Source organism: Vibrio profundi (genome assembly GCF_005281835.1).
Taxonomy (GTDB): Bacteria; Pseudomonadota; Gammaproteobacteria; order Enterobacterales; family Vibrionaceae; genus Vibrio; species Vibrio profundi.
Window position 1 is genome coordinate 711,365 of sequence record NZ_RZIS01000001.1, and the last position, 115,343, is coordinate 826,707.

The window sequence follows — 115,343 nt, forward strand, 5'->3', positions numbered from 1 at the left end:
GACGGTTGTCAAAAATGAATACGTTAGAAGCTTAGTCGATGAGTTACATGGCTTAGGGCCTTTACAAAAACTCATGGATGATGATTCGATTAGCGACATTATGATCAATGGTCATGATCATGTGTTCATCGAAAAAAATGGTGTGGTCGAAAGGGCGCCTGTGAGCTTTATCGACGAAGCTCAATTGCTACAAATTGCGAAACGAATTGCGAGCAGAATAGGCCGTCGTGTCGATGATTCTTCACCAACTTGTGATGCTCGCCTTCCTGATGGCAGCCGTGTGAATATTGTAACGCCACCGATCGCGATTGATGGTACTTCAGTATCTATCCGTAAGTTTAAAAAGCAGTCGATTAATTTAAATCAGTTGGTCGACTTTGGCGCGATGAGCCCTGAAATGGCGAAAGTGCTGATGATTGCTTCACGTTGTCGGTTGAATATATTGATTTCAGGTGGCACAGGCTCAGGTAAAACGACCATGCTGAATGCGCTCTCCCAGTATATTTCAGAGAAAGAGCGCATCGTGACGATAGAAGATGCCGCCGAACTTAGGTTACTTCAGCCTCATGTGGTTCGCTTGGAAACACGTACTGCGGGGATTGAAGGTACAGGAGCGATTACTCAGCGAGACTTGGTCATTAACTCGTTACGTATGAGGCCAGACCGAATAATCATGGGTGAGTGTCGTGGTGGCGAAGCATTTGAGATGCTCCAAGCAATGAATACTGGGCACGATGGTTCAATGTCTACCCTTCACGCAAATACTCCTAGAGATGCCATCGCCCGTGTGGAGTCTATGGTGATGATGGCGACAAATAGTCTGCCTCTTGAAGCCATTAGAAGAACCATCGTTAGCGCTGTTGATTTAGTCATTCAAATTAGCCGATTGCATGATGGTAGTCGTAAAGTGATGAGCATTACGGAAGTGGTGGGTATTGAAGGTTCAAATGTCGTATTAGAAGAAATCTTCAAATTCCAGCCTATAATTCAAAGCGAAACCGGTAAAGTCACTGGTCGCTATGTGACCGCCGGAATGATGCAACGATCGGTACTGGTTGAGAAAGCGAAATTCTTTGGTTTAGAAGAGCAGCTTAATAGCGCATTCAAGATTGGAGAGCCGGCGTGATCTATTGGTTAGCGCTGATTTTTGGTGGAATCGCGATGTTAATTGCGTTTTGGCCAAGTAAAAAACAAGAGCGCCATTACTATCTAACCGAAGCCAATAAAACCTTATTTATCGAGTCCATTGATGAGTCGCAGCAAGCGGTCAATTTAAACGCGCTTTCTCGCCAAAATTTGGCCCAAAAAATCAAAAATAAGTTTGCCAATGTCATACGCCAATTGGGTAAATACGCCTACGTTAAGCTGATTGGTTATGTATTTTTGGTCCTGCTGTTAGCCTATTTTATGAATCAAAAGTTCATCAAGGGTGAGCTACTGATCGTGGCGCCGATGATACTGCTACTAGGGATTGGTTTGGGTTACAACTGGCTGCAAAGCAGAGAGCGAAAACTGTTTGAAGAAGCCTTCCCTGATGCACTTAATATGCTAGCAAGCGCGGTGAGCTCTGGTGAGAGTATTATGCACGCCATCATTTATGTCGGTAAGACGCTAGAAGGAGAGGTGGGCAGGGAGTTCAAAAAGATGGGAGAGCGCTTACAGGTAGGGGAGTCGGTAGATTCGGTCTTCAGAAAGTCGATACAGCGTTTTCCATATCCAGCGTTTTACTTCTTTGTGATTACTCTCAGAGCCAACATGCAAAGAGGTGGCCAGCTTAAGCAAGTGATCAACAGGCTCAATCGACTGATGTTTGATTCAAGAGCGATAGATAAAAAGAAATTGGCGTTGACGTCGGAAGCCAGAATGTCGGCAAAGATCGTATCTGCGATACCTGTGCTGTTCATGTTTACTATGCAATATGTCAGCCCTCAAAACTTTGACTTTGTTATGAATGATCCTGCGGGAAAACCCATTCTTTATTATGTATTAGCAAGTGAGTTTATAGGCTTAGCTATTGTATGGGCGCTAATGAAGAGTGTGGAAAAATGATCGACAAGCAAACTCTGATCTTCATTTTACTAGTACTGCTGTTCGCTTGTGTTTTCTATTTTATACACAAAGCTTATCGCGAAGTTAACCGCCGTCGAATGCTGAATAAATTCTCGTTACTTGAAGAGAAAAACAGTGAAGATAGAGAAACGGATAACTTAGATTCTCTAATTGATGGTTTATCTGGATCTTTGGCATCTTCTAAAGACGAAATTGATAAAAAGCTTGATGATGCTGGCATCTATAACTCCAATATTTCTCAATATTACATGTACGTGAAATATGGCTTATTTATCGTAGGAGCTGTTGTTTTCTACATTGTATTATCTAATTTCGAGGTGGTGATCAATCAGATTATCGCAGTCCTAGCGATATGGTTTGTGCTGTGCATTACCGCACCGGATAGCTACTTATCGATGAAACAGAAAGCTTTACGAAGAAAGATATCTAATCAATTACCCTATTTATTGGACTTAATGGCCATTTGTATTCAAACCGGTATGACGATGGAAGCGGCGATGAGCTACCTTGCTCAAGAGATGGAAGGATTTGATAAGGACTTGTCGTATCAACTGAATAAAATTAATGAGCGAAATAAGATCGTTGGGCTTGATGTCGCTTTAGATGAATTTTATGGGCGAATTCCGACACCTGAAGTTAGAAGTTTTATTATGACGCTAAAACAGAGCCTTAAATATGGATCATCTATCTATGACGCTCTGACAACTTTGGCGGCTGATATCCGAGAAGTCAACATGCTAAATGTAGAAGAGAAAATTGGTAAGCTGGCCGCAAAAATGTCTATCCCATTGATTCTATTTATTATGATGCCAATTGTTATCTTAATAACGGCGCCAGGTATTATGAGGGTGATGGCGAATGTATAAGAAATTTATCCTAGTGGTTTTGTCTATTGTGCTTTCCGGCTGTGCGAGTAGTAGTTTAGAAAGCAAAATTTCAGAATCCAAAGAGTCTATGCTTGTCGAAACCAATAACTACGCCAACTTAGTATCGCTTTACAAGCAGTCTTTGAAAGAAAAGGAAGATGTAGTCACCAGAATTAAACTCGCGAAAGCCTATGCCAATTTAGGTGATCACGAATCGAGTTTATTCGTAATACAAAGAGTTAAAGATAAAGCGCAAAACTCTGATGCACTAAAAGTTGAGTGTAACGCCCTATTTGAATTAGGGGACATTAAGGGGGCTGAATCTTGTTTACTTAAAGTTATTAGCCTCGATAAAAATAATGCTGAAGTTGAGAATCAACTAGGAATTGTCTACGCGTATTTGGGCGATATCCCAAAAGCAAAAGCCTATTTTGAATTGTCACGAGAGCACTTTATTGATGATGTAAAAATCAAAAACAATCTAGCGATGATTAATATGCTTGAAGGTAAGTTTAATAATGCGGTTAGCTTGCTACTCCCGATATATACCAATGATAAAAGTAATGGTCGGGTTGAAGCGAATTTGGTTTTTTCATTGGTGAAAATTGGCGAGTTAGAATCAGCAAAGAAAATATTAGCTAAACACTATTCAGACAAAGAAATAGACCAAATAGTTCGCGATATTTCAACGAGCCAATCTGTCAGCATCGAATCAGTTTAAACTCTCGAAAGATAACTTAAATGAATAATATTAAGCGACAAAGTGGTGTTGCATCTATTGAATTTGGTTTGTCATTTTTTGCCTTTTTCTTAATGTGTATTACCTGGGCTGAAATGGGCTATATGTCTTACGTTTCATCTGTCAGTGACTATGCCATTTCTGAGTCGGTAAGAGACGCTAAAGTCGTCATTCAAGAAAACGAACGTTTGGGGTCACAGGCGACTTCGACTCAATTTATGTACGCGTTTAAGCAGTCTATTCAGGCTCAAGGCTCTTTATGGGGAGAGATTATCGACCCAAATAAGTTTCGACTTTCAATTCAATATATCAAGGATATCAATGAGCTCTCTTCCTACACCGGAAGCTGTGAAATTGAAGATGATAATTTGTTTGAGTTGGAGTGTGGTGAGTCGGTCGACAGTGTCATGGCTGTTTATCGTATTGACTATGACTTTACTCCAATGCTGTCGTTGTTAATCGATACTGAAACTTTGTTCTCACGTGAAGTTATCGTGATTCAGGAGTACGAGCGTGACCAATTCAAGATTTAGGCAAAAGGGTACCTTTTCGGTTGAGTTTGCTTTACTCGGCGTCGTATTCGCAACGTTATTAATAATGACTGGCGATGTGATTATTAAACTTTCTGTTCAAGGAAAACTGGATCGTTTGTCCTATTCCATTGTGAATGTATTGAAAGAACGTACTCAACTATTTGGTAAAAATGATTATACCTTGACCCAAGATGATACCGATTCTTTGTACACAGTGGTACAGAGCTCACTCGAGCGCACGATGGGAAATTATAGCGATGACAACCTGTCAGGTAGCTTTGAAATGCTGACTTTTGATTTGAGTGGCTCCCCTCACACGACCACCATTCATCGTGGAGGTGGTTGTACATTGCAACAAACAGTATCAGACCTTCAAGACTTGTCGATGATGACTTCCTGGGGAAGAAGAGCCACTTTGTATCGGGTGACTTTGTGTTACGAAACCGACAACTGGGCTGGTGAGTTGTTCGATATGGACTTCACGACCATTCAATCCTCTTCTGTGATGATGGGAAGGTAAAATGCGAGGCTCTTTAAGGAAGCAGCGAGGCAACGCTGCAATATTATTTGTTCTGCTTATTCCAGGCTTTTACGGTTTGTTTGCGCTAGGGATAGACGGCTCACGCGCTATTCAAAATAGAGCTCGTTTAGGTGATGCGGCAGAAGTCGCCGCACTGGCGTTATCTGCTCAAAATAGTGCAAACGAGCAGCAAAATAACGCGTTAGCTCGTCTGTATGTGGATGCCTATATTCGAGATAAAGAGAACAATGTACCTATGAACATTGTTCGCACCGAGTGCCAATTAACGGACCAAACTGAATGTGAGGGAGGGGCGCGTTACAGCCAGTATGATATTTCAATCACTACCACTCATGAAGCTTGGTTCCCGGGCAATGACAACTTTGTTGGCTTTGAAGAGACCTATTCGGTTACACACGCAGGCACTGCCCGAAAGTACCAAGGCGACTCAATTGATATCGCATTTGTGACGGATTTCTCAGGGTCAATGGGTGATCGTTGGGGAGGCTGGAATGGCAAACCTAAATATCAAGAAGTGCAATCTATCATTGCTGATGTTCTTGTTGAGTTAGAAAAGTTTAATGAAGAAAGTACCGACCCAGATGAACTCAATAAGGTCGCATTAGTCCCATTCGCTGTCTATACGGTGGACGGAGTTGGCGAACGCTGCAGGAGTGGAAGAAAATATATTTACTACTCTGATCAGATTGTTCGGGGGAATGGGACTAATAATACGGCTAAAAAAACAGTGGCGGATTTGTGGAAAGTTAAATCGCCAAAAGTACGCTGCGATTATCCATCGGACTATGATTACCATACCACTTCCTTGACCACTGATTTTCAAAGTGTAGAGGATGAAATATACAGTTTCTCACCCGATGGTGGCACTGCCTCATACCAAGGAATTATTCGAGCGGCTCAGGTGTTGAAAGCCACGCAAGACCCAAATCCACGAAGGTTGATCGTGATACTTTCTGATGGTGACGACAATGATTCAAATTTAGCCAGTAAATTAGTCAATCAGGGTATGTGTACCGAAATCATAAAGGGGTTGAGTGAAGATACCACCGCAACTGGCCGTCCTGTCACAGCACAAATGGCGCTGATCGGTTTCACCTATGACGTTAGTGATAACGAAGCGCTGGCTAGATGCGTGGGTGAAGATAACGTATACGACGCCTCTGATCCTGATGAGCTGTTAGAAATTATTTTAAATCTTATCTCGGAAGAGATTGGACATATCAAGTAGTAGGAAAGTAAATGAATAAGTGCAAAGCCGTGTTAATCGTAGTGGCGATATTGGCTCACGCGAATATAGCTATCGCCTCAGACAAAGAAAGTATGTTGAATGAGTACTGCGCAAAGTCTGGAGTCGATATAGAACGAACGATAAAAGTAGGCTCTCCAATCGCAGTCGTTCCTAATGCTGGGCCATTTTCGATGATTGAAACGGAAAGTCAGTTAGATCTCAATTCAGATTTGAAAACGTTTTTGACGGGTGAGGTCGGGCTTAGCCAAAATTGTAGCGAGTTCTTAATCGTCAATGGTCAGCTGGAAGGTAATCAATCCGGCGACCCACTGGCTAGAGTGTATTTCGACTTTGACCAATCGAAATTGACTGACGCGTCTATATATATTTTAAATAAGATCGTTAAGTTAGCTTCATTGTCAGACAGCCAATTTTTACTCAATGGACATACAGATAGCATTGGCTACACTGAATACAATGCCGCACTTGGTGAAAGGCGTGCAGAATCCGTTGGTTTCTACTTGCAGTCAAAAGGTGTAAGCGAGGTGGGTATTTCATCGAGTGGTGAAACCGATCCAATCGCAAGTAACACAACAGCGGAAGGTAGAGCGAAAAATCGTCGGGTGGAAATCATGACAAATTAAATTTGATGAAAAAGAGATACGCGCGGAAGCGTATCTCTTTTTCATTTCCAATAGATACAGCTGACTATTTAGCTTGTTTTTAACGTTCTAAAACCAAAATAGATACGCATGAAAGTGGTGAGCCAGCATGCTGCACCAAAGGTATAAGCGATAACTGAAAAGTGCTGTGGGAACAAACAGAAGAGTATAAAGCAACCAATGGTTTCAGTACCTTCCGTTAACCCCGACATGTAATACAGTGACTTATGTTTATAGACAGGGTTCTCGATGCCTTGTTTTCCCGCCATCACCGCAAACGCCAGAAAGCTGCTTCCAGTTCCGATAAATGAGAAAATTAAGAATGCCCCTGCAATCGCATTTTGCTCTGGAGCGGCAATGACAAATCCAAACGGAATCAGTGAATAGAAAAGAAAATCTAAGCTGATATCTAGAAAGCCACCAGCATCACTGATGCCTTGAATTCGTGCTAAAGCACCGTCTAGGCCATCGCACACTCTATTTAAAATGATGAAAAGTAGCGCTAAATCATAATGTTGAAAAGCAAGGGCTGGAAAAGCGAAACAACCTAATAAAAAGCCGAAAACGGTCGTTTGGTTCGCAGTTACCCTAAATTTATTCAGCACTGTCGCCGCTTGAGTGAGTGGCCATTTGATTACTTTGATTGCGTATTTATCTAACATCTTAATTTGTCCAAGGCCAAGTCAGTACTTTTGAATTCTCTGGTATATCTGCTTCGTCATGCGTCACCATTAAAGCTGGCACATTTGCTTTTTTGACTTGCTCAAATACCCAGTCGCGAAATTGCCCCCTTAGTTCTTTATCCAACTTACTAAAAGGTTCGTCGAGTAGCACAAGCTTGGGTTTGGCCAATAGCATGCGCGACAAACTGATACGAGCGCGCTGTCCTCCAGATATTTGCTCTGGATATGAGTTGGCAAGGTCGACTAAGGATATAGCTTGCAGTGCGCGTAACGCGTGCTCTTTCCTTTGCTCTTTTTTAATAGAATTAGGTAGGGCAAAGGCAAGGTTTTCCCAGACCGTGAGGTGGGGGAAAAGCAAATCGTCTTGGAATAAGATCCCAACTTCACGTTTGTGTGCCGGAAGTTCATTTAGCGACGCTTCTTCTAATGTTAACTCGCCACTGAAAGAAAACTCACTTGAGAGATGGCCTGCTACTACATTTAGCAAAGTCGACTTACCGCAGCCACTGGGGCCCATTAGGCTTAACACCTCTCCTTTATCGATTGAGAAACTGACAGGTTCAAACAGTGCTTCGCCGCTGCGTTTATGGATGACGAGGTTTTTTAGACAAAGACTCATTATTAGTAGAACTCGTGATAATAGAAGTTGATGGGCGTCTTTTTAGTTTGGATACAGTGACAGCCAAGCTAAAGAAAATTAAAGGTAAAAGTGCCTGCCAAATCGCGTAAATAGCGGTAACGCGTCTGTCGAAACCACTTGATAAAGCCACTGCTTCGGTCGTAATTGTACTGACTCTTCCTGCACCAAGCACGAGCGTTGGAAGGTATTGAGCTAAGCTGACACTCATCCCGACCGCCCAAGCAAAGGCTACCGCTGACATTAAGATCGGTAACTTTATATGGAGCCAGGCATATAAAGGGCTCTTACCCATACTCAGTGCCGCTTTAATATAGCTTTGGTCAAAGCTTTTCCAAGGGCCATCGAGTGCCAAATAAACGAATGGGAAAGCGAAGAAAACATGAGACCAAATGACCCAAAATAGATAACTATTGCTTGAAATCACTAGGCTAACGACTTGTAACCCAAATAAGACTGACAATTGAGGCACCAACATTGGGATTGCGATGATATAACCAGGAAGCGCGAAACGATATTTTAAGCGATACTCGTGGGCGATCAGCGCCAAAATTAGTGCGGCGGTTGCACTTGCGAAGGCAATAATCAAACTGTCGTTAATTGTGGGTAGAACATTGTCCCACTCGATCAACCAAAATCGTTCACTGAATCGGCTTGGTACTAAATCAGGGAAGCGCCAGCGGTGGGCAACGCTCCATATCGCTAACACTGGAACAATTAACGCACTGATACCAAGTACGGTTAAGAAAAAGGTGCCACCAGGTAGCGATGATCCATAACGCCCGGAGTATTGCCAACTACGCCAGTATCGAATGACAACCCATTCAATCAGTCTCGCTAGAGTGATTAATACACTGGCAAGAATAAATAGAACCACAGCGCCTGCTGCCGCTCTTGGCAATAGGTTTAGATCTGGATCATTGAACCACTGCCATACTAATACAGCAAAAGTAGGAGGGTTGGTTGGGCCTATGATTAACGCGATATCCACTACCGACAAGCTATAAGCAATCACAGCCAGCATCGGAAAACGCATTTTGCTAAACCATTGTGGGAACACACACTTCCACCACATTTGATGCCGGTTATACCCTAGTGAAGCACTGACTTTAGTGACTTGCTCGACTCGAAGTTGGCTCAGAATTGGGATGCTCATTAATAGTAGAAAAGGTACTTCCTTGATAGCCAGGGCGAGTGCAAGCCCAAAGCCATATTGATCTTTGATCAACCAGCTTAATTCGGCACCTTGGTTTACCCAGTCATTGCCTTCGAATAGCGTAGAAGCTAAACGAGCGATGATACCGGTGGGAGAGAAAAGAAATGCAAAGCCAATCGCGAAGGCGACATGTGGCATGGCCAATAATGGAGAAAGACTGGTTTCTATACGTTGCCAGACTTTAGTAGCCCAGCATTTCTGGAGAATGGCGAAAGTGATTAAACATGCCAAATAGCTGGAGAATAGCGCAGAGAAGATGGTGATGCCTATGGAAGTTCCAACACCTTCCCAGCTAAAAACTTGTGTAAACCCAGCAAACGAAAACTGCGTGAGTCCTATCGGTGGAATGTAGCCGAACGCTGATAGTAGTACACCACTTATCCCTGGGATAGTTGGCAATACAGCGATTAAAATAACACCAATATAAAGCAGTCGTAACATCGTTTACTGAGTCTTAATGATTAATTACCGTAGCGTTTCAGCCACTCTTTCTCGATAGCCGCCTGCCAACTAGGGTGAGGTTCGTCTACAGATTTAAATTGTTGAGTGTTTTTAGCTGAGCCTTCTAAGTATTTGCTGCTTAACACTGAAGGATCACCCCAAACGTTAAGGTCGCCTTTGCGTGATTGTGCTTCAGGGCTCAGTAAAAAGTTGACGGCAACTAACGCGCCTTCACGAGCTGCTGCATTCCAAGGGATTGCTAAGAAGTGAATGTTCGACAACGCACCATTATCCATTGCATAAGCTTTGGTTGTATCTGCGAGTTTTCCGCTAACTTGCGAAGAATATACGGCATTCGGATTAAAAGTAATAGCCAGATCCAGTTGACCATCATCTAAAAGTTGGATGCTCTCCGCAGTTCCTGCTGGGAATTGTTTACCATTTCGCCATGCAACCTTATGGAATTCGTCTAAATATCTCCATAGCGGTTGAGTTACCTCAGAAAAGTTTTGCTCGCTGACAGGCTTGTAAAGCGCTGGGTCATTGTTAGTGAGTTCAAGTACTAAGGCTTTCAGGAAGCTAGTTCCATGGAATTCTGGTGGGCGTGGGTAGCTTAAACGGTTAGGAAAAGCTTTCGCGTAACTCAGCATCTCTTTAAAAGAACGTGGTGGGTTGTTTAAGGTTTTTTCGTCATGAATGAAGACCAGTTGACCAAGGCCCCAAGGTGCTTCTAAGCCATTGGTTGGTTCCGAAAAGTCTAGAGTGACAGGTAAAGATTTATCAACATATTGCCAGTTAGGAAGCTGTTCTACGAATGGCCCGTGAAGCAATTCGTTGTCTTTCATTGATTTGAAGTTTTCGCCATTGATCCATACAAGGTCGACGCTACCGCCTGTCGATTTACCTGCCGCTTTTTCTGCAATTAGGCGAGGGGTTGTTTCTGCAATGTCTGACACTTTTACATGCTTTAACGCGACGCCATGTTCACGTTGTAGTTTTTTAGCTGCCCATTGAATGTAGTTGTTAATTTCTTGGCTGCCACCCCAAGCGTGAAAGTAGACAGTTTGCCCTTGGGCTTTATCTTCAACTGTGCGCCAGTCTTCATCTTGAGCGAGTGAATGTGAGCTTAAAAATAAACCCAGTAAACAAAGCAGTTTTTTCATAGTGTGTTCCATTCAATTGGTTTGGAGCAGCATCATGCTGATATCGAATTTTGGTTTTTGTAATGGCAATTAATCTAACGAAGTGTGAGTGCGTTAAACTAATAATAATAGATTCAATCAATTACAACTGAAGCTAAGCGTAACATCATTTTTACAAGATGTAGGCTAAAGACCGTGGTCAGAGAAGAAAAATTTCATTAATGCGCTGAATTTGTTACGGGTAGTCACTTAAGGCGGGCTTATAAACAAAAAAGGCGCCAAGCTATTGCTTGCCGCCTAAGGAATCTTATTGGTTGGAACGATTAGTTCACCCAATCACGTAGCGTATAAGTTAACGTGTGAGTATCATTTTTTAGTTCAAGCGTATCTTTGGTAAGCGTGATGTCGCTCCAGTCTGATAATGTCGCAGACACTGTGCGTTCGATTTCCATTGCGCCGTCTGGGCACATTTTCATCGTCATACCCATCTGCTTGATACGGAACTGACCTTCTTCGTTTAGCTCAGCTTGACCAAAAAAGTTATTACAGCCAGCGTTACCGTTAGCGGTCATTTTCTCAGCCACTTCTAGACGAGGTGCTTCTTGGTGTTCACCAATAGTAATGTCGTTACCGTCGATTTGCGTAAGCTGCCAGTTATGGTGTTGTAGATCGGTTGGGGTCACTTGCGTCACATTGTCACCGTTACTTGCACATGCGGCTAATAGCATTGGAAGAGTTGAGATTGCCAGTAATTTTTTTGAACTAAACTTCATAGTAATAGGCTCCGATAGAAGTATATCTGTAGCATTCAATTCATGGCTACTTGATTGAGGAGAAGTATAGTTAATAAAACACTGTTTTTGTCAGCATGAGGTCATAGTTTCGTATGGATCACAGCTTCCTTAAGTGAAAATCAGCTTGTTATATTTTTACGCTATGGTGGTCGAGTAAAGGAGGGCACTATGGAACAATTAGAATTCTTTCAAGTACCTAGCCCATGCGTAGGCGTTTGTACTGTAGACAATAAAGGCTATTGTCATGGCTGCATGAGAAAACGTGAGGAGCGTTTCGGATGGCTTACTATGACACCTGCTGAGCAGTTGCATGTTATTAAGCTATGCAGGCAGCGCTATCGTAGAAAAATGGCCAAACAGAAACTGGAAGCAACAGAAGTACAAGAGCCCCAAAGCCCGCAACAAGACCTTTTTTGAACTTCCGTCCAAGGCACTCCAAACCGCCCGATTTCTTAACTATTCACCAATATGAGAAGGTTTGATGCGTTACGCGTAGAGTTACTTATAACAACTGCTTTACATGTTTTGAGCTTTGTATTAATAAAAGATATGCAGTGAATGTTGTGAGGAGTAGTGATGAATAAACGAAACGACAAATTGAATCGAACTCCTAAATGTCCAGCTAGTGAGCCGAAGCGTCTTGATGAGCAGGAAAATCACATTGATACTTTAGACTGGGATTTAATGTCAGAGGAACAGCAACAAGATATATTAGATCACCTTCGAGATATGCCTTTTCAATAATGCAGGCGGTGAACACCGCTTGTTGACTTGTCCTTCTTCCCAACCCTCAATCAACGACTCATCGTTTTCTATAGCCTGACGACGTAGAAATGTGATTCCACGTCGTCAGGCTATAACGTTAATTTTGGCGTAGTGGTGCTTATTTCAGAGCTAAACCGGAAAGAGTCGGTTTATACGAACATGTGGTTAGCTTTTGTGACACCGCGGTGGTAGGTGCAGAAAGTATCATCGGCAGCGTTAGTTTTGCTATGGATTTTGATATTAGTGATAACTTCAACCGCACCAGCATCGTAACACGCTTGTTCAGCACGCTTTACAATGTCTAGAAGTGTATTGAGTTCGCCTTTCATCGTAGTTTCCATTGCGCCAACTTGAAAGGGTACGTTTGCCTCTTTTACTACTGCAATCGCTTTATCAACCACTTCAAAATTATTGCCTTCCTTTAGTCTTGGGATAACTTGAAAGGCAACCATCACTTCTTTTTCACGTGTAATTTCAGACATAACAGTTCATCAATTCTCGAAATAAAATATGCCGAGAATCATAGGGTAAACCTAAACGAATTGCTACTTGTTGCCCCAGTGATCGCTCACCCAGCCGCCAATATGTTCGTCGAAATGATTACCTGAGAAACGCTGATTACGCTCAACAGAAGACTCGCATTCAGGTTTACTATCGAGAAGGGTTTGAATGTAATTTGCCATCGGGTCATTAGAGAGTTGGCGCTCTCGTCGCGTTGCGACTTCTTTTATCAGTTGTAGGCGATAAGTAGAGCTGGCACGTTTCATTTTAATGACCTCCCGGTTGTGATTACTAATAGAAAAAACTAGTAGTCGGTTGGAGTAGCGTCAACGTGCTTTAGAAGTATTTTTTAACGTTTGTTTGGTTATCAGTAGCTTGCCAAGATAATCAATTTTGAGACACAGTTTAGATTGTCGAAAGTTGCAATAAATCTGTCATTTAAGCGCGGTTTTTCGGGCTTATCTTATAAAATAAGCCCGAATGGTAATTATCGGCTGTTTTTGCCTTTAAATTGCTTGATGCTTTTTTTCTTGGCGCTACGACGATTCGCTTGTTTGTCTCTTGCTGGGCGCTTGCGCTCACCGGATGTTGGTTTATCTGTTACAGGAAAGTCAGCTAGATTTTCAAGTGTTAACTCACGTTGCGTTAATTCACGGATAGCACTTAATGCGTCGCTCTCACTATGGCAAACCAAAGAAATAGCGAGGCCGGTTTGTCCCGCTCTAGCGGTTCGGCCAACTCGGTGCACATAAACGGGAGCGCTACTTGGTAACTCAAAATTGATCACAACGGGAAGTGAATCCACATGAATGCCGCGAGCGAGTAAATCTGTGGCCACGAGAACTTGTACTTTATGATCCTTAAACGATTGCAGCGTTTGTTCTCTTTCTTCTTGGCTTTTATTCCCATGAAGAGCAGCGACGGTAATACCCGCTTTACTTATCTTCTTGGTTAACGCATCCGCGTTGTCTTTTGCTCCAATGAAGACCAATACCTGCTTCCACGAATTGTCTTTGATGAGAGCAATGAGAGCTTGGGCCTTGCTGCCTTTATTAACCAAGTAAAGCGTTTCGTTAACTGAGTCTACAACGCTGTTAGTAGCATTAGCTTCTAAACGAGTCGGATTAAACAAGATTTGATTGACCGACTGGTTGAGTGTGTCAGGCAAGGTTGCTGAAAACAGTAATGTTTGCTTGTTCGCAGGTAATAACTGAATTAGCTTTTGAACATCTGGCCAGAATCCCATTTCGAGTAGCCTATCTGCTTCATCTAATACAAGTTGTTCAATGTGACGAATATCGATGGCTTGCTGGTTAATGAGATCGAGTAATCGACCTGTGGTAGCAACGACGATTTGTGGCCGTTTTTTTAATTGCTCTAACTGAACGTCTTTATCCACTCCGCCAACAAGTACAGCGAGGCGTACACCAATAGGTTGTGCGACTTCATTTATCGCTGTGTATACCTGATGCGCTAATTCTCGAGTTGGAACGAGTACAAGCGATTGGATGGTTGAGGCATCCTGCTTAGTTTGGTCTACGAGCGGTAACCCAAACGCTAACGTTTTTCCGCTTCCCGTCTGCGCTAAGGCGAGTACGTCCTTTTTTTCGAGCGCTGGGGGAATGGCTAGTCTCTGGATCTGCGTGGCCGTTTTCAGTGTTTTTGGTAAAGCTGCGACTAACGCAGAGCTAAGGTTAAGCTCAGAAAAAGACATAGTTTCGGTTCGATTGGAAATGGGATGCCGAGTCTATCAGCTGTGCACAATATGTAAAACAATAGGGGGAGTCTACTCAATATCGGCTTTCATATTGTAATCGATGAGTTGCCCAGTAGAATGCTCCGAGCTAACTAAGTAATAGAAGAGTGAATAATGAGCATTGAGAGTATTTGGCTGTTTATCGTAATCGTATTTTTTATCGCGGTGATTCCCGGGCCAAATGCGTTACTGGTGCTAAGCACGGCGTTGACTCAGCGTAAGCTGTTCGCTTTCATTAATATTTTAGGCGTGTCGCTTGGCTTCTTGTTTCATGCATTTATTTCCGCCAACGGAATTAGTTTGCTACTTACTCAAACGCCAATAGCTTTTCAGGCGTTAAAGTGGGTTGGGGTGCTCTATCTTGTGTGGTTAGGGGCAAATCACTTTAAAGCGGCGCATAAAGCACAAGATGGGGTGCTTAGTATTGTGAGTGCTTCTGGGCAGAAGTTACGCCAACATTTTGTTAAAGGGCTGCTAACCAACTTGCTTAATCCTAAGATAGTACTTTTTTACCTTTCTATCTTTCCTCAGTTTGTTTCAACCGACGATGTTATCGCTGATAGTTTGTTGTTAGGTGCCATTCAAGCCGTAGTCGTGGCGAGTTGGTTTCTGGTTGTGATTATCATGGCTGATATGTTCAAACGTCTTTTGACCCAACGCAGAACATCACAAGCTTTAAATACGGTGTGTGGGTTGATATTCATAGGGTTTAGTATTCAACTTGCAATCTTTCAGTTGTGAGCTCTCCAAATTGAGATTTATCTAACAATTCTCCGGTGATTTGGGCGTTCAAGGTGAATTTATTATCAATACTGACTAAAGTTTTATTAATTATGGTCGAAATTATAAGTTGAACTAATGTATGCCCATGAAGTGATCGAGCACGGTAGCGAATACTCACTTTATGGTAAGGGAATGGAGCATCACTATGAGTGAAGAGTCTTTCGCACAGAAGCGTCAGTATTATCGTTTGAAGTACCCAAAACGAGCGCGTCCGCTCATGCGTGTAGATGACGAACTTTTTCATGTCAGTGAAGTCTCGGAAAAAGGGGTTCGATTACTGATTCGTAATCTCGCTTCTTTCTATCGCGGATTGTCCATGGTTGGGACTTTAAACTTACATGACCACAGCACAGTGAAGGTGAGTGGGGCTGTACTTAGATTTGATGGCGACGAAGTGATCTTACAGTTGTCCAAAGGCCCAAGCTTTAAAGATATGGTGTCTGAGCAGCGACACATTCGCCAAAAATACCCGTCATTTTTTGCTAGCCAGAAAGCAGTCGCGTAAACGCATTAATAAGAAAATGGAGGCTTTATAGCCTCCATTTTTGATCTTAGCCTATCCATCACTATCTTTTGCCTTATCGCTTTTAACCGTTTTCATTCGAAGTACTTATCAATCAAGTTGCAATAATTTGTTTCGATCTTGCACTAAATCATGATTAGCAAACGTTTAATCAGTATAATCGCCGATTAAATGTTGAGTTAGGGCTAAGAGTGACAGATGAGTCTTGAAATCGCGTTGCAAAAACCACATCACCATTGGAAAGGATTGAAATCGGTACTGGCGATTCAAATGTTGGCCATACGTGAGGGCTTACTGTGGATATTGCCTTGCTTGATGATCTCGTCTTTGATTCTGTTCGTTGCCTCAATCGGTGAATTTACCGTAGGCAAAGACACTTATTGGGTCGAGACGTTATATCGTTCTTACTATGAACTGAACAATGTTTTCCCTATCTTGCTCACTGCCGCGCTGTCTTACATTTTAGCGATGCAGTGGCGTTTGCCTCGTCCACCTATCGCTTTGATTTCCATTGTTTACTTGGCGCTATTTCATCAATCGTTTCAAGATGCTCAAGTTACACTGACCTTTGAATTGATCATTTCAGTTCTAACACCGCTCTATACAATCCCTTTGATTGCGTTTTTCTATCGTAAGAAGTGGCTCAAAGTCATTTCAAGTGATCAAATAGGTAAAACTGTTAAAGACTCTCTTAACTTAATCGTCCCGTCGATTATCACCGGTATTTTGATGATGGTGGTAAGTTGGGGGCTAATCAGTGTGATAAGTGCGTTGCTTAATTTTGGTGGGTTGGAATACCAATACCAAAATTCAGCGCTAAATTTTGGGTTCCTTTATACCATCTTTAATTCGTTTTTATGGTTTATCGGTATTCATGGCTATTACGCGCTAATGCCTTGGATTGAAGTGCTACAGCAAGCGGTTCCCGATGCTTCAGAGGCAGCGTTAGGGACAGGGGCTGTAAACTATTCGATGATGGCCGTGTTTGTGTTCATTGGTGGTTGTGGGGCGACATTAGGTTTAGTGATATCTTTATTGTGCTTTTCACGTGATCGCGCTTTTCGGCTGATCGCGATGGCCGCTCTCCCTTTGGTACTGCTCAACATTAATGAAGTTTTGCTGTTTGGCTTACCGATTATTTTTAACCCGCGCCTTTTTTGGCCTTTTGTGATTGCGCCAGTCGTAAACCTGTATATTTCCCATGCTGTATTGACTGCTGGTTGGGTTACGATTCCAAGCGTTGTCATGCCTTTTAGTAGTCCTATTTTCCTCAACAGTTGGCTAGCCACTCAAGGCGATCATGGTGCTGTGTTGCTTCAACTTATATTGGTGGTGGTTAACGTCGCGATTTACACGCCATTTGTATTGCGTATGAACAAGGTTAACCGTTCAAATCAGATCTCCTTTCCGTTTTTCGATTCCAGCTATTCACGACGTCGTGAAGAGGCTGACGTACTAAGCGCAGATAAAGTGGTGCAAAAAGTGGAGCGTCAGACAGAAATTGTCGAATTGGAGCAAGGGTTAAGGCGTTACAGTCAGATCGATTTCTGCATGGAGTATCAACCACAGGTTCAGCAGAGAACAGGCGCTGTTATTTCATGTGAAGCGTTAATTCGAGCTAAAGACCCAGTAACCGGTGAGCTGATTTATCCCGGCGCTTTTCTTCCTTATTTCGAGCAGGCGAACATGATGGCAGACATCGACTTATGGGCGGTCAAAAAGGTGGTTTCTGATCTTAAAGTTGCCAAGTTAACCGGTGTAGTGGTTGAAACGAGCATCAATATCACTCCAGACACTTTGTTGAATCGCGATGTCATGAAGCGCATCTGTCGTACTATTGAGCCTGTTGCCGAATGGGTGAATATTGAAATTACCGAAGAGAGCTTATTGGCCGATAAAGAAAAAGTATCTCGGTCGCTTACCAATTTGCGTGCTTTGGGCTGTAAGATCTCTATTGATGACTTTGGTGTTGGTTATTCTTCGTTAAGTTACCTTAGTCAGTTTGATGTGGATGCAATCAAGATTGATCGTAGTTTTGTGTTGTCGCTGGATGAAGAGAAAGGCAGGAAAGTCTTTTACGCTATGTTGAAAGTGGCGCAACAGCTAGAACTAGATTGCGTTGTTGAAGGGGTTGAAACCCAACAGCAGCTTGACTTGATCCCAGCCTCTCACTCGATTTCTGTACAAGGTTGGTACTACTCTAAATCCCTTTCTCTGGAAGCGCTGATGGATTATGTGAAAACATCTACCGAGTTGAAGCCGCTAGAGCCGCAACGAGGTTAGTTAGGAGCATCAGTCAGTAATAGAGGTATTGATGGTCTTTGGATGGCGAAAAATAAAAAAGCCAAATCATAATGAGTGATTTGGCTTTTTTGACTCTGTAGTTCTAGTGGTCACTAGCGACGGTTAAACCGTCCACGGCCACCACGAGAGCGTTCTTTATGTGCAGATGCTGCTTTCGCTTGTGACGCTAAGATAGACTCGACCGTTAGCTCCATTGGCTCACGAGGCTCTAGTCCATGGCGGAATGTACGTGAGCGAGGCGGCATTTGGTATTCCACGTCAGACGCTTTTGGCATGCGCTTAAAGCGGTACAGATAAAAGTTTTCTAGCTTTTCTCTAGCCCATTGTGTTTTCTTTAAGTATTTCACGCTGCTTTCAATTGATGGCTTTGTGTTGAAGCAGTTAAAACGCATTGCGGTGTCTAAAATCTCCCAACCATAATGATCGACAAGTTGGGTCAACATGTCTTCAAGCTTTAAGCCATGCAGTGGGTTGTTTTGTTGCAGTTCAATTCTTTCTTGATCTGTCATGAAAGTGTTCCTCATCCGATAATGGCTCGAAACTATCAAGCCACTTAAATTCTAACCGTTTTATTCGCAGCTTATAGTGCTACTTCTAGCATCTTTTTCTGGTGTGCTAGGTACTCATCATAGGTGCCTTGGAAGTTCACAAGTTTTTTGTCTTTTACATCAATAATAGATGTCGCCAGTGACGAAACAAATTCGCGATCGTGACTAACGAAAATCAAAGTACCTTGGTAGTCTTTGAGTGCGCTGTTTAACGCTTCGATGGCTTCCATATCCATGTGGTTCGTTGGTTCGTCCATTACCAGCACGTTAATGTCTTGCATCATCAACTTACCAAACAACAAGCGGTTCTTTTCACCACCAGAACAATTACGTGCTTTCTTGTTGGCATCGTCTGCGGTAAATAATAGGCGACCTAAAATACCACGAACCATTAGGTCATCGTGCTTAGTCGTACGCCATTGTGAGATCCAATCGAAAATGCTTAGGTCGTTGTCAAAATCAGCAGAGCTATCTTGAGGGCAGTAACCGATTGAAGCGTTTTCAGACCACTTAACCACACCGTGATTTTGTTCTAATTCGTTAACTAGGCAGCGTAATAACGTTGTTTTACCAACACCGTTTTCACCAATCACAGCTAAGCGAGATCCCGCTTCAAGAAGTAAGTTACCTCCTTCAAAAAGCAGCTCATCTTCAAATGCATGGCCGAGGTCTTGAAGTTCAAGCGCTTGGCGGTGCAGCTTTTTGCCTTCGCCGAAATCAATGGATGGGCTCATGCGGCTCGATGATTTCACTTCATCGAGTTTGATCTTATCCATTTTTTTAGCGCGAGAGCTGGCTTGTTTCGCTTTAGACGCGTTAGCACCAAAACGGTTCACAAAGTCTTGAAGCTCGTTGATTTCGGCAGTTTTTTTCGCATTACTCGCAAGTAACTGCTCGCGGATTAACCCAGACGCTTCTAGGAAGTACTCGTAGTTACCCGGATAGATACGCAGTTCACCGTAATCAATATCAGCCATGTGAGTACACACAGAGTTCAAGAAGTGGCGGTCATGCGAAATGATGATCATTGTACATTTACGCTGATTCAGCTCTTCTGCAAGCCAGTTGATGGTGTGGATGTCCAAGTTGTTGGTTGGTTCATCAAGCAGCAAGATATCAGGGTTTGCGAATAGCGCTTGAGCCAAAAGCACACGCAATTTCCAACCCGGAGCGACGTGTTGCATTAAACCAAAGTGAAACTCTTCTTCGATACCCGCTTGCAACAGGATATCACCGGCACGACTTTCCGCAGTGTAGCCATCCATTTCGGCAAATTCGCTTTCTAGCTCGGCAACCTTCATCCCATCTTCTTCACTCATTTCTGGAAGTGAGTAGATGCGGTCACGCTCTTGCTTGATTTCCCAAAGCTTTTTATCACCCATGATCACTACATCAATCACGTTGTGCTGTTCAAAAGCGAATTGGTCTTGGCTTAGTACGCCAAGCTTTAACCCTGGAGTGATTGAAACATTGCCTGAGCTTGGCGCTAGCGCACCACTAAGAATCTTCATGAACGTTGATTTACCACATCCATTGGCTCCGATTAAACCGTAACGGTTTCCGTTACCGAACTTAGCTGAAATGTTTTCAAACAAAGGTTCGGCGCCAAATTGCATGGTGATGTTTGCAGTAGATATCAAAGAAGTATTCCTAGGGTTGTGCTGGTTAATGTGACTGGCTTGACGCTCAGTCTTAACGAATTTGAAGTACGAATTAGTAGGCGGCGAATTATACAGGTTTATCGCCCAAAAAATAGATGTGTGACATAAATCAAATAATGCATTTGGTGATAGGGGGGGGAGGTTTAACGTTGCTTGTAACTGAGCGGTAATTGATATGAAAAATGCTAATTGATTTTCGACTCGCATAGAGCAACTCAAGAAGTGGGCAACATGAGCCAAATTAAAATGAATGACTTTCTTTTCTGTTGGTTCACTTTCTATTTAGGGATTGGTATTAGCGATTGCAGTAATACGTAAATACGATTTTATCACTAGCTATCGGTGGCCTATTCTAAAACCCAAGTTCACTCATCGCTCGCTGATAACGATAGAGAGCGTGTGAGTAGAGAAGCACATAGACCATTAGGTGCAAGTGCCTTAGTGAACCCTGTTTATTTCCGTGTTTAGGCTGAATATGACCTGTAAAAGGCACAAAGAGCATGGCGAAGGGCTGAAAAGTACACTAGGGTTAAAATAACGATAAGGGCTGAGGTGCATATTAACCTCAGCCGATAAATAGGCTAGGAGAGAGACTATGGAAGATTTTTCATTTTTTAAACTGTTCGATACCAAAGAGTTGTTTATCTTTTACTAACCCAACCTGCTTATGAGTTCGCTGGGGACTGGCTATGAAAGCGCTAAAGCTTTTTGAATGTAAGGCTCAAGCGCTTCTGGTTTAGTAATTGGAGCGAATCGTTTAATAGGCTGCCCATCTTTTCCAATCAAAAACTTAGTAAAATTCCACTTAATATTGCTGCCCAGCATTCCAGGGAGCACTTGCTTCAAATGGACAAATATTGGGTGACTATTCCCGCCGTTGACTTCAATCTTTTCCGTAATCGTAAAGTCGACACCATAATTGATGAGGCAATTGTTGCTGATCTCACTGGCGTCCCCTGGTTCTTGGTTTCTAAATTGGTTACATGGGAAACCGATGATCACCAGCCCTTGGTCTGCATACTTTTCATGAAGCTTTTGTAACCCTTCGTACTGAGGCGTCAAGCCACACTGACTTGCGGTGTTGACTATAAGCACTAGTTTGCCCTTAAAGTCTTCAAAATTAATGGGCTGGTTCTGCAAGCTATTAATCGAAAATTGATAAAAGTCCGTCATCGGTTTATTCCTTTTGTTCTTTTTAACAAATATACCGCGTTATTAAAGGAATCGCTTTATGTTTGTTTTTGTTTAATATTTTTGGTTACAGTAAGGCACACATGATATGAAAGATAGGTAAAGCGACTGGCTAACTAAGGATGGTTGAATGAAACAAGTCTATTTGTTTGATTGGGGAAATACACTGATGGTCGATTTCCCCGAGAAAAGTGGAAAAATGTGTGATTGGGATTACGTGGAGGTGATGCCAAATGCGCGAGAAACACTGCAAACCTTATCTCAATCCCATCAAGTGTACGTTGCGACCAGCGCCGCAGACTCGACCGAAGCGGAAATCAGAACGGCATTTGAACGGGTCGGGTTGAACGAATTTATTGATGGCTATTTTTGTGTAGCAAATCTAGGGATTCCCAAAAACTGTCCAGAATTTTATCAGGCTATTTTACGAGAGCTCGACGTAGATATTTCAAAAGTGGTCATGGTTGGTGACGTTATTGAGAAAGATATTCAGCCTGCGCTGCAAGCTGGTTTAGATAGCGTATTCCTGACCAATGGTAAGCCGCCTCCTACCTTACCTAAACCTGTTAAAGTGATTGATTCACTGCCTGAGTTACTTGCCATCAAACTTTAAGATCTGGGTATTTTCGTTGGTAGCGAGGCAGCATAGATTCATTACCGAGAATACCCCCTTGATGCACGTAGATGATCGTTTTATCAGGGTTTTCTTCCTGCCAGCTTTCTAAGCATTGCCACATCATAGGATCGTAGAGCAAATCGAATTCCACATCGGTTTCGAACTGGAGTTGTAGCCATGTTAAGTAATCTTGTTGGTACAGTTTTCCAAAATGGTGCTTCTTGCCTAGCGACAAAATAGAAGGGTGGTCGGATTCATTCAGTTCGTTAAATTGCTGCGTTAAGTAGTCTTCGCCACCTACACAAGCACAGGTGATGACAGGAATATTATGTGGTTTTAGGTGTTTGTGTAGATAAAGTGCCGTGCTTCCTGTACCTGAAGGCAGTGCGACCACAAAATCATGACCATTTTCAAAGCGAGTCCAACTCAAGATCTCATGGGCGAGTTGTTTTACGCCATATTCTGCAAGTGTCGAACGGCCACCTTCAGGCATCACAATACAGTGAGAGTCAGGTTGTCTAACTTGTTCAATATACTCTTTTGGATGCAAAGGTGAGCCCATGTCAGACACGGATATAATCTCAGCCCCTAAATCCATGGCACCACGAAAATTACCAATGGGCTTTTGTTTAAGCCAGTCCGGTAAATGATCGACATAAAACTCTAGCCTCCAACCTTTTATCTTGGCGAGAGCCGATAGCGAATACAGCGAGTTTGATTGAGCCGAGCCGTAGCTGATGAGTGTGGTGATGTTTGGGTTCGCGTCATCCAATAACTTCATGAACTTTCGCGCTTTATTGCCGCAAAAGTGAGAATGCAATTGATCGTCTCGTTTCAAGAAGAAGGTACGCTGATTAAAACTGTGTTGGGTGACGGGGCTATTGCTGAGCTTCATTTGCTTTGAGTTCATGAGTACGGAAGACAAGGTAACAGTGTAACTCATTAGGCGAATGGCTCGTGGTGTTAGATCAAATAATCTATTTCGGACTAAAGAGATAGGCTAAGTATTCAACTACTATATATGAATGACGACTAGTATTTCGCAAACCAACGGGTTGATAGAACGTTTAGGTAAACAATAAGATTTAGCATGCCAATATTAACGGATCAAAAATTACTTCGACTTTTGAAGTACTTCCCTATCGCAATTGTTGCCTTGTTTATCATGGTGCTAGCGAGTGTCATGCTGCATGGCCATCAGGAAAAAGTAGACAATTTAATCCAATCATTACGTAGCGATGCGTATAACAGCCAAAAAAGCGTGCTGGCCGAACAGGTTTTCAATATAAACAGCCAATTGGAATACGAAAGGTTTCAAACCGTTGAAGTCCTCAAAAAGAACATACAGCAACGGGTAGAAGAAGCGCATGCGATTGCGACCAATATCTACCTAGAAAACCAAGATAAGCCTGAAGCGTACGTCACTAAGTTAATCAGTGATGCGTTAAGAACCATACGCTTTAACGACGGGCGAGGTTACTTTTTCGTTTTCCAAATGGATGGCGTCAGTGTGATGCACGGTTTGCTTCCTCATATTGAAGGGCAATCTAAATGGGGGGCGCAAGATGTGCGCGGCACCTTTATTTTGCGTGAACACATTCAGTTGATTGAGAAATCGGGCGATGCTTTTTATCGCTGGTGGTATAAGCGCCCAAACTCAGGTGATCGAGAATTTGAAAAAATCGGTTACGGCAAACATTTTGAGCCTTATGACTGGTTTATCGGCACTGGGGAATACGTGGCGGATGTTGAGCAAGACATTCAACAACGTATATTGAAACGACTGTCTGAATATACCTTCGGTGCTAATGGTTATGTGTTTGTTATTGGCGATAAAGGTACGAACTTAGCGCATCATGACCGCGCTCAACTTGGTGTTGATAATTCAGATTTACTGGCTTTGGTCGAGCAAGACAAAGCCAATAGTGTATTAACTGATAACGGAATGCAGGGTAACTATGTCGAATATCCCAGCCTATACCCGTTTGAAGGAGAACTACACCCAGATGTGTTGAGCTTCGTAACTCCATTTGAACCTTGGGGTTGGCATATCGGCGCTGGTGTTTACTTATCTAAATTGGAAGCCTATCTGGCTCACCAAGAACAAATTCAGAACGAACAAAACCAATCTGAATTAATCAAAATCTTACTTTTATGTTTAGCCCTAGCATTGATTTTAGGCTTTATTTCTCTGCGCATCAGTTATTACATTGGCTTGCGTTTTGATGAGTATCAGGAGCGCATTCGTGAAGACATCCAAAAGCTAGAAAACAGTCGCGAGAAGATGCATGAATTGGCGACGCATGATGTGCTAACTCAGTTACCAAACCGCTTGTTGCTTGAAGACATCATTGAAACCAGCATCAAACAAACTAAATGTGCCAATGCGAAACTGGCGGTAATGTTTGTCGATATGGACGATTTCAAGAAGGTCAATGATCAGTACGGTCATACGGTTGGTGATCTATTACTTCAAGAAGTTAGCCAAAAGTTCGAAGCATTACTCAGTTGCCAAGACTCAGTGGCACGCTTTGGTGGGGATGAATTTATTTTCTGTTTCCCTCTATTGCAAGACGCTAACGAGGCCAAGTACAAAGCCAAGAAGATCCGTGAAGTGTTTAGTGATTCTTTTGTTTTGAATAACGTATTCTTGTCTTGCACATGCAGTATTGGGGTTGCAATGTACCCAGATGATGGTTCAAGCGCTGAAGAGTTGATCTCTAAATCCGATATTGTTTTATACCGTTCTAAAGAGAAGCACAAAGGGCAGGTGATGTTCTATGACAATCAAGTCAATGAACTCGTCCAAAGAAGCTTCTTAATGCAAGATGAATTGAATGGCGCGTTGGAAAACGAAGAGTTAATGGTTTACTACCAACCTCAAGTTAAGCCTGACTCGGCAGAAATGGTCAGTGTAGAAGCCTTATGCCGCTGGCAAAATCCCAAATTGGGTAGCGTGCCACCTATTCAGTTCATTGAAGTTGCAGAAAAAACGGGGATGGTCATTGAGATCGGTGAATATGTTTTTGAGCAGTCTTGCCGAGATATTTTGGCGCTTTCCCCAAATGGACCTGATGCGTTAGAACTATCAATTAACATCTCTCCGGTGCAATTAATTCGCTCTGACTTCAGTGAGCGAGTGTATTTATTGGCAACCGATATCGGGATCGACATTAATCGAGTGACTTTAGAGATCACTGAAAATGTGTTGATTGAAGACTTAGATAAAGTGAAGCCGACGCTGATTAAGTTGCGAGAATTAGGTTTTGGGATCTCATTGGACGATTTCGGAACTGGTTATTCTTCTTTGAAGTACCTCAATACCTTACCAATCACAGAACTCAAAATAGATCGCAGCTTCATCACTCATCTGTTTGAAGATCTTCAGCAAGATTTGTTAGTGCAAACGATGGTGAGAATTGGTAAATCCTTCAATATGATTGTCGTCGCTGAAGGGGTTGAAACGGTTCAACAAAGAGAGCGCCTAACTGACCTACAGTGTGATCGATTACAGGGCTACCTCTTTGATAAACCGTTGGATATTGAAGAGTTGCGCAGTCGATACCACAAACCTGAATTGGCAGCCGTTAAGTAATTAGATCATCCTATCTTCGTCAGAACTCGCTTGAGGCTCGCCATGTTCGAAAGTGATTCGAGCGCAGCACCCACCAGCTGTTTGATTGGATAATTCAAACGACCAGTTATAGCGTTTGCACATGTCGTCTACGATCAATAATCCTAGTCCGTGACCTTCAGGGTTGTGAGAGGCCAATAGGCCCTCACCTTGATCTTGGATATCGATGAATTGATCGCTCAATGAGACAGTGACTTCGCCCTGATTGGTTGCCGCGATGGCGTTTTTGATCAAATTTCCAATCAGCATATTCATGATTGCTGGTGTGGCTTGCAAGGTTGGCTCAGAGTCAACGTGAACATTGAGCGTGATGTTTTTGTCATTGGCTTGCGCCGAATTTTTATCGACGATGGCGTAGAGCTCATCACCAGTGAACAGGCGCACGGGGGAGTCATCGTGGTTACGTTCGTAACGAACTAAACCCAAAAGCGCATCAACCATGGTCGACATTTGGGTGCTGGCATCATCGATACGTGCGACTTGTCGTGACTGGAAATCGCTCATCTCACTTCTTACTAGCAGTTTACTGGCGCCTTTCACTATGGTGAGTGGCGTACGTAGTTCGTGGCTTGCATAGCGTGCAAAAGCTTGTTCACGCTTAACTAACGAATTGATGTCTCTGCGATATTTATTGAGGTGTTCGGTCAGCTGTCGGAATTCAATCGCGGCGTCATTGCTAACAGAAAACTCCTCACCCAAATCTATGTCTTTCGAGTTGAGTTGTTCGGCAAGGGAGTTGAACGGCTCGATGAGCCGTTGTGATAATCGATACAGCAACGCGCCGAAACTGAACATCAAAATCGCGAATAAAGTGAGGACTATCGTGCTCACAAAGACTAGTTCGTCGATTTTGAACTCTACTTCATCAATTTTACTGAGAAGAATAATTGGATAAATGTCGCCGTTGTGAGTGTATTCACCTAGGTAGAGCATGCGTGATTCTGGTTCTTCACCCACTTCGCCTAAATAGGTTTTTCGTCCAATAAGGTGAGAAGCGTATTTCTTAGGCACGGCATCAACGCTGTTATAAGCATCGGTTAACACATCAATTTTGATGGTGCCAGATTCCCCCGCTTTAAAGCGTTCAATCGCTTCATTACGGTCGAGTAAGATACGGCGCTCACCGACACGGTCTTCTGATCCATGCAGCGCCGCGTAAAAAATTGTGTAGCCGAAACCAGCGATAATGACGCTGACTAATGAGAAAAACAGAGCCAGACGACCGGTTAAACTGCGAGTGCTACTCAGTACGTTGAGGATCAATTTGGTTGCTCCAATCTAAACCCAACTTTCGGTACCGTGATGAGCATTTGATTGGCGAAAGGTTTGTCGAGTTGGTTGCGTAATTGATAAATATGGCTTCGTAGCACGTCGTTGTTCGGTTCGTCTTCTTGCCATAATTTATAGGAAATTTCTTCTCGCGTTACGACTTGAGGGGCACTTTGGCACAGCATTTCTAAAATGGTGTAAGTGGTTGGATTCAATGCTAATAACTTGTCTTGGCGATACGCTTTTCGAGTTTTTTGATCAATAGATAACTCAGAAAACTGTAATTTAGTTGACGCTACTGTTCCGTGATAACGACGTACTAAGGCCTTCATTCTTGCTTCTAGAATATCCAGGTCAAAAGGTTTAGTGAGGTAATCATCCGCCCCGTGATCAAAGCCTTTTAGCATATCTTCACGGCTATCAAGCGCCGTTAGCATCAAGATTGGTGTGGTATTCCCGCGTTCACGAAGTTCGTTACAAACGGTCAGGCCGTCCATTCTCGGTAACATTAAGTCGAGAATAATGATGTCGAACGCGTTATCGAGTGCGAGTTGTAGACCGAGTTCACCGTTGTCGGCGTAATCAAGCTCCATACCGATACATTCAAAGTAATCAAATAATACACCGGCAATTTCACGGTTATCTTCTACTAACAGCACTCGTTTCATCTTATTACTCACACAATCAATATGGACTCCTATGATCCTGATCGAGTGTGAAAAATATGTCAACAACATAACTTTCATGTCACTGCCCGTAAGCTATTAATAGTTTTGACAGATATGAAGAATCAATATGCCTGAATTGTCGCTAAGCAAACCGGTTTCCCATCGTGACCGTATTAATCCAGCGGTGTCACTGTCCGTGATCGTCCCTTTTTACAATGAAGAAGAGGTGCTGCCTGAATTCCATGCTCGTTTGACTAAAGTGCTCGATGCTTTGGATGAAACCAGTGAAATCGTGTACGTCGATGATGGCAGTAAAGATGGAAGTGTCGAATTGGTCGAGTCTTTCCGTTCGATTAACAGCTCCATTTCGTTGATTGGTTTGAGCCGTAATTTCGGTAAAGAGTCGGCGATGAGCGCCGGGTTAGAGCATTGCAAAGGCCAAGCAATTATTTTGCTTGATGCCGACTTGCAAGATCCACCAGAGCTGATCCCACAAATGCTAGCCAAGTGGCGTGAAGGTTTTGATGTGGTCAACATGCAGCGCAGTAAACGTGAAGGTGAAACATGGCTTAAACGCTTTTCAGCGATGAGCTTTTACCGTGTCATGAACATGATGGCCAAAATAGATGTGCCTGAAAATGTGGGAGATTTTCGTCTATTAAGCCGTGAAGTGGTTGATCATATTAACCAGCTTCCCGAGCGAAATCGTTACATGAAAGGGATTTTTTCATGGCCGGGCTTTAGACAAACCACAGTCCAATTCAAGCGAGATGCGCGCTTCTGCGGTGAAACCAAATGGAACTATTTGAAGCTGTTCGGGTTAGCGATGGATGGAATCACGTCGTTTTCAATTCGCCCTTTACGCATTGCAACGGCCTTGGGTTCATTGATCGCTTTTAGTGCTTTTGTTTATGGAATGGTAATTGTGGCCAAAACACTCTTTTGGGGTGAGGCAGTATCTGGATATCCATCGATGATGGTTGTGCAACTGGCGCTTGGCGGTATTCAGCTATTAAGTATTGGACTACTCGGCGAATACATCGGGCGAATTTTTATAGAAACGAAGCGCAGGCCTTTGTATCTGATTCAAACGGTATTTGAAAAACCAGCAATGAAAAACACAGTAGATTTGGAGGAAAGCGCGTGAATTTTAGTATGAACCGAACTCATTTATGGGGCTTATTAGGATTTGCGTTACTGCTTCGCCTGATTTCACTAGCAACCTACCCACTGATGGATACGACTGAAGCCCGCTACGGTGAAATGGCTCGGCTAATGGTAGAAACGGGCAATTGGCTGACGCCACAGTTCGATTATGGTGTGCCATTTTGGGGTAAGCCACCACTGTTTACTTGGATGAGTGCTGCGGGGATTGAGCTATTTGGGCTGAGCGAGTTTGCTGTCCGTGCTCCGCATTGGTTAGCGGGTGTCGCGACGATTTTACTGATGGCTTATTTCACGCGTAAGAGCGGTTATAGCGCGCTGGTGACGTCTATTGTATTAGCGACTTGTGGCATTTTCTCGATTGCTGCTGGCGCTGTAATGACGGATATGGCGCTGACCTTATCTATGACGATTGCCATGCTTGGCTTCTATTTTTGCTGGCTGGGAGAAGGGAAAACTCGAACGGACAAAATTTGGGGTTATATCGGCTTTGTCGGTTTGGCGTGTGGCCTACTTGCGAAAGGGCCTGTCGCGATTGTGATTATGGGTATCGCTGTCTTCCCTTGGTTAGTGCTGCAACACGGCTTTATCGGGGCGTTTACAGAGCTTTGGAAACGTTTTCCAATTGTTACTGGCACCGGTTTAATGCTGGTTATTGCTTTACCTTGGTATGTAATGGCTGAAGTCGCGACACCGGGCTTTATCGACTATTTCATTGTTGGAGAACACTTTAAGCGCTTTGTGGTAAGCGGCTGGGAAGGGGACTTATATGGTTCTGCCCACGACGAACCACGAGGTATGATTTGGTTGTTTTGGCTGCAAGCTGCTGCACCTTGGTCTTTAGTTATTCCATTGTTGGCATTCTTTAGAAAAGAAAAAATTACACAAGCGAATCAACAGAATCCGGGTCTATTTTCTTTCTTAGTCTGTTGGTTAGTCTCGCCATTAATTTTGTTCAGTTTAGCAGGGAACATTCTACCGGCTTACGTATTACCGGGTATCCCCGCGCTGGGTTTGCTAGTCGCAATGTTAGTCATGAAAAAGGATACTAAGTGGTTTTCTAGTGTCGCTATGGTACTACCTGTGTTGCTGATGATTGCGATGTTAGTGCTGAATCTAGGTAAAGCCGATCAGAAAAGTGACCGCGTGATATTCGCCAATATTCACGATGATGCTCAGAGCTTTTATATAGGTAAACGTCCATTTTCTGGTCAGTTTTATAGCCAAGGTAAGGCAGTAAAACTGCAAAACATGAATGAACTCGAAGGGCTAGATAAGTTCTACTTGATTGGTAAAAGCGCAGAAGTGAAGCCTGTGATTGTTGAACAGTCACTCACTTGTACTTTGGAATTTACAGCGAAATCTAAGCGTGCACTCTATAGCTGCTTTGATGCGAGCCCGGTAAGTGTGAGCGCAGAGAACACTCAGAATACAGTGAACCCTTCATGATTCGTAAGCTATTTAATAACAGCCGTTTTATCCGATTCGGCTGTGTCGGTGTGGTCGGCTTTATTGCTGACTACACTGTCTTTTCTCTGATGTTTTATCTGTTTGAGTTGCCGATTATTCAGGCGCGTGTTGTGGCATTTTTCTGTGCTGCGACAACTACTTGGTACGGAAATCGAATTCTTACCTTTGCAGTAGAAGATAAAGGCTCACTGGCTCAAGCCTTTTTGCAATGGCAAAAATTTATGTGCGCAGCCTTGTTATCAGCGGTGCCTAATTTAGTCGTATTTAAGGTACTTTCGGACCTACTGCCAAATCACCCTATTGGTACGTTTGTAGCGCTTGTTGCTGGCGTTCTGGTAGGGATGATTAGCAATTTTCTTTTTAGTCGTTATTGGGTTTTCTCTCAACCGACGCGATAATCTCGTTTGTGACAAACTTCAAAATCTATCATCAAGCTTATCAATATGAACTAGGCTATTAAAAGAGTAATAGTTAGGTGCTTATAGGTGAGTTGATGATAATCCCCATACAGCCCTTAGTTGTACTGGGCATAATTTCATTCTTAACATTGTTCATTTTGTTTGGTGCCGTTTGGCAAGTTTTGATGGCGAGTGCCGTGATTAGCATTGTCGGTGGCAGTGTTGTGCAGTACTTGCAGCCTAAAAACGAAACCGAGTTGAACCAAGAGCTTTATAACGTTCTTTACTCCCTTCATAACGTACTCCTTCCTAGGTTGATCGTGCAATTGGATTATGCCTGCCAAGATTCAGCCAACTCTGTTGATCAGCTTTCCCATTTGTTCCGGCAACTTTCGGAGCACTCGACACGAATCAGTGGGCAACTTGCATCAAAGGAATTAACCAGTGAGCAGAGCCAGCGGTTAGCCGACAAAATGCAAGCGACCCATTCCCAAATCATTATGTTGCTGCAGTTCGGTGATCGCACCCAGCAGATGCAAAGTGGTGTCTTTGAAGCCATGAATTTGATCAGCCATCAAGTCGATGCCGTATTGAACGATCCGGCGAAAGCTGAAGTGTATTTTGATGAAGCAAAACTGGTGGAAGCGATCGATAACATTGAATCGCGAACCGCTGTTGATGAAGGCTCTAACAAAGAAGAAGTGACATTTTTTTAAACCTGGAGAGGATGAATGAGTAAAACAATCTTGATCGTGGATGATTCTGAATCTTTAAGGCAGGTCGTGAGTATTGCGTTGATGGGCGCAGGTTATCAGGTTATTGAAGCCAAAGATGGGGTGGATGGGCTTGCAAAATTAGATGGCGATAAGGTTCATTTGATCATCAGTGATGTGAACATGCCAAATATGAACGGTATCGACTTTGTGAAATCGGTAAAGGAACTGCCTAAATACAAATTTACGCCAATCATCATGCTCACTACGGAAAGCCAACCTTATTTAATGGAAGAAAGCCGCAAGGCAGGAGCAAAAGCCTGGTTAGCTAAGCCATTCCGACCTGACCAAATGCTGCAGGCGGTTTCTAAGATCCTGGCTCCTTAATATGACTCCACCCGTTGATAAACAAGAATATTTGCTGCCCGCAGAACTGACGATTTATGAGGTCGGTGAAGTGTATGCGGATTTAATGGCGCTGGTGGATGACACCAAATTACTTAACCTTGATGGCTCTCGCATTGCTGAAATAGACACGGCTGGTATTCAATTGTTGCTGAGAATGTTGAACGTGTATCCATGCCAACAGCTGCAAATCGTTAACGCGAGTTTGGTATTGGTTGAGGCGTTCGAGTTTCTTGGTGTGGTTTGGGGCGTGGAGTTAATCGATGAGTAACGAAATGCAGGCAGCGCTTGCCACCTTTGTTAACGAAGCGAAGGAGTTGCTAACGGAATTGGAGCAAATCTTACTTGAGCTTGATGCTACCCATATAGAGCCAAGCGCAGAGCACATCAACGCAATGTTTCGTTCGATTCACACAATAAAAGGCAGCGCAGGGCTTTTCGGGCTTGATGAAATTGTTGATGTCAGTCATCGCTACGAAACGCTCCTCGATCTAGTTCGCGACAATGAGCGTGAGCTTTCTCCTGACTTGATAGAAGTAGGCTTGAAAGTGTGTGACTTGATTAATGAATTAATCGCGCATATCGGTCAACCTCTCGAAGGTGATACTCAAGTTAAATATCAATCTTTGCATGACGCCTTAGTGGTACTTAACCCTGAAGACATAAGTACGGAGGTATCTCATGAGCTTGTGGATGAAGACAAAGCGCTAGAAGAAAAGGATCAATGCTGGCACATCTCGTTTCGACCAAACCAGCAAGTGTTTCAAGATGGATTAGATCCCAAAGCTTTCATCCATTACCTATCTCAACTGGGCTCAATCGCTTCAATAGCCGTCGTAGATGAAGCCTTAGCTGAAACAGACTCTTTCGATCCAGAGCTTTGTTATTTGGGGTTTGAGATCCGTTTAGAAACCTCAGCAAGCAAGCGACAAATCGAGGATGTGTTTGAGTTTATCCAGCAAGATGCGGAAATTCATATCTTGCCTCCTGATAGTCAAATTCATACCTATATCGACCTTATTAACCAGCTACCAGAGCCCAATCAGAAATTAGGGGAGATTTTAGTTCGTTGCGGAGCGATAACTCCGAATGAACTAGAAACCGGGCTGGAACTACAAAGCTCTCAGAAAGAAGGTCAGTTATCGCCGCCGTTGCTTGGGAGCGTGTTAACACAAGAACAGGCGGTGTCCGCTGAAGTTGTGCAAGCCGCGGTGACTAAACAGCATCAGAAAGTCCATAGCAGTAAAACGTTAAGGGTCGAGGCAGACAAGCTAGATAAGTTAATCGATCAAGTCGGTGAAATGGTGATCACTGGCGCTAGAACGACTTTGCTTGCTCATGAAACGGGTAACGAAGCCTTAATTGAAACCATTACTCAATTAGAACGCTTAGTCGAAAATATTCGTGATAGCTCATTGCAGCTGCGTATGGTTCAAGTCGGTGACACGTTTAATAAACTTAAACGGGTAGTGCGCGATACCGCTTTATCAGTCAACAAACAGGTCTCACTCCAAATCAACGGTTCAGATACCGAGCTGGATAAAACTTTCATAGAAAAGCTGAGTGACCCGCTTACTCATATTATTCGAAACGCAATTGATCACGGTATTGAAATACCCGAAGAAAGGCGCCGTCAAGGGAAGCCCGACCAAGGCAGCATTACACTTAATGCGTTCCACGAGTCAGGATCGATCGTGATTGAGGTGCGCGATGATGGCAGGGGGTTAGATAAAGATCGGGTACTTGAGCAAGCTCTTTCTCAAGGCTTGATCACAAGCACTTCTCATTTAAGTGAACGAGATGTCTTTTCGCTGATTTTTGAGCCGGGTTTCTCTACTTCTCAGTCCGTGACTAATTTGTCTGGTCGCGGAGTTGGGATGGATGTGGTGAAACGTAACATAGAGCAGTTGCGCGGTACCGTAGAAGTGAGTAGCGAGCCTGGAATAGGTACTGAGGTATCAATTCGGTTACCGCTAACACTGTCGATTATCGATGGGTTTATGTTCAAAGCCGCACAAGCGAGCTACGTAATTCCACTTGATAACGTGGTGGAATGCTTAGAGTTGCATGAAGTGGTATCAAAGCAAGCCATTGAAGGGCGACATTTTATTGATTTACGAGGAGAAGTGCTGCCATTTCTCCGTTTACGAGAGCTGTTTGGAATTACGGAAATCGCCGAACATAACCAAGAGTCACTGATTGTTGTGCAGTATGGAACACTACGTGCTGGCTTGGTCGTGGACGCGTTACTGGGTGAATTCCAAACCGTTATCAAACCATTAGGACGATTGTTTGAAGGGCTAAAAGGCATTAGTGGGGCAACCATTCTGGGGAATGGCGTAGTCGCTATCATCCTGGATGTGTTTTCACTCATTCAATCGGCTGTTAATCGACAAGAGCTCGACAGTATCGAAGCGACAAAGGATAACGACGAGCAAGGAGCATAACAATGCTGAACAAATTGTCTATCAAGAACAAAATCATACTCGCAATGTTAACCATGGGGATATTGCTATTGGTGATCGCGATTTCTGTTCAGGTGAAAAACCGGACTATAGAAGAATACGCGATCAGTGTCGGGCAAAAGGATATCCCCGAAGCGATTTTGTCTTTAAGTATGCTCGATGAACTTGGAGACATGAACTCGAATGTTCTGGAGTTCATTACAGGGGAAGCGGAAGAAAGGGATGACTTTCGAGCCAATTACACAGAATTCGTCACCTTTTTTGAAGAGTTAAAACAGCTTCAAACCGTGGATGTGGTGTTAATGCGCCAGATCGAAGATTTATCAGATCGTTATTACGCCGATGCGCAAAACTTGGTATTCAATACTTTTCACCCTACCCAAGAACAGCAAGCCGCAGAGCAGTATCGATACTTGATTGAAGAGTTTGCCATCCCATTAGAAAGGCTTCTTGATACCTTAAAAGAGGAAGAAGTTGCTGACGCCGGAAGCTCGGGTGATTTTGAAGAAGTCGTGACCGATGACTTGCAAGGTGTACGTTACTATCTTGAGCTTATCGATGAAGAAGGCGACATGATGGCGGCGCTTAATGCGTATATGCGCGGTGAGCCTGGAGCGATTAATCAGTTTGAAAAAGAGTCGAGAAACTTCTCCAACTTCCTTGCTGAAATTAAGCCATTGGAGCGCAAACCTGCTGAGATAAAAAGCTTGGCTGAAGTCGAGCATATGTACGATGAGCTGTATAAAGGCGGTAAAGAGATTTTCGCTTTGTATAGTCCGAGAGACAAAATCAACGCAGCGATCGAAATAGATAAGCTTGAACATGAAGTGTTCAAAAAGTTAGAAGAAATCCTAGAAACGATTAATAACAACGCGCGACTCCAAAGTAACCAATCGCTGGATGAGTTAATACTCGCTGCTCGTGAAAGCATTTCTTTGGTGTGGGGGCTATTAGTGGCTGCTGTCATTCTTGCGATAGTGACTGCGCTATTCTTAATTAAAGGCATCGTACTTCCAATTAAAGCCTTGGCTGAAGCAGCAGAGGATTTACGTTCTGGTGAAGGGGACCTGACTCGTCGAATTCCAGATTTTGGTAAAGATGAAATTGGTGAAACGGCGCAAAGTTTTAATGGTTTTGTCGAACGGCTGCAAAATATTTTGCTCGACATTCAGGCGTCGGTAGAAGCCATAGCACACAGTACAAATGAAGTGACGACGACCTCACGAATGTTGAGTTCGACTTCCAACCAATTGGCCGCGAGTGTCGAAGAAACCAGTGCGTCGCTTGATCAAATGAGTTCCTCCATTTCAATGAACACCGATAATTCTAAGGTCACCAATGGGATTGCGACTCAATCTAGTGCTGAAGCGCACGATGGGGGACAAGCGGTCAATGACACTGTAAATGCGATGACTGAGATAGCTCAGAAGATAGGCATCATTGAAGACATTGCGTACAAAACAAACTTACTCGCATTGAACGCTGCGATTGAGGCTGCAAGAGCTGGGGAGCACGGTAAAGGGTTTGCGGTTGTTGCAGATGAAGTAAGAAAGCTTGCAGAGCGTAGTCAGGTTGCCGCTCAGGAAATCAGTAGTCTAGCGGATAAGAGTGTCAAAGTAGCACAGCATGCCGGAGATATGCTTAATCGCATGGTACCAAATATCCAGAAAACGGCGGACTTAGTTCAAGAGATCACGGCCGCTTCGACGGAGCAAAGTACCAGTGTGGCGGAAATTAATCGCACGGTTTCTCAGTTGGATGATATCGCGCAACAAAATGCGTCAGCATCGGAAGAGCTTTCGTCCACTGCGATTATGGTTCAAGAACAAACTGGGGAAATCCGTAAAACCGTTGGGTTCTTTAAGCTCTCCAAAAATTCAGACCCATATCGACGCCGCGATTATTCCCCTCTCCCTAACCAGGTTACGCACCAACAAAAAGAAGCGCGTGACCAAGAAGTTGAGGGGAAGAAGAATGACCGAACCGATGGCTTTGTGCCATTCGACGAGTAAGGGATTGCATGAGTCAGCCAAACATCAGCGCAATCAGTGACAGTGGTAAGTATTTGGAGTTTGAAGTAGCCAATAAACTCTTTGCTTACCACATCCGTAATGTTGCAGAAATCATGGAATATCCAGAGATCGAATCTCTGCCCTTATCACCCGATTTTGTACTTGGAGCCATCAATCTACGGGGAAGTGTAATTCCGATTGTTGACCTTGCGGTGTGCTTAGGGCTCCCAATTCAACCAGTGACGGCAAAAAGTTGTGTGATTATTTCGGATGTTGAGTATCAAGGAGTGGTCTATCAAGTTGGCAACAAAGTTGATTTGGTAACACGGGTGATTGATATATCGAGTGCTCAAATTGAAAAAGCGCCGGACCTTGCCGGGCAATTGGAACATCGAGTATTGATTGGCGTAGCGAAACTCGATACCCGATTGTTGACCATATTGAATGTCGATAAATTGCTTACCGAAGCGCAACTTCATTGGTTGGAAAAAGCGGAACTCAATAAGCCAATCACAAATGAAGATGAGTTGAGGGTAAGCCATGAATGATCTCAGCAGTAGTGAAGTAGCGCCTCTTTCCAACAGTGTTAACGGGTGTTTGTTAGTCGATATTGGCGGTGAAATCTTTGGTATCTCAATCCGTAGTGTAAAAGAAGTCATTGAACTAGAAGATGTTACCCAAGTTCCCATGTGCACGAGCACGGTCAGTGGTGTGATTAATGTGCGAGGAAGCGTTGTGCCTGTAATCGATGCTGCAAAACGCTTAGGGCTAAGAAATACCAATAGCTACGATAAATATAGCTGCATTGTGCTTTACGATTGTATCGACGAGAGCACTCACGAAGCGATTACTATTGGCGTCTTAGTTAATCGAGTTAGGGCGATTGAAGAGCTTAGTGGGGAAGAATTAGCAGGAGCGCCGTACTTTGGTGCACATATCCCGGTCAGTTTTATTCTTCATATGGCGCGCGTCAACGAACAGGTTTTTATTGTACTGGATATGGCCTCCATGCTCAGCATTACGTCGATCAATGAAGAAATCGTCGACTATCAAAAAGAACTATTTAAGAACATTCTTAGTTAACCTGCGAGCCTATGCGTAAGGAAAGCCAATGGCCGAACTCTGCGACGATAGCTTCAATCAGATCAAATATCTGCTAGAAAAACTAACGGGTATTCAGCTAGCCGAGCACAAACGAATGGCGGTAATGAATAGGCTGTTAAGCCGCTTAAACCACCTTAACCTTTCGACATTTGAAGAGTATTTGGTCTACCTCAATCAGCCCGATACTCAGAGTGAAGTTCAAATATTCATCGATAAGTTAACCACCCACGAAACTTACTTCTACCGTGAAAATGATCAGTTTAATTGGTTGGAAGCGTATTTATGTTCCAGAACTAAAAATGAACATGCTTTATCAGTGTGGAGCGCTGCCTGTTCGACAGGCGAAGAAGCTTATAGCTTGGCGATGATGCTGCATAACGTGCTGGGAGAAAATGGCTGGAACGTATTTGGAACAGACATTTCTCAGCTAGCGATCAAGCAGGCACAAGCAGCTACTTATCCGATGGAACGAGTTGAACGAATACCGAGCGATTTCCGTTTACGCTACTGTTTGAAAGGTGTAGGGAAGTACGAGGGCGTCTTTACTTTGAGTAAAGAGATCAAACAACGCTGCTTCTTTTCTACGGCGAGTCTCTTAGAGTTCAGCGATAGTCAGACCAGCCTGCACGACATCATATTCCTACGCAATATTTTGATTTATTTCTCGCCACTTAAACAAAAGCAGATTCTGCAGAACGTAATTGCTCGGCTGCAACTCGGTGGGCTGTTATTTCTCGGGCATAGTGAAAATATCGTAAAAAACGACAAGCAGCTCCAGCAAGTTGAACGGTGTATCTTTAAAAAGGTAAGCCTATGAGTATTAATGTATTTATTGTTGATGATTCGGCGGTTATTCGACAGGTACTGGGTGATATCGTGAATCACGACCCTGATTTAACCTTACTTGGCACGGCACCAGATCCTATGCTCGCCATGCGAAAAATGAACAAAGCGATGCCAGATGTCATTTTACTCGACATTGAAATGCCCAAAATGGATGGCATTACTTTTCTTAAAAAGATCATGACGGAACATGCGGTGCCTGTTGTGATTCTATCGGCCTTAACAGCTGCCAACCCTGATTTATGTTTAGAGGCCCTTTCTTCAGGGGCAATAGAAGTGGTGAATAAGCCATGTTCAAATCTCAACGATTATTTACACTCTGACGAAGTCACCCACCTACTGAGCAGCATTAAACACGCAGCAAAAGTGAAGGTGAGGCCCATGGAGTATCTATCGGACAACAGTTTCCGAAAACGTTTTTCGGCAGATGTCATCATAAAGCCGACTCGTTTGCATAAAATAGAACGCACGGAACACCTTGTTCTAATTGGTGCTTCCACTGGCGGAACGGATGCGATCGAAGTATTCCTAAATCATATGCCTGTTGACTGCCCACCTATCGTTATTGTTCAGCATATGCCCGCAAAGTTTACACACGCATTCGCTAACCGTTTGAATATCATTACTAAGCACCAAGTGGTCGAAGCTACTAATGGGCTAACACTTGAACATGGCCGGGTCTATATTGCGCCTGGTGGCGTTCATACTATGATTAATAGGAAGGATCAGACCTACCACATTGAACTAAAAGATGGCCCGCTAGTAAGCAGACATAAGCCATCAGTCGATGTGTTGTTTCGCTCTGCTGCACAGCATGCAGGACGAAATGGAATCGGCGTGATCTTGACTGGCATGGGTGACGATGGGGCGCAAGGAATGCTAGAGCTGAAAAGGGCTGGTGCGAGTACCTTTGCTCAAAGCGAAGAAAGCTGTTTGGTATTTGGGATGCCGAAGGAAGCGATAGCACGTGGGGTCGTGGATAAAGTCTGTGCAATACAGAATTTACCTTACCATGTTCAAAAAGTGCTGGTGGAAGTATGACCTATTCAAATCAGGAAGTTGAATATTTAGGTGTAATTAATGTAATACTCGATAATCAAGGGGTGATCTCTGAGTTATCGAATCAAGCGAAAGAGATTTTCCGGCTTGATGTTGGTATGAGCATGCTGACAGATTGTAGTGTTGATTTTATTGATGATGGCTACCAAACCTATCCCTTCGAGGCGCATATGCGCTTGCTATTATCTGAAAAGTCTTCCCCAGAAAACACCACACCCTATGAGTTTGAATGTGGCATCAGCTACCCAGATCGAAATGTCGCATGGCTAAAGCTACATGTAGTCGCTTGCGACGACTCCTTAATTCTGCATTGCAGCGATAACGGTGAGCTTGTCGCTGCACGTCGCTTAAATCGCCAGCTTTCCGTGCAGGACCCTCATACAGGGCTGCTTTATCGGGAAGCATTCCTCTCAAAAATTGAGGAAGAGAAATGCTATGGCACGGTTTGTTGTGTGCGAATCTGTAACTATCAAAGGATTAATGAAATATGGGGTAGTGCAGTCGCTAATTTGGTGTTCATGGAAATCTTGGCGCGTGTGTACTCAGAAATCGACTCGGCTATTTGCAGTAAGCACTCGACCGACAGCTTCATTGTATTTATCGCAGATAATGATGCGTTAGATATTGAGCATTTTTATTCGCTCTTGAACGAACCGTTTCATTTCAATGGTCGACATTTCTTCAGCAACGTTGCTCTTGGGTATTATCAAGAAAATATCGGTGACGAGCACGAACAAAGCCTCAATAAAGCGGAAATGGCGATATTGGATGTGTCTGCGGAGAGAATTCGATTGGCTGAGTTTCAAGAAGACTTGGCTAAGCAAATTGAGCATCAAAATAATCTTGAGACTGAATTTCGCTTTGCGATAAAAGCCGACAAGTTAGACGAGCACTTCTATACCACATTTCAGCCGATTCATGATTCGATGTCGGGTGCGGTAGTCGGTGCAGAATGTTTGATCCGTTGGACGCTAAAAGGTGCAATGGTGTCGCCTGTCGAGTTTATTCCAATTGCTGAAAAGACAGGTGATATTGGGTTACTGACTCAATTTAACGTGAGGAAGCTTGGTGAGTTACTGGCAACTCTTAAAGACAAAGGGATAGATACTTCTGGCTATTTGTTTGCTCTAAACATCAGTGTGGTGGAAATCTTAGATGTCGACTTTGTCGACAAGCTCACCGAGTGTATTGCTAAACATAACATTGATAATAGCCAAATTAAGTTAGAACTTACTGAGTCGGCATTGATCGACAACTTCAACTATGTAAATCAAGTTCTACAGCAAATGCAGGATTTGGGCTTTAAAGTATCGATTGATGATTTCGGTACCGGATTTTCTAGCTTGAGCTATCTGTGTCGTTTGCGCTTCGATGAAATTAAGATTGATCGTGCGTTTGTGACTCATGTCGTCAGTGATGAAAAATTACAAACGGTGTTTAATTCCATCGCATCTCTGGCGATCAATTTGAATAAGCCAGTGGTAGCGGAAGGGGTCGAAACTTTGGATCAACTGAATTATGCCCAAATTAAGCACGTTGATTACATTCAGGGTTATTACTTTAGTAAACCACTGCTAGAGCAGGAGTATATTGATTACCTGATCAATAGCTTGTTACCTCAAGAGCAGGAGTTTTGAGGCTATTTCACTTTGTTATTTCTGTTTTTGTTTTGAAGCTTGTGTGTGGAAGTAACAATCGCGCATCACGGATTGTGTAAGACAAGGTGGTGAGAAATATTAAGAGATGCATTTGAGTAGGTTTTCTCGTTACCTAATGATAAATAAGTAGCGATAAAAAAAGCACAGCTTGAGCTGTGCTTTTTGCGTTCATATCAACTTATCGGCTAAGCCATCTACCGTTAGCGCTGTGCACTGCGTTGACGGCTTTGACCTGCTCCTGTTGGCTTCTTGCCTTTGTGGTGCTTAGGTTTGTTCGTACCGCCAGTGGCAGTGCCTGCAGGTTTACCTCGGCCAGCTGGCTTACCGCCATTCCCACCTTGTGATGCTTTGTTACCTGAACCCGACTTGTTGCCATTCTTTGGCGCATTCTTAGAGCCGTGATTACGTGGCTTTTCACCACCTAGTCCTGGCTGAGACTTACTGTGCTTAGTCGCGAAACGGTTTGCACCATGACGGCCAGACTTACGACGCTGCGCTGGTGTGCGCGCATCTAGATCTTCTTCTGGAACCAAACAGTTTGGTCGGTCACCAATTAAGTGCTTCTTACCCATGTCGATCAGTGCTTCACGGATGATCTTCCAGTTATCTGGATCATGGTAGCGAAGTAGCGCTTTGTGCAGGCGACGTTGACGGTCACCTTTTGGTACTGGTACATCTTCACGTTTCTTGTACTTAACGCGTTTCAGAGGGTTAGTCTCTGAGTAGTACATCGAAGTCGCATTACACATTGGCGATGGATAGAAGTTTTGTACTTGGTCACACTCGTAGTTGTGCTTTTTCAGCCACAACGCAAGGTTGAGCATGTCTTCATCTTCTGTTCCCGGGTGAGCCGAGATGAAGTAAGGAATGAGATATTGCTTCTTACCTGCTTCCGCGCTGTATTTTTCGAACATTTCTTTGAAGCGGTCGTAAGTACCCATACCCGGCTTCATCATTAAGTCGAGAGGGCCTTTTTCAGTATGCTCTGGAGCAATCTTCAAATAGCCACCAACGTGGTGCGTTACAAGCTCACGTACATATTCTGGAGATTCAATTGCCAAGTCGTAACGAACACCAGAAGCGATCATGATTTTCTTAACGCCTGGCACTTTTCGTGCGGAGCGGTACAGGTCGATAGTGTGCTTGTGGTCGGTATTTAGCTTTTCACAAATCTTCGGGAAGACACATGAAGGGCGGCGACAGTTAATTTCCGCTTTTGGATCTGAACACCCCAGGCGGTACATGTTAGCGGTTGGTCCACCTAAATCTGAGATAGTGCCAGTAAAGCCTGGAACCTTATCTTTAATATCTTCGATCTCGTCCAAGATTGATTCTTTCGAACGGTTTTGGATGATACGGCCTTCGTGCTCTGTAATAGAGCAGAACGAACAGCCGCCAAAACAGCCGCGCATGATGTTAACTGAAGTTTTGATCATGTCGTATGCAGGAATCTTCGCTTTTCCATACATAGGGTGTGGAACACGCTTGTAAGATAGGCCAAATACGTAGTCCATTTCTTCAGTGGTCAGCGGGATTGGCGCTTGGTTAACCCAAAGTTCGCGGTCACCGTGACGCTGAATCAAGGCACGACCAGAATACGGGTTTGTCTCTAAGTGAAGAATTCGGCTTGCGTGTGCGTACAAGATTCGGTCATTGTTTAGCTTTTCAAACGCAGGAATACGTACTGCCGTTGTTTTCGCATCATGACGAGATGGACGAATTGTAATTGGTTGCGCTTTTGGCTCTTCGTCTTTCTTGGTGTCACACTTAGTTTCGACTTCGTAAGGGTTTACTGGAACGTAAGCTTTACCCGGTTTTTCGATACGAGAAGAGTCGATGATTTTGTAACTTTCTGGTGCGGCTGCAAGATTCACAGCTGTGCCACGGATATTGGTAAGCGTCGACATTTCTTCGCCATCCGCAAGGCGGTGCGCTACTTCAACCAGTGCGCGTTCAGCGTTACCAAATAACAGAATGTCTGCTTTTGCATCAAACAACACCGAGCGGCGAACTTTGTCTGACCAGTAATCGTAGTGAGCAACACGGCGAAGACTTGCTTCAATGCCGCCAAGTACAATAGGTGTGCCTTTATAGGCTTCACGACAGCGTTGAGAATATACCAAGGTTGCGCGATCAGGGCGTTTGCCACCTTCGTTGTTTGGCGTGTAAGCATCATCATGACGAAGCTTACGATCTGAGGTATAGCGGTTGATCATGGAATCCATGTTACCCGCAGTGATGCCAAAGAATAAGTTAGGTTTGCCTAACTCCATGAATGCATCTTTGTTGTCCCATTTTGGCTGAGCGATGATGCCCACACGGAAACCTTGTGCTTCTAATAAGCGACCAATGATTGCCATACCAAAGCTTGGGTGATCGACATACGCATCACCTGTAACAATGATAATGTCACAGCTATCCCATCCTAGAGCATCCATTTCCTTTCTACTGGTAGGCAAGAAAGGTGCTGTTCCATAGCACTCGGCCCAGTATTTTTTGTGTTCATGAATAGGAGTGATTTCGCTGTACATATTTTGACCTCAGATCTAGGAGGCGGGAATTATAGCGGTATGTGCTGAGACTAGCTAGCGGAACATATCCATGAAATTTTTCAGGCATTTTCGGTTCTTCGAGTAATCTCTAAGAACTTGATTATATTCTGGACTATTATTATGAGACTAGTTTTATAGGAGTCGATATGGAAATCAATCAATTGGGTCCTCAGGAGATTGTCGACACAAAACTAGGGTTTACGGATAGCCTTTACCCTTTGGTCGATTGGACACTTAACCTAGAAACTCAGCAGCTCGAATTTGACGTATGTTCAGTCAACGAGTTACTCAAACCTACTCAACCTCTAAAAACCTTTTCCGATGTGCTGCGCTTAATGACGAAGCAGTGCCGAAAGCAATTAAAATCATTAACTGAAGAAGTCGTTCGAACCGGAGAAGCTCGCTATATCAGCTGCTGCGTTTTCCCGAACGAGAAGATTTTGTCCTATGTGGAAATTTACATAGAGATGATTGATACCAATATTCTTCAAGGTACGCTCCGACCGATGTTCTCGGTTCCTTCTCGAGAAGAAGTGGCCAATATCTTTGGGTCACTATTTGAAAACCCTCATCATGGTATCGTCATTACAGATGAGCAGACTCGTATCATTACCTGTAATAGTTATTACGAGAAACAAAGTGGCTATGAACGCGCAGCATTAGTTGGGCTAAAAACGTCGATTTTTAATGCAGGAAAACACTCCAAGCAGTTCTATCAAAACATGTGGCGATCGTTGCGCGAAGAGGGCGTCTGGTCTGGTGTCATGCTGGCCAAAAACAATAAAGGCATTATTTATCCGCAAGAAATGACCATTCAACGGTTAGAGCCAGCTGAAGGTAAGGTGTATTACATTGGCTTAACGGTTAATTTGTCTCGCAGTCTGTCGCAAATTGCTGATAAAGAGTTAGGCGGTATTGAGTTACTTACTCAGCTTCCAACCAAAGAACGTTTCTTAAGCCAGTTAGAGATTTTGCTTGAGTCTAAAGACCAAACCACAGGTGTCATTGTATTAGGCATACAGCCAGAGTTTGACGCCGATTGGATGTTTGAAGACCAAAAGCAATTTGCAGATATTATTTCACATATGCGCGGCACGCGAATCCCTGGGTACATAGGTAGCTATACCTTTGTAGTATGTGTTGAATTCGCGATTTCAGAGAAAGGGACCTTTGTACATGCGTTGAATAACGCGATTCGTAGCTACTTTTCTGAGTTGAAAAACATGGCGAGTGAGCGTGTGTACCTTGCCATTTCAAAAGGTAAAGTCGGTGCGTCTATTTTAGATGTGGATGCGAAAAATTCGACGCGATTATTGTCTCACGCAATGCAAGCGATGGTTGGGGCGAAGGAATATGTTGGAAAACATATCAATTATTTCCATAGCCACACTCATAAAGAGATCATTCGCAAGCAATACTTAGAAACCATTATTCAGCAGTTGCTACATCGCCAATTAATTGAAGTCCATTACCAACCAATCGTGGATACTCAGTCGGGAAAAGTGGTGATGTTTGAGTCCTTATGTCGATTCCCCGCAATCAAAGGTGAGATATTCGATACTCAAGAGATGATCGATTTGACGGAAGAAATGGGTTTGATCACTGAACTTGATAGAACGGTGGCACTGATCGCTTTAGGGGAACATAAGAAGATTCGGCAATTATTTGGTGATGAAACTGGATTAACCATTAACTGCTCACTTAAGACGAAAGGAAATGCGCAGCGGTTGCTGATTGAAACGGCGAAATTGATCCAATCTAATACCGACAGGCCTGATCTCGTTACCATCGAAATTACAGAAAGTGGCCACTTTGCGAGTAAAATCGAGCAAGACAGTGCGATTGAGAAGCTCGGCGAACTTGGAATTAGCGTTGCGATTGATGATTTTGGCTCGGGCTATTCTTCGCTTTCTTATTTAAGTGACGGGTATTTCAATACGCTTAAAATTGACCGTGACTTAATTGTTAACGTTCATGAAAACACTAACAAATTTAATATCATCAAAATGATCACTAAATTGGCTCACACCTTAGGCGTTAAAGTGATTGCCGAAGGGATCGAAAAGGCCGAAGAGCTGACGATTTTGCAGTTACTGAACGTTGATTATATTCAAGGTTATTTATTTGATAAGCCACGTAAGTTAAGTGACCTCAGCCAAATTTTAGAAAAGGCAGACGACAATGAGTTATTCAACCCTAATAGCCAGCCGAATGATCTAAGCCAAACACTATATTCATTCTTTAGACATGCGCCACCGCAGATCAAGTCGGGCGATCCTTTGTCTTTAGCGGCTCAATATTTGGAAAACGATCTGGTGAACACGATTCCGGTGATTGTAGATAAGAAATGCGTCGGTTTATTAAATAATGAAGTAATCAACCTGCACATGACACCGAGCATGGGCACCGATTTAGAGTCGGACAAAGAAGCAAAAATTTGGAAAAAACCTGTGAATCAAATGATGCAGGTGTCGTTCACCACATTGGAAATGGATACGAACTCAAGTGAAATTCCGGGGCTGGTGGAGAAGGGAACTCCGTTTCCGTGGATTCTGGTGGATGAGCGAGGAATATACAAAGGGATGATCAACGAAGCTGATTTACTGGCCTACTGTATGCCTTGGATAGACTAGCAAGATCGAGAAATTTAGTAGTAGGTTGCTAGCCTTTATGGGAGGCTTTGCTATTATCTGCGCAAATTACATGAATTTCCGACAATAACCATGATTGAATCTCTTTTGATGTTGTTCGCACCTATGTTACTTGGTGCCTTGTCTATACTGACTCTTATTCTAGTAAAAGGCGATATTTGCCCAGGCCAACGTGGTCGAATCCATAAACTGCTACCAGCAATCGGTGTGCTGTGGATTGCGATCGCCTCGGTCAGAATTGAAGCGTTCATGATTGTGTTCGCGGTTTTCTACTTCTTTTCTCAAGTTCAAACCAAGAAAACCCGTGACCAAGGGCCTATTTGGTTATTGCACCTTGCCAATGGTTTAGCGCTGGCTTACGTTGCTATCCAAGCCTTTGAGCAGCCGACGTTAGCGGCGACGATTGCCACTTTCATTTCTATTGCATTACTTGGGGCAAGCTTTGCCCATATCCTGCTGACGATTGCACGCACTCGCCTGCAAGCTTTTCATAGGATCTTGCCTGTTGTTGGTGTAATCAGCGGTATGTGCATGGTGCTCGCAACCTTACTTAACGCGTACTCTATGTCGGAAGCGGAACTGGAGCTTGTGACCAAGAATCTGCTATTTGGTTTTGCTTTGCTGATTTCATCCATCATTGTGTGGTGCTGGCATTTATTCTTTGTCAAAGCACCAGAAAAAATTCAACTAGGTTTGGCTAGTGTAATGCTGGTTGTGGCTCTTTTGGGCTTAAGCCAACTGTGGGCGTTGTAGTCACTAAAATGTGATCTGACTTTTCGCGAATTGACACCAGTATGCCTAAACTTATAGGAGTGAATACAGCGAAAGGGGAGTGACATGGACCTTAGTAACGTAAGTAAACTCGACAGCACCATCTTGCTAGGTATAGTGAATGAGAAGCTTCGTTTGGAGTGCAATAGCTTCGAAGATTTAGCCAGTATGTACGAGTTAGATGTGGAAAATGTAGTCGGGAAATTGGATGTGCTTGGCTACCAATATGACCCTCTAACCAATCAGTTTAAATCGCACTTTCGCTAGCATTTGATTTGGTTTGATTTTAGATAAAGCCATTAACTTAGTGAGTAATTACTGAGTTAATGGCTTTATTTTTTCTACGAAAGTGAATATTAGTCCTAAGCTATAGAGGTATTCTCAGAAAACACTCTTTAAAATCTTCGCTGTTGTTGGAAAGGCTGAATCAAGGAAGTGATACCCATTATCTAGGCAGGGTACGCCAAACCAATAGGGCCTTAGAAGGTGTGGTATGCCAGAAAGGAATCCGGATAAACCTGTATCTTATTTAGAACATCATTACCCAGAAGTGAATTGGAGCTGGAACGTTCACTCGGGTTTGTTTGAGTACGATTCTAAATTGATTGAAGATATTCTTCCTATGTCACACCCTGTGTCTTCAGTTTCTGAAATTCTTCAATTCATGTCTCAGCTCGACCGTGAGTCGATCAAAAAATCTTTTATTAAAGCACTGACTACGCATTCAAAAGAATACCTTTCGTGTTGCCTAACATTTGATAGAGCACATTTAGTCTACGTTGAATTTTTTATTCAAAGCGATCAGGGAAAAGGGCTTAAAGGTACACTCAAACCACTCCTTGTGATGCCTGACAGGGAAGACTTTGGTGTGCTATTTCAACAGCTTTTTAATAACCAACACCACGGCATTATAGTGGCGAATGATCACCAACGAGTGGTGATATGTAATCATTATTTTGAAGAACATATCGGCTATTTAGCGAACCAAATTGTCGGTAAACACATCTCTAAATTTGATTCAGGAAAGCATACTCGTGAATATTACGACCGAATGTGGTCGAGTATTGAAGGTAAGGGCTACTGGACCGGAACGCTCCTAATAAAGAATGCTAACGGCGACGCGATTGCACAAGAACTAACGGTGCAGAAACTCTCGATTGATTCACGCGTATTCTACATTGGCTTCTTTGTTGACCTTTCGAGCCATTTGTATCGAATTGCTGAACAAGAAGATGGTGGGGTTGAGTTACTGACTCAGCTTTCTACCAAGCAGCAGTTTACTTCATCGCTGATTAAACAGTGTTTAGGCAGCAGTGAAGACATCATTGACCTCGCGATTGCATTCCAGCCTAAATTTGAACATGAGCAAGATTTCCAACAAAAGCCGATGTTGTCTGAGTCCCTTACCCGTAACCCTAAATGCCGTCATGTGGGGTATTTGGGGAATAATGTTTTTATGGTGAGTGTGCAATGTCAGAAAGGAACGTCTGGTGATCAGATAGAGATTTTGCACCGGACTATTCGTCAGTTCTTTAACCATATTTACCACTCGGCTGGCGATATTGTTAAGCAAGCGATAATTCAAGGGAAAGTCGGGGTTTCCATACTCGGGCATGATACGGATGATCCTAAACGAATGGTGAATCATGCTATTCAATCGATGCTGGAATGTGACCAGCAAGGGTTGATCTCGTTTTATCATGGTGTTACCCATAAGCAGATCATGCGTAGAAAGCACCTTGAAGAGGTGGTGGTGGCCTGTATTAAAAATCAAAGCGTTGAAGTGTTTTATCAGCCTATTGTGGATACCAGTAATTGGGATGTGGTGAAGTTTGAGGCGTTATGTCGTTTTAAGTCACCTGATGGCCAAATGTATAACACCCAAGAAATGGTCGCGATAGCCGAAGATTTAGAACTAGTGTCTGAGCTGGATTTATGCGTCGGTGTGGCGTCACTAAATGGGTTAAAACGAATCCAAGATCAATATGGTGAACGAATTGGTATCACGATCAACCGCTCATTGAACACCAAATTAGGGGCGGAAGTGGTATTGAGTTCAGCATTACAAATGGTCAGAGAGTTCGCCCATACTCCAGAGCTCGTCACCATAGAGCTGACCGAAAGTGCCTATTTCGATAGCGAATCGAGTCAGTCTGATTTAATCCATAGCTTACGAGAACATAAGGTAAGTGTCGCTATTGATGACTTTGGTACGGGGTATTCTTCCTTTACGTACTTAAGTGACTGTAATTTTGATTTACTCAAAATCGATCGAGAGTTTGTTGTGAATTTAAAGGTCGGAACGCATAGGTATTTTATTGTCAAAATGATCACTGAGCTTTCACATACGCTAGATGTAAAAGTGGTCGCTGAAGGCGTAGAAACTCAGCAAGAGCTGGAGGTTCTGTGTGGATTAGGGGTGGATTTCATTCAAGGTTATTTCTTTTCCAAACCCTTACCGTTAGGTCAGATTGAACAAGCTTGGGGCTATCAAGAGCGATTGGACGAATTTTTGGATAGTTCTTCGATGATTAAGGGAATCGGAATACTGAGTATTGTTAGAGAAGAAGCCCCGGTATTCACTCCAGATGTGTGCATTCTCGATGTCAAAAAGGCGTTCGATGCGGATCCTACTTTAGAGGCGGTATGCGTTATTGTTGAAGAGCGGTGCGTTGGGGTTGTCGATAAAGCGACGCTGCAGCTTTACCTTACTTCGACCATAGGAACCAAGTTAGAAACCGCCAAGGATCTCGCGATTTGCAAGCGAACGTTAAATCAGGTGATGAAGACTAAATTTGAAACCATTGATTTTAAAACCAAGGCAAAGGATATCTCGGGGCTACTTAATGAAATATCTGCTCCCCCTTGGGTGATCACTAACGACTTTGGCGTGTATCTAGGCCTAGTGACCCAAGGCGATATATTGGCGTACTTCTCGGCTAAGGCTTAAGTATCGTACCTTCGAATTGTCTCATTATTACTGATTAGATCACTTCGATTCCATCTAAGTGGCTTTTGGATTGCTGCCTCGCGGTACTAAAAAACGCTTGTAAGTAGCGTTTATCTTTTTCTGAATTACGGGTTGCCGCAAATAGCCTTCTTGAAAGCCCTTTTCCTAGTGGCTTACTGGATATTAACCCTTGTCTAGAAAACTCACTGATTGCCCAGTTAGGTAGCGCTGCAACGCCCAATCCGGCAGAGACCATCTGAACGAGCATCAAAGTATTGTCTGCTTGTTTCCACTTTTTAGGTTCAATCCCTGCAGGCTGCAAGAAGTGTTTAACTACATCCAGCCTTTGCTTTTGAACCGGATAAGACAACATGGTTAAGTCAGCGAGATCTTCCGGTTCAATACGCTCTTGTTCTGCCAACGGTGAATTTATCGCAGTAATTAAACGCATTTCGAAATCAAACAGGGGTTCATAGTGAACTTCAGAACGTGGCTGAATATCGGAAGTAATTACCAAGTCGAGTTCACCAGCCATAAGCGCTGGTAAAGGTTCGAAGCCAAAACCGGACGAAAAATCGAGGGTCACACTCGGCCAAGCGATTTGATATTCCTTTAACGCTGGCATCAGCCACTGGAAGCATGAGTGACATTCTATCGCCATATGCAGTCGGCCATTAACGTCTTCTTTCAAGCTCGCGAGTTCATTTTCTGCTTTTGCTAATTTAGGCAAAATTTCGTCGGCAAGTCTCAGTAGAATTTCGCCTTCTGACGTGAATTTTACAGGGCGAGTTTTGCGCAGAAAAAGCTGACCGCCAATGCGGGCTTCAAGATCTTTAAGCTGATGAGACAATGCAGATTGGGTCAAATGTAGTGATGTTGCCGTCGCTGTTAATGAACCGCTATCGCGTAATGTCGTGAGTGTCCGTAGATGTTTAAGCTCTATCATGAGTATTCCTCATATTCCCTAAGCCAAGTATTAATTTTTTAACTTATCGTTTTACACTACTCTGTTTTAATTCTCATGTAAACGTCTAGACGTCTAAATGTTTATTATCGCGAAGCGGTATTCCCTTTCGCCATGAATTTTATTAATAAATAAGATGAATATAAGGAGATTGTTCATGTTCGTGTTTGGAGAGATAGTTTAGCCATCCAGACGCCTTATTCGACACTGTGAGTGAAAGGGTAGTCTGCTCGAATTACTAAATTAACGAACAAGGATTAGGCTCATGACAACAACGACTCATATTCTAGGCTACCCACGTATTGGCGAGAAAAGAGAACTAAAATTTGCGCTAGAAAAGTATTGGCGAGGGGAGATTGAACAATCCGAACTCAAAGAACTTGGTAGCGAACTGAGATCGAGAAACTGGAAAGTTCAAGAAGAAGCCAACTTAAGTTTCGCTACCGCAGGAGATTTTGCTTGGTACGATCATGTACTGACCACGACGCTATTACTTGGGCAAGTACCAAAGCGCCACAACCAAGGGTTTCCTGACTTAGATACGCTGTTTCGAGTGGGGCGCGGTCAATCACAAGCGCAATCGGCATGTTGTGGTGGAAGTCATGCTACTGATGAAGAAACGGCAGCGTCTGATATGACTAAGTGGTTCAATACTAACTACCACTACATCGTTCCTGAATTTAGCAAAGACGATACTTTCGAAGTCAGTTGGCCTCAGCTATTCGACGAAGTTAACGAAGCGGTTAAAGCTGGACATAAAGTAAAGCCTGTACTGCTAGGCCCACTTTCTTATCTCTATCTAGGTAAAGAGGTGGAAGAAGGTTTTGATCGATTGACGCTTCTTCCGCGCTTACTCACAGCGTATCAGTCAATCTTAGCCAAGCTGTCTAAACTAGGGGTTGAATGGGTTCAGATTGATGAGCCAATTCTTGGATTGGAATTAGAACAGCAGTGGATAGATTCGTTCAAGCTTACCTACCAAGTCCTCCAAAGTGATGTAAAACTTTTGCTCACCACCTATTTTGATTCGGTGACAGATACGCTAGATCGTATTGTTGAGTTGCCTGTGAATGGTCTTCACATAGATTTAGCGGCAGCGCCAGAGCAGTTAGAACAAGTGGTGAATAAGCTTCCTGAAGGTTGGGTTCTATCTGCAGGTGTAATTAATGGCCGAAATGTGTGGCGTGCGGATTTGGCGGCGCTACTGACTAAATTACAACCAGTAAAAGAGAAGTTAGGTGATAACCTTTGGGTGGCAAGTTCGTGTTCACTTCTTCATAGTCCAGTGGATTTGGCGCTTGAAGATAGTTTGTCTGAAGAGGTGAAGAGTTGGTTCGCATTTGCTAAACAAAAAGTGTCTGAAGTTAGCCTACTTGGTGCTGCCTTAGATGGTAATCAGGAAGCAATTTTGGCGTGTAAAACGTATAGCCAGCCAATTGAAGCCCGAAAAAGTGCCGCTCATGTTAACAAGCCGCAAGTACAAACTCGTTTGAATACGATTACTAAGCAACTCGCTGAGCGCAGTGCACCTTATCCAGTTCGTGCTGCCCATCAGTCGGAAGTTCTCGGCTTACCATTATTGCCAACAACCACAATTGGCTCGTTCCCACAAACCGGTGAAATACGACTCCAGCGCAGTGCATACCGATCTGGGCAACTAACGGAAGCTGAATATACCGCAGCACTTAAAGGTCATATCGCTGATGCGGTAAATCGTCAGGAAGCGCTAGATCTCGATGTGTTGGTTCACGGAGAAGCAGAACGCAATGACATGGTGGAATACTTTGCAGAAAACCTTGCAGGCTTCCAAACGACAAAGTTTGGTTGGGTTCAAAGTTATGGTTCTCGTTGTGTAAAACCCGCGATTGTCGTAGCGGATATTGAACGAGAAAAGCCGGTTACTGTTGAATGGTCTACTTATGCGCAGTCGCTGACATCAAAACAAATGAAAGGCATGCTTACAGGCCCGGTAACGATTCTATGCTGGACGTTCCCACGCGAAGACATTTCTCGTAAGGAGATTGCTAATCAATTGGCTTTTGCGCTGCGTGATGAAGTGTCGGACTTACAAGATGCAGGGATCAATATTATTCAAATAGATGAACCTGCTATTCGAGAAGGCTTACCACTTAAGAAAAGTGATCATGCTGAGTACTTAGAGTGGGCGGTTGATGCGTTTAAGATTTCTGCTGCGAGTGCGAAACCAGAAACACAGATTCATACTCACATGTGCTACAGCGAATTCAATGAGATTATCGAATCAGTGGCAGCTTTGGATGCGGATGTCATCACAATTGAAACGTCTCGCTCTAATATGGAGCTCTTGAAAGCGTTCGAAGAGTTTAATTATCCGAATGAAATTGGCCCTGGTGTCTATGATATCCACTCTCCGAATATCCCATCTGAAGAATGGATTGTCGAATTACTAAAGAAAGCCGCGAAAAAAATTCCGGCAGAACGCTTATGGGCAAATCCAGACTGTGGCTTGAAAACTCGCAATTGGGCAGAAACCGAAGCTGCTTTAGCTAATTTAGTGTCAGCGACCAAAATACTCCGTAAAGAGTGGGCTGAAGCCGAAGTTTAGCGACTAGATAGGTACATTTATCGACAAACGCCGGCACTTTCCGGCGTTTTAATCTAACAATCTAAATAAAGTTCAAAAAATCTCACTGGTCAGATGTCTTTGTTGTGCCCAGTGAATTCAACAAGAGTAATTACTCTAATTATTAATTTCATCAATATTATCCCCCTCTAAGGTATGCCGTACCTATTTACTACTATACGTCGAACTGTAAAATGTCTTGCAAAATGTCATACGGATAATGACCAATAAAAGAACCAAGGAAAGGTCCCAATTAATTAGCTTGGACACTTTCATGACTAAGAGATTCACTCTTGCACAATCGGCATTACTCGTCGGTTCAGCACTTCTCGCAACAAATGCTAGCGCTGCTGGCTTTCAAATCGTAGAACATTCCGCATCTGGGTTAGGCCGTGCTTTCGCTGGCGAGGCTGCTATCGCTGATAATGCTGCGACTCTAGCCCGCAATCCCGCTTCTCTAAGTATGCTAGAAACCGCGAATTTTACCGGAGGGATCTCTTACATTGATCCTGATGTAGAAGTTGATTTTTGGAAGCAGGGCGCACGCTATAAATCTGAAGTAACGAGTGAATCAGAAGCGGCCCCAACAGCGTTGGTTCCAAATGTGTTCTATAGCCAACCATTGAACGATAAATGGACTTGGGGTATCGGGGCTTACGCTGACTTTGGTCTAGCGTCTGATTATAGTGATGCAACGAACGAGAAATTTGGAGAGATTGCAGGCGACACTGCGGTATCGGTTGTGAATATTAATAATTCGATAGCTTACGAATTAAACGAGCAACTTACATTGGGCGCATCGGCAAGCATCTTAATGGCGCATGCTGAACTGAACCGTTATTCCGACCTTGCTAAATTAGCCCCTAACAATACAACAGGCAGCAATAAGCTTGCGAGCATGTCTGGTGATGGGTTTGGGTTTGGATACAAGTTGGGCGCGTTGTATGAGTTAAATGAAAGCCACCGTTGGGGTATCGGCTATACAGGCGCCACTGATATTGATATGGAAGGTAAATTTAGCGGTCTTCAATTAGACACAGATAATGGAGCACTAGATTACCTAGTTGATATCGATGGTGAATTAACACTTTCTTTACCATCTCTCATGGAAATTTCAGGTTATCACCAAGTGACTCAAGATCTAGCTGTTCACTATAGCTGGGTTCATATTGGTTGGAATGTTTTTGAAGAGATTTTAGCGACATCACCTAATGGTGAATGTAGTAACGCTGGTCAAAACGACAATGAATGTATGCGTAAGCCAGAAGAGTGGAAAGACTCAAACCGTTACTCAATTGGTGCGACATATAATATTTCTCCAAGCTTAGTTGTCCGTGCTGGTTGGGCGTTAGATGAAACCCCGACGGATGAGCACGTAACCGCTTCTATTCCAGATTCTGATCGTAATTGGTACACAACAGGTGTCTCTTATATAGCTGACCAGCATATGGTTGATTTTGGTTTTGCTTATATTGAAGGTGAGAACACTGGTTCACATTTAGAAGATGGCAGTTACTTCGAAGTAACTAAATCAACAGCGATGATCTACTCAATTCAGTACTCTTACACTTTTAAATAATACTTTGCTCTGCCTATGAGCAGAGTATTACTAAAGAGAATCAAAGATGAAATTAAATACAATTTCTAAATACGTTGCAATTGCATTAACGACTGCTGGCTTAACAGCATGTGGTTCAGACAGCAACGATAGCACTGCGAAAGGCCCTGCGAATTTGAAGTTTTCTTTTGGTATGGAAAATACAAAAGAAATTGCTAACGATAATAATATTCCAATGCCGAATGATTTGTATAAAATCTCTAGCGCAGGAACGCTAACGTCAAATATTGTAGTTTTTGGTTGTGGTCAAACTGACTCTGCAGATGAACTTCCAGCTGATGTTGAAAATGCCACTAAGTGTGCAATGGAAGATCTTGATGGTTGGTCAACTACCGCACCATTCACACTACCAATGACAGGTGATGTTTCACAAATGGATGTGAATTCATTTGCCACTGCTGTGAAGTTATTTGATATTACAAACACAGCAGAACTCGCCTACGATGTAGACTTTACTGTTAGGGTATCTAAGTTTGGTCATCTGCAAGTATTGCCGTTAAAAGTATTAAAATCAGAAACGACTTATACATTGGCTATTACTGAGCAATTAGTGGATCAAAGTGGAAACGCGGTTCTTCCATCTGATGAATATGAAGCCAAAAAGCTAGAAGTGAGTGCCATTGCGACAGAAATCGCCGCTGCTGAGTTAAATGCAGTTAATGCAGGTGTGACTGATGGTATTTTATATGCAGCTAACTTTACGACACAAAGTATTGGTTCTGAATTACAAGGTCTGACAACGACGTCTAATGGTATCACTTTCGATTCTGCTGAATCAGAAACTTATGAAGCTGACAAAGTTGCATCTTTGTTACCTTGTGTTGGCCCTGATTGTGTTGAAAAACTATCTGGTACATTAGAACTTCCAAATTACTTACCTGCAGCAACTTCTTTTATTAACAATTGTACTGTTGATAGCGTTAATGAAGAGTCAGCAAAGTTTTGGTTTGAGCTAAACGGTGCTAATGCCCATATGGAAAGCTTTAAGTTTACAAAGACGAGCTGCCCAGAGTTATATCAACCAATTGACTTTACAGATACAACCACTTCTACTGTTGAAGTTCAGATCGTTTTTCCTGAAAAAAGATCGACACGCTTTGGTGGTTCTAAAACACCAGTGCAACAAACAGTGCCGATCGTCATTGCAGCGCATGGTATTACAGCAGTTAAAGAGCTGGGTAATGGTGGTATGACAGGGTTAGATAACTTTGTTCAGTCACAAATGGCGAATACTGCTCATCCAACATCAGGAACAGATTATGCTGTTATCGCCATTGACCATATTTATCATGGCTCTAGAGCGGTGAGTTTGGATGGAACTGCTGGTTATGACTGTAGCCAGCCGTTTGATGGTGTTGCTGATTTAGATTGTTTTAAAAACACTGTAGTTGATGCTACTGACCCGAATAATATTATTAAGGCACAGCAAGTTACAGGAAATTATGATATTTCTGTAAGTTCATCAGTTCGTGGTCTATTTGCAAGTCAGGATAACGCAGATTCTAAGAACTTCTTAAAAGCAGATGCATTACTAACATCGCGCGATAACCTTAGAAAGGTTGTTGCTGATATTTTGAACCTTAAAGCAGCTCTTTCTAACACAGTAACAACAGATGATTATTATCAATTTGATGCAACTGATGTGAGTATTTACGGTCATTCAATGGGGGCTATTGCGGCTGCAACAGCATCAGGGGTTGAGAAGCGTAAAGGTCAAGAATTCAACGGTACTATTTTAGCAAACCCTGGTGGTGCTATTGGTGGTATCGTGATGAATTCAAACTGGTTAGGTAAAGATGAAGTACCACCAGCAGTAAAGTTCTTGCCGGAATACCGTATTCGTATGGCTCGTGAACTAGGCATTGAAGTCGTTGGTGATGAGCAAGCGACATTGGATGCTGTTCGTGTATTTGCTGAGAATGATCCTAAAGCTTACCTCGCTAAATCAAATGAAATTGCCCCTCAGTTTTTGTCTGAGTTCCAATATCTAATCCAAGCAATTGTCGATACAGCAGACCCTTTAAATTATGCTGAAGATTTAGCTTCTGAACCTGTACTTTCATTTACTGCAGTAGGCAACACGGAGAGTAAAGGAACCTTATTTGACGGGCAGTTCACGGGATTGACTGCTGGTGACCAAACCGTACCAATTAAGGTTGAACTAGACGAACAAACGATGATTACACGCTGCGTCGCTTTTGAAGGTTCTCAAGACATGGCCTCAGTAAGTTCGGAATGTGCATTTGGTGAAGAAAAGGTTCCTTACTACTCAATGAACGTTACCGAATTCCCATTAGCAGGTGCAGAGCCTCTAGAGAGAGCGCTTAAGCTAAATGATGTTCGTAATGAATCAACTCGTTCATACTCACGCTTAATTGAAGGTAACCATAATATTGGTGTTGGTACGTTAACGGATGATGTAACTCAGGGGACTCGTGACTTTGCTACAGTGAAAAGTGCCTCAGACTCAGTTGCGCGCCAGGCTACAGCATTCTTAAGTGGTTCGATTGGGGTAGTTGAACTGACAGCAGAAGATCAGGTTCTGTTAGAAGACTAAGACTAAGACTAAAGCATTAAAAAGGCCTCGCATCTGCGAGGCCTTTTTGATCTAGGGAATTGGTAGCTGCACGCGCTAGTTTCTTCGCTGAACAATGGTCGCCCACGAGTCGGTGTAAGTGTTACGTACCTTAATCATGTAAGTCATTCATATCTGATAAACCGCACACTGATCGCATAATTGTATACAATTTGTGTGATATGTTGTGAACAATTTCACCTATTATTGTGTACATTGCGGCTTGTCGACTGTATGTTGTTCTGGCAATTGTTAATAATCTTAACAGGGTTGTAATTGTTTTAACATTTTCATTTCTAGCAAAGTGAGGGCAAACATGGAAGCGCAACCAAGTAGTAATAAGGAAAGAATTCTCAACCGTCACCACCCAGATCACCAACTGCAAAAACCTAAGCCTGGCAAATGGGAAATGCCAGATATTTACATTATTCTCACCGCTATGATCTTAATCGTATCGGTTTTAACCTATGCTATCCCGACTGGGAAGTTCGATCGTGTGACTTTAGATAACGGTAGAGAAACTGTAGTTGCAGGTTCTTATCAGCTTGTTGAAGCCAGCCCTGTTAGTGCAATGGAAGTTGTAACTGCGATTCCTCGAGGCTTGAGTGAAGCTTCCATCGTTGTGTTCCTTACACTACTCGTTGGAGGATCTATTGGTGTTTTGCAACGTACTGGAGTTGTTAATTACGGTGTTAATAGCTTGATAAAACAGCTTGGGTCAGCCACTTATCTGATGGTGCCTATTCTGATGGTCGTATTCGCTGCAATCTGTTCTTTCATTGGTACGCCAGAACTAGGCATAGCGTATTTACCTATAGTGGTTCCTTTGATGCTACGGCTTGGCTACGACTCGATGACAGCAGTTGCGACAGTGTTAATTAGTTGTACGTTTGGCTTCGCATTTGGCATTACTTCTCCCACTAATGTCGGACTCGGTCATATGCTAGCCGAGTTACCTATGTTTTCTGGAGCAGGGTTCCGCGTCATGGTGTTGGCCTTGGTTATGTTAGTCTCTATTGCTTTTGTTGTCCGGTACGCCCGCAAAGTCAAAGCTGATCCGCATTCTAGTCTTACCTACGATCAAGATGTCAAACTCAAGCTCACCATACTTGGTCATGGTGAAGGTGAGCCTGAACCTGAGCCAACCACTCGAATGAAAATCGCTGGACTGGCAACTTTGGTCATGTTCGTCGGTATCATTGCGTCAACGCTGAAGTTTAACCTTGGGTTTTATGAGTTGTCGGGATTATTTATGACTATGGCGATCATTACGTCACTGATCATTGGTCACAAAGGAAACGAGATTTGCAACAACTTCAACTCAGCATTCCAAGGTATGTTGGTGGGGGCTCTTATAACCGGCGTGGCTCGCGCAGTTTCTGTGGTGCTGTCAGACGGACAAATTCTTGATACGATCGTATACAGTTTGTCGGAAATGCTTGGTGCACTTCCTCCATCTGTTACCTCGATTGGCATCTTACTGACTCAGGCCGTGTTTAATTTCCTCGTTCCTTCAGGGAGTGGCCAAACGCTACTAACACTTCCTATTTTATTACCACTTGCAGACCTTATTGGCCTCACGCGACAAATCGTTATCTTGGCAACTCAATGGGGTGATGGTGTCACTAATATCCTTTTCCCAACCTCGGGATATTTTATGGCGATTCTGGTGATGGCTAGAGTTGATTATATGAAGTGGGTGAGGTTCTTCTTACCACTGCTTGCCGTCGTAATTTGTATTGCGATTGTTTTCCTACTTATTGCGCAGGCGATTGAACTCGGGCCTTTCTAATTAGAGCGCTATAGCTGCATAAAAAAGGCCTCGCAATAGCGAGGCCTTTTTGATTTAGATATTGAGTAACATTACGCGCATGTTTCTTTGCTGATCAATTGCTCGACCATTAATTGGCCGCGAGTGTTACGTACCTTAATCATGTAAGCCATTCCCATATCTAGATTGGCTTTGACATCTGAATTCGTGCAGTAGCTATTTACGCTGCTCTTGATGACTTCAGGAAGTGGCTTTGCGCCTTCCGCGTCTTGGTTGTAAATCATCATGATTTCAACCACGTTCTTTTTTGCAAGCACACGCATTACTGATAGCGGACCATATTCAATAGGTAAGCCCGCAGACAATACGCCAGCTCGGTGCTGCGCCATCATTTCTAACTGACGTTGCTCGTCATTATTAGAGCTACAACCTGAAAGTAAGCTCGCTAAAGCAACGGTACCAATTAACCACTTTTTCACTTTAAAACACTTTCTTAAATGGTTTCACAATAACGTTAGCGTAGACGCCAGCTTCAATATACGGATCTGCGTCAGCCCAAGACTGTGCATCTTCTAGAGAATTGAACTCAGCAATCACGGTTGAACCTGTAAAGCCGGCTTCTCCAGGGTTATCTGAATCAATCGCTGGCATAGGCCCAGCAGTCAGTAAGCGGCCTTCGTCTTGAAGCTTTTGTAAACGTTCTAGATGTTGAGGTCGCACGCTTAGGCGCTTTTCTAGAGAGTTTTCGACATCCTGAGAAAAAATTACGTACCACATATTTGGCTATCCTTATTGAGCGGCACCACGAGGTGCTTAGATTTGTAATCAGGTTAATTTACTCTAACTTCAATCAATTGGAAGGGGCCAATAAAAGAAAGTGTGAGTTTGCTTGAAGTGATTGGACATCATAGATGCTTTCTAGTTCTCAATCGCGAGTAAAATATTAATTTACTGTTGGTGAAAGAGCTTAGGAATACGGTGTAAGAGAAACGGTTTAACGGTTAGTCGGTAGCTTTTTGTAAGGTATTCCCCGTAAAGGACAACAAAAAAAGCCGCTCAGATATAGCGACTTTTTTGATGGTTAGTTTTGCGGAATCGGACGAGGCTTTCCGTTTGCATCGATGGCCACGTAATTGAAAGTAGCATCACATACCATGAAGCGGTCACCGACCCCTTGTTCTTTAACAGGTTTAACCCAAACCGCGAGATCGATACTCATCGAAGTTCGACCTATCTTGGTGCACTCACCGTATACGCAGACTACGTCTCCGACTTTAACCGGCTTTTTAAATGTAATACTGGAAACCGACACAGTGACGATTCGTCCGCCAGAAATCTCTTTAGCCAAAATTCCTCCGGCTAAATCTAGCTGAGACATGATCCAGCCACCAAAAATATCACCGTTTGCGTTGCAATCGCTCGGCATAGCAAGGGTTCTGGTGAGTAATTGACCCTTTGGAGCATCCGACATTTGAACTTACCTTAATAGTTTCTTAAATATTCAATTTTGTTGTTTTCAATGAGTTGGAGCGCTCTTTATTGGAGTGCACTCAAAACATTCTTTACAACAAATAAATTGCGGCCAGTTTGCAAAAGCAAACTGGCCGCAATAAATAATAGCTGTTGGCAATTATATCAAAAATGTAACGCGAGATGTCAGTTTGAATAATTAGTTTTCGTCGGATTTATTGCCGACTAAGCTTTCTTCTTCACTGGTATTGGTGTCTTTTGGCATGTGTTTGTAGATATACACACCAGTAAGTAAGGTAAAAGCGAACGTGGCTGCCAATAGCCCAAATACTTTGAAGTTTACCCAAACATCAAGCGGTAAGTTAAAAGCGACATAAACGTTCACAATGGCACAGACTGTAAAGAATAGAACCCAAGCCCAATTTATCTTGCTCCAAGCAGCATCAGGCATGCTGATTTCTTTGCCTAGCATCCCTTTGATTGCTGATTTACCAATGAGGTGACTGACAGTTAATCCAACAGCAAACAGGGCATATACGATGGTGACTTTCCATTTGATGAAGTTTTCGTCGTGAAGGAAAATGGTCATGCCGCCGAAGATCGCAACCATCAAAAATGTAATGACCTGCATCTTTTCGACTTTCTTGTAGATCATGAAGGTGAGAACGATTTGAATCGCGGAAGCCACGATCAGCGCCCCAGTTGCCACATAAATATCGTACATCTTATAAAGGGCAAAAAAGATAATCAGGGGAATAAAATCAAGGATTTGCTTCATACGGCAAAGGATTTCCATTTAGTTGAGTTATTCCCAGTCTAACGAAAACTGTCTCGATGCTAAATAGCATGAGACAGTTGGATTTAGATTACCCTGTTCATTAGCGCATCATGGCGGGCTGATACCTAGGAATTAAGCTTTTGATATCTTCTAAATATCCTTCGCTTTTTAGGTTATCTAAGGTGAGCTCCAACTCTTCTTCGCTCATTGCAAAGCAGGTTGATTTGCCAGTGGTTAAGTCCAAATATTGGTGATATTCAGCTTCAGTGAAATGTCCTACGCGGTCTAACAGTAGGGATTTAATACCATGATGAATTAGGCCGTAATAAGTATGTCTTTGTAGAGTCATAACAGATCCTCCATGTACCTCGTCGTAACGCTATTTCTTTGACGATTGATCTTGTATACGGTTTGAACTGTTAACTAAGCAAACTCAATGCCACAATATTTGGCTACAAGATTTCCTGCTCGCTCTGCTTTGAAATGGTGTACAACTCTTGTCTCTATATGATTTATATCGACCAATTGAAAAATTCTTGAAGAGCTAGTTTGGGCAATTTTGCACAATAAAAGGACAATTTTTCACATTGAGAATCATATTGAGATTTCACGCTTTCTGAACTCAATGTTTGACGTTTGATGAGTGAAAAACGGTTATCTGGAGGTGGCAGTGAAGAAGCTTTATGTCTTGAAATGGGTGGTGCCTAAAAATTAACTAGGAAATTGGCAGAAGCACCGAGTGACTGCTGCCGTTTGTAGACTAGGCCTAAATCCGTTTGGATGGTGTTGAATAGCACTAAGCCTGTCCCTAGAGAGTAGGTCGGTTTGTAACTATTGTTCGCTAAGTTGTTATTGTACCCGCCACGAATCTGAATGGTCTTGAAGAGCAAGTCAGATTCAAAGCCTACTCGAAGCATCTTTTGGTTATCTTCAGCTTCCACGAAACCTTCGGCTTCGTTGACATCGTAATCTAACGCTAGCGTACTGGAATCGGTCACCAACCCGAGCCCAATGGTATAAGTGGTATTTAAATCGAAGCTTTCCGGGGCTTTGTGTTCACCGGGAATAACGCTTTTAATTTCTAGGGTTTGAAATTGTTTGCTGCGAATATTGTGAATGGTGAGTCCTGCTCGCAATGGCCCGTAGAACCAAAGTACTCCGGCATCTAAATTGATATGACTCTCTGGGTTAGCATTCGCCTTGACATCATCAATATCAAAGCGATTGATTTTGCTTTGATAAGTGTAGGTCGTAATCGTTTGAAGTTTAGGGGTAATACCAAAAGTCATGTGTTGACCGAGTAACCGCTTGTATTTAGCCAGGGATACCCCCAACTCTCTGATTTGAATAGATTGAGTATTGACGGCGGACTGGTTGGAGTTGGGCCTACCAAAAGGGTCGTAGGCAATGACAGGGGTAATGAGATTGAAGGTACTTAAAGAAGCGTAGGCAGTGACCGATAAGAAGCGGTTGGGAACCGAAAAGGCTAAGCCAGCTCCTGTTTCTATCGACATGTCGCTACCATCTAAGGCTCGTAATGCATCATCGATCTCTGAATTGGAGCTATTAGGATCATCTAGAGTTTCTGATGCTTCAATTAATGCATTTTTAAAATTACCGCTTTGATTAGATTGCCATTGAATCGAAGGGAGCAAGAGTGCTGAACGCTCTTCACGTCTATAGATTCCCGCCAATGCAGGATTGTAAAAAGGCGCCATTAGAAAGTCGGCAGCGGTGACTCCTGCGCCGCCCATGCTTTGCCCTTTTGCGTCGGTATATGCGTTAACGATTGGACTAAGCATTAATAGCATGCATGTGACCACAAAAGGCTTGGCAATATTGAGCATTGATAGGCTTCCGATATGACTGAATAAGGCTCTGTACTGGGAAGTCAACGTCATTGGTAGTACGTTTGAGAGGTGTTTTATAAGTGCGGAAATAGTAGCGATTAGAGAATACGCTCAATAGAGTAAATTTACGGAGTTTGCTGCTTACATTGCATTTACTTAGAGACAAAAAAGCCACCGTTAAGGTGGCTTTTATTATTTAGAGAGAACCAAAACCAATTAAGCTTGTTGCTTTTGAAGTTCCGCTTCTTTCTCTTCATCTTTGATTAGTGAATCTACAATGACTGCACACGCTGCATCACCAGTGATGTTCAGAGCTGTACGAATCATGTCGAAGATACGGTCAAGAGCGAACAATAGTGGTAGACCTTCGATTGGAATACCTGCTGCTAGTAGAACGGCTACTACTAGGAAAGATGGACCTGGAACACCTGCTTGGCCAACAGCACCAAGAGTTGAAGTCACGATGATTGCAATGTATGCACCCATTGAAAGATCAATGTTGAACAGCTGTGCGAAGAAGATTGCAACTAGGCCGTAGTAAATTGCGTTACCAGACATGTTGATCGTTGCACCAAGTGGTAGAACGAAAGAAGCGGTAGAGTTACGAACTCCTAGCTCTTTTTCAACGGTTTCCATCGTTACAGGTAGAGTCGCCATAGAAGAAGCAGTTGAAAGCGCAACGGCTTGAGGCTTCTTCATCGCTGTTAAGAACTTCTTAGCTGAAGTCTTAGTGAAGATTTGGATCATTAGCGGGTAAGCAACGAAACCGAATACTAGGATTGCAGCTACGTAAACAACGAACAGTTTGAAAACAACCATTAGTGCGCCGAAACCGAAAGTGCCCACAGCTTCTGCCATCAGGCCAAATACGCCTAGTGGTGCAATGATCATTACTTTGTTGATCATCCAAACCATAGCGTCAACGATAGCGTTTACACCGTTGATGATTGGATCGCGCTTTTCTTTTGCTTGCTTAGAGATAGCAATACCGAAGAAAAGACAGAACACAAGGATCTGAAGAATGTTAGCTTCGTTTAAAGACTGGAAAACGTTAGTTGGGATCATACCAGTGATGGTTGCCCAGAAAGTTGGAAGTTCGCCTTTAGACGCATACTCAGAAGAGAACATGCCTTCAACACCAGACACGTCGATACCACGACCTGGTTCGAAGATTTCACCCATAATTAATGCAAGCGCCACTGCAAGAGCAGAAGTCAGTGCAAAATAACCTAGTGTGGTAATACCTACTTTACCCGCTGACGAGCTATTACCCAGACCTGCAGCACCAGAAATTAGTGCAACGGCAACCAAAGGAATAACCAGCATTTTGATCAAGTTGATAAAAATTGCACCTAATGGAGCAAACATAGTCGCGCTTTGACCCATCATGGCACCAACTGCAGTACCAACGATCATTGCAATCACGACTTGTACGCCGATGTTGCTTAGTAAACTCTTTTCTTTTAACACTTCCATAACCCTTGTGCTACTAAATTGTAATTTCCTAGCATTACCCTCTAATGTACGACGTACATTTGGATAATAATTTCGCGGGGATTTTTACACGTATATTTTACATTTAGCAATATGTGCAAAGGTGAAATAGTGAGTTTTATATTGATAAAGCTGTCGTTCGAGCGTTTTTTATACAAAAGCAAACGTTTGCTTTTGTTGTGGGGCGCTTTGATATCCACCTTGTTTATAAATTGACTGGGTTGCGAGGGTTTGTTGAATAGATCAAACCACCAGTGAATCAGTCATATTTTTTAACATTTGTGCTTCATTGTTGTAGGAATAATACGCATTTCATGAGTTTGCCTTTCTCATGCCGTGTTGTGCGAAATTTATGCTGAACTATGCTTATAGTGTCAATTTATCACTAAGATGTTATCGCTACGTTTTAAACCGCCTCCCTAGCATCTCAGTTTTAGAGAGAGGTTGGCATGAGTTGGATTTCAAAATGTTTATTGGCCTATTTATTGGTGCTCTCGGTGTACTCCGTACGAGCGGACGATGTGTGGGTCATTGAAATTGATGGGGGAATCGGGCCTGCAACCAGTGACTATGTCAGTCGTGAAATTAAACAAGCGCAAACGGAACAAGCAAGCTTCATTGCGATAAAAATGAATACACCTGGTGGTTTAGATACCTCAATGAGAGAAATCATCAGGGCCATCACCACTTCTTCGATACCTGTTGCAACTTGGGTTGGCCCAGCAGGCTCTCGTGCAGCAAGTGCCGGAACCTATATCTTATTAGCCAGTCACGTTGCGGTCATGGCACCGGGTACCAACCTTGGCGCTGCCACTCCTGTTTCAATTGGTGGTGGAAAAGCGCCAACCAATCCATTTTCTCCAAAAGATAAACCAGATGAGCAGCCAGAAGAATCTGCCAGTGAAAAATCACCATCAGAGGCAGACTCTGAAAAAGTGAAAGCCACGACAGCAATGGAGAAAAAGGTCATTAATGACGCTGCTGCCTATATTGTGAGTTTGGCTAAATTACACAACAGAAACCAAGAGTGGGCAGAAAAAGCAGTGCGAGAAGCGGCAAGTCTGGATTCTGAACAAGCGTTGCAGCTGAATGTTATTGATTTTATCGCGAGAGATTTAGATCAACTGGTTGCACTTAGTAATGGCAGAAGTATTACGATTAATGGAGTTCAGAGCAATATTGAACTTCAAAATGTGGCGTATGTAGTAAGAGAGCAAGATTGGCGATTTAGCTTGTTGTCTGTCATCACTAATCCGAATGTCGCGTACATACTTATGCTTATTGGGATCTACGGTTTATTACTCGAATTTTATAATCCGGGCGTGGGCTTACCGGGTGTGTTAGGCGGGATATGTTTGCTACTCGCGATGTATTCGTTACAAATGCTACCGGTTAGTTATGCTGGCCTAGCGTTGATTTTACTTGGTATCGCGTTAATGGTGGCAGAAGCTTTCAGTCCTAGCTTTGGCATTTTTGGCTTAGGTGGAGTCGCGGCATTTACTCTAGGTTCGATTATGTTAATGGACACTGAAGTGCCCGGTTACCAAATAGCCTTACCGCTTATTATCGGCATCAGTTTGTTTTCGGTGGCCTTTATTGTTTTGACGCTTTCGATGTTGCTGAAAGTGCGGAGAAAACCTGTGACCACTGGCGCTGAAGTCTTAGTTGGCGACACTGGAAAAGTGGTGAGTGGCTTTCCTGGGGCAGGGAGAGTACTACTGGCTGGCGAAATTTGGCAAGCGACATGCGATGCCGAGCTAAAGGCAGGTGAGCGTGTCCGAGTGATAAAACTTCAAGGGCTAACCCTCGATGTTGAACAAGCCTCTGAAGAGGACTAGCAATGCTGGCCCAAGCTCAAGGCTAGAGCATTTTTTAACTTATCGTTACCAGTAGGGGGGCGGTTATGTTTATACACACAATAGCGATTGTCGTGGTGTTGGTGATTCTACTCATCGCGAGCATGTTCAAAGTACTGCGAGAGTACGAGCGAGCGGTCGTGTTTTTTCTTGGTCGTTTCTATGGCGTGAAAGGGCCCGGCTTAATCATCATCATTCCTCTGATCCAACAAATCGTTAGAGTTGACCTTAGAACCATAGTCTTGGATGTGCCTACCCAAGATTTGATTACTCGCGATAACGTGTCGGTTAAAGTGAACGCAGTCGTGTATTTTCGAGTACTTGACCCAAAAATGGCAATCAATAATGTCGAAAATTATCATGAAGCAACCAGCCAATTATCTCAAACGACCTTGCGATCCGTATTGGGGCAACATGAGTTGGATGAGTTATTATCGGAGCGCGAGGAGCTAAATCGAGATTTACAGGCGATTCTCGATCAGCATACTGATAACTGGGGCATAAAAATCGCGAATGTTGAAATTAAGCATGTTGATTTGGACGACAGCATGGTTCGAGCGCTGGCGAAACAGGCTGAAGCAGAGCGTTCTCGGCGTGCGAAAGTCATACATGCGACGGGCGAACTTGAAGCATCGACTAAGCTGCGGGAAGCGGCTGATGTATTGAATAAGGCGCCAAATGCGATTCAACTGAGATACATGCAGACGTTAACGGAAGTCTCTAATGAACGAACCACTACGATAGTGTTCCCTATGCCGATAGATTTAGTCGACAAAATTATTGATCCTATGAAGGCAGCCCCCACAAAAGTTCAGCCGAATAAACCAGAAAGTTAGATAACAAAAAAGCTCCGCGAAAGTGGAGCTTTTTAAAGGGAACGCTTAATAGCTAGTATGACTACTTTTGAGTAGCCGCTTTCATCGGAGTGATGAACTCAGACAAGGCTTTTAGCATTTGTTCTGGCTGTTCAACGTGTTGCTCGATGATTTTCACAACAGCTGATCCTGAAATTGCCCCTGCTGCGCCAGCTTCTATAGCTTCTTTCACTTGCTCTGGAGCTGAAATACCAAAACCAAGCAATGCTGGTGGCGCATCGTACTGATTCAGTCGATCGAGTAGCGCAGTTACTGGCATATTTGCTTTCGTTTCAGCACCGGTGACACCCGCTCGAGAAAGCAGGTAAGTGTAGCCGCCACCAAGTTCAGATACTGATTTTAATGTTTCATCGCTCGCAGTTGGTGGGGCAATGAAGATTGGGTGAATACCAAATTTTTCAGCGGCCGCAACAAATTCAGCACTTTCATTGGTCGGAACGTCAGCGATAAGCACAGAATCGATACCGGCTTTAGCACAGCGCTCATAAAAGCTTTCAATGCCGCGAGAGTACACAAGGTTTGCATACATCAGCAGGCCAATTGGCAACTCTGGGTACTTTGCGCGGATCTTACCGATAAGTTCAAAGCAGATGTCTGGCGTTGTTTTTGAATCCAGTGCGCGAATGTTTGCGCCTTGGATCGTTGGGCCATCTGCTAGTGGGTCTGAGAATGGGATACCTAGTTCTAATGCATCAGCTCCAGCTTCGACCAGTGTCTCCATAATTTTTAGAGACTGCTCAGGGTTAGGATCACCAACCGTTACGAAAGGAACGAATGCGCCTTGGTTTTTTTCCGCTAAGCGAGTGAAGAGTGATTGATAACGATCCATTAAAGAGCTCCTTTCGCTTCAAGAATATCGTGAACGGTGAAGATGTCTTTGTCACCACGACCAGACAAGTTTACAACCAGTAACTGTTCTTTCTCTGGGTTGTCTTTCGCCATTTTAAGTGCATGAGCAAGGGCGTGAGACGATTCCAATGCAGGGATAATGCCTTCGTTGCGAGCAAGAGTTTGGAACGCTTCTAGTGCTTCATCATCGGTTACGTTGTCGTACTCCGCGCGGCCGATAGCATTTAGGTGAGCGTGTTGAGGGCCAACTGATGGGAAATCTAGACCAGCAGACACTGAGTATGACTCTTCTACTTGGCCGTTTTCATCTTGCATTAGTGGCGCTTTCATACCAAAGAAGATGCCTGTCTTACCGTGTTTCAGCGGAGCACCGTGTTGGTCGGTATCAATACCTTTACCTGCGGGCTCGACACCGATAAGGCGAACAGTTTCTTCTTCGATGAAATCAGCAAACATACCGATAGCATTTGAACCACCGCCGACACAAGCGATCACAGCGTCAGGGAGGCGGCCTTCGCGTGCGAGGATTTGGTTCTTCGTTTCTTCGCCAATCATACGCTGGAAATCACGAACAATGGTTGGGAATGGGTGAGGGCCAGCAGCAGTACCTAGTAGGTAATGCGCGTCTTCGTACGTTGCAGACCAGTCACGTAGAGCTTCGTTACATGCATCTTTTAGTGTTGATGAACCAGAATGAACTGGAATCACTTCAGCACCCATTAATTTCATACGGAACACATTTGGGCTTTGACGCTCAACGTCTTTTGCACCCATGTAAACACGACATTTCAGACCTAGCAGTGCACACGCTAGAGCTGTCGCTACACCGTGTTGACCTGCGCCAGTTTCTGCAATGATTTCGTTTTTACCCATTCGTTTTGCTAATAGTGCTTGACCAAGTACTTGGTTGGTTTTATGAGCGCCACCGTGTAGTAAGTCTTCACGCTTTAGGTACAGCTTTGTTTTTGTACCTTTAGTCAGGTTGCGTGTCAGTGTTAGCGCTGTTGGGCGACCTGCGTATTCTTGAAGTAACGACATGAATTCGCTGCGAAATTCAGGATCGGCTTGTGCGTCGATGAAAGCCTGCTCAAGCTGTTCTAATGCTGGCACAAGGATCTGTGGGACATATTGACCACCGTATTCGCCGAAGTAGGCGTCGAGTTTTGCCATGGTTTTGTTCCTTTAATATTGCTCGGTGAGACAGCGTAGTTTTCGGCTGGTTCACCCTAAATGTTGGTTTGCAAATGAGTGCGATATCTCTCACCACTCACTTGCGAAGTAATTAGTATTTTCGAATTTCGGTAAAGGCTTGCTGCAGTTTGGTCGCGTCTTTTTTGCCTGGAGCTTCTTCTACACCTGAATTGAGGTCTAATCCTAAGCATCCTAGTTTCGAAGCTTGGTTAGCATTTTCTGGGCTTAACCCACCAGCTAGCATGATGCCAGCTTTCTCTGCGAGTAGTGACCAATCAAAGGAGTGACCTGTACCGCCAGATTGGTTGCCTACTTGTGCATCCAGCAAATGGCGTTCTATGTTTGCGCTTAGTAACTCAGGGATAGCATCGACAACGCCATAAGCTTTCCAAATATTTACTTGGTTACCGAGTTTTTCTTTTAGCGAATCAACATAGTTTTGGTCTTCGTCGCCATGCAATTGTACAGCAGTTAAACTTAGCTCTAGCGCTATATCGGCGACTTGTTCGATAGTGTGGTTCTGGAACACGCCAACATAGTTCAGCGGCGCGCCGCTCATGGTTAGTCGAGCAGCTTCTAGGTCAACATAACGCTTAGAAGCTTCAACGAAAATCAGACCACCAAAGACTGAACCCGCTTGGTATGCTTTCGCGGCATCATCTGGGTGAGTCAAACCGCATACCTTGTTCTCACCAAGTGTGATTTTACGAACTGCTAGCTCTAGGTTGTCTTCTGCCATAAGAGAGCTGCCGATCAAGAAACCATCAGCAAAGCTTGATAGGTCTCTTACTTGTTGGTGAGTGTAGATACCAGACTCTGAAATCACGATAGCGCTAGGAGCGAGTTCACGAAGCATTGGAGCCAGCTCTTTAGTGCGGTTTAAGTCAGTAGAAAGATCGCGCAGGTTGCGGTTATTAATACCGATCACTTTCGCATTCAGCGCCACTGCACGATGAAGTTCTTCTTCGTTACTCACTTCAGTTAGAACACCCATATTGAGTGAGTGCGCCACCTCTGCAAGTGCTTGGTATTCCTCATCATCAAGTACCGAAAGCATAAGTAAAATAGCATCGGCAGAGTAATGGCGGGCTAGATACACTTGGTACGTGTCGACCATGAAATCTTTGCACAGAATAGGTTGCTTAGCGATGCGGCGTACTTGTGGCAAAAATTCAAAGTTACCTTGGAAGTACTTCTCGTCGGTTAAGACGGAAATTGCATTCGCGTGGTTATTGTAAACCGACGCAATGTAATCAAGGTCAAAGTCATCACGAATTAGGCCTTTAGACGGTGAAGCTTTTTTACACTCAGTAATGAATACAGTTTGTTCGCCACTCAGTGCATCGTAGAAACTACGGTCTGATGGAGTAAGGCCTGCTTTAAACTCATCTAATGGCTGAGTTTGCTTACGAGCTTCAACCCACTGGTATTTGTCTCGAACGATCTTTGCTAATACTTCCGCCATTTCAGCTTCTTTAACTGAAACGTGGGCTGACAATTTATCGGTAGTCTGTGTCATGTTTCTGTCTCAAATAGTCGTTCGTTATGCGTGTTCTGCGAGCTGTTGTACTAGCTCGTAAGCTTTGCCTGAATTCATGGCATCAATCGCTTGTTGTGTATTAGCTTTTAGATCTTCATGACCAAACAGACGCATTAGTAGTGCAACGTTTACTGCCACAGCGCCTGCTTGAGCTTCTGTACCTTTGCCCGTTAGGATCTGTGTGGTAATCGCTCGGTTTTCTTCTGGATCGCCCCCCTTAATTGCTTCAAGCGGGTGAGTGTTCAAGCCAAAATCTTCTGGTGACACTGTGTATTCGTGAATTTCGTCATCTTTGATTTCAGCAACCGTCGTCTCGCCATGAATGGCTACTTCATCTAAGCCGCTACCGTGAACAACGGCTGCGCGCTTCATGCCCATTTGTAGCATTGTTTCCGCAATAGGGCGTACTAGTTCTTTGCTGTACACACCCATTAATTCAATATTTGGACGTGCAGGGTTAATCAGTGGGCCCAAAATATTAAAGATCGTGCGTGTTTTTAGTGTTTGACGTACTGGCATTGCATGGCGTACACCACCGTGATACTGAGGCGCAAATAGGAAAGCCACGCCAAGTTTGTCGACTGCAGAGCGAGTGTCTTCAGCACTCATTGCTAAGTTGATACCGAACGAATCTAATAGGTCTGAAGAGCCAGATTTGCTCGAAACGCTGCGGTTACCATGCTTAGCGACTTTTAAGCCACATGCTGCTGCCACGAATGCTGATGTTGTAGAGATATTGATTGTGTTGTGGCCATCGCCACCAGTACCAACGATATCCGCGAAATCGTAATCTGGGCGAGGGAATGGATTGGCATTCGCTAGTAATGCTTTTGCTGCGCCGGCGATTTCATCTGGAGTTTCGCCTTTGATTTTTAGAGCCGTTAGCGCTGCAGTCATCAAAATTGGGTCTAACTCGCCACGAATAATCGTATCGAATAATGATTGGCTTTCTTCTTGAGAGAGGTCTTTTTGCTCGTAAAGCTTATTAATAATCTGTTCCATAATTTCTTTTCCTATTTAGCATTGGTCGCAAGGGAAGGGTTACTCTCAAGAGCCCACTCGATTGCATTTGCAAGTAAAGTCGCCCCGTAGGTCGTCATGATTGACTCTGGGTGAAACTGAAAGCCACATACTTTGTCTTGTTCTTGAACTACTGACATTACCAAATCGTCGACTTCAGCGGTAATCGTTAGTGAATCTGGTACTGAAGTTGCGACTAATGAATGGTAACGAGCGATGGCTAGCGGTGAAGGCAAACCTTGGTAAGTCGCGTGATTGTCGTGTTCCATCATCGATACTTTGCCATGAATGATTTCACCTGCACCAGCGACTGTGCCGCCGTAGGCTTCTACGATGGCTTGATGCCCTAAACAAATGCCTATCATTGGCACTTTACCTTTCAGGCGTTGAATCAGCTCTGGCATGTTACCCGCTTCTGAAGGCGCGCCAGGGCCAGGAGAAAGCAAAACCACAGGGTTATCTAATTCGCTAACCGCTCGCTCGATAGCATCGGTAGATATTTGATTACGGTAAATCGTTACTTGGTGTCCAAGTGTTCGAAATTGGTCCACCAAGTTATAAGTAAATGAGTCAAAGTTATCGATGAAAACGATGTTAGCAGAGCGAGAATTTGAAGTTTGTTGAGTCGTCATGATTACGCTCCTTGATGCGCTGCTTGAATAGCAGAGATAACGGCTTGCGCCTTACCACGAGTTTCATCAGCTTCAGCTTGCGGGTCAGAGTCGAATACCACACCAGCGCCAGCTTGAACTTGAGCAACACCGTTTTCGACGTACGCAGAACGAATGACGATACAAGTATCTAACGTTCCTTCGCCAGTTAGGTAACCAACAGCACCGCCGTAACTACCACGACGCGCTTTTTCGACATCACGAATCAATTGCATTGCGCGGATTTTCGGCGCACCAGTTAGGGTACCCATATTCATGCAGGCTTGATAAGCGTGTAGAGCATCTAAATCGTCGCGCAGTTGGCCGACAACGCGAGAAACTAAGTGCATCACGTGACTGTAGCGGTCGACTTTTAGTAGGTCTGCTACGTGGCGAGTGCCAGCTTGAGAAATACGAGCAACGTCATTACGTGCCAGATCAACCAACATCATGTGTTCTGCGTTTTCTTTTTTGTCGGTACGCAGCTCTAGCTCAATGCGGCTATCTAAATCGAAATCGATCTCGCCATTTGGACGCTTGCCGCGACGACGCGTTCCTGCAATAGGGTAAATTTCAACTTGGTTAGTTTCTGTTTCGTATTTCAACGCACTTTCAGGAGAAGCGCCAAACAGCGTAAATAGCTCATCTTGCATATAGAACATGTAAGGGCTTGGGTTCGACTGCTTTAGCTCTTTGTATGCAGCTAACGGGGCAGGGCAAGGCAAAGTGAAGCGGCGTGATGGTACCACTTGGAATACGTCACCTTTCACCACGTACTCTTTCAAGTCACGAACGGTTTGGCAGAAGTCTTCGTCAGAAATGCTTGGGACAGCTTTCACTTCTTTTAGCTTAGTCACTTCAGGAATCGATACTGGAGATTCGCAGCGCTGTTTGATGTCGATTAGACGCTCATTGAGTTGCTTCTTAATGTTCGCGTCGTCAGCAAACAAGCTTGCTTGAAGTAAGCTTTGGTTTTGCTGGTGGTCAATCACTAATAAAGTTTCAGCAACGTAGAAAACGAAGTCTGGGCAGTCGTTTGTTGCTTCTGCATCACCAAGTTGTTCGAAGTTGGCAACCATGTCGTACGCAAATAGGCCAGCCATGAATAGCTCATGTTTTTCATCTGGGTTATTAGCGAAGCTATGTTGTACGAGCCTCAATGCATCGAAGGAAGAGGCTTCACGTAATCGAGAGTCTTCATCAAGATCGATACAAGGCTCTGTGAAGTTAAGAATCAATAAGTTGCCAGATAGCGTTGCGTCAACGTCTTCTTTAACATTGGTTTGAAGATGTTCAAGTAAATGCTGGCCATTGTCAGTAAGCGCTTGGAACGTCACTTGGTGACCATGACATACAATACGCACGGCAGAATCGATCAGCAAAAGGCTTTTGAGGTTTTGCTTAGAGTCAATTTCAGCAGATTCAAGCAACAAGCTATCAGTTTTGTTCTCACATAAGGTGTGGAAAACACTTGTTGGATCTTGCGAGTAAGGAACCGAAGTATTGATGACTTCAATGTTTCCTAGCTTTTTGATTTCAATGGCCTTGTTCACAAGACCTCCTTTATGATTCTTAAAATTTCCTGCCGTACATAGTCGCATAAAGATACCTTTCACCCAATCGACAATCTTTGTATTTCGATGAATTGTTGTGCATTTGAATGTGAGTTGTTCGACAAAATAAAAAAGCCCGCTTTGAAAGCGGGCTTAGTGACATCTTTTTATAAACAGTAGTTTAAAATTAGAAGTATACGTTAGCCCACCATGAACTTGTCCAAGTGCGCCACCAACGTAGCTCAGCGCGATCTTCACGAGAAGAAAGTACTGAAACTTTATCGTTATGGTTTTGGTTAAATTCTTGTAACATGGTGAACCTTGAAATATGGATACTGCGTATTTGTGTACTAGTTAACTAGTGCAGAGGTAAAAAGTCAAGCCTTATAGCCATAAAACCAACATAAAATTACTAAAAGTAATGAAACTTTAATATGAGAATTGATCTACATAGTCACACCACAGCATCTGATGGTCGACTGGCTCCTCACGAACTGATTGATCGTGCATTAAGCTTTAACATTGAAGCGCTGGCGATTACCGATCACGACACGACCGATGGCCTGCCCCATGCCCATCAATATATCGCAGATAACAAGCTGCCTATTCAGTTGATTAACGGTATTGAAATTTCGACCGTTTGGCAGAACAAAGATATCCATATTGTTGGATTGAATATTGATCCGGAATCTGAAGAGCTTAAAGCGCTTATTGAACAACAAAAGGCACACCGTGTCGGCCGCGCAAAGTTAATCGCAGAGCGTTTAACTAAAGCCACGCGCGAAGGCGTATATGAAGAAGTGAAAGCTATTGCGGGAGACGCTCCGATTACACGTGCACACTTTGCCAAGTGGTTGGTCGATAATGACTTTGCTAAAAATATGCAGCAAGTTTTTAAGAAATTTTTAACCCGCAATAACCCAGGCTATGTACCGCCTACATGGTGCTCAATGGAAGACGCGGTTAATGCTATACATGCCGCAGGTGGTCAAGCAGTGTTAGCGCACCCGGGCCGTTACGGGTTAACGGCAAAGTGGGTTAAGCGCTTATTATCTGCATTTGTTGAAGCGGGCGGGGATGCTATGGAAGTAGCTCAGCCCCAACAAGCGCAACAAGAAAGACGCAACCTTGCTGATTATGCTATACAATACAAACTATTAGCTTCTCAAGGTAGCGACTTTCATTATCCATCTCCGTGGATGGAGTTAGGACGTAACCTTTGGCTACCTTCTGGGGTTGAAGCTGTTTGGAAAGATTGGGAGTTTCAATCGCTTGAGGAGCAAACTCCTACTGAAGATAGAGTCGAGAGACTCGATAACGAGGAAGAATAATGAGCCAGTTTTTTTATGTTCACCCTGACAACCCACAGGCTCGATTGATCAATCAAGCCGTTGCAATTATCCGAAATGGTGGTGTTGTCGTGTACCCAACTGATTCTGGGTATGCACTTGGCTGTCAGCTTGAAAACAAACAAGCGCTAGAACGTATTTGCCAGATCAGAAAAATCGACGACAAGCATAATTTTACTTTGTTGTGTCGTGATTTATCAGAGCTTTCTTTGTATGCGAGAGTTGATAATACAGCTTTCCGTTTGCTTAAAAGCAATACTCCTGGGCCTTACACTTTTATTTTCAAAGGTACAAAGGAAGTTCCACGTCGTTTGATGAACGCGAAGCGTAAAACTATCGGTATTCGTGTTCCTGATAATCAAATTGCACTCGATCTACTTGAAGCGCTAGGCGAACCTTTGATGTCGACGTCGTTAATTTTGCCGGGTAACGACCATACTGAATCGGATCCTGAAGAAATTCGCGATCGTCTAGAGCATGCGGTTGATGTCATTCTAAATGGCGGTTACTTAGGTGAGCAGCCAACGACTGTTGTTGACTTTAGCGAAGACGAAGCAACGATTGCTCGTGTTGGTGCAGGTGATCCAACGCCGTTCGAGTAATCGAATAGTTATTCGTTGGGTTGCAAATAACAGATGCTTTTTTTACTGGTATTTGCGATAATCTGCGGCCGCGATTTTCATCGCAACAAAATTCATTCGACGTCTGTGAAGACGACAATTAGGTAGAAATTAGTAAATGAGCGAAAAATTACAGAAGGTTCTAGCACGTGCTGGTCATGGCTCTCGCCGTGAGCTTGAGGCTTTAATTAAATCTGGTCGTGTTAGCGTAAATGGTCAAGTCGCGAAACTAGGCGAACGTCTAGAAGACGAAAGTGCGGTAATCCGTATTGATGGCCACACAGTTTCAGGCAAAGGTTCTGAAGAAGTAGTTTGCCGCGTATTGGCGTATTACAAGCCTGAAGGTGAGCTATGTACTCGTCACGATCCAGAAGGTCGCCGTACTGTATTTGATCGTCTACCTAAGATCCGTGGTTCTCGTTGGATCTCGGTGGGTCGTCTAGATGCGAACACTTCTGGCTTATTGCTTTTCACTACTGATGGTGAACTGGCTAACCGTTTAATGCACCCAAGCCGCCAAGTAGAGCGTGAATATTTAGTTCGTGTTTTCGGTGAAGTGACTGAACAAAAAGTGAAGAACTTAGTTCGTGGTGTTGAACTAGAAGATGGTATGGCACGTTTTGAAGACGTTGTTTACGCTGGCGGTGAAGGTATGAACCATACTTTCTATGTAGCGATTAACGAAGGTCGTAACCGTGAAGTTCGCCGTTTGTGGGAATCTCAGGAAACGACAGTAAGCCGTTTGAAGCGTGTTCGTTACGGTGATATCTACCTAGACAAGAAATTGCCACGTGGCGGTTGGAAAGAGTTAGATTTACAAGAAGTAAACTACTTGCGCCAACTAGTAGAGCTGAGCCCAGAGAAGGAAACCATGCTAGATCTTGATCCAGCAAACACTTCTCGTAAGCGTGAACGTTCTCGCAGCCAAAAAATTCGTCGTGCTGTTAAACGCCACGAAGAACGCGCGAATGCACCTAAAGGCCGCAGTAACCAAGCTAAGCGTAAGAAGCCTGCAACGCGCGGAACGACAACGCCAGATGCTGGTTCAGCGCCTCAAAACAAAGGCAAGCCGCAAGCGAACAAAGGTAAAGGCAAGACAAACTCTCGTAATGGGAACAATGCTCGCCCAAATAAGCCTGCGAAGCCAAGAACACGCATGTAATTGTGCTGAAAATAAAAAAACCTGCTTATGCAGGTTTTTTTGTATCTGGGATAAGTGCATCAAGTCACTTTTAGATGATTAGAAAAGTTATCACCTTTTGACATTCGATCATACAAAATCACATTGACCGCAGCCGCGAGGTTCATACAGCCATTTGTTGGTACGTAAATCGTTTCCCGGCAGAAGTCTGTGATTTCTTTTTTCAGAGTTCCATCTTCTGGGCCAAATATATAAAACGCTCTTGGTGGGTGCTTGTAGTCGGGCAGCGGTTTAGCGCCTTCAATCAAGTCTACCGCGACGGGCACACATCCTACGGGAATGATTTGTTTTAAATCTTCCACTCCAATTAGCGGTAGTTCCAAATGTTTTTCTTTGGTATCTGTGTGGAACTGGCGGGCATGATCGTAGCGAGTACCGGTATAAAATACAGAGTTTGCTCCATAGCAACCTGCCGCGCGCATTACAGATCCGACATTCTCGGGAGTTTTAGGGTTAACTAGCCCAATACAAGCGTAGCCCTTAGATAGAGTGTCAGTTTTAGCTTTGGTCATAATATAAATAGAACTTAGAAATAGAGAAGAAACCCGCGCAAATAGTTTGAACGGGTCTTTTGGAAGGTGTTAGTCACGCTTCCACAACATGTGGCAGAATTTGTGGTTTGGGTCGCGGCTGATTAGCATACGAGCAAACACATCATCTAATACGTCATCTTCTTCGTTGACTAAACCAATACGTACTTCCGCATAAGTTTCTTTGTCTACTTCGAAACCAACTTGCTCAGCCCAGTCATCACCAGTTTCAACTAACTCTGCCGCGCCACGGTCATCAAACTGGGCGGTGAAAAGAATCACATCTGCAGGTTCTAGATTGTCTGGTGCCATTTCTAGGAAAATATCGTAAGCCGTATCAATTGCATCGTCGTAAGACATTAAATCACTCATGGGTTACCTTAGCTCGCGCGGTTCATGTATTTGCGCTCAGCAGTGTTTACTACCACTTTGTCGCCAGTTGCAATGTACTCAGGAACTTGAACAGTCAGGCCTGTAGCAAAACGAGCTGGCTTAGTACGAGCTGAAGCTGAAGCGCCTTTGATTGAAGGATCAGTTTCTTCAATAACTAGTTCAACTGAAGTTGGTAGCTCAAGTGTTGCTGCGTTACCATCAATTAAGATCGCGTACATACCTTGAGTTTCTTCGTTGATGAATAGAAGCTCGTCTTCGATTATCTCACCGTTGAAGATGTACTGAGTGTAATCTTCATTATCCATGAAGATGTACTCATTACCGTCTACGTATGAGTACATTACAGCACGTTTGGTTACGTCGATAGTTTCTACGATTTCGTCTGCCTTGTGACGAACTTCAGTTTTCACGCCTGTCGCTACATCGTTACCACGGAAACGGTAAATTTTCTGGCCGCCGCGACCACCTGGTGTGGTGATCTCAATATCTTTTACTAGTAGAGTCTTGCCGTCGACGTTGATGGCAAAACCTTTTTTAATTTCACTTGCTCTAGGCATCTTGTGTTTGTCCTTATTGGGTCTATTCGAAGGATTATATCAAGGCCTGCCTATAAATAGGAATAACTTGATTCAGAAAGTCAGCTAGGCGATCATAAGGTATAAACCTCCAGTCTGTATAAATAACTGATTTACGATGCCTTTACCTGTTATTGACCCTAAGCAACCATTCCAACCTGAGTTTCAGCCAGTTGTTAGTGATCTGATTCGCTTTCTTAAAAGTGGACTAGGTTCTAACTTACATAGCGTTTATGTCTATGGCAGCGTGGCTCGTAAAACCGCTAAAGCAGGGAAGTCTAACTTAGACGTGATCGTAGTAACGAATCGATCATTTTCAGATAATAGAACAACGTTACTCAATACTATTAAATGGCGCTTTCAAAAAAGTTTCCCTCAGGTAACTCAAGTTTCGATTAAAACGGCGCTGGTTAGCGAGATTGTCGACCTAGAAAACATCTTTACTTGGGGATTCATGCTCAAACATTGCTGTGTATGTGTGCATGGTGAAGATTTGTCTGATTGCTATGGTGACTTTGAAACAAGCTGGGAGATCGCTAAGCATTGGAATATGGACGTAGAAGACTGGTTAGCGGTGTACCGAAATAAGATTGCACGCGCTGCGACTCCTCAAGAGCAGATCACCGCTCAGGTGATCATTGCCAAAAAGCTTCTGCGTGCAAGTTACTCTCTTATTATGTACAAAGATAAAAATTGGTTTGATGATCCTGTCGAATGTGGGCAGCGGTTTTTAAAGTATCACCCAGACAAAAAAGTGGAAGTTGACCGACTTGGTATTCTCTTATCAGGAAGATTGATTCAGAAGCGCTCTGTTGTAGGGATCTTAGATGCTTTTGGCGATTGGCTAGTGAAACAATACAAGAAAACAGAGTTTCGTATTGGCTAGTTGGCTAGCCTGCAAATGATAACGAGCGTTCATTTTTGTTTAAGCTATGTAGGCTACGTTTGTTATTCACATTAGATGAGTTTTTGCCCCTCTGCAGACTAGCTCCTATATCAAAGTTTCTCACAGATCTTGCTTGAAAATACACGAATACTCAGCAATTCATTTTTGAAATCGGCTGCAATGTCACTGCCCTAAAATAGCCCGAGTTGAGGGGCACAAATACGCTCAAAGTCTAATCCGATAAACGGCAATATTGCGTCTGCGACAGGTTTAAGTTGCTTATCGATATAGTGTTGATAGTCAATTCCGCTTTGACGGTATTCTTTAGGTTCTGGCCCGTTTAGCGTAATGAGGTATTCAATTCGCCCTTTGTTTTGATATTGCAGAGGCCTTCCGAGTTTGGCGTTGAATTCGTCTGCCAGGCGCGCTGCCCTTACTTGAGGTGGCACGTTCTTTTGGTATTCATGCAGTTTTCTTCGTAAACGCTTTTGATAGGTGAGCAAGTCATCAAAGCGACCTGCTGCAGTATCTTCAACAAACTGACGTACGTAATCGGTAGGTTCTTTCCCGTGGAATACCATTTCATACAAGGTTTGCTGAAATTGTTGAGCTAGTGGTGTCCAATCGGTACGAGCACTTTCTAACCCTTTGAATATGATGCGTTCTTGATCGCCTTCACCTATTAACCCTGCATAGCGTTTCTTCGAGCCTGTTTCTGAACCGCGGATAGTAGGCATTAGGAATTTTCGATAATGCGTCTCGTATTCCAATTCTAAAATGGAAGTGAGGTTGTGCTCAGTCTTCAGGTGTTCGGTCCACCAAGCGTTGATGTGGTCCACAAGAGAATGACCGATTTTGTCTGCTTCACTCTGTGAGTAGCTGCCGTTTAAGGAAACGAAAGTAGAGTCAGTATCGCCATAGATAACTTGAAAGCCTTTATCTTCGATGAGTGTCTTGGTCTGCTTCATGATTTCATGTCCACGCATCGTGATTGATGATGCCAGCCGGGTATCAAAAAACCGACAACCAGAGGAACCAAGTACCCCGTAGAAGGAATTCATAATGATCTTGATGGCTTGAGAAAACGCCTTCTCGTTGTTTCGCTTTGCAACATCTCGCGCGGCCCAAAGCTGTTCAATCATCTTTGGTAAGAAATGCTTCTCGCGATGGAATTGTCCGCCTCTAAATCCAGGTACCGCTTGATCGTTGTCTAAGCCAATATCCAGCTTAAGCCCTTCGATTAATCCCATAGGGTCAATCAAAAACGAGCGGATAATAGAGGGATAAAGGCTCTTAAAATCGAGTACCAGAACTGAATCGTATAGATTTGGAATCGAATCCATCACATAGCCGCCAGGGCTGGCAAGCCAATTTTCTGAAGCTAGATTAGGCGCCACATAGCCTGCTCGATGAATTTGTGGCAAGTATAGGTTGGTGAAGGCAGCGACAGAGCCGCCCACTCGATCAAGCTCTACTCCGGTTAACCTTGAGCGCTCGATAGCAAAATCGATAAGGTGAGTATGGTCAAATATACGATTCACCAACACGCAATCCTGAAGGTTGTATTTCGCGAGTGAAGGTTTATCGTGTTTAAACATTCGATTGATTTCGTCCATTCTGTCATGAACATTATGAATGTCTTTGCCTTCACCTAACATCTCTTGAGAAACAGATTCTAAAGACCATGAACGAAAGTGATAAGTTGCGGTTTTTAATGTGTCGATGCCATCCAGTACAACGCGACCAGGGATAGTGATAAAGCCTTGTTGGCTTTGCGCTGAACTGCGAAAGAAACTTGGTTGGTTATTTCGGCCAATTTTTAACTTCAGATTGTGCCATTCTGCTCGTTTGTGCAGCAGTCGAAAATCGAAGTCAATGACGTTCCAACCTATGATGACATCTGGGTCAAACTGAGTGAACCAATCAACTAACGCTTCTAGTAAGGCTTTTTCATCGTTGACCCATTGAATTGGAGTGTCCGCAGGCTGTGGCTGACCAACCATAATAACGCGACTGTCTAACGGGCTATCTAGGCCAATCGAATAAAGGATGCCTTTTTCAGAACATTCTATGTCCAAAGAGACAATCGATAACTGGGGGATGTAGTTTCCTGAACGGCATTTGACTTGATGAAACTGAGTGAAATCTCGCTTTTTTTGCGCTATGCCTGAAAACTCGATGCTGCCTTTAATAAAGCGTTCCATCAGATAGCGATCAGCAAGTTTGATATCGCTTTCAAAGGTGATTATGCCTTCAGAGCTAAGTTTTTGGGCAAAGTTCATTGCCGCTCGATTAAGTCGGAAGTAACACGCAGATAAAGGTTGCCCATCAAAAGTCTTAATTGGGAGAGGCTTGATATCACATTGAATCGTCTCTTGCTGTGCGAGTTCAGAAATGAGCGGTGCATGAGATTGTTCGACGAAAAAGACAGGTTTTTCGTCTGGAATGGTCAGCAGGGTCGGCCCATTTGGCGTACTTAACCATAAGTCTATGTGTGTGGTCCCCGAGTAGTCGCGGGCTTGCCTTGTAAGAACAAAGCCAGTTTGGATAGTCAAGGGTAAGTCTCTGCCTAGATTGAAGTGGAAATGATACCAAATCGACTTTTGAATGGCAGAGGAAATTCACGTTTGGTAAGTAATTGATGAAATCTTGTTGTCTTTTTAAGCAGTAATGACAATATTTCCACTGGTTTAATTGCATATGTTGCAAATCACGAGATGGTATGACATTTTAATCCGATGTGAGCATAACGTATTGATTTAATGTTAGACTTATTAATTGAATGGTTATTTTATAAATAAGTTCTTGCTAAACTTTGCGTTTGAGCACATATTCAGAGTAAGCTTTTTTTTAAAAGTGCGTTAAAATAGACAGCTATACTGCTATCCACTGATCTCTTGGTGGTTGCAGAGCCAATTAATAGTGTGGAGATACAAGTTTGATAAATGTTTTCCTTGTAGATGATCACGAGCTGGTTCGCACAGGGATACGACGTATTATTGAAGACGTCCGTGGAATGAACGTAGCAGGGGAAGCTGAAAGCGGTGAAGATGCAGCAAAATGGTGTCGTAGTAATCATACTGACGTCATTTTAATGGATATGAATATGCCGGGTATCGGTGGCTTAGAGGCAACCAAAAAAATCCTGCGTTTTAATCCTGATGTAAAAATCATCGTTTTAACTGTTCATACGGAAAATCCGTTTCCAACTAAAGTGATGCAAGCTGGAGCAGCTGGTTACCTAACTAAAGGTGCTGGTCCAGATGAAATGGTTAATGCTATTCGTGTTGTGAATAGTGGCCAACGTTACATTTCGCCTGAAATTGCGCAGCAGATGGCGCTTAGCCAATTCTCACCTGCCTCTGAAAATCCGTTTGCCGATTTATCTGAACGTGAATTGCAAATCATGATGATGATAACGAAAGGCCAAAAAGTGACGGATATTTCAGAACAACTCAATCTAAGCCCAAAAACAGTAAACAGCTACCGCTACCGACTGTTCAGTAAGTTGGACATCAGTGGTGATGTAGAACTTACCCATTTGGCGATTAGACATGGAATGCTAGATACTGAGACCTTGTAGTGACACCCACGTTTGACTCAGAAGCATTTCTTAAAACAGTAACAAATCAGTCTGGCGTTTATCGAATGTATAACGCCGAGGCTGTTGTTATTTATGTCGGCAAAGCCAAAGACCTCAAAAAACGACTTTCCAGTTATTTCCGAAAAAAAGTAGACAGTGAAAAAACACGCGCACTTGTTAGTCACATTAACAAAATCGACGTAACGATCACTCATACAGAAACGGAAGCTTTAATTCTTGAGCATAACTATATTAAGCAGTATTTGCCTAAATATAATGTTCTGCTACGTGACGATAAATCGTACCCATATATCTTTATCAGTGGCCATAAACACCCAAGATTATCGATGCATCGTGGCGCGAAGAAAAAGAAAGGTGAGTATTTTGGGCCTTATCCTGATTCAGGTGCCGTTAGGGAATCGCTTCATCTCATTCAAAAGATATTCCCAGTAAGACAGTGTGAAGATACTGTTTATGCCAATCGAACTCGCCCATGTTTGATGTATCAAATTGGTCGATGTGCTGCTCCGTGCGTTAGTTCCATCATTTCAGATGAGGAGTACGCTGAACTAGTTAATTACGTGAAGCTGTTTCTGCAAGGCAAAGATAAAGTTGTACTTGAAACCTTGATCTCAAAAATGGATGCGGCGAGTAAAGCGCTGAAGTTTGAGGAAGCTGCTACGTTTCGTGATCAGATCCAAGCGATTCGTCGAGTTCAAGAACAGCAGTTCGTGTCTGAAGATACGATGGAAGACATGGATGTACTAGGTTTTGCTCAGGAAAATGGTATCGCTTGTGTCCACATCTTGATGATTCGCCAAGGCAAGGTTTTAGGGAGTCGCAGTCATTTCCCGAAAATCCCTCAGAATACGACTCGAGAAGAAGTATTTGAAAGTTTCTTAACTCAGTATTACTTAGCGCATAACGAGGCGCGATCTATTCCGACTCGTCTTATTCTTAATGAGGGGCTGTTCGAGGATATCGCACCTTTACAATCGGCATTAACCGAAGTCGCTGGCCGGAAGATTCACTTTCACGTAAACCCAACGGGCACTCGAAGCCGCTATTTGAAGTTATCAAATACAAATGCGCTGACTGCGATTACCACTAAAATCAATCATAAGATGACCATCAATCAGCGCTTTAAAGAGCTGCAAGAGGTGTTATCTATCGATTCAATTACGCGTATGGAATGTTTTGATATCAGCCATACCATGGGTGAGAGTACGATAGCGTCTTGCGTCGTGTTTAATCAAGAAGGGCCTGTGAAGCCAGAGTATCGCCGTTACAATATTACCGGTATCACTGGTGGTGATGATTATGCGGCGATGGGGCAGGCTTTAGAGCGACGTTACTCCAAGCAACTTGATGTGGATAAAATACCTGACATTATTTTCATTGATGGTGGTAAAGGTCAGCTCAATCGTGCTCATGAAATTATTGCTCAATATTGGAATGAGTGGCCAAAAAGGCCGCGTATGATCGGTATTGCTAAAGGGGTTACCCGTAAACCTGGGTTAGAAACGTTGATCACATTGGATGGTGAAGAGTTCAATTTGCCAAGTGACGCACCTGCATTGCATCTGATCCAACATATCCGTGATGAAAGCCATAATCATGCCATTGCTGGGCATAGAGCGAAGCGTGGCAAAACTCGAAGAACGAGTGCACTGGAAGGAATTGAAGGTGTTGGCCCTAAGCGTCGTCAAGCTTTGCTGAAATATATGGGTGGTTTACAGGAATTGAAACGTGCAAGTGTTGAAGAAATAGCCAAAGTACCGGGTATTAGTCATTCTTTGGCAGAAAACATTTATCAAGCATTGAAACAATAGTAAAAATCCCGCACCATTAAAGCGCAATCGATAAGAGCCCAATAATATGCGTTTGAATATACCTAACATTTTGTCCTTACTGAGATTATTTCTCATCCCCGTTTTTGTAGTAGTGTTTTATCTTCCTTACGAGTGGGCCCCTTTTGCTGCAGCAATGGTATTTTGGGTTGCTGGTTTTACCGATTGGTTAGATGGCATGTTGGCTCGTAAATTAGGGCAAACCTCGCGCTTTGGTGCATTTATTGACCCTGTTGCTGATAAAGTACTAGTTGCTACAGCTCTAATCTTGATTACCGAGCATTATCATTCTATTTGGGTCACTATTCCTGCTGTGACTATGATAGCTCGCGAAATTATCATTTCTGCACTAAGAGAATGGATGGCAGAAATTGGTAAGCGTGCAAGTGTTGCGGTGTCGTGGGTTGGTAAAGTGAAAACGGTTTCTCAAATGTTCGCCTTATGGGTATTGATCTGGCGCTATGATGACTGGATGATTTGGGTTGGATATGGAGCGCTGTATATAGCAACCATCTTAACTTACTGGTCGATGGCCCAATATTTAATGGCAGCTAAAGACGACTTGTTGGACGAACAGCATCATTAAAAGAAAGCGAGCGTAGAGCTCGCTTTTTTGTGCCTGGAACAAACTAACAATCTTTTCTTAATTCCTTCATTGTTCACTTAGGTTGAGTGTGAGCTAGATCAATTAACTAGCTCAATTCGGTATGTATTGTGCGAGTAAAGTGACCAAATTGTATTGTTTCGAACAAATTCTATTCAAACGATTCAAAAAGTACAAAATTACTGTTGACTCATTCTAACGATTCCGTAGAATGCATCCCGTACCCAAGAGGAGAGCTGTTAAGCGATTTGATTGGTGTAACAGAGGCGCCTTGGCAGAGTGGCTATGCAGCGGATTGCAAATCCGTGGACCTCGGTTCGACTCCGGGAGGCGCCTCCATTCTCTTTCTTAATAGAAAGACGAATAATTTGCGACACTAGCTCAGCTGGTAGAGCGCAACCTTGCCAAGGTTGAGGTCACGAGTTCGAACCTCGTGTGTCGCTCCAAATTTTGTAGTGTTGATTGGCGTCAACATTAAGATGGTGTTTTACTTTTCAGTAATCGGCATCGCAATAAAGAATTGCGTGCCCTGGTGGTGGAATTGGTAGACACAAGGGATTTAAAATCCCTCGGCGTTCGCGCTGTGCCGGTTCAAGTCCGGCCCGGGGCACCATCTATAAAGTCTATATCCACGTGATATAGCAATGCGACACTAGCTCAGCTGGTAGAGCGCAACCTTGCCAAGGTTGAGGTCACGAGTTCGAACCTCGTGTGTCGCTCCAAACATAAAAGCCTCGTCAGAAATGACGAGGCTTTTTTGCATTTGGAAATATAAGAACCAGCCTAACTTTTGCTTATTTTCCTTTTAGCTTGATATAGCTCTTAACTAGTAAGCCTCTACAAATCTAGCCTTTGATCCACATATGGCTTTAGGCTACTTCTGACAAGTGATGTTTATTTCTTAAAGCACTAATTTCATATGCGTTGTTTAGCACAACTCGCTGTCAATTATTTATAAAGCTATTATTAAAAACTGTTGCTAGTTTATTTCAATATATGATATTTTTCTGCGCAATCTCGGACGAAGCAAAATTTCGCTTTCTGGGGGATACGCGCAGTGACCATTCAGGCTGATTGTGACATTGCGTAGGGTAGGTATCAGCTAGTCCTTTAGCTGATAGACGGGATACTTATGGCCTAACTAAGCCATGCTAATGGGAAACCCAACATTGAACTCACAACACCTTAGCTTGCTAATCAGCTTTACACTTCCAATGGGACCAGTTCTTCAGGACTGTCCGATCCTTCAAAACAGTAGCATTACTGAACCTTGAGCTCGCGCTAACAATTTTTCGCTGATTTAAAACAGCATAATTCCGTATTGGTCTTTGACTTATGCGGGCGTACAGCTATACCTCATTTCTATACAGCAAAAGACTGTTGGAGGTGAGAATGAACTCATTCAAGGGAATTTTTATGAGCACTGCCTTTGAAGTCGATACAATTTCTATCGCAAACACATTTTCTACAGCTGTACCGGTTGTAGAAGGCACTTACGATCTTACTCCAGACGCTATTTTACTAGAACAAGAAGAGCATGAGTCTGAAGTGCGTTCTTACCCTAGACGCTTACCTATCGCTATAAAGAAAGCTTGCGGTGCGTTAGTTGAAGACACTCGTGGTCAAATCTATTTAGATTGCTTAGCCGGTGCGGGAACGCTTGCGCTTGGCTACAATCACCCGGAAATTAATACTGCATTAAAAGAGCAGCTAGATTCTGGGTTGCCTTACCAAACTCTTGATATTACAACGGCTGCGAAAGATACATTCATTAAGCGCGTCAAAGCCTTCTTACCACAAGAATTTGCCAAAAACTCTGCGATCCAATTCTGCGGCCCTTCTGGTGCCGATGCAGTTGAAGCGGCGATTAAGTTAGCGAAACAAACTACAGGCCGTAATACTATGTTTGCGTTTCGCGGCGCTTACCATGGTATGACAAATGGCACCATGGGGATGATGGGCAATTTAGGTACCAAAGAGCGTCGTACTGGCCTAATGTCAGATGTTCACTTTATGCCATTTCCTTACAACTTACGCTGTCCTTTCGGGCTCGGTGGCGAAGCCGGCGCGACGGCAAGTATCCGTTATATTGAGCGTCTGTTAAGTGATGATGAAGCAGGCATCATGAAACCTGCTGCCATCATCGTTGAGCCTGTTCAAGGCGAAGGTGGTGTGATTCCTGCTCCAGTTGAGTGGTTAAAAGGATTGCGCCGTATTTGTGATGAGCATGGCATCTTATTGATCTTCGATGAAATTCAGTGTGGTGTAGGTAAAACAGGCTATAGATTCGCATTCGAGGAATCGGGTGTCTCTCCTGATATTTTATGCCTTTCGAAGGCTATTGGTGGTGGTCTACCAATGTCGATCTTGGTATTTAACAAAGAGATTGATACTTGGAAAGCAGGTGAGCATACCGGTACATTCCGTGGCAATCAGTTGGCAATGGTTTCAGGCGCAAAAGCATTGGAAATCATTGAGCGCGATAACTTAGTAGAGCATGCGAATATCGCAGGGCAGTATCTGAGATTAGGCTTAGAAAATATTCAAAAGCGCGTTAACTGTATAGCAGAAGTTCGCGGTAAAGGGCTCATGCTTGGTGTTGAAATTAAGCAAACCGATGGCGCACTCAATAAATTTGGTGAACCGCAATCTGATGGTGACTTAACGTTAGCAATCCAACGTAGCGCATTAGAGCGTGGTCTAATGGTTGAGAAGGGAGGGCGTGATGGGTCTGTGATTCGCTTCTTACCACCGCTAATCATCTCTTTTGAGCAAATCGATTTTGCATTACGTGTCTTTGAACAAGCAATTTTGAATGCCGGTGGTGAGTTGACCGACCTTGAATCAAACAATCAAGAATGGAAAAAACACTTTATTCAGACTGGCGAACTTGGGAGCGAGGCATTTTCTGCTGCAATGAATCATGCGACTTCAGCGATGAAGGCGGTCTTCGAACATGTTGAGCGTCCGTATTCTGGGATGGAGCCAAAGTTATTAGAGCAAGCGATCAATGCGGTTGACTTAGATGCTAAGAACTCTTCACTTCTAGATGTTATTGATGATACTGCCGGTTTAGTCGCGAAAAACTCTATCTTTGTTCAACACCCTGATTGTATTGCGCATTTGCATACGCCTCCGCTGCTATCTTCAGTGGTCGCAGAAGGGATGATCGCTGCAATGAATCAGTCAATGGATTCTTGGGATCAAGCGTCATCTGCGACTTATGTTGAACAAAAAGTAGTGGATTGGATGTGTGAAAAATACGAACTCGGTACTCAAGCCGATGGTATTTTCACAAGTGGTGGCACTCAAAGTAACTTGATGGGGCTGCTACTGGCTCGTGATTGGATTGCAGACAAATATGATAGCCATTCTATCCAGAAACTAGGACTCCCTGAGTACGCAGATAAGTTACGTATTCTATGCTCTAAAAAATCTCACTTCACTGTGCAAAAATCTGCTTCTCTGTTAGGATTGGGCGAAAAATCAGTATGCTGTGTTGATACTAATCCGAATGGTACCATTCAAGTAGATAAATTGGCGCAAGAGATACAAGCTTTGAAATCACAAGGCTTGATCCCATTTGCAGTAGTTGGCACTGCTGGAACGACGGACCACGGTGCGATTGATGATTTAGAGGCTATTGCCGCCTTAACCCAACAAGAGTCATTATGGTTCCATGTTGATAGCGCTTACGGTGGCGCGCTGATCTTAAGTAGTCATAAAGCCAGACTAAAAGGCATTGAAAAGGCTGACTCAGTAAGCGTCGATTTCCATAAACTGTTTTATCAAACAATCAGTTGTGGAGCGATTCTCCTAAAAGATAAATCTAACTTTAAATACTTACTGCATCATGCGGATTATTTGAATCGCGAACATGACGAGTTGCCTAATTTGGTTGACAAGTCGATAGCGACGACAAAGCGTTTTGATGCTTTGAAAGTGTTTATGACGATGCAAAATGTTGGCCCATCAGAACTAGGGAAGATGTATGACCATCTTCTTTCGCAAACATTGCAAGTTGCAGATCTTATTCAAGGCCATGAAGGCTTTGAGTTACTCGCTGAACCTTCACTTTCTACAGTGTTGTTCCGCTCGGTAAATAACGATGTCACGGATTTAGACGAACTTAATAAAACTCTGAGATTAGAGGCACTGACTCGTGGGGTCGCTGTTCTTGGAGAAACAGTGGTGGATGGCCATAGTGCCCTGAAATTCACTATTTTGAATCCATGCTTAAAGATGTCTGATTTTGAGTCTTTACTGTCAAAAATTAATACTCTAGCAACAGAGCTAGTCGAACAACAAAGGTAACGAAAACTATGGCAATTCTACAGATTGGTGCAGGCGGCGTTGGTTGGGTTGTTGCGCATAAAGCAGCACAAAACAACGATGTACTGGGTGATATTACACTAGCTTCACGTACCGTAAGTAAATGTGAAAAGATCATTGAGTCAATCAAAGGTAAAAACAACCTTAAAGACCCATCTAAAAAATTAGAAGCTCGCTCAGTAGACGCTGATGATGTTGATGCGCTTGTTGCTTTGATCAAAGAAGTACAACCGGACTTGGTAATTAATGCAGGCCCTCCTTGGGTGAACATGGCGATTATGGAAGCGTGTTACCAAGCAAAAGTATCTTACCTAGATACATCAGTTGCGGTTGACCTATGTTCAGAAGGTCAACAAGTACCTCAAGCTTACGATTGGCAGTGGGGCTACCGTGAGAAGTTCGCTGAAGCGGGCATTACCGGTATCCTTGGCGCTGGTTTCGATCCTGGTGTGGTATCAGTATTCGCTGCTTACGCGGTTAAGCATTTGTTCGATGAAATCGATACCATTGACGTAATGGACGTGAATGCTGGTGACCACGGCAAGAAGTTCGCAACTAACTTCGATCCAGAAACAAACATGCTTGAGATCCAAGGTGATTCTTTCTACTGGGAAAACGAAGAGTGGAAACAAGTGCCATGTCACTCACGTATGCTTGAGTTTGATTTCCCGAATTGTGGCTCTCACAAAGTTTACTCAATGGCGCACGACGAAGTTCGTTCGATGAAAGAGTTTATTCCAGCGAAACGTATTGAATTCTGGATGGGCTTTGGCGACAAATACCTGAACTACTTCAACTGTATGCGTGATATTGGTCTATTAAGCCCAGATCCACTAACACTGCACGACGGTACAGTGGTTCAGCCACTACATGTACTTAAAGCACTTCTACCAGATCCAACATCTCTAGCACCAGGCTACACTGGCCTAACGTGTATCGGTACTTGGGTACAAGGTAAGAAAGATGGCAAAGAGCGCAGCGTATTTATCTACAATAACGCTGACCACGAAGTAGCATACGAAGATGTTGAGCACCAAGCGATCTCTTACACTACAGGTGTTCCAGCGATCACAGCTGCGCTTCAATTCTTCCGTGGTGAGTGGGCGGACAAAGGTGTGTTCAACATGGAACAATTAAACCCAGACCCATTCTTAGAAACAATGCCGGGTATTGGCCTTGATTGGCATGTTCAAGAGCTAGAGCCAGGCCAGCCAGTGATCCATAAGCTGAAGTAAGAACATTATTGTTCTTAATTGAAATATGATTTAAGCCGATGTTACTGCATCGGCTTTGTTCGATTTTTACGGTACCGATTAATGCAAAACAATAAAAAGCAAAAAAGCGAACTAAAGACCCCATATTTTATGATCAATGAAGATAAGTTGATTGAGAATTTAGAGAAGGCGAAACAACTGAAGGACATTTCAGGTGTGAAACTGGTCTTAGCGCTTAAGTGTTTTTCGACTTGGGGTGTGTTTGACATCATCAAGCCTTACCTCGATGGTACAACAAGCTCTGGCCCTTATGAAGTCAAGCTCGGGCACGAAACTTTTGGTGGGGAAACGCACGCGTACAGCGTGGGTTATAGCGAAGACGATGTCCGTGAAGTCGCGGATATTTGCGATAAGATGATTTTCAATTCGCAAAGTCAATTGGCAGCCTATCGTCATATTGTCGAAGACAAAGTGTCATTGGGCTTACGTCTCAATCCCGGAGTTAGCTATGCTGGGCAAGACCTCGCCAACCCTGCACGTGAATTCTCTCGTTTAGGTGTTCAAGCAGATCACATTAAGCCGGAAGTCTTCGATTCCATTAACGGTGTCATGTTCCACATGAATTGTGAGAATAAAGATGTCGATGCGTTTATTGGCTTGCTAGATTCAATCTCGGAACAATTTGGTGCCTATCTTGATAAGCTTGACTGGGTAAGCATGGGCGGCGGTGTATTTTTCACTTGGCCGGGTTACGACATTGAAAAACTTGGCCTTGCACTGAAAGCATTCTCTGAGAAGCACAATGTTCAAATGTACTTAGAGCCAGGTGAAGCAATCATCACTAAGACAACCGATCTTGTGGTAACGGTTGTGGATATTGTGGAGAACGTGAAGCAAACAGCGATTGTAGACTCAGCGACAGAGGCACACCGCTTAGACACGCTTATCTATAACGAACCTGCGTCTGTATTGGAAGCATCGGATAATGGTAAGCATGAGTATGTAATTGGTTCGTGTTCATGCTTAGCGGGTGACCAATTTTGTGAAGCAAGTTTTGATGAACCATTGAAGATTGGTCAGAAGCTCCATCTTCTGGATAGCGCTGGTTATACAATGGTGAAATTGAACTGGTTTAATGGTCTAAGAATGCCATCGATCTACTGCGAACGCAGTAATGGTGACATTCAGCTATTGAACGAATTTGATTATTCTGACTTTAAGCGTTCACTTTCTCAGTGGTCGGTAAAGTAATAGAGACAAGGCAGCCATAAGGCTGCCTTTTTACTCATGGTTGGATCGGGAGATTATTAGTTCTCAACCATGACTCGAGTATCTTCACTTAGTGATTCCAATTCATTTGCCACATCATTGATTTGAATCTCTACCGGTAGTTTAATGGCCATATTAGCTGTGAATAGGCTAGAACTCACTCCACCACCATCTGCAATGAAAACTCGCTGGCAGTCCATATCTAGAATATTAATGCCTTGGTTGTCGAGAACATGTGTGATTTCGTTGACGATACCAGCTCGATCGTTCGAGTCGAGCCTAACTTGATAGATAGTATCTTGAGAGTGATGAGAATGATCGGATTCAACGAACTGGACAATCAAATCAGGGTTACTGGTGAAGGCATCTTTAACGTATTGTTCGCTGTGTGTCGGTAGCTGAATTTTGATGACTCCGGCGACTTGATCCTCAATGAAATTCACCTTGCTAATAAGCCATTTCCCATCATTTTCGTGCGTGACAGCGGCGAGTTGCTTAATCGTTGAAGGCGATGCCTTACCTACAAAATTAACGATAAAAGTCGAGTTCATAAATAGCCCCCAATAGTTGTTTCATACCTAGTTGAATAACTAGTTGATATCCGGTGATAAACATCCCTTAATTTCAGTGTAGAAGCTTGGGGGAGGGAATATATGACTTGCGTCAATTTTTTAGCCTTAGATGAAAAGAACAGCAGAGTTTTGCGTCAGGCATAAAAAAGCGGCCATAGAAGCCGCTTTATTTAGGTCTGTACAATTTACGGGAAGTTAGAAGCTAACTTTAAAGTTCATGCCGTAAAACTGGGAGTCGTACGCTGCACCAGCATCTAAAGCAAACTTGGCGGCATCTTGATTATCCCACCAAGGGTTGGTGTTGAAGCTGACTTCTGCTTCTCCACCCCAAGCATCGCTTACCCAATAATGAATGTGCCCAACTGGGTTTAGGAAGAATAATGAAACATCACCCATGGTCTGCGAACCCATCACTTCACCACCAGAAGCGACAATGTCTTGCTCTGCTTCTAGCATCATTTCACCAACTACCGCACCAAAGAACGGAGTAATGAAAATATCTTGCCATGAAGGGACTTCAGCAAACGCTTCTACGCCGTATTCCCAGAAGAAAGTCGACATCGTGAACGAGTACATGAAAGATTCAAATTCGTTGTAGCCAGCATGTCTTGCCGCTGTGTAGTAAACACCACCAAAATAAGGGTGCATTACGTAGTTTAAAAAGTGCTCGTCACGATCCCAAACTGGGCCGCTGCTGACGTTGTCTTTCCATTTTGAACCTAACTTACTGAGGTCGCGTTGGTCGTCGTCCCATTTAGTAATACTTTCAGGAAGAAAAGTCATTAAGCCAACTGTCGCAACACTTAAACCCAAAATGGTGTATGTTTGACCCATCAGGTAATCCCAGTCTTTCTCTTCACTGATCGTGAGGTAACGTGGCTGGCTGCTTGCCGATAAATCATATTGGTCGCTAGATTCATTTAAGGCATAAGTATTGCTAGGTGAGTAGCTATATAAATTATCGTTAACGCAGTACTCTTGATTGCAATCTACGGTGTACGAAAGTTCAATGTGTTGTGCAAAGTCATATTGGTTTGCTACTGAGCTAGCGGAAAACAACATTGTTAACGCTGCCATAGTCTTTTTCAACACAGGTGATTTTGACACGTGGGGCTCCAAGAGAAATAGATAATCGATCAGGCTCACAATTATCCATTAAATGGAGTTTTATGGGAACCGGAAATTTACAGTTTACAGAAACTTAATTGAATTTTTGGTTGTCCTAGTGAAAGGAAATTATAGTCTACAATCAGGCAGAATATACTTTTCCAGAGCAAATACGTCAGAGAAAAAGCCAGGTGGCAAAGGAACGAATTATGATAAAAATTGCAATGTTAAGCACCGGGGAAGAAGTTCTTCATGGAGACATTGTAGATACTAATGCTGCTTGGATGTCAGAGATGTTCTATCAGCATGGTTTTTCTCTAGCGAAGCGTTCGACAGTAGGTGATCAAATGAACGCCTTAGTTGAAGAGCTTCTAATGCTAAGTTTTAACTATGACGTCGTTATCGTGAATGGTGGACTAGGGCCAACTACAGATGATTTGAGCGCGGCAGCGGCGGCTACTGCTGCTGATCAAAAGTTAGTTTTATTCCCTGAGTGGCTTACCCGTCTAGAGTCCATGTTTGCTAAACGTGGAATGCCGATGGCCGACAGCAATCTTAAACAAGCAATGCTTCCTGAAAGTTCAAGTATTGTTGATAACCCTATTGGTACTGCTTGCGGCTTTAAAGTTGAAATCAATGATGCGACTTTCTATTTTACTCCGGGAGTACCGAGTGAATTCAAGTTGATGGTTGAGCAACAAATTTTGCCTGATCTGGCAAAAGCTTACCCCCAAGTTGCCGCATCTGAATGCAGTAAGATCTACACCTTTGGTTTATCAGAGTCTGGTATCTCCGATACGCTTGATCAGTTGAAGCTTCCTGAAGGTTATGAATTGGGTTATCGCTCTTACATGCCATTTATCGAGGTGAAGTTGTTTGGTCCCAAACAAGATCTTGAAGTTCGCGTTAAGCTGCTTCAAATGGTCTACAAGCTCCTCGAAACTAACGTAGTGAGTGTCGATGAGCCGATGCTAACGCACTTGGGGCATGTGATGATAGAGCAAAAGCGCACGCTATCAATTTCTGAGCAGTCTACGAAAGGGTATTTGTCGTCTTGGTTACAATCAGACGAAAATATTGAAAGTTGCTGCGGCCACTCTTGGATCATGGCGAACCAGAAAAATGACAACCTAGACGAAAGCGATCCTCTCGCTGCTGCATTTGCTTTGGCTGGCGCGACTCGAGAGAAATGTGCGACTGAGCTGTCGTTAGTTACTGGGAAATTGGAAGAAAAACGTTTTACGATTGCGCTATCGAGTGTCAATGGCGAGTGGGGGCAGGTATTCGAGTTTTACCGAGATTACAGCCGCGAAGATGCACGTAAAATTATCAGTGTGGTTGCAACTGATATGCTTCGCCGTCATCTCGAAAATAAGCCTATGTTTGGCTCATACAGTTCTTTGAAACGCATTAAAGAAATGTTCATCCCATCTAATGTTTTGGAAAGCTAGCCTTTAATAGGTTGCGCTTAATAAATAAAAAGGCCAGCTAAATGCTGGCCTTTCTTATGAGAACAATTTGTTTAGGATTAAGCGCGTTTTTGCTTATCTCGACAAAGCACGTTACTCAACTCTACATCCGTTTTTGCTTTGCAAATGCAAGGCAGGATCTCGTCGCCTTGAGTGTAAGCCATTGCAAAACCAACATATTCGACTTCGCCTGAATCTAAAGTGCAGCGACATGCGCCACAGTGACCATCTCGACAGTTATATTCAGGTTCTAGCCCAGCTTGCTCCATTGTTTCTAACAATGTATTTGAAGGGTTAGACTCAATGGAAACCAGCTTGTTGATTTTGATTGCAGGCATTACAGCTCGAATCCTTCAAAGTCGTCAGCGTTTACTTCATTGTCGATTTGACCAACAAGATAAGAGCTGATTTCAGCTTCTTGTGGAGCAACTTGTACGTTATCAGAAGATAACCAAGCGTTGATCCATGGAATTGGGTTTGAAGTCGCTTCCGGGTAAGCAGTACCTAAACCAACCGCTTGCATACGGATGTTGGTGATGTACTCAACATATTGGCAAAGAATGTCTTTGTTCAGACCAATCATTGAGCCATCTTTGAATAGGTATTCTGCCCACTCTTTTTCTTGCTCAGCTGCTTCTTTGAATAGGTCGAAACATTCTTGCTTGCACTCTTCAGCGATTTGCATGAATGCAAAGTCATCTTGACCGTTACGTAGCAAGTTGATCATGTGCTGAGTGCCCGTCAGGTGAAGCGCTTCATCACGAGCGATTAGCTTGATGATTTTCGCGTTACCTTCCATTAGTTCACGCTCAGCAAATGCAAATGAACATGCGAAACTTACGTAGAAACGAATTGCTTCTAGTGCGTTTACTGACATTAGACATAGGTAAAGTTTCTTCTTCAGATCATGAAGTGAAATCTTAACGTCTTCGCCGTTGATGTTGTGATTACCTTCGCCGTAACGGTGGTAATCAGCGGTTAGCTTGATTAGGTCGTCGTAGTAAAACGCGATGTCTTTAGCACGCTTTAGGATCTCTTCATTTTCAACGATATCGTCAAATACTACGCCAGGATCATTCACGATGTTACGGATGATGTGCGTGTAAGAACGAGAGTGAATCGTTTCAGAGAAAGACCAAGTTTCAATCCAAGTTTCAACTTCTGGTAGTGATACCAGTGGAAGTAGGGCAACGTTAGGGCTACGACCTTGGATAGAATCTAGCAGCGTTTGATACTTCAAGTTAGAGATAAAGATGTGCTTTTCGTGTTCAGGAAGCTTGTTGTAGTCAATACGGTCGCTAGACACGTCTACTTCTTCTGGACGCCAGAAGAAAGAAAGCTGCTTCTCGATAAGCTTTTCGAAGATTTCGAATTTTTGTTGGTCGTAACGTGCAACGTTAACCGACTGACCCAAGAACATTGGTTCTTTTAGTTGGTCATTTTTATTCTGAGAAAAAGTACTGTAAGCCATAAATGCCTCAAATCCTTTAAAGACCCGTCATAAAACGGACCCTGTTAATGCTTTAAACCCAGAGAAGATAACTTCTCTGGGGTCTTAATATTTTATTGCGGTTTAGATCTTACAACCGCCGCCTTCACAATCTTCTTCCGGCACTTGAACTGCATCGCCTTGGTCATCTTTAGCACCATCGCGAGTGTTATGGTAGTAAAGCGTTTTAACACCGTACTTGTATGCAGTCAGTAGGTCTTGAAGTAGCTTCTTCATTGGAACCTTGCCGCTTTCGTAAACACTTGGGTCGTAGTTAGTGTTCGCAGAGATAGCTTGGTCAACGAATTTTTGCATGATACCCACTAGGTGCAGATAACCATCGTTAGAACCAATGTTCCATAGTAGCTCGTAGTTCTCTTTAAGATTAAGGAAATCTGGAACTACTTGCTTAAGAATGCCGTCTTTCGATGCTTTCACTGATACGTAACCACGTGGTGGCTCGATACCGTTAGTCGCGTTCGAAATTTGAGATGAAGTCTCAGAAGGCATAAGCGCGGTTAGCGTTGAGTTACGCAGGCCGTGCTCCATGATCTCTTCACGTAGAGCATCCCAATCGTAGTGCAGTGGCTCTTCACATACTAAGTCGATATCTTTCTTGTAAGTATCGATTGGCAGTAAGCCTTTCGCATAGTTAGTCTCATTGAAAGATGGGCAACGGCCTTGCTCTTTCGCTAGCTCCACAGACGCTTTTAATAGGTGGTATTGAATTGCTTCAAAAGTACGGTGCGTCAGGCCATTTGCGCTGCCGTCAGAGTACTTAACACCATTCTTCGCTAGGTAGTATGCGTAGTTGATAACACCAACACCTAGAGTACGACGGTTCATTGTCGATTTGTATGCTGCTGGAAGCGGGTAATCTTGGTAATCAAGAAGTGCATCTAGAGCACGAACTACTAGTTCAGAAAGCTCTGCCAGGTCATCGAGATCGTTGATTGCGCCAAGGTTGAATGCAGAAAGCGTACATAGTGCAATTTCGCCTTCGTCATCTTCTACGTTAGAAAGCGGCTTAGTTGGTAGCGCAATTTCTAGACATAGGTTCGATTGACGAACAGGTGCTACTTCAGAATCAAACGGGCTGTGTGTATTACAGTGGTCAACGTTCTGAATGTAGATACGGCCTGTAGAAGCACGCTCTTGCATCAGTAGAGAGAATAGCTCTACTGCTTTTACTGTTTCACGCTTGATTGACGGATCGTTTTCGTACTTAACGTATAGCTCTTCAAAACGCTCTTGGTTTTCGAAGAATGCATCGTAAAGCCCAGGTACGTCAGACGGAGAGAACAGGCTGATGTTGCCACCTTGAACTAGGCGAGCGTACATAAGCTTGTTCAGTTGAACACCATAATCCATGTGACGAACACGGTTCTCTTCAACACCACGGTTATTCTTAAGTACTAATAGAGATTGTACTTCACCGTGCCATAACGGGTAGAACACAGTTGCCGCGCCGCCACGAACACCACCTTGAGAACAACATTTTACTGCTGTTTGGAAGTATTTGTAGAAAGGGATACAGCCTGTGTGGAACGCTTCACCACCGCGAATCTCAGAACCAAGTGCACGGATACGACCAGCATTAATACCGATACCTGCTCGTTGAGAGACGTAACGTACGATCGAGCTTGCTGTCGCGTTGATTGAATCTAAGCTGTCACCACACTCAATCAGAACACAAGAGCTGAATTGGCGAGTAGGAGTACGTACACCAGACATGATCGGCGTAGGTAGAGAAATCTTAAACGTAGAAGATGCGTCGTAAAAACGTTTGATGTAGTCAAGACGAGTCGATTTCGGGTACTTAGCGAATAGACAAGCAGCAACTAAAATGTAAAGGAACTGAGCACTCTCATAGATTTCTTTTGTCACACGGTTTTGAACGAAGTATTTACCTTCAAGTTGCTTAACCGCAGCGTAAGAAAAGTCTAAGTCACGTTTGTGGTCGATATATGCGTCAAGCTCAGCAAATTCTGCTTGCGTGTAATCTTCCATCAAGTGGCTATCGTATTTACCCATGTCCACAAGTTTTGCAACGTGGTCATACAGTGCTGGTGGCTCGTATTGACCGTACGCTTTTTTACGTAGGTGGAATACGGCTAAGCGAGCAGCTAGGTATTGATAGTCTGGAGTTTCTTCTGAGATAAGATCCGCAGCAGACTTGATGATGGTTTCATGAATATCAGTAGTGGTAATGCCATCGTAGAACTGGATGTGAGCTTTAAGTTCTACTTGAGAGACTGATACGTTATGAAGACCTTCTGCAGCCCATGTAATAACGCGGTGGATCTTCTCTAGATCAATAGTTTCTTTGCGACCGTTACGCTTAGTAACAGTAAGTTGTTGGTTCATTCTGCTTAATTTCCCTAACAAAACTGATTAAAGCCGTGTTTTTGTATCTTTTTGTGCAATTTTTGTAAATCGCATGTCGGCTTTGTGATCTTGGTCTACCCATATATTGTAGTCGAAACACAACATATAGGGGGTATTCGTTTGTTGCGTTACAAGATAGTGCTGTACTGAAGAATTTTCAAGGAGCAGAAATGGGATGACTTGTGGATAACTGATAAATTTGAAAAAAACAGTTAGTGCTCACTAACTGATGGAGCTAGACGTAACAAGACTGTATAAAACTCGCTTTTCTCCACTGGTTTAAATTTGTGCGGGAATAAAAAAAAATCCCTTGATCTTTGGCCGAAAATTGAAGTCGATTTGGATTGTCGAAATTTGAATCTACGCTGCTCAAAATGGAATCTTAAGCACAAAAATTGGGCTGAAAAAGGTCGCAAAATTATGGTATTTGCAACCTTTATTCCGGGTCTATATGCGATTTATTTTATTACTCGGCTGTTGCGATTAAGCAAAGTTTTGAGTATGCACAATATAGTTAACATCTACGCTAGTACCTAAGCGGTAGCTATCTGTTAACGGGTTGTAATGAAGACCTGTAATACCAAGCTCTTGTAGAGGAGTCTGATCGATCATCTTGATAAGCTCCGCTGGGCGAATAAACTTATCGTGCTCATGTGTACCTTCTGGAACGATCTTTAATAACTTCTCGGCGCCAACAATCGCAAACAGATACGATTTGAAGTTACGGTTTAGTGTTGAGAAGAACACGTGTCCATTTGGCTTCACAAGCTTGGCGCACGCACTGATGACAGATTGAGGGTCTGGTACGTGTTCAAGCATTTCCATGCATGTCACGACATCGTAGGTTTGAGGATTTTGCTCAGCGTGATCTTCAATGGTGCTTTGAATGTATTCTAGTTTGGTGCCAGTTTCTAACGCGTGCAAACGAGCGACTTCTAGCGGCTCTTTACCCATATCTAAACCGGTGACTTCAGCGCCTTCAACCGCCATACTTTCCGCTAAAATTCCGCCGCCACAGCCAACGTCGAGTACTTTCTTGCCGAAAAGACCATTCGCTTTCTCTAGTACGTAATTAAGTCGTAATGGGTTGATTTGGTGAAGGGGTTTGAACTCGCCTTCTAGGTCCCACCAACGCGAAGCCATGTCTTCAAATTTTTTGATTTCAGCAGGGTCGACATTTTGTGTTTTCGTCATAATCGGCATTTCCAAGTTAAATAATGCATCCATGAAATTGACAGCATTATAACTTGGCTTTTCTTGGTGACCAGAAGTTCTACAAAGTTAGCAATTTATTGCATGTAAAATAGCCAAGTATCAGCGAGATATGTATCGAGCGTGCAATTTCTCGTCAATTGATTCGCAACTAAGCTCACAAGATGGTAAAAGGGCATGGAAAGTGATGCCTCAGTAGGTAAATTTGTGTTATATTTTTCGGTCTTATACGTATTCAAAAATACGATCTGACTATAGAGGGAAAATGGCTCTATGAGCGATCTAGCGAAAGAGATCACGCCCGTAAATATTGAAGATGAGCTTAGAGGTTCATACCTAGACTACGCGATGTCCGTCATCGTTGGTCGTGCCCTTCCAGATGTGCGTGATGGCCTAAAACCTGTACACCGCCGCGTTTTGTTCGCGATGAATGTACTAGGTAATGATTGGAACAAACCATATAAAAAATCTGCTCGTGTAGTAGGTGATGTAATCGGTAAATATCACCCGCACGGTGATAGCGCTGTATACGATACTATTGTTCGTATGGCTCAACCGTTCTCACTGCGTTACATGCTAGTTGATGGCCAAGGTAACTTTGGTTCTATCGATGGCGACTCAGCGGCTGCAATGCGTTATACCGAAGTTCGTATGGCGAAAATTGCTCACGAGCTTTTGGCTGACCTTGATAAGGAAACTGTGGATTACGTACCAAACTACGATGGTACTGAGCAAATCCCAGCAGTTCTTCCGACAAAAATTCCTAACCTATTGGTAAACGGTGCTTCAGGTATCGCAGTAGGTATGGCTACCAACATTCCACCGCATAACTTAGGTGAAGTGGTTGATGGCTGTTTAGCTTTCATCAATAACGAAGACATTACTATTGATGAGCTAATGGACTACATCCCTGGTCCTGACTTCCCGACAGCAGCACTCATCAGTGGCCGTAAAGGCATTGTTGATGCTTATAAGACTGGTCGTGGCAAGATCTACATGCGTTCAAAAGCGGATATCGAAGTAGAGAAGAATGGTAAAGAGACCATCGTCGTTACTGAAATCCCTTACCAAGTGAACAAAGCTCGTTTAATCGAGAAGATCGCAGAATTAGTTAAAGATAAGAAAGTTGAAGGCATCAGTGCTCTACGTGATGAATCTGATAAAGATGGTATGCGTATTGTTATTGAATGTAAGCGTGATGCTGTAGGTGAAGTTGTTCTGAACAACCTTTACTCTCAAACTCAGCTGCAAACAACTTTCGGTATCAACATGGTTGCGTTGAACAACGGTCAACCACAGTTGTTCAACCTTAAAGACATGCTGAAGTGTTTCGTTGATCACCGTCGTGAAGTAGTAACACGTCGTACTATCTACGAACTAAGAAAAGCACGTGATCGTGCACATATCTTAGAAGCTCTATCACTAGCACTAGCTAACATCGATGAAGTTATTGAACTAATCAAGAATGCGCCAACTCCTGCAGAAGCAAAAGTTGGTTTAGTATCTCGTGGGTGGGATCTTGGTAACGTAGCGTCAATGCTAGAGCGTGCTGGTACAGATGCGGCTCGTCCTGACTGGCTAGAGCCTGAATTTGGCATCCGAGATGGTCAATACTTCCTAACGGAAACGCAAGCGCAAGCTATTCTAGAACTTCGTCTTCACCGCTTAACTGGTCTTGAGCACGAGAAGATTCTAGATGAATACAAAGCACTTCTAGAAGAAATCGCTGAGCTAATGCATATTCTTGCAAGCACTGAGCGCTTAATGGAAGTTATCCGTGAAGAACTTGAAGCGGTACGTGAAATCTATGGCGACGAGCGTCGTACAGAAATCACAGCAGCGGTTCACGATATCGACATGGAAGAGCTGATTGCTCAAGAAGACGTTGTTGTGACGCTTTCTAACGCGGGTTACGTTAAGTACCAAATCTTAAGCGACTACGAAGCTCAGCGCCGTGGTGGTAAAGGTAAGAGTGCAACTAAGATGAAAGATGAGGATTACATTGAGCGTCTGCTTGTTGCCAATACTCACGATAACATCCTATGTTTCTCTACTCGTGGTAAGACATACCGTCTGAAAGTTTACCAACTACCATTAGCAAGTCGTACTGCACGTGGTAAGCCTATTGTTAACATTCTTCCTTTAGAAGAGGGTGAGCGTATTACGGCTATTCTGCCTGTTTCTGAATTCTCTAATGAGAAGTTCATCTTCATGGCAACTGGTGATGGTACTGTTAAGAAGACATCTCTGGATCAGTTCGCTAACGTACGTGCGAATGGTTTGATCGCAGTTAACCTACGTGATGACGACTCGTTGATCGGCGTCGATATTACTAACGGTGACAGTGACATCATGTTGTTCTCTAAAGCGGGTAAAGTAGTTCGCTTTAGTGAAGACAAGGTTCGTGCTATGGGCCGTACTGCTGCTGGTGTACGCGGTATGAAACTAGCAGATGATGACCAAGTTGTGTCTCTGATTGTTCCTTCAAATGAAGGTGATGTACTGACTGTAACGCAAAATGGTTACGGTAAACGTACTGAGCTTGCTGAATACCCAACGAAGGGTCGTGCAACTCAAGGTGTTGTATCTATCAAAGTTTCTGAGCGTAACGGCCCTGTTGTTGGTGCTGTTCAAGTGGAAGAAGGCGATGAGATGATGATGATCACCGATGCGGGTACGTTAGTACGCACACGCGTTGCTGAAGTAAGCCAAGTGGGTCGTAATACACAAGGTGTTACGCTTATCCGTACTGCTGAAGACGAAAATGTTGTAGGACTACAACGTATCGATGAAGTAGAAGAAGCTGAAATCCTAGACGAGGAAACTCAAGAAGGTGAACAGGTTCAAGCGGAAACCGCTGACGCACCAGAAGCTGATGCTTCTAATGAAGGCGAAACAGATTCAGAGTAACTCCTGAACGATTAGCCTGATAAAAGCCGAGCTTTGAGCTCGGCTTTTTTATGCCTTAAATTTGATCATGATTATGAGGATGCCGGATAACACACGATCGTTACTCATAAATTGGTATAACAGTACTATCTATTTTGACTAGAGAAAGAGTTATGCCTGTTTGGATTTGGTTGAGTTTAGTTGCGATGAGTTCTTTTGTTCTAGCGTTAGTTTATGCGGCAACTAATAAAGGAAAAGCTAGGCGTCAAAGCTTAGTATACTGCGTGGTAGTTATTAGCGTGAGTGTGATGGCCTTTTCTAATCTCAAGCAACCATCCCCTCAGGTTTCGTCCAGCAGCCAGCAGGCCCAAACACCAAAACAGTTTATGGATGAATTACAGCAAAGTTTGCGGGAAGACCCTAATCAAGGGGATGTGTGGTTCCAATTAGGAAATGTCTATTTAGCAAAAGGGGAGTTTCAAGCTGCTCTCACAAGCTTTGATTACTCTATGCGCCTAGCCAAGTCTGTATCGGCTAATCAATATGCTGCAAAAGCGACAGCACTCTATTATCTTCAATCTCAAACCATTTCTTCTAATGTTGAAACCCTTTTAAACGACGCGCTCATTCTCGATCCTAACAATGAGACAGCACTGATGTTGATCGCATCCGATCACTTTATTAGTTTCCGTTATCAATTGGCTATCGACGCGTGGACAAAGATCTTGGACTCAAATCGACAAGGCATTGATCGAGTAAGTGTGATTCACTCAATCAACCGAGCCAAACAAATGCTATAAGAAGGTGTAGATTCGATGGTTGATTCAGTTATTGGTTTTCCACCATTTCGTTCAATCCGCCTGCATTGTGAAGGTTAGTAAACCCTTTAGATGTCAAATATTGATAGGCCTGACCTGAACGGTTGCCGCTACGGCAATATAAGACAATGAATTGTTCTTTACTTATGTCTGCGAAGTGAGTTTCAAGTTCTGATAATGGATAGTTCAGCGCATTCGGAAGATGCGCTTGTGAGAACTCCTGAGGCGTACGAACATCAATGATTATTGCACCCTGACCGATGAGTTCCCAGCCAGTTTTAGCGCGTTCAGAAGCGACGCCTATAGAACTGAATAGGATGGAGCACCATATTATTAGTGTTAGCACTATTTTCACGTTAATGTCCCTTGATGAGTTGTAGTTAGCCAGACTAGATACAAAAAACCAGCCACTATCTAAATAGTTTGGCTGGTTTTTGTTCTTATTAATAAGAGAAGTGATTAATATTTATAATCAGCTTCGCGTTTTTCTGCTTGCTTGTCCCATTCAGGGGCCACGGTTTCTAAGAAATGCTTCTTATCAGCATTCATCTTGTCCATACCCATCCCAAGAACTTGCTGTGCTTTCTCTTTTGTTGAAATGTCCGGGATCTCGATTGGTTCTGTAATGCCTTTTTTCGCTAATAGGCGGACAAGCTTGGTTCGAGCGTCGGCAGCGCGATCAACTGCCGTACCTAGAACTTCAAGTGCGACTTCAGGCGCGTGCATGTGGACACCGTGCGAAGCAATTGCGTAGTCCCAACGCCATTGAGCATGACGGATATCTTGTAAGATTGGCTCCATCTCTGTTTCAGTCGCGCCTGCTTTCCATGCCGCACCTGCTTCAAAGTGTGCTGCAACGATTTGCTTCTCGGCAGTTAGCTTCATATTTAATACCTGAGCTTTACGTGTCGAGACAATCTCTTTCATCTGAGATTTACTTTGAGTATGACAATTGGCGCAGGTGTCTTCGAAGCGGTCGAATGGGTTACCGACCTTATGATCGGTAAATACTGTTCCGTCTTCTTTGGTCACTTTTGGCATATGGCAATCAACACAAGCTACTTTATTTTTACCGTGGATACCTTCTCGCCAGGTTTCATAGCCAGGGTGTTGCGCTTTTAACATTGGTGCTTTCGACACTTTGTGAGTCCAATCTTTAAAGCCGATTTCATCGAAGTACTCTTCCATTTGACCGACTTTAGTGCCTTTATCCCAAGGGAACTTAACGCCTTTAGTTGGCCCAGTGAAATAGTACTCTACGTGGCACTGAGCACATACTGATGCCTGCTTGTCTAGACGACTTTGCTCATCGAAAGTTTTGCCAATGGTATCAAATGCGCGTTCGACATACGGGCGAGTGATCTTTAAGGCTGGCTCACCGTTTTTAAAGTTTTCGCTTTGAGTATCATGGCAGTCTGCACAACCGATAGGGTTCGATATTTCTGCCCCTAGACGTGCCCACTTACCCTCGAAATACCCATCTTCACCACGTTCTTCAATAACGCGCGCAACATCTGGGCTCTTACAGCTCCAGCATGCCATAGGCATTGGGCCAGAGTTAGCGTCGGTTGGCGCTCCAGTGCGTAACGTTTGTCGAACATCGTCTAACGCGTAAAAGTGCCCACGAGCCTTGTTATAGTCTTTTGCAAAGCCATAACCAGCCCACATGATGACCATGTTCGGGTCTTCAGCTAGAGCGTCTTCTATCTGTTCACTTTCTGAGGTTTGTTTCCAAGTTTGGTATTGGTCGGGGTGGTTCTGCTCGAACTGCTCGTTTCGAGGGTCACCAATTGTTTTGTCTTCAGACGAAGCAAAGGTTGCTGTGCTTACTAATGAAGCGCATGCAAATAATGCAGCGAGTGAATATTGTCTCCAATGCTTTTTCACAGTGATATCTCCAATATACTGATTTTTATACCAAGCGTTGTGAGGCTGCTATATCGAATAAGAATCGGAGAGTTCCTGTTTATAATAATTCATATAATCTAATAATTTGTTACGTATTAAATCTTGTTTGTTTTAGATCAATTATGGTTATTGCGTCAGATCAATATATCTTCCATATACCCCTTAAGGGTTAGCTGTATCGTCAATTGATGAGAATAATTCTTAATACATACAAAGACTTAACACTATTAACCACTTTAAAAGTAGGTGATATCTATCACGAACTGACTACTAAGGAGTAGTGTGTACCCATTTGGGGGTATAAGATTATTTATAGAAAGCGTTGTGGCTTATTCCGAATAAGAGTTGAAATCGTTTGAATGGTGATTCTGCTATTCAAAGGTACTTTTGTTTAACCAGTAAGACTATTTAGTTGAGAGCTAGATATAGCTGGTATAAGGAAAGGATAAAATGGGCAATATTAAATTGGCCATAGTCATAATGCTGAAAACCCTTCTAGCATTCTGCCTCTATGGTAATTCTATTTATGCAATTGCCGATTCCGATGTCACTCAGGTGAATCAAGAATCGACGAGACATGAAGTCGAACTAATTCGCGATAAAGATTACAAGTGTGTTCAGTGCCATAAAGAAGCCAAAGATACGTTGTTTGGCTCGCATGGTGAAGAGTCACACAAAATTCTTGGACGCGACGTAAATTGTACCGAATGTCATAACAGTATTGGTCCGGATCACCGTGAAGGTGCGCCAGAAGTGACCAAATATTCTTCCGCGCAGTCTAAACAAGGAACTGAGAAAGTCTTCCTCGACCCTGAAGCAATCTTAAAAGCGAACAGCCAGTGTACAGATTGTCATCAACCCAAATACTTGCGTGATGACAGCTGGACCCATGATGTTCACGCAAAAAACTTAACGTGTTCGAACTGTCATAATGTTCATGCCACGAAATCTAAAGTATTGGCGCTGGATAAGAAAGAACGAATTAAGATGTGTGTGGACTGCCACTCGGACTTCAACAACAAAAAAGAAGAGGAGTGAAGCTATGAGTTGTTCTAGACGTAACTTCTTAACTGGCGCTGGTGCCGTGATTTTAACGACTGGCGTTGCGGGTACAGCAGTGGTTTCAAGCCGAAAGACATTGGCGAACGTTCAAGAAGATGGCGCTAAGCGTTACGGAATGATCCATGATGAGACGGCTTGTATTGGTTGTACAGCATGTACTGAAGCTTGCCGAGAAACGAACAATGTTCCTGAAGGCGTATCTAGGCTGGAAATCGTTCGAAGCGAGCCGCAAGGTGAGTTTCCGAATGTTGACTACAAGTTTACGAGAAACTCTTGCCAACATTGTGATAACGCCCCTTGTGTGATGGTGTGTCCAACGGGTGCTGCATACAAAGATGAAAAAACAGGGATTATTGACGTTCATCAGGATAAGTGTGTCGGCTGTGGCTATTGTCTGTTGGCTTGCCCATATCAGGTTCGATTCTTCCATCCGGAAAATAAATCGGCTGATAAGTGTAATTTCTGCCGCGATACCAATTTGGCGAAAGGCAAGCTGCCAGCGTGTGTGGAATCTTGCCCGACAAAAGCATTGGTATTTGGGGATCTAAATGATCCATCAAGCGAGATCAATCAAGTGCTAAATAACCAAGTCGTCTATCGCGATAAAGTGCATTTAGGTACGAGTCCGAAGTTGTACAAAATTCCACACCAGAAAGGGGAGATTTCATCATGAATGAATGGGAAACTGCATTCCAATCTGGTGTTGTGGTATGGGATTGGATAATAGCGATATATCTATTTTTAGCGGGTATGTCGGCTGGCGCTGTCATGATTTCTGTTTACCTAAAAAGGAAGGTTATAGAAGGGGATCCATCTGAAAATGGCATTTTAAAAGCGACGGCATTTTTAGCTCCATTTGGCATTATTGTTGGACTGACGATTCTAATTTTCCATTTAACCAAGCCATTGGCCTTTTGGAAAATTATGATTTTTGTGAATCCAACCTCTGTGATGTCGATGGGCGTTATGCTGTTTAACGTCTATATGGCTGTACTCTTTGTTTGGATAGGTATCATCTTCAGAAAGCAGATTACTGCATTCTTGAAGGGCAGATTTGAGTTCGTCGACGGGCTGTTAGAAAAGCTTGGACAGTTTGAAAATGCATTGGAGCTGTTCTTGGGCTTCTTGGCTTTGCTACTAGCGGCCTACACCGGCTTCTTACTATCAGCATTGCAAACATTCCCAATGCTGAACAATCCAGTGCTACCTATTCTGTTTTTGTTCTCTAGCCTTTCTTCTGGTGCAGCAGCATGTTTATTGTTCGGTGTATTGGTATTTAAAGAGTCTCCACATAGCCCGAGTGTCAGCTGGGTTCATGGCTTTGAACGTCCGGTTGTAATGTTCGAGCTATTTGTATTAGTGACATTCTTTACTGGGCTTATTTTCGCTGGTGGTCAGAGCCAACAAGCTGCATGGAACGCTATTGGTAGTGGTTTCTGGGCATCTTGGTTCTGGTGGGGAGTGATAGGAGCAGGGATGTTACTGCCATTATTACTTAATGCGGTTACACCAAAGGCTGTGCGCCATAGCGGAGCGTTTATTTTCGTCGTGACGTCACTGAGCTTAGTTGGTGTGCTGATGCTACGTACCTTTGTTCTATATGCTGGCCAAATGACGGCGGTATAACGTTAATAGGCTCTACTTCGGTAGAGCCTTTTCGAGGTTTTATGATCGGACATCTTGGCTTGTTTAGTCTGATACTGATAGCAGCTTCAAGTTTGATGGTGAGTACTGTTGGTGGTCACCAAGTTTTAGGGAAAGCTAAAATTAATATCGGGCTTATACAAGGGCTCACGCTATCGAGCGCCTTACTCGCAATCGTGGCCGTTGTTGTTCTTGGGAGCGCGTTTGCAATAGACGATTTTTCATTAGCTTATGTATCAGAGCACTCCAATACTCAGCTGCCAATCTTTTTCAAAGTTGCCGCTATTTGGGCTGGCCATGAGGGTTCACTGCTATTTTGGGTGTTAACACTCAGTTGTTGGGCTGGCTTAATCGCAATTCAGAAACACTTTTCTCATGAATATCTAGCGAAAGTACTTTGGGTGATGAATTTACTTATCGCTACTTTCACCGTTTTCACTTTGGCGGCATCTAACCCTTTTCAGTTGAATGATGTGTTACCTCTTGAAGGGCGAGACCTGAATCCAATGCTTCAAGATGTCGGTTTGATCTTTCACCCGCCACTTCTATATCTCGGTTATGTTGGTTTTTCTGCTGTGTTGGCCTTTGCGATAGCTGCTTTAATGATGAAAGACATTGAATTTAAATGGGTTCGTTATTGTAAAAATTGGTGCCTAACCGCTTGGGTATTTCTAACCGCAGGAATCGTGCTAGGTTCTTGGTGGGCTTATTATGAATTAGGCTGGGGTGGCTGGTGGTTTTGGGATCCGGTGGAGAACGCTTCATTATTGCCTTGGCTAACTTCAACAGCGCTATTACATTGCTTGAGCGTTGCAGACAAATCTAGGCAGTTACTGAAATGGACGTTGAGTCTTGCGATCGTCACGTTTTGCTTGAGCATTTTAGGTACATTTATCGTGCGTTCAGGTGTTCTTACGTCTGTACATGCTTTCACCGTGGACCCAAGTAAGGGCTTAGCACTACTAGCAATACTAATGGTCGTGCTGCTCAGCGCATTCTCTTTACTCATCATTAGAAGTGAAACGTTTAGCTCTCAACCACTCACTAGATTTTGGTCGAAGGGTTTTTTGGCTTTGGTTGCTACCAGTTTGTTCGCCTTAGCCACTCTCATTGTCCTACTCGGCACTTTTTATCCAATGATTTTCGAATTGCTTGGGCTAGGTGCTATTTCTGTGGGTGCTCCTTATTTTAATCTTTTATTTGCACCATTGACGCTACTTACTTTGATTGTGGTGGGGGCTGTGCCATTCGTATTATCAAGCAAGAAAGTGAAGCCAGTCAAAATCGTTATGGTTTGGATAGCTCTTTGCTCCATAGTGATGGGGTACCTACTTTACAACGCACAAGTCGACAGGATTGAAACTCCCGTTCTGATGACTTGGATGTTGGCGCTGTGGGTGGTGCTTTCTCATGGTTACGTTGTATTTCAAGCTTATGGTACCGAACATGTGAGAAAAATGGTTTCTATGAGCTTAGCGCACGTGGGTATTGCAATCGTCGCAATTGGTGCGGCTATGAACAGTTTCCACTCGTTAGAAATTAATAAAAAACTAGAGCCTGGTGAGCAAATTCAATTTATGAGTTGGGTAATCAAACATCAAGATACCGAGTTGTATGTCGGCCCAAACTTCACTGCAGAACAAGCTCATCTCATCATAGAAGACCAAAGGGCAGAGTACGCATTGACACCAGAGCGTCGTCATTATCAAGTTCGGGTAATGAACATGAGTGAACCTGCTATGAAGTGGTTTTGGCATGGTGATATTTACATCACGATGGGAGAAAAAGTAGACGCGAATGCTTACGCGTTTCGCATTCAATATAAAGCTTATGTTCGTTGGGTATGGTTCGGAGCATTAATCGCGATCCTAGGAGCAGGAGTGGCTATTTTCAAACCGAGTATGCAACGGTTTAGGAGTTGGAATTATGCGACCGAAAACTAGAAACACGCTTGTTGCTTTGTTTGCTGCTGCGTTGCTCGTTGTGGCGGGAACAATGATAGCAATGCAGAACAAGCAACGCTCGACGCAAGTTCAGCTTGTTGAACGAGAGTTCCCAGCATTTGTTGCTGATGATCTTTTTGATAAAGATCTTAAGATCGAACGGCGTGACATTACGGATCATAAATATCAATTGGTGAATGTATGGGCTTCGTGGTGTGGAATCTGCCGTGAGGAGCATGAGTATCTTAATAAGTTGAAAAATAAAGGAATCCCTATTAACGGTATTAATTATAGAGACAGCCGTTCAGAGGCAATTGCGTTATTAGAAGCAGATGGTAATCCATATAATAAGATCATTTATGATCAAAAAGGCGATCTTTCATTAGATATTGGTGTAGTGGGAACACCAGAAACATATTTATTAGATCATAATGGAAAAGTGATCGTAAAAATATCTGGAATTTTGGATTCACAGGTATGGGAAAGAAATCTAGCAAAATACTTTGAAGGCATTTAGGTTTATATATGGAATGGAAACGTTATTCGTATTTAATATTGATTGGCCTAATGCTATTAAGTACTGGCGCAATGGCTGAAGCGACATTTAAAGGGGCAGAGAAAGCGATATCGCTTCAGGTCGACTTGTTTGAGTTCGATAGTCAGGTCCAGCAGCAGCAAGCCATCGCTCTCGCCAAGTCACTTCGCTGTCCACAATGCCAGAACCAGAATCTAATTGAGTCTAACTCTCCGATAGCAAAAGATCTTCGATTAAAAGTATTTACAATGATCAAAGATGGGCGAGATGATCAATATATCATCGACTATATGACAACTCGCTTTGGTGAATTCGTTTTATATAAGCCACAACTTGCGCCTAATACGTACTTATTATGGTTCTTACCGATACTGATTCTTTTCGCTTTTATATTCATGGCATATCGGAGTGTTAAAAAAAATAACTAATATTATTAATATTGCATTTACGTAATTAATTACTTTTTGTACAATAATTAAGTTAACTAAATAGCTTCACTGGTAAAAAGGGACTTTATTGTGGAAAAAGTAATCACAAGTTTGAAAAAAGAATTCAAAGCACGCATCCAGTCTCCGAAGCGTAACGAGGCGTATGCCACTCCTTCGAGCCTTTCATTTTTGACTCAAGAAGAGCTTTCTGAGCTTGAGAATGCGTGGGTTCAACTTGCCGTATGGAAGAAGACTCAAATTAGTTAACAACGCCTCAAACCACAGTTTTTTTAGCCTCATGCTAGTTTTACTAGGGTGAGGCTTTTTTATGGTTGTTTTTCACTAATGTTATAATATAACATTATGAGTAATCGCATTACCTTGAAAAATGCGATCGGTACCCCCATAGTGGTTTATCATGACATTCGTACTTACAGATACGAAAACAGACTAATAATAATCAAGCGAGTGAAGTTATGGCGGAAGTTCGTGCCAGAGTAGATTTTAAAGTAGGAGCCAACAGCAACATTGATGCGGAGCTTCTATCTTTCCATGGATTGAAAACAGATAAAGAGCACGTTGCTGTCATTTTTAAATCCGCAGACCAAAACCAAGAAACACCACTAGTTCGTATGCACTCGGAGTGTTTGACGGGTGACGTTTTCCATTCATCACGTTGTGATTGTGGGGAGCAACTGGATGAAACCATCAATCGAATGGGTGAGTCTGGCGGTATCATCTTATATCTACGCCAAGAAGGTCGTGGCATCGGTTTGTATAACAAGATAGATGCTTATAAATTACAAAGTGCAGGAATGAATACTTACGAAGCCAACAATCACCTTGGCTTTGGTGATGACCTGCGCGACTTTACTGAAGCTGCACAGATGCTTAGCGCTTTGGACGTGAAGAAGATTCGTTTAGTAACGAACAACCCGAAGAAGATTAAAGACCTGAAATCTCACGGTATTGAGATAGAAGAAGTAGTGAACACTTCGGCACATATTAAGTCTGGAAACGAAAGCTATCTTCAAGCAAAAGTGTCTCATGGTAAGCATGATTTAGACATCTAAAATCGTCGAAAGTCTCTGAATTGATAAAAACCTCACTTTTGTGAGGTTTTTTTGTTTTTGTCTTGCAAATAAATTGTAACTTTGTATTATTCGAATTCGTAGCGCAAATGATAATAGTTTGCACTATCAGTACTTATAATAATTCAAAGCTCAACAAGGACGCTTTCATGACCATTAAATCTTTAGTGACTAAAGCTGTAACTTCGTCACTTCTACTAGCTTCGGCATCATCTTTCGCAGCTGTTACCCAAGATCAAGTTGTAGAACATTATGCAGACATTGCTCACGCTGTATTTTCTGATTCTGTAGTAACTGCAAAGGCTTTAAACACTTCTATCGACACATTTTTAGCTTCGCCTTCTGCTGCAAACTTCGAACAGGTTAAACAAGCTTGGTTAGCTTCTCGTGTGCCTTACCAACAATCTGAAGTGTTCCGTTTCGGTAACGCAGTGGTTGATGACTGGGAAGGTCAGTTGAATGCATGGCCGCTAGATGAAGGTCTGATCGATTACGTTTCTACTGATTACCAATACGAGTTAGGTAATGAAGGCGCAAATGCAAACATTGTTGCAAATGAAACGTTCCAAGTAGGTCAAACTACTGTTGACGCTAAGAAAATTACTCCAGAGCTAATCGCTGAATTGAACGAAATTGGCGGTTCTGAAGCAAACGTTGCTTCTGGTTACCACGCGATTGAATTCCTACTTTGGGGTCAAGATTTAAACGGCACTAACGCTGGTGCTGGTCAACGAGCGTACACAGACTTTGTTGTGGGTTCTGAATGTACAAATGGTAACTGTGACCGCCGCGGTCAATACCTTAAAGCTTCTGCTGAACTGCTTATCCAAGACTTAGAGTGGATGGAAAAGCAATGGTCTGCAGAACAGAAAGGCAACTACCGTCAAGAACTACTTTCTGAATCAAGTGAAAATGGCTTACGTAAGATGTTGTTCGGCATGGGTTCACTTTCTTTAGGTGAGCTAGCTGGTGAGCGCATGAAAGTTGCTTTAGAAGCAAACTCTACTGAAGACGAGCACGATTGTTTCTCTGACAACACGCACAACTCTCATTACTACAACGAGCAAGGCATCTACAACGTTTACACTGGTTTGTACAAACGTGAAGATGGCACATTGCTTTCTGGCCCAAGCCTATACGACCTAGTTGCTAAAGAAGACAAGCAAGCGGCTAAAGAAATTCAAAAGCAGTTTGACCTAGCACGTGCGCAAGTTGGTCAGCTTGTTACTTCTGCTGAGAAAAACAACCAACACTTTGATCAGCTAATTGCGGCTGACAATGCTGCAGGTAACGCACTCGTTAACAAAACAATCGTAGCTTTGGTTTCTCAAACGGCTGCAATTGAACGTGCTGCTGGCATCATCGGTATCGATAGCCTAAACCCAGACACGGCTGACCACGAATTTTAATCGTGATTAACTGAATCTTTTTACTTGGCTAGACCAAGTTATGAAGGGCTCTTGGTGAGCCCTTCATTGTTCCTGTTCCACCACACTGCAAGCTATAACAAAGTAGAACAATAACAATTAGGGCATAATATGAAGTCGTATCTCAAAGCCTCACTACTCACTACGCTATTTGTTTTAACACCATTACAAGCTCATGAAGTTTATTCGGGCGGCAAAACCAGTACTAAAAAAGAAGGTGCAAACGCGTTTTCTTTACCAGCTTCAAATTTACCTATGTCTAAGCGCTTAGATTTTAGCGTTGGCAACAGTTTCTTTAGAAACCCATGGGTTC

Annotated in this window: 103 protein-coding genes, 4 tRNA genes and 1 other annotated feature (2 of these 108 running past the window's edge); of the genes, 65 read left to right on the top strand and 42 right to left on the bottom strand. The window is 43.3% G+C overall.

The features are described 5' to 3' along the window. The 8 genes in view from ELZ11_RS03305 to ELZ11_RS03340 are tightly spaced (at most 20 nt apart) and all read left to right on the top strand, a layout consistent with a single transcriptional unit that may run on beyond the window. Nucleotides 1-1,126: the 3' portion of a TadA family conjugal transfer-associated ATPase gene (locus tag ELZ11_RS03305; RefSeq protein WP_137355942.1), read on the top strand. 155 nt of this gene lie to the left of the window's left edge; the window shows 1,126 of its 1,281 coding nt (coding positions 156-1,281); the start codon falls outside the window, past its left edge; it ends in the stop codon at nucleotides 1,124-1,126. Then, entirely contained in the window at nucleotides 1,123-2,049 is a 927-nt protein-coding gene (locus ELZ11_RS03310) for a type II secretion system F family protein (protein WP_137355943.1), read from the top strand. The genes ELZ11_RS03305 and ELZ11_RS03310 overlap by 4 nt, the downstream gene beginning before the upstream one ends. Beyond that, nucleotides 2,049-2,936: a type II secretion system F family protein gene (locus tag ELZ11_RS03315; RefSeq protein WP_137356250.1), complete on the top strand. Its 888-nt coding sequence runs from the start codon at nucleotides 2,049-2,051 to the stop codon at nucleotides 2,934-2,936. The genes ELZ11_RS03310 and ELZ11_RS03315 overlap by 1 nt, the downstream gene beginning before the upstream one ends. Further along, the gene (locus tag ELZ11_RS03320; RefSeq protein ID WP_137355944.1) at nucleotides 2,929-3,657 is read left to right on the top strand and encodes a tetratricopeptide repeat protein; all 729 of its coding nucleotides are present in this window, start codon (nucleotides 2,929-2,931) and stop codon (nucleotides 3,655-3,657) included. Before ELZ11_RS03315 ends, ELZ11_RS03320 begins: the two co-directional genes overlap by 8 nt. 20 nt (nucleotides 3,658-3,677) lie before the next feature. Next, on the top strand, nucleotides 3,678-4,208 hold the full coding sequence (locus tag ELZ11_RS03325) for a TadE/TadG family type IV pilus assembly protein (RefSeq protein WP_137355945.1): 531 nt from the start codon (nucleotides 3,678-3,680) through the stop codon (nucleotides 4,206-4,208). After that, nucleotides 4,189-4,728, top strand: a complete 540-nt coding sequence (gene tadF, locus ELZ11_RS03330) for a tight adherence pilus pseudopilin TadF (protein ID WP_137355946.1) — start codon at nucleotides 4,189-4,191, stop codon at nucleotides 4,726-4,728. Before ELZ11_RS03325 ends, tadF begins: the two co-directional genes overlap by 20 nt. Before the next feature lies 1 nt (nucleotide 4,729). Then, a complete protein-coding gene (locus ELZ11_RS03335; RefSeq protein WP_137355947.1) occupies nucleotides 4,730-5,977 on the top strand; it encodes a vWA domain-containing protein in 1,248 nt (415 codons plus the stop codon). Nucleotides 5,978-5,988: 11 nt separating this feature from the next. Continuing rightward, on the top strand, nucleotides 5,989-6,621 hold the full coding sequence (locus ELZ11_RS03340) for an OmpA family protein (protein ID WP_137355948.1): 633 nt from the start codon (nucleotides 5,989-5,991) through the stop codon (nucleotides 6,619-6,621). A 68-nt stretch (nucleotides 6,622-6,689) separates the two neighbouring features. Here ELZ11_RS03340 and ELZ11_RS03345 read toward each other — a convergent pair whose 3' ends face one another. From ELZ11_RS03345 to ELZ11_RS03365, 5 genes are all read right to left on the bottom strand, one after another. After that, nucleotides 6,690-7,301, bottom strand: a complete 612-nt coding sequence (locus tag ELZ11_RS03345) for a CDP-alcohol phosphatidyltransferase family protein (RefSeq protein WP_137355949.1) — start codon at nucleotides 7,299-7,301, stop codon at nucleotides 6,690-6,692. 1 nt (nucleotide 7,302) lies between these two features. Continuing rightward, nucleotides 7,303-7,941: an ATP-binding cassette domain-containing protein gene (locus ELZ11_RS03350; protein ID WP_137355950.1), complete on the bottom strand. Its 639-nt coding sequence runs from the start codon at nucleotides 7,939-7,941 to the stop codon at nucleotides 7,303-7,305. Beyond that, nucleotides 7,907-9,616 carry an ABC transporter permease gene (locus ELZ11_RS03355; RefSeq protein ID WP_137355951.1) on the bottom strand — a complete coding sequence of 570 codons (1,710 nt, stop codon included), beginning with the start codon at nucleotides 9,614-9,616 and terminating at the stop codon, nucleotides 7,907-7,909. Before ELZ11_RS03355 ends, ELZ11_RS03350 begins: the two co-directional genes overlap by 35 nt. A 20-nt stretch (nucleotides 9,617-9,636) precedes the next feature. After that, nucleotides 9,637-10,779 carry an ABC transporter substrate-binding protein gene (locus ELZ11_RS03360; RefSeq protein WP_137355952.1) on the bottom strand — a complete coding sequence of 381 codons (1,143 nt, stop codon included), beginning with the start codon at nucleotides 10,777-10,779 and terminating at the stop codon, nucleotides 9,637-9,639. A gap of 302 nt (nucleotides 10,780-11,081) precedes the next feature. Next, nucleotides 11,082-11,531, bottom strand: a complete 450-nt coding sequence (locus tag ELZ11_RS03365; protein WP_137355953.1) for an META domain-containing protein — start codon at nucleotides 11,529-11,531, stop codon at nucleotides 11,082-11,084. A gap of 189 nt (nucleotides 11,532-11,720) precedes the next feature. On the opposite strand from ELZ11_RS03365, the gene ELZ11_RS03370 reads away from it, so the two are divergent. Together ELZ11_RS03370 and ELZ11_RS23725 are read left to right on the top strand one after the other, a co-directional pair. Further along, the gene (locus ELZ11_RS03370) at nucleotides 11,721-11,969 is read left to right on the top strand and encodes a DUF1289 domain-containing protein (protein ID WP_137355954.1); all 249 of its coding nucleotides are present in this window, start codon (nucleotides 11,721-11,723) and stop codon (nucleotides 11,967-11,969) included. Nucleotides 11,970-12,128: 159 nt separating this feature from the next. After that, complete coding sequence (locus tag ELZ11_RS23725; protein ID WP_167494614.1) at nucleotides 12,129-12,296, top strand: hypothetical protein; 168 nt, start codon at nucleotides 12,129-12,131, stop codon at nucleotides 12,294-12,296. Between the two features lie 170 nt (nucleotides 12,297-12,466). Here the strand turns inward: ELZ11_RS23725 and ELZ11_RS03375 are convergent, their stop codons facing one another. The 3 genes from ELZ11_RS03375 to ELZ11_RS03385 form a co-directional block, all read right to left on the bottom strand. Beyond that, complete coding sequence (locus tag ELZ11_RS03375; RefSeq protein WP_137355955.1) at nucleotides 12,467-12,799, bottom strand: thiamine-binding protein; 333 nt, start codon at nucleotides 12,797-12,799, stop codon at nucleotides 12,467-12,469. Between the two features lie 63 nt (nucleotides 12,800-12,862). Beyond that, entirely contained in the window at nucleotides 12,863-13,084 is a 222-nt protein-coding gene (locus tag ELZ11_RS03380; protein ID WP_137355956.1) for a hypothetical protein, read from the bottom strand. 221 nt (nucleotides 13,085-13,305) lie between these two features. Continuing rightward, on the bottom strand, nucleotides 13,306-14,532 hold the full coding sequence (locus tag ELZ11_RS03385) for a DEAD/DEAH box helicase (protein ID WP_137355957.1): 1,227 nt from the start codon (nucleotides 14,530-14,532) through the stop codon (nucleotides 13,306-13,308). A gap of 156 nt (nucleotides 14,533-14,688) precedes the next feature. Between ELZ11_RS03385 and ELZ11_RS03390 the strand changes: the two genes are divergently transcribed. The 3 genes from ELZ11_RS03390 (at nucleotide 14,689) to ELZ11_RS03400 (ending at nucleotide 18,163) form a co-directional block, all read left to right on the top strand. Then, nucleotides 14,689-15,315: a LysE family translocator gene (locus ELZ11_RS03390; protein ID WP_137355958.1), complete on the top strand. Its 627-nt coding sequence runs from the start codon at nucleotides 14,689-14,691 to the stop codon at nucleotides 15,313-15,315. Between the two features lie 187 nt (nucleotides 15,316-15,502). Continuing rightward, on the top strand, nucleotides 15,503-15,862 hold the full coding sequence (locus ELZ11_RS03395; protein ID WP_137355959.1) for a PilZ domain-containing protein: 360 nt from the start codon (nucleotides 15,503-15,505) through the stop codon (nucleotides 15,860-15,862). A 216-nt stretch (nucleotides 15,863-16,078) separates the two neighbouring features. Then, entirely contained in the window at nucleotides 16,079-18,163 is a 2,085-nt protein-coding gene (locus ELZ11_RS03400) for an EAL domain-containing protein (RefSeq protein WP_137355960.1), read from the top strand. Between the two features lie 113 nt (nucleotides 18,164-18,276). On the opposite strand, the gene ELZ11_RS03405 is transcribed toward ELZ11_RS03400, so the two are convergent. From ELZ11_RS03405 to ELZ11_RS03415, 3 genes are all read right to left on the bottom strand, one after another. Further along, nucleotides 18,277-18,693 (bottom strand): VF530 family protein, encoded by a 417-nt coding sequence (locus tag ELZ11_RS03405; RefSeq protein WP_137355961.1) that lies wholly within the window; start codon nucleotides 18,691-18,693, stop codon nucleotides 18,277-18,279. A 71-nt stretch (nucleotides 18,694-18,764) separates the two neighbouring features. After that, entirely contained in the window at nucleotides 18,765-20,372 is a 1,608-nt protein-coding gene (locus ELZ11_RS03410; RefSeq protein WP_137355962.1) for an ABC-F family ATPase, read from the bottom strand. Between the two features lie 708 nt (nucleotides 20,373-21,080). After that, entirely contained in the window at nucleotides 21,081-21,566 is a 486-nt protein-coding gene (locus ELZ11_RS03415) for a glutathione peroxidase (RefSeq protein ID WP_137355963.1), read from the bottom strand. Nucleotides 21,567-21,714: 148 nt separating this feature from the next. Between ELZ11_RS03415 and ELZ11_RS03420 the strand changes: the two genes are divergently transcribed. Further along, the gene (locus tag ELZ11_RS03420; RefSeq protein WP_137355964.1) at nucleotides 21,715-22,197 is read left to right on the top strand and encodes an HAD family hydrolase; all 483 of its coding nucleotides are present in this window, start codon (nucleotides 21,715-21,717) and stop codon (nucleotides 22,195-22,197) included. Here the strand turns inward: ELZ11_RS03420 and ELZ11_RS03425 are convergent. Next, nucleotides 22,187-23,095: a pyridoxal-phosphate dependent enzyme gene (locus ELZ11_RS03425; RefSeq protein ID WP_137356251.1), complete on the bottom strand. Its 909-nt coding sequence runs from the start codon at nucleotides 23,093-23,095 to the stop codon at nucleotides 22,187-22,189. The two genes, ELZ11_RS03420 and ELZ11_RS03425, sit on opposite strands and share 11 nt — an antisense overlap. Before the next feature lie 195 nt (nucleotides 23,096-23,290). On the opposite strand from ELZ11_RS03425, the gene ELZ11_RS03430 reads away from it, so the two are divergent. Next, entirely contained in the window at nucleotides 23,291-25,795 is a 2,505-nt protein-coding gene (locus ELZ11_RS03430; protein ID WP_137355965.1) for a bifunctional diguanylate cyclase/phosphodiesterase, read from the top strand. Here ELZ11_RS03430 and ELZ11_RS03435 read toward each other — a convergent pair whose 3' ends face one another. Continuing rightward, the gene (locus tag ELZ11_RS03435) at nucleotides 25,796-27,097 is read right to left on the bottom strand and encodes a sensor histidine kinase (protein ID WP_137355966.1); all 1,302 of its coding nucleotides are present in this window, start codon (nucleotides 27,095-27,097) and stop codon (nucleotides 25,796-25,798) included. It lies immediately after the preceding gene. Further along, nucleotides 27,094-27,771 (bottom strand): response regulator transcription factor, encoded by a 678-nt coding sequence (locus tag ELZ11_RS03440; RefSeq protein WP_137355967.1) that lies wholly within the window; start codon nucleotides 27,769-27,771, stop codon nucleotides 27,094-27,096. The genes ELZ11_RS03435 and ELZ11_RS03440 overlap by 4 nt, the downstream gene beginning before the upstream one ends. 127 nt (nucleotides 27,772-27,898) lie before the next feature. Between ELZ11_RS03440 and ELZ11_RS03445 the strand changes: the two genes are divergently transcribed. The 13 genes from ELZ11_RS03445 to ELZ11_RS03505 all read left to right on the top strand — a co-directional run bounded on the left by ELZ11_RS03445 (nucleotide 27,899) and on the right by ELZ11_RS03505 (nucleotide 41,041). Next, the gene (locus tag ELZ11_RS03445) at nucleotides 27,899-28,918 is read left to right on the top strand and encodes a glycosyltransferase family 2 protein (RefSeq protein WP_137355968.1); all 1,020 of its coding nucleotides are present in this window, start codon (nucleotides 27,899-27,901) and stop codon (nucleotides 28,916-28,918) included. Nucleotides 28,919-28,926: 8 nt separating this feature from the next. Next, entirely contained in the window at nucleotides 28,927-30,384 is a 1,458-nt protein-coding gene (locus ELZ11_RS03450; RefSeq protein WP_137356252.1) for an ArnT family glycosyltransferase, read from the top strand. After that, the gene (locus ELZ11_RS03455) at nucleotides 30,381-30,803 is read left to right on the top strand and encodes a GtrA family protein (protein WP_137355969.1); all 423 of its coding nucleotides are present in this window, start codon (nucleotides 30,381-30,383) and stop codon (nucleotides 30,801-30,803) included. The genes ELZ11_RS03450 and ELZ11_RS03455 overlap by 4 nt, the downstream gene beginning before the upstream one ends. A 95-nt stretch (nucleotides 30,804-30,898) precedes the next feature. After that, nucleotides 30,899-31,519, top strand: coding sequence for a hypothetical protein (locus tag ELZ11_RS03460; protein WP_137355970.1), 621 nt, complete (start codon nucleotides 30,899-30,901; stop codon nucleotides 31,517-31,519). 15 nt (nucleotides 31,520-31,534) lie between these two features. Continuing rightward, nucleotides 31,535-31,903, top strand: coding sequence for a response regulator (locus tag ELZ11_RS03465; protein WP_137355971.1), 369 nt, complete (start codon nucleotides 31,535-31,537; stop codon nucleotides 31,901-31,903). Between the two features lies 1 nt (nucleotide 31,904). Continuing rightward, nucleotides 31,905-32,192 carry an STAS domain-containing protein gene (locus ELZ11_RS03470; protein WP_137355972.1) on the top strand — a complete coding sequence of 96 codons (288 nt, stop codon included), beginning with the start codon at nucleotides 31,905-31,907 and terminating at the stop codon, nucleotides 32,190-32,192. Further along, entirely contained in the window at nucleotides 32,185-34,368 is a 2,184-nt protein-coding gene (locus ELZ11_RS03475) for a chemotaxis protein CheA (RefSeq protein WP_137355973.1), read from the top strand. The genes ELZ11_RS03470 and ELZ11_RS03475 overlap by 8 nt, the downstream gene beginning before the upstream one ends. 2 nt (nucleotides 34,369-34,370) lie before the next feature. After that, nucleotides 34,371-36,398 (top strand): methyl-accepting chemotaxis protein, encoded by a 2,028-nt coding sequence (locus ELZ11_RS03480; RefSeq protein ID WP_244291591.1) that lies wholly within the window; start codon nucleotides 34,371-34,373, stop codon nucleotides 36,396-36,398. A gap of 8 nt (nucleotides 36,399-36,406) precedes the next feature. Beyond that, nucleotides 36,407-36,946 carry a chemotaxis protein CheW gene (locus tag ELZ11_RS03485; RefSeq protein ID WP_137355974.1) on the top strand — a complete coding sequence of 180 codons (540 nt, stop codon included), beginning with the start codon at nucleotides 36,407-36,409 and terminating at the stop codon, nucleotides 36,944-36,946. Beyond that, the gene (locus tag ELZ11_RS03490; protein ID WP_137355975.1) at nucleotides 36,939-37,481 is read left to right on the top strand and encodes a chemotaxis protein CheW; all 543 of its coding nucleotides are present in this window, start codon (nucleotides 36,939-36,941) and stop codon (nucleotides 37,479-37,481) included. Before ELZ11_RS03485 ends, ELZ11_RS03490 begins: the two co-directional genes overlap by 8 nt. 28 nt (nucleotides 37,482-37,509) lie before the next feature. Beyond that, a complete protein-coding gene (locus ELZ11_RS03495) occupies nucleotides 37,510-38,319 on the top strand; it encodes a CheR family methyltransferase (RefSeq protein ID WP_137355976.1) in 810 nt (269 codons plus the stop codon). Further along, nucleotides 38,316-39,386: a protein-glutamate methylesterase/protein-glutamine glutaminase gene (locus ELZ11_RS03500; protein WP_137355977.1), complete on the top strand. Its 1,071-nt coding sequence runs from the start codon at nucleotides 38,316-38,318 to the stop codon at nucleotides 39,384-39,386. The genes ELZ11_RS03495 and ELZ11_RS03500 overlap by 4 nt, the downstream gene beginning before the upstream one ends. Next, nucleotides 39,383-41,041, top strand: a complete 1,659-nt coding sequence (locus ELZ11_RS03505; RefSeq protein WP_137355978.1) for a bifunctional diguanylate cyclase/phosphodiesterase — start codon at nucleotides 39,383-39,385, stop codon at nucleotides 41,039-41,041. The genes ELZ11_RS03500 and ELZ11_RS03505 overlap by 4 nt, the downstream gene beginning before the upstream one ends. A 221-nt stretch (nucleotides 41,042-41,262) precedes the next feature. Here the strand turns inward: ELZ11_RS03505 and ELZ11_RS03510 are convergent, their stop codons facing one another. Next, complete coding sequence (locus ELZ11_RS03510) at nucleotides 41,263-43,593, bottom strand: YgiQ family radical SAM protein (protein ID WP_137355979.1); 2,331 nt, start codon at nucleotides 43,591-43,593, stop codon at nucleotides 41,263-41,265. A gap of 167 nt (nucleotides 43,594-43,760) precedes the next feature. Between ELZ11_RS03510 and ELZ11_RS03515 the strand changes: the two genes are divergently transcribed. The 4 genes from ELZ11_RS03515 (at nucleotide 43,761) to ELZ11_RS03530 (ending at nucleotide 49,986) form a co-directional block, all read left to right on the top strand. Further along, the gene (locus ELZ11_RS03515) at nucleotides 43,761-46,247 is read left to right on the top strand and encodes a sensor domain-containing phosphodiesterase (RefSeq protein WP_137355980.1); all 2,487 of its coding nucleotides are present in this window, start codon (nucleotides 43,761-43,763) and stop codon (nucleotides 46,245-46,247) included. A gap of 90 nt (nucleotides 46,248-46,337) precedes the next feature. Beyond that, a complete protein-coding gene (locus ELZ11_RS03520) occupies nucleotides 46,338-47,018 on the top strand; it encodes a hypothetical protein (RefSeq protein WP_137355981.1) in 681 nt (226 codons plus the stop codon). 84 nt (nucleotides 47,019-47,102) lie between these two features. Next, a complete protein-coding gene (locus ELZ11_RS03525) occupies nucleotides 47,103-47,303 on the top strand; it encodes a DUF4250 domain-containing protein (protein WP_137355982.1) in 201 nt (66 codons plus the stop codon). A 226-nt stretch (nucleotides 47,304-47,529) separates the two neighbouring features. Further along, nucleotides 47,530-49,986 (top strand): EAL domain-containing protein, encoded by a 2,457-nt coding sequence (locus ELZ11_RS03530; RefSeq protein ID WP_137355983.1) that lies wholly within the window; start codon nucleotides 47,530-47,532, stop codon nucleotides 49,984-49,986. A 34-nt stretch (nucleotides 49,987-50,020) separates the two neighbouring features. Here the strand turns inward: ELZ11_RS03530 and ELZ11_RS03535 are convergent, their stop codons facing one another. Next, nucleotides 50,021-50,932, bottom strand: coding sequence for a LysR substrate-binding domain-containing protein (locus ELZ11_RS03535; protein WP_137355984.1), 912 nt, complete (start codon nucleotides 50,930-50,932; stop codon nucleotides 50,021-50,023). A 283-nt stretch (nucleotides 50,933-51,215) separates the two neighbouring features. On the opposite strand from ELZ11_RS03535, the gene metE reads away from it, so the two are divergent. The 4 genes from metE to ELZ11_RS03555 all read left to right on the top strand — a co-directional run bounded on the left by metE (nucleotide 51,216) and on the right by ELZ11_RS03555 (nucleotide 59,537). Then, nucleotides 51,216-53,534, top strand: a complete 2,319-nt coding sequence (gene metE / locus ELZ11_RS03540; RefSeq protein WP_137355985.1) for a 5-methyltetrahydropteroyltriglutamate--homocysteine S-methyltransferase — start codon at nucleotides 51,216-51,218, stop codon at nucleotides 53,532-53,534. A 292-nt stretch (nucleotides 53,535-53,826) separates the two neighbouring features. Next, nucleotides 53,827-55,131: an OmpP1/FadL family transporter gene (locus tag ELZ11_RS03545; protein ID WP_167494615.1), complete on the top strand. Its 1,305-nt coding sequence runs from the start codon at nucleotides 53,827-53,829 to the stop codon at nucleotides 55,129-55,131. Between the two features lie 46 nt (nucleotides 55,132-55,177). Continuing rightward, nucleotides 55,178-57,727, top strand: coding sequence for a hypothetical protein (locus ELZ11_RS03550; protein WP_137355987.1), 2,550 nt, complete (start codon nucleotides 55,178-55,180; stop codon nucleotides 57,725-57,727). 334 nt (nucleotides 57,728-58,061) lie between these two features. Continuing rightward, nucleotides 58,062-59,537 carry a YfcC family protein gene (locus tag ELZ11_RS03555; protein WP_137355988.1) on the top strand — a complete coding sequence of 492 codons (1,476 nt, stop codon included), beginning with the start codon at nucleotides 58,062-58,064 and terminating at the stop codon, nucleotides 59,535-59,537. A 71-nt stretch (nucleotides 59,538-59,608) separates the two neighbouring features. Here ELZ11_RS03555 and ELZ11_RS03560 read toward each other — a convergent pair whose 3' ends face one another. The 7 genes from ELZ11_RS03560 to ELZ11_RS03590 form a co-directional block, all read right to left on the bottom strand. Further along, nucleotides 59,609-59,995 (bottom strand): GspS/AspS pilotin family protein, encoded by a 387-nt coding sequence (locus ELZ11_RS03560; RefSeq protein WP_137355989.1) that lies wholly within the window; start codon nucleotides 59,993-59,995, stop codon nucleotides 59,609-59,611. A gap of 1 nt (nucleotide 59,996) precedes the next feature. Next, the gene (locus ELZ11_RS03565) at nucleotides 59,997-60,293 is read right to left on the bottom strand and encodes a YciI family protein (RefSeq protein ID WP_137355990.1); all 297 of its coding nucleotides are present in this window, start codon (nucleotides 60,291-60,293) and stop codon (nucleotides 59,997-59,999) included. Nucleotides 60,294-60,597: 304 nt separating this feature from the next. After that, a complete protein-coding gene (gene yciA / locus ELZ11_RS03570) occupies nucleotides 60,598-60,987 on the bottom strand; it encodes an acyl-CoA thioester hydrolase YciA (RefSeq protein ID WP_137355991.1) in 390 nt (129 codons plus the stop codon). A 198-nt stretch (nucleotides 60,988-61,185) separates the two neighbouring features. Then, nucleotides 61,186-61,764 carry a septation protein A gene (locus ELZ11_RS03575; protein ID WP_137355992.1) on the bottom strand — a complete coding sequence of 193 codons (579 nt, stop codon included), beginning with the start codon at nucleotides 61,762-61,764 and terminating at the stop codon, nucleotides 61,186-61,188. A 100-nt stretch (nucleotides 61,765-61,864) separates the two neighbouring features. Next, entirely contained in the window at nucleotides 61,865-62,113 is a 249-nt protein-coding gene (locus tag ELZ11_RS03580; protein ID WP_137355993.1) for a hypothetical protein, read from the bottom strand. 355 nt (nucleotides 62,114-62,468) lie between these two features. Next, nucleotides 62,469-63,665 carry a conjugal transfer protein TraF gene (locus ELZ11_RS03585; RefSeq protein ID WP_137355994.1) on the bottom strand — a complete coding sequence of 399 codons (1,197 nt, stop codon included), beginning with the start codon at nucleotides 63,663-63,665 and terminating at the stop codon, nucleotides 62,469-62,471. Nucleotides 63,666-63,830: 165 nt separating this feature from the next. Next, nucleotides 63,831-65,090 (bottom strand): dicarboxylate/amino acid:cation symporter, encoded by a 1,260-nt coding sequence (locus ELZ11_RS03590; RefSeq protein WP_137355995.1) that lies wholly within the window; start codon nucleotides 65,088-65,090, stop codon nucleotides 63,831-63,833. Between the two features lie 467 nt (nucleotides 65,091-65,557). Here ELZ11_RS03590 and ELZ11_RS03595 point away from each other — a divergent pair, with 467 nt between their 5' ends. Further along, the gene (locus tag ELZ11_RS03595) at nucleotides 65,558-66,946 is read left to right on the top strand and encodes an NfeD family protein (RefSeq protein WP_137355996.1); all 1,389 of its coding nucleotides are present in this window, start codon (nucleotides 65,558-65,560) and stop codon (nucleotides 66,944-66,946) included. Between the two features lie 65 nt (nucleotides 66,947-67,011). Continuing rightward, nucleotides 67,012-67,800, top strand: a complete 789-nt coding sequence (locus ELZ11_RS03600; RefSeq protein WP_137355997.1) for a slipin family protein — start codon at nucleotides 67,012-67,014, stop codon at nucleotides 67,798-67,800. Between the two features lie 61 nt (nucleotides 67,801-67,861). On the opposite strand, the gene trpA is transcribed toward ELZ11_RS03600, so the two are convergent. The 7 genes from trpA to trpL2 form a co-directional block, all read right to left on the bottom strand. After that, complete coding sequence (gene trpA / locus ELZ11_RS03605) at nucleotides 67,862-68,668, bottom strand: tryptophan synthase subunit alpha (RefSeq protein WP_137355998.1); 807 nt, start codon at nucleotides 68,666-68,668, stop codon at nucleotides 67,862-67,864. Then, nucleotides 68,668-69,858 carry a tryptophan synthase subunit beta gene (gene trpB, locus ELZ11_RS03610; protein ID WP_137355999.1) on the bottom strand — a complete coding sequence of 397 codons (1,191 nt, stop codon included), beginning with the start codon at nucleotides 69,856-69,858 and terminating at the stop codon, nucleotides 68,668-68,670. The genes trpA and trpB overlap by 1 nt, the downstream gene beginning before the upstream one ends. A 112-nt stretch (nucleotides 69,859-69,970) precedes the next feature. Then, the gene (trpCF, locus tag ELZ11_RS03615; protein ID WP_137356000.1) at nucleotides 69,971-71,398 is read right to left on the bottom strand and encodes a bifunctional indole-3-glycerol-phosphate synthase TrpC/phosphoribosylanthranilate isomerase TrpF; all 1,428 of its coding nucleotides are present in this window, start codon (nucleotides 71,396-71,398) and stop codon (nucleotides 69,971-69,973) included. A 24-nt stretch (nucleotides 71,399-71,422) separates the two neighbouring features. After that, a complete protein-coding gene (gene trpD, locus ELZ11_RS03620) occupies nucleotides 71,423-72,421 on the bottom strand; it encodes an anthranilate phosphoribosyltransferase (protein WP_137356001.1) in 999 nt (332 codons plus the stop codon). Between the two features lie 11 nt (nucleotides 72,422-72,432). After that, nucleotides 72,433-73,071, bottom strand: coding sequence for an aminodeoxychorismate/anthranilate synthase component II (locus ELZ11_RS03625; protein WP_137356002.1), 639 nt, complete (start codon nucleotides 73,069-73,071; stop codon nucleotides 72,433-72,435). Nucleotides 73,072-73,073: 2 nt separating this feature from the next. Next, complete coding sequence (locus ELZ11_RS03630) at nucleotides 73,074-74,642, bottom strand: anthranilate synthase component 1 (RefSeq protein ID WP_137356003.1); 1,569 nt, start codon at nucleotides 74,640-74,642, stop codon at nucleotides 73,074-73,076. A 126-nt stretch (nucleotides 74,643-74,768) separates the two neighbouring features. Then, nucleotides 74,769-74,883 (bottom strand) — a sequence feature (Trp leader region). Continuing rightward, nucleotides 74,830-74,955, bottom strand: coding sequence for a tryptophan operon leader peptide (trpL2, locus tag ELZ11_RS03635; RefSeq protein ID WP_137356004.1), 126 nt, complete (start codon nucleotides 74,953-74,955; stop codon nucleotides 74,830-74,832). It overlaps the preceding feature by 54 nt. 121 nt (nucleotides 74,956-75,076) lie before the next feature. Between trpL2 and rnm the strand changes: the two genes are divergently transcribed. The 3 genes from rnm (at nucleotide 75,077) to rluB (ending at nucleotide 77,773) form a co-directional block, all read left to right on the top strand. Then, complete coding sequence (rnm, locus tag ELZ11_RS03640) at nucleotides 75,077-75,973, top strand: RNase RNM (protein WP_137356005.1); 897 nt, start codon at nucleotides 75,077-75,079, stop codon at nucleotides 75,971-75,973. After that, on the top strand, nucleotides 75,973-76,593 hold the full coding sequence (locus ELZ11_RS03645; RefSeq protein WP_137356006.1) for an L-threonylcarbamoyladenylate synthase: 621 nt from the start codon (nucleotides 75,973-75,975) through the stop codon (nucleotides 76,591-76,593). The genes rnm and ELZ11_RS03645 overlap by 1 nt, the downstream gene beginning before the upstream one ends. Nucleotides 76,594-76,729: 136 nt before the next feature. Further along, the gene (gene rluB, locus ELZ11_RS03650) at nucleotides 76,730-77,773 is read left to right on the top strand and encodes a 23S rRNA pseudouridine(2605) synthase RluB (RefSeq protein ID WP_137356007.1); all 1,044 of its coding nucleotides are present in this window, start codon (nucleotides 76,730-76,732) and stop codon (nucleotides 77,771-77,773) included. Between the two features lie 59 nt (nucleotides 77,774-77,832). Here the strand turns inward: rluB and ELZ11_RS03655 are convergent, their stop codons facing one another. From ELZ11_RS03655 to efpL, 3 genes are all read right to left on the bottom strand, one after another. Then, nucleotides 77,833-78,324 (bottom strand): RNA methyltransferase, encoded by a 492-nt coding sequence (locus ELZ11_RS03655; protein ID WP_137356008.1) that lies wholly within the window; start codon nucleotides 78,322-78,324, stop codon nucleotides 77,833-77,835. Between the two features lie 69 nt (nucleotides 78,325-78,393). Further along, entirely contained in the window at nucleotides 78,394-78,714 is a 321-nt protein-coding gene (locus tag ELZ11_RS03660) for an HI1450 family dsDNA-mimic protein (RefSeq protein ID WP_137356009.1), read from the bottom strand. An 8-nt stretch (nucleotides 78,715-78,722) separates the two neighbouring features. Then, nucleotides 78,723-79,292 (bottom strand): elongation factor P-like protein EfpL, encoded by a 570-nt coding sequence (gene efpL / locus ELZ11_RS03665; protein ID WP_137356010.1) that lies wholly within the window; start codon nucleotides 79,290-79,292, stop codon nucleotides 78,723-78,725. A gap of 136 nt (nucleotides 79,293-79,428) precedes the next feature. On the opposite strand from efpL, the gene ELZ11_RS03670 reads away from it, so the two are divergent. Beyond that, a complete protein-coding gene (locus ELZ11_RS03670) occupies nucleotides 79,429-80,196 on the top strand; it encodes a nucleotidyltransferase domain-containing protein (protein WP_137356011.1) in 768 nt (255 codons plus the stop codon). Between the two features lie 191 nt (nucleotides 80,197-80,387). On the opposite strand, the gene ELZ11_RS03675 is transcribed toward ELZ11_RS03670, so the two are convergent. Beyond that, nucleotides 80,388-82,751 carry a DNA polymerase II gene (locus ELZ11_RS03675; RefSeq protein WP_137356012.1) on the bottom strand — a complete coding sequence of 788 codons (2,364 nt, stop codon included), beginning with the start codon at nucleotides 82,749-82,751 and terminating at the stop codon, nucleotides 80,388-80,390. 383 nt (nucleotides 82,752-83,134) lie between these two features. Between ELZ11_RS03675 and uvrY the strand changes: the two genes are divergently transcribed. The 10 genes from uvrY to nspC all read left to right on the top strand — a co-directional run bounded on the left by uvrY (nucleotide 83,135) and on the right by nspC (nucleotide 93,030). Next, complete coding sequence (gene uvrY, locus ELZ11_RS03680) at nucleotides 83,135-83,779, top strand: UvrY/SirA/GacA family response regulator transcription factor (RefSeq protein WP_137356013.1); 645 nt, start codon at nucleotides 83,135-83,137, stop codon at nucleotides 83,777-83,779. Then, entirely contained in the window at nucleotides 83,779-85,611 is a 1,833-nt protein-coding gene (gene uvrC, locus ELZ11_RS03685; RefSeq protein ID WP_137356014.1) for an excinuclease ABC subunit UvrC, read from the top strand. The genes uvrY and uvrC overlap by 1 nt, the downstream gene beginning before the upstream one ends. Before the next feature lie 46 nt (nucleotides 85,612-85,657). Continuing rightward, nucleotides 85,658-86,215: a CDP-diacylglycerol--glycerol-3-phosphate 3-phosphatidyltransferase gene (pgsA, locus tag ELZ11_RS03690; protein WP_137356015.1), complete on the top strand. Its 558-nt coding sequence runs from the start codon at nucleotides 85,658-85,660 to the stop codon at nucleotides 86,213-86,215. Between the two features lie 283 nt (nucleotides 86,216-86,498). Next, a tRNA-Cys gene (locus ELZ11_RS03695) sits at nucleotides 86,499-86,572 on the top strand. Nucleotides 86,573-86,603: 31 nt separating this feature from the next. Continuing rightward, nucleotides 86,604-86,679, top strand: a tRNA-Gly gene (locus ELZ11_RS03700). Nucleotides 86,680-86,759: 80 nt separating this feature from the next. Further along, nucleotides 86,760-86,846 (top strand) — tRNA-Leu (locus tag ELZ11_RS03705). 33 nt (nucleotides 86,847-86,879) lie between these two features. After that, nucleotides 86,880-86,955: transfer RNA gene (locus ELZ11_RS03710), tRNA-Gly, on the top strand. A 670-nt stretch (nucleotides 86,956-87,625) separates the two neighbouring features. Beyond that, a complete protein-coding gene (locus ELZ11_RS03715; protein WP_208746674.1) occupies nucleotides 87,626-90,547 on the top strand; it encodes a pyridoxal phosphate-dependent class III aminotransferase in 2,922 nt (973 codons plus the stop codon). 8 nt (nucleotides 90,548-90,555) lie between these two features. Continuing rightward, nucleotides 90,556-91,800 carry a carboxynorspermidine synthase gene (locus ELZ11_RS03720; RefSeq protein ID WP_137356017.1) on the top strand — a complete coding sequence of 415 codons (1,245 nt, stop codon included), beginning with the start codon at nucleotides 90,556-90,558 and terminating at the stop codon, nucleotides 91,798-91,800. An 81-nt stretch (nucleotides 91,801-91,881) separates the two neighbouring features. Next, nucleotides 91,882-93,030 carry a carboxynorspermidine decarboxylase gene (nspC, locus tag ELZ11_RS03725; protein WP_137356018.1) on the top strand — a complete coding sequence of 383 codons (1,149 nt, stop codon included), beginning with the start codon at nucleotides 91,882-91,884 and terminating at the stop codon, nucleotides 93,028-93,030. Nucleotides 93,031-93,086: 56 nt separating this feature from the next. On the opposite strand, the gene ELZ11_RS03730 is transcribed toward nspC, so the two are convergent. Together ELZ11_RS03730 and ELZ11_RS03735 are read right to left on the bottom strand one after the other, a co-directional pair. Next, nucleotides 93,087-93,599, bottom strand: coding sequence for a glycine cleavage system transcriptional repressor (locus tag ELZ11_RS03730; protein WP_137356019.1), 513 nt, complete (start codon nucleotides 93,597-93,599; stop codon nucleotides 93,087-93,089). A gap of 216 nt (nucleotides 93,600-93,815) precedes the next feature. Further along, complete coding sequence (locus tag ELZ11_RS03735) at nucleotides 93,816-94,727, bottom strand: DUF3943 domain-containing protein (protein WP_137356020.1); 912 nt, start codon at nucleotides 94,725-94,727, stop codon at nucleotides 93,816-93,818. A 209-nt stretch (nucleotides 94,728-94,936) separates the two neighbouring features. On the opposite strand from ELZ11_RS03735, the gene ELZ11_RS03740 reads away from it, so the two are divergent. Then, complete coding sequence (locus ELZ11_RS03740; RefSeq protein ID WP_137356021.1) at nucleotides 94,937-96,178, top strand: CinA family nicotinamide mononucleotide deamidase-related protein; 1,242 nt, start codon at nucleotides 94,937-94,939, stop codon at nucleotides 96,176-96,178. Nucleotides 96,179-96,255: 77 nt separating this feature from the next. Here ELZ11_RS03740 and yfaE read toward each other — a convergent pair whose 3' ends face one another. The 4 genes from yfaE to ubiG form a co-directional block, all read right to left on the bottom strand. Then, the gene (gene yfaE, locus ELZ11_RS03745) at nucleotides 96,256-96,534 is read right to left on the bottom strand and encodes a class I ribonucleotide reductase maintenance protein YfaE (RefSeq protein ID WP_137356022.1); all 279 of its coding nucleotides are present in this window, start codon (nucleotides 96,532-96,534) and stop codon (nucleotides 96,256-96,258) included. Further along, nucleotides 96,534-97,667, bottom strand: a complete 1,134-nt coding sequence (nrdB, locus tag ELZ11_RS03750) for a class Ia ribonucleoside-diphosphate reductase subunit beta (RefSeq protein WP_137356023.1) — start codon at nucleotides 97,665-97,667, stop codon at nucleotides 96,534-96,536. Before nrdB ends, yfaE begins: the two co-directional genes overlap by 1 nt. Before the next feature lie 102 nt (nucleotides 97,668-97,769). Then, nucleotides 97,770-100,052: a class 1a ribonucleoside-diphosphate reductase subunit alpha gene (gene nrdA, locus ELZ11_RS03755; RefSeq protein WP_137356024.1), complete on the bottom strand. Its 2,283-nt coding sequence runs from the start codon at nucleotides 100,050-100,052 to the stop codon at nucleotides 97,770-97,772. 504 nt (nucleotides 100,053-100,556) lie between these two features. Beyond that, complete coding sequence (gene ubiG, locus ELZ11_RS03765) at nucleotides 100,557-101,300, bottom strand: bifunctional 2-polyprenyl-6-hydroxyphenol methylase/3-demethylubiquinol 3-O-methyltransferase UbiG (protein ID WP_137356025.1); 744 nt, start codon at nucleotides 101,298-101,300, stop codon at nucleotides 100,557-100,559. 258 nt (nucleotides 101,301-101,558) lie between these two features. On the opposite strand from ubiG, the gene gyrA reads away from it, so the two are divergent. Together gyrA and ELZ11_RS03775 are read left to right on the top strand one after the other, a co-directional pair. Further along, nucleotides 101,559-104,195, top strand: a complete 2,637-nt coding sequence (gene gyrA, locus ELZ11_RS03770) for a DNA topoisomerase (ATP-hydrolyzing) subunit A (protein WP_137356026.1) — start codon at nucleotides 101,559-101,561, stop codon at nucleotides 104,193-104,195. Between the two features lie 152 nt (nucleotides 104,196-104,347). Next, on the top strand, nucleotides 104,348-104,974 hold the full coding sequence (locus ELZ11_RS03775; RefSeq protein WP_137356027.1) for a TPR domain-containing protein: 627 nt from the start codon (nucleotides 104,348-104,350) through the stop codon (nucleotides 104,972-104,974). 28 nt (nucleotides 104,975-105,002) lie between these two features. On the opposite strand, the gene ELZ11_RS03780 is transcribed toward ELZ11_RS03775, so the two are convergent. Then, nucleotides 105,003-105,347: a rhodanese-like domain-containing protein gene (locus tag ELZ11_RS03780; RefSeq protein ID WP_137356028.1), complete on the bottom strand. Its 345-nt coding sequence runs from the start codon at nucleotides 105,345-105,347 to the stop codon at nucleotides 105,003-105,005. 104 nt (nucleotides 105,348-105,451) lie between these two features. Further along, nucleotides 105,452-106,879 carry an ammonia-forming nitrite reductase cytochrome c552 subunit gene (gene nrfA, locus ELZ11_RS03785; protein ID WP_137356029.1) on the bottom strand — a complete coding sequence of 476 codons (1,428 nt, stop codon included), beginning with the start codon at nucleotides 106,877-106,879 and terminating at the stop codon, nucleotides 105,452-105,454. Between the two features lie 471 nt (nucleotides 106,880-107,350). On the opposite strand from nrfA, the gene nrfB reads away from it, so the two are divergent. From nrfB to ELZ11_RS03830, 10 genes are all read left to right on the top strand, one after another. Next, nucleotides 107,351-107,938, top strand: coding sequence for a cytochrome c nitrite reductase pentaheme subunit (gene nrfB / locus ELZ11_RS03790; protein WP_137356030.1), 588 nt, complete (start codon nucleotides 107,351-107,353; stop codon nucleotides 107,936-107,938). 4 nt (nucleotides 107,939-107,942) lie between these two features. Then, a complete protein-coding gene (gene nrfC / locus ELZ11_RS03795) occupies nucleotides 107,943-108,635 on the top strand; it encodes a cytochrome c nitrite reductase Fe-S protein (protein WP_137356031.1) in 693 nt (230 codons plus the stop codon). Further along, complete coding sequence (gene nrfD, locus ELZ11_RS03800; protein ID WP_137356032.1) at nucleotides 108,632-109,588, top strand: cytochrome c nitrite reductase subunit NrfD; 957 nt, start codon at nucleotides 108,632-108,634, stop codon at nucleotides 109,586-109,588. Before nrfC ends, nrfD begins: the two co-directional genes overlap by 4 nt. A gap of 41 nt (nucleotides 109,589-109,629) precedes the next feature. Next, complete coding sequence (locus ELZ11_RS03805) at nucleotides 109,630-111,549, top strand: heme lyase CcmF/NrfE family subunit (protein ID WP_137356033.1); 1,920 nt, start codon at nucleotides 109,630-109,632, stop codon at nucleotides 111,547-111,549. Continuing rightward, nucleotides 111,533-112,066, top strand: a complete 534-nt coding sequence (locus ELZ11_RS03810) for a DsbE family thiol:disulfide interchange protein (protein WP_137356034.1) — start codon at nucleotides 111,533-111,535, stop codon at nucleotides 112,064-112,066. The genes ELZ11_RS03805 and ELZ11_RS03810 overlap by 17 nt, the downstream gene beginning before the upstream one ends. An 8-nt stretch (nucleotides 112,067-112,074) precedes the next feature. After that, nucleotides 112,075-112,512, top strand: coding sequence for a heme lyase NrfEFG subunit NrfF (gene nrfF, locus ELZ11_RS03815; protein ID WP_137356035.1), 438 nt, complete (start codon nucleotides 112,075-112,077; stop codon nucleotides 112,510-112,512). Nucleotides 112,513-112,602: 90 nt separating this feature from the next. Next, nucleotides 112,603-112,779, top strand: a complete 177-nt coding sequence (locus tag ELZ11_RS23730; RefSeq protein WP_167494616.1) for a hypothetical protein — start codon at nucleotides 112,603-112,605, stop codon at nucleotides 112,777-112,779. A gap of 209 nt (nucleotides 112,780-112,988) precedes the next feature. Continuing rightward, nucleotides 112,989-113,585, top strand: coding sequence for a GTP cyclohydrolase II (locus ELZ11_RS03820; RefSeq protein WP_137356036.1), 597 nt, complete (start codon nucleotides 112,989-112,991; stop codon nucleotides 113,583-113,585). 167 nt (nucleotides 113,586-113,752) lie between these two features. Next, nucleotides 113,753-115,012: an imelysin family protein gene (locus ELZ11_RS03825; RefSeq protein WP_137356037.1), complete on the top strand. Its 1,260-nt coding sequence runs from the start codon at nucleotides 113,753-113,755 to the stop codon at nucleotides 115,010-115,012. A gap of 129 nt (nucleotides 115,013-115,141) precedes the next feature. Then, a protein-coding gene (locus tag ELZ11_RS03830; RefSeq protein WP_137356038.1) for a di-heme oxidoreductase family protein crosses the window boundary here: on the top strand, nucleotides 115,142-115,343 show its start. Its footprint extends 1,187 nt past the window's final position; only the first 202 of its 1,389 coding nucleotides appear in the window; the start codon lies at nucleotides 115,142-115,144; its stop codon lies off the right edge, out of view.

Bases quoted from the DNA above. Each gene is read 5' to 3' on its own strand.
- ELZ11_RS03320 (WP_137355944.1), top strand. From the start codon at position 2,929: ATGTATAAGAAATTTATCCTAGTGGTTTTGTCTATTGTGCTTTCCGGC.
- ELZ11_RS03325 (WP_137355945.1), top strand. From the start codon at position 3,678: ATGAATAATATTAAGCGACAAAGTGGTGTTGCATCTATTGAATTTGGT.
- ELZ11_RS03335 (WP_137355947.1), top strand. From the start codon at position 4,730: ATGCGAGGCTCTTTAAGGAAGCAGCGAGGCAACGCTGCAATATTATTT.
- ELZ11_RS03340 (WP_137355948.1), top strand. From the start codon at position 5,989: ATGAATAAGTGCAAAGCCGTGTTAATCGTAGTGGCGATATTGGCTCAC.
- ELZ11_RS03345 (WP_137355949.1), bottom strand. From the start codon at position 7,301: ATGTTAGATAAATACGCAATCAAAGTAATCAAATGGCCACTCACTCAA.
- ELZ11_RS03350 (WP_137355950.1), bottom strand. From the start codon at position 7,941: ATGAGTCTTTGTCTAAAAAACCTCGTCATCCATAAACGCAGCGGCGAA.
- ELZ11_RS03355 (WP_137355951.1), bottom strand. From the start codon at position 9,616: ATGTTACGACTGCTTTATATTGGTGTTATTTTAATCGCTGTATTGCCA.
- ELZ11_RS03360 (WP_137355952.1), bottom strand. From the start codon at position 10,779: ATGAAAAAACTGCTTTGTTTACTGGGTTTATTTTTAAGCTCACATTCA.
- ELZ11_RS03365 (WP_137355953.1), bottom strand. From the start codon at position 11,531: ATGAAGTTTAGTTCAAAAAAATTACTGGCAATCTCAACTCTTCCAATG.
- ELZ11_RS03370 (WP_137355954.1), top strand. From the start codon at position 11,721: ATGGAACAATTAGAATTCTTTCAAGTACCTAGCCCATGCGTAGGCGTT.
- ELZ11_RS23725 (WP_167494614.1), top strand. From the start codon at position 12,129: ATGAATAAACGAAACGACAAATTGAATCGAACTCCTAAATGTCCAGCT.
- ELZ11_RS03375 (WP_137355955.1), bottom strand. From the start codon at position 12,799: ATGTCTGAAATTACACGTGAAAAAGAAGTGATGGTTGCCTTTCAAGTT.
- ELZ11_RS03380 (WP_137355956.1), bottom strand. From the start codon at position 13,084: ATGAAACGTGCCAGCTCTACTTATCGCCTACAACTGATAAAAGAAGTC.
- ELZ11_RS03385 (WP_137355957.1), bottom strand. From the start codon at position 14,532: ATGTCTTTTTCTGAGCTTAACCTTAGCTCTGCGTTAGTCGCAGCTTTA.
- ELZ11_RS03390 (WP_137355958.1), top strand. From the start codon at position 14,689: ATGAGCATTGAGAGTATTTGGCTGTTTATCGTAATCGTATTTTTTATC.
- ELZ11_RS03395 (WP_137355959.1), top strand. From the start codon at position 15,503: ATGAGTGAAGAGTCTTTCGCACAGAAGCGTCAGTATTATCGTTTGAAG.
- ELZ11_RS03400 (WP_137355960.1), top strand. From the start codon at position 16,079: ATGAGTCTTGAAATCGCGTTGCAAAAACCACATCACCATTGGAAAGGA.
- ELZ11_RS03405 (WP_137355961.1), bottom strand. From the start codon at position 18,693: ATGACAGATCAAGAAAGAATTGAACTGCAACAAAACAACCCACTGCAT.
- ELZ11_RS03415 (WP_137355963.1), bottom strand. From the start codon at position 21,566: ATGACGGACTTTTATCAATTTTCGATTAATAGCTTGCAGAACCAGCCC.
- ELZ11_RS03420 (WP_137355964.1), top strand. From the start codon at position 21,715: ATGAAACAAGTCTATTTGTTTGATTGGGGAAATACACTGATGGTCGAT.
- ELZ11_RS03425 (WP_137356251.1), bottom strand. From the start codon at position 23,095: ATGAAGCTCAGCAATAGCCCCGTCACCCAACACAGTTTTAATCAGCGT.
- ELZ11_RS03430 (WP_137355965.1), top strand. From the start codon at position 23,291: ATGCCAATATTAACGGATCAAAAATTACTTCGACTTTTGAAGTACTTC.
- ELZ11_RS03440 (WP_137355967.1), bottom strand. From the start codon at position 27,771: ATGAAACGAGTGCTGTTAGTAGAAGATAACCGTGAAATTGCCGGTGTA.
- ELZ11_RS03445 (WP_137355968.1), top strand. From the start codon at position 27,899: ATGCCTGAATTGTCGCTAAGCAAACCGGTTTCCCATCGTGACCGTATT.
- ELZ11_RS03450 (WP_137356252.1), top strand. From the start codon at position 28,927: ATGAACCGAACTCATTTATGGGGCTTATTAGGATTTGCGTTACTGCTT.
- ELZ11_RS03455 (WP_137355969.1), top strand. From the start codon at position 30,381: ATGATTCGTAAGCTATTTAATAACAGCCGTTTTATCCGATTCGGCTGT.
- ELZ11_RS03460 (WP_137355970.1), top strand. From the start codon at position 30,899: ATGATAATCCCCATACAGCCCTTAGTTGTACTGGGCATAATTTCATTC.
- ELZ11_RS03465 (WP_137355971.1), top strand. From the start codon at position 31,535: ATGAGTAAAACAATCTTGATCGTGGATGATTCTGAATCTTTAAGGCAG.
- ELZ11_RS03470 (WP_137355972.1), top strand. From the start codon at position 31,905: ATGACTCCACCCGTTGATAAACAAGAATATTTGCTGCCCGCAGAACTG.
- ELZ11_RS03475 (WP_137355973.1), top strand. From the start codon at position 32,185: ATGAGTAACGAAATGCAGGCAGCGCTTGCCACCTTTGTTAACGAAGCG.
- ELZ11_RS03480 (WP_244291591.1), top strand. From the start codon at position 34,371: ATGCTGAACAAATTGTCTATCAAGAACAAAATCATACTCGCAATGTTA.
- ELZ11_RS03485 (WP_137355974.1), top strand. From the start codon at position 36,407: ATGAGTCAGCCAAACATCAGCGCAATCAGTGACAGTGGTAAGTATTTG.
- ELZ11_RS03490 (WP_137355975.1), top strand. From the start codon at position 36,939: ATGAATGATCTCAGCAGTAGTGAAGTAGCGCCTCTTTCCAACAGTGTT.
- ELZ11_RS03495 (WP_137355976.1), top strand. From the start codon at position 37,510: ATGGCCGAACTCTGCGACGATAGCTTCAATCAGATCAAATATCTGCTA.
- ELZ11_RS03500 (WP_137355977.1), top strand. From the start codon at position 38,316: ATGAGTATTAATGTATTTATTGTTGATGATTCGGCGGTTATTCGACAG.
- ELZ11_RS03505 (WP_137355978.1), top strand. From the start codon at position 39,383: ATGACCTATTCAAATCAGGAAGTTGAATATTTAGGTGTAATTAATGTA.
- ELZ11_RS03510 (WP_137355979.1), bottom strand. From the start codon at position 43,593: ATGTACAGCGAAATCACTCCTATTCATGAACACAAAAAATACTGGGCC.
- ELZ11_RS03515 (WP_137355980.1), top strand. From the start codon at position 43,761: ATGGAAATCAATCAATTGGGTCCTCAGGAGATTGTCGACACAAAACTA.
- ELZ11_RS03520 (WP_137355981.1), top strand. From the start codon at position 46,338: ATGATTGAATCTCTTTTGATGTTGTTCGCACCTATGTTACTTGGTGCC.
- ELZ11_RS03525 (WP_137355982.1), top strand. From the start codon at position 47,103: ATGGACCTTAGTAACGTAAGTAAACTCGACAGCACCATCTTGCTAGGT.
- ELZ11_RS03530 (WP_137355983.1), top strand. From the start codon at position 47,530: ATGCCAGAAAGGAATCCGGATAAACCTGTATCTTATTTAGAACATCAT.
- ELZ11_RS03535 (WP_137355984.1), bottom strand. From the start codon at position 50,932: ATGATAGAGCTTAAACATCTACGGACACTCACGACATTACGCGATAGC.
- metE (WP_137355985.1), top strand. From the start codon at position 51,216: ATGACAACAACGACTCATATTCTAGGCTACCCACGTATTGGCGAGAAA.
- ELZ11_RS03545 (WP_167494615.1), top strand. From the start codon at position 53,827: ATGACTAAGAGATTCACTCTTGCACAATCGGCATTACTCGTCGGTTCA.
- ELZ11_RS03550 (WP_137355987.1), top strand. From the start codon at position 55,178: ATGAAATTAAATACAATTTCTAAATACGTTGCAATTGCATTAACGACT.
- ELZ11_RS03555 (WP_137355988.1), top strand. From the start codon at position 58,062: ATGGAAGCGCAACCAAGTAGTAATAAGGAAAGAATTCTCAACCGTCAC.
- ELZ11_RS03565 (WP_137355990.1), bottom strand. From the start codon at position 60,293: ATGTGGTACGTAATTTTTTCTCAGGATGTCGAAAACTCTCTAGAAAAG.
- yciA (WP_137355991.1), bottom strand. From the start codon at position 60,987: ATGTCGGATGCTCCAAAGGGTCAATTACTCACCAGAACCCTTGCTATG.
- ELZ11_RS03575 (WP_137355992.1), bottom strand. From the start codon at position 61,764: ATGAAGCAAATCCTTGATTTTATTCCCCTGATTATCTTTTTTGCCCTT.
- ELZ11_RS03580 (WP_137355993.1), bottom strand. From the start codon at position 62,113: ATGACTCTACAAAGACATACTTATTACGGCCTAATTCATCATGGTATT.
- ELZ11_RS03585 (WP_137355994.1), bottom strand. From the start codon at position 63,665: ATGACGTTGACTTCCCAGTACAGAGCCTTATTCAGTCATATCGGAAGC.
- ELZ11_RS03590 (WP_137355995.1), bottom strand. From the start codon at position 65,090: ATGGAAGTGTTAAAAGAAAAGAGTTTACTAAGCAACATCGGCGTACAA.
- ELZ11_RS03595 (WP_137355996.1), top strand. From the start codon at position 65,558: ATGAGTTGGATTTCAAAATGTTTATTGGCCTATTTATTGGTGCTCTCG.
- ELZ11_RS03600 (WP_137355997.1), top strand. From the start codon at position 67,012: ATGTTTATACACACAATAGCGATTGTCGTGGTGTTGGTGATTCTACTC.
- trpA (WP_137355998.1), bottom strand. From the start codon at position 68,668: ATGGATCGTTATCAATCACTCTTCACTCGCTTAGCGGAAAAAAACCAA.
- trpB (WP_137355999.1), bottom strand. From the start codon at position 69,858: ATGGCAAAACTCGACGCCTACTTCGGCGAATACGGTGGTCAATATGTC.
- trpCF (WP_137356000.1), bottom strand. From the start codon at position 71,398: ATGACACAGACTACCGATAAATTGTCAGCCCACGTTTCAGTTAAAGAA.
- trpD (WP_137356001.1), bottom strand. From the start codon at position 72,421: ATGGAACAGATTATTAATAAGCTTTACGAGCAAAAAGACCTCTCTCAA.
- ELZ11_RS03625 (WP_137356002.1), bottom strand. From the start codon at position 73,071: ATGACGACTCAACAAACTTCAAATTCTCGCTCTGCTAACATCGTTTTC.
- trpL2 (WP_137356004.1), bottom strand. From the start codon at position 74,955: ATGTTACAAGAATTTAACCAAAACCATAACGATAAAGTTTCAGTACTT.
- rnm (WP_137356005.1), top strand. From the start codon at position 75,077: ATGAGAATTGATCTACATAGTCACACCACAGCATCTGATGGTCGACTG.
- ELZ11_RS03645 (WP_137356006.1), top strand. From the start codon at position 75,973: ATGAGCCAGTTTTTTTATGTTCACCCTGACAACCCACAGGCTCGATTG.
- rluB (WP_137356007.1), top strand. From the start codon at position 76,730: ATGAGCGAAAAATTACAGAAGGTTCTAGCACGTGCTGGTCATGGCTCT.
- ELZ11_RS03655 (WP_137356008.1), bottom strand. From the start codon at position 78,324: ATGACCAAAGCTAAAACTGACACTCTATCTAAGGGCTACGCTTGTATT.
- ELZ11_RS03660 (WP_137356009.1), bottom strand. From the start codon at position 78,714: ATGAGTGATTTAATGTCTTACGACGATGCAATTGATACGGCTTACGAT.
- efpL (WP_137356010.1), bottom strand. From the start codon at position 79,292: ATGCCTAGAGCAAGTGAAATTAAAAAAGGTTTTGCCATCAACGTCGAC.
- ELZ11_RS03670 (WP_137356011.1), top strand. From the start codon at position 79,429: ATGCCTTTACCTGTTATTGACCCTAAGCAACCATTCCAACCTGAGTTT.
- pgsA (WP_137356015.1), top strand. From the start codon at position 85,658: ATGCGTTTGAATATACCTAACATTTTGTCCTTACTGAGATTATTTCTC.
- ELZ11_RS03715 (WP_208746674.1), top strand. From the start codon at position 87,626: ATGAACTCATTCAAGGGAATTTTTATGAGCACTGCCTTTGAAGTCGAT.
- ELZ11_RS03720 (WP_137356017.1), top strand. From the start codon at position 90,556: ATGGCAATTCTACAGATTGGTGCAGGCGGCGTTGGTTGGGTTGTTGCG.
- nspC (WP_137356018.1), top strand. From the start codon at position 91,882: ATGCAAAACAATAAAAAGCAAAAAAGCGAACTAAAGACCCCATATTTT.
- ELZ11_RS03730 (WP_137356019.1), bottom strand. From the start codon at position 93,599: ATGAACTCGACTTTTATCGTTAATTTTGTAGGTAAGGCATCGCCTTCA.
- ELZ11_RS03740 (WP_137356021.1), top strand. From the start codon at position 94,937: ATGATAAAAATTGCAATGTTAAGCACCGGGGAAGAAGTTCTTCATGGA.
- yfaE (WP_137356022.1), bottom strand. From the start codon at position 96,534: ATGCCTGCAATCAAAATCAACAAGCTGGTTTCCATTGAGTCTAACCCT.
- nrdB (WP_137356023.1), bottom strand. From the start codon at position 97,667: ATGGCTTACAGTACTTTTTCTCAGAATAAAAATGACCAACTAAAAGAA.
- nrdA (WP_137356024.1), bottom strand. From the start codon at position 100,052: ATGAACCAACAACTTACTGTTACTAAGCGTAACGGTCGCAAAGAAACT.
- ubiG (WP_137356025.1), bottom strand. From the start codon at position 101,300: ATGGATGCATTATTTAACTTGGAAATGCCGATTATGACGAAAACACAA.
- gyrA (WP_137356026.1), top strand. From the start codon at position 101,559: ATGAGCGATCTAGCGAAAGAGATCACGCCCGTAAATATTGAAGATGAG.
- ELZ11_RS03775 (WP_137356027.1), top strand. From the start codon at position 104,348: ATGCCTGTTTGGATTTGGTTGAGTTTAGTTGCGATGAGTTCTTTTGTT.
- nrfB (WP_137356030.1), top strand. From the start codon at position 107,351: ATGGGCAATATTAAATTGGCCATAGTCATAATGCTGAAAACCCTTCTA.
- nrfC (WP_137356031.1), top strand. From the start codon at position 107,943: ATGAGTTGTTCTAGACGTAACTTCTTAACTGGCGCTGGTGCCGTGATT.
- nrfD (WP_137356032.1), top strand. From the start codon at position 108,632: ATGAATGAATGGGAAACTGCATTCCAATCTGGTGTTGTGGTATGGGAT.
- ELZ11_RS03805 (WP_137356033.1), top strand. From the start codon at position 109,630: ATGATCGGACATCTTGGCTTGTTTAGTCTGATACTGATAGCAGCTTCA.
- ELZ11_RS03810 (WP_137356034.1), top strand. From the start codon at position 111,533: ATGCGACCGAAAACTAGAAACACGCTTGTTGCTTTGTTTGCTGCTGCG.
- nrfF (WP_137356035.1), top strand. From the start codon at position 112,075: ATGGAATGGAAACGTTATTCGTATTTAATATTGATTGGCCTAATGCTA.
- ELZ11_RS03820 (WP_137356036.1), top strand. From the start codon at position 112,989: ATGGCGGAAGTTCGTGCCAGAGTAGATTTTAAAGTAGGAGCCAACAGC.
- ELZ11_RS03825 (WP_137356037.1), top strand. From the start codon at position 113,753: ATGACCATTAAATCTTTAGTGACTAAAGCTGTAACTTCGTCACTTCTA.